Origin of the sequence: Pseudomonas tremae, from assembly GCF_001401155.1 — a bacterium.
Lineage (GTDB): Bacteria > Pseudomonadota > Gammaproteobacteria > Pseudomonadales > Pseudomonadaceae > Aquipseudomonas > Aquipseudomonas tremae.
The window spans coordinates 1-115,343 of sequence record NZ_LJRO01000117.1; the positions used below are offsets into that span (position 1 = coordinate 1).

General features: G+C 57.8%; 97 protein-coding genes and 4 pseudogenes (1 of these 101 running past the window's edge). 42 read left to right on the forward strand and 59 right to left on the reverse strand.

What is annotated here, in order from left to right:
- Positions 1-169: 169 nt before the first annotated feature.
- The 4 genes from bfr to pyrC all read right to left on the reverse strand — a co-directional run bounded on the left by bfr (position 170) and on the right by pyrC (position 2,981).
- Entirely contained in the window at positions 170-640 is a 471-nt protein-coding gene (gene bfr, locus ALO43_RS08600; protein ID WP_005889341.1) for a bacterioferritin, read from the reverse strand.
- 200 nt (positions 641-840) lie between these two features.
- A complete protein-coding gene (locus tag ALO43_RS08605; protein WP_005889343.1) occupies positions 841-1,059 on the reverse strand; it encodes a bacterioferritin-associated ferredoxin in 219 nt (72 codons plus the stop codon).
- Between the two features lie 204 nt (positions 1,060-1,263).
- The gene (rnt, locus tag ALO43_RS08610) at positions 1,264-1,941 is read right to left on the reverse strand and encodes a ribonuclease T (protein ID WP_005889345.1); all 678 of its coding nucleotides are present in this window, start codon (positions 1,939-1,941) and stop codon (positions 1,264-1,266) included.
- Positions 1,938-2,981, reverse strand: a complete 1,044-nt coding sequence (gene pyrC, locus ALO43_RS08615) for a dihydroorotase (protein WP_005889346.1) — start codon at positions 2,979-2,981, stop codon at positions 1,938-1,940. Before pyrC ends, rnt begins: the two co-directional genes overlap by 4 nt.
- A 149-nt stretch (positions 2,982-3,130) precedes the next feature.
- Between pyrC and ALO43_RS08620 the strand changes: the two genes are divergently transcribed.
- Positions 3,131-4,036, forward strand: coding sequence for a flagellar protein MotY (locus ALO43_RS08620; RefSeq protein WP_024671652.1), 906 nt, complete (start codon positions 3,131-3,133; stop codon positions 4,034-4,036).
- A gap of 118 nt (positions 4,037-4,154) precedes the next feature.
- Entirely contained in the window at positions 4,155-5,372 is a 1,218-nt protein-coding gene (locus ALO43_RS08625; protein WP_003412906.1) for an argininosuccinate synthase, read from the forward strand.
- 423 nt (positions 5,373-5,795) lie between these two features.
- Here the strand turns inward: ALO43_RS08625 and ALO43_RS08630 are convergent, their stop codons facing one another.
- Complete coding sequence (locus ALO43_RS08630; protein WP_005889352.1) at positions 5,796-6,377, reverse strand: hypothetical protein; 582 nt, start codon at positions 6,375-6,377, stop codon at positions 5,796-5,798.
- Between the two features lie 1,251 nt (positions 6,378-7,628).
- Here ALO43_RS08630 and ALO43_RS08635 point away from each other — a divergent pair.
- Positions 7,629-8,255 carry a response regulator transcription factor gene (locus ALO43_RS08635; protein WP_005889354.1) on the forward strand — a complete coding sequence of 209 codons (627 nt, stop codon included), beginning with the start codon at positions 7,629-7,631 and terminating at the stop codon, positions 8,253-8,255.
- A 125-nt stretch (positions 8,256-8,380) separates the two neighbouring features.
- Here the strand turns inward: ALO43_RS08635 and ALO43_RS08640 are convergent, their stop codons facing one another.
- From ALO43_RS08640 to metG, 4 genes are all read right to left on the reverse strand, one after another.
- The gene (locus ALO43_RS08640) at positions 8,381-8,563 is read right to left on the reverse strand and encodes a PA3496 family putative envelope integrity protein (RefSeq protein ID WP_005889356.1); all 183 of its coding nucleotides are present in this window, start codon (positions 8,561-8,563) and stop codon (positions 8,381-8,383) included.
- Positions 8,564-8,671: 108 nt separating this feature from the next.
- Positions 8,672-9,310 carry an endonuclease III gene (gene nth / locus ALO43_RS08645; protein ID WP_054997380.1) on the reverse strand — a complete coding sequence of 213 codons (639 nt, stop codon included), beginning with the start codon at positions 9,308-9,310 and terminating at the stop codon, positions 8,672-8,674.
- The gene (gene rsxB / locus ALO43_RS08650) at positions 9,307-10,182 is read right to left on the reverse strand and encodes an electron transport complex subunit RsxB (protein WP_054997381.1); all 876 of its coding nucleotides are present in this window, start codon (positions 10,180-10,182) and stop codon (positions 9,307-9,309) included. Before rsxB ends, nth begins: the two co-directional genes overlap by 4 nt.
- Before the next feature lie 124 nt (positions 10,183-10,306).
- Positions 10,307-12,355 carry a methionine--tRNA ligase gene (gene metG / locus ALO43_RS08655; protein ID WP_054997382.1) on the reverse strand — a complete coding sequence of 683 codons (2,049 nt, stop codon included), beginning with the start codon at positions 12,353-12,355 and terminating at the stop codon, positions 10,307-10,309.
- A gap of 174 nt (positions 12,356-12,529) precedes the next feature.
- On the opposite strand from metG, the gene apbC reads away from it, so the two are divergent.
- Positions 12,530-13,624 carry an iron-sulfur cluster carrier protein ApbC gene (apbC, locus tag ALO43_RS08660; RefSeq protein ID WP_024690255.1) on the forward strand — a complete coding sequence of 365 codons (1,095 nt, stop codon included), beginning with the start codon at positions 12,530-12,532 and terminating at the stop codon, positions 13,622-13,624.
- A gap of 141 nt (positions 13,625-13,765) precedes the next feature.
- Here apbC and ALO43_RS08665 read toward each other — a convergent pair whose 3' ends face one another.
- Complete coding sequence (locus tag ALO43_RS08665; RefSeq protein WP_002554837.1) at positions 13,766-13,975, reverse strand: cold-shock protein; 210 nt, start codon at positions 13,973-13,975, stop codon at positions 13,766-13,768.
- A 319-nt stretch (positions 13,976-14,294) separates the two neighbouring features.
- Here ALO43_RS08665 and dcd point away from each other — a divergent pair, with 319 nt between their 5' ends.
- The gene (dcd, locus tag ALO43_RS08670; protein ID WP_005889365.1) at positions 14,295-14,861 is read left to right on the forward strand and encodes a dCTP deaminase; all 567 of its coding nucleotides are present in this window, start codon (positions 14,295-14,297) and stop codon (positions 14,859-14,861) included.
- Between the two features lie 112 nt (positions 14,862-14,973).
- Positions 14,974-15,198, forward strand: coding sequence for a hypothetical protein (locus ALO43_RS08675; RefSeq protein ID WP_005889366.1), 225 nt, complete (start codon positions 14,974-14,976; stop codon positions 15,196-15,198).
- Positions 15,199-15,273: 75 nt separating this feature from the next.
- Here the strand turns inward: ALO43_RS08675 and pdeM are convergent, their stop codons facing one another.
- The 11 genes from pdeM to ALO43_RS28495 all read right to left on the reverse strand — a co-directional run bounded on the left by pdeM (position 15,274) and on the right by ALO43_RS28495 (position 29,232).
- Complete coding sequence (gene pdeM / locus ALO43_RS08680; protein WP_053931456.1) at positions 15,274-15,930, reverse strand: ligase-associated DNA damage response endonuclease PdeM; 657 nt, start codon at positions 15,928-15,930, stop codon at positions 15,274-15,276.
- Positions 15,927-18,419 carry a ligase-associated DNA damage response DEXH box helicase gene (locus ALO43_RS08685; protein WP_054997383.1) on the reverse strand — a complete coding sequence of 831 codons (2,493 nt, stop codon included), beginning with the start codon at positions 18,417-18,419 and terminating at the stop codon, positions 15,927-15,929. The genes pdeM and ALO43_RS08685 overlap by 4 nt, the downstream gene beginning before the upstream one ends.
- Before the next feature lie 320 nt (positions 18,420-18,739).
- Positions 18,740-19,504 (reverse strand): ABC transporter ATP-binding protein, encoded by a 765-nt coding sequence (locus ALO43_RS08690; RefSeq protein ID WP_002554833.1) that lies wholly within the window; start codon positions 19,502-19,504, stop codon positions 18,740-18,742.
- A gap of 9 nt (positions 19,505-19,513) precedes the next feature.
- On the reverse strand, positions 19,514-20,632 hold the full coding sequence (locus ALO43_RS08695; protein ID WP_024690240.1) for a succinylglutamate desuccinylase/aspartoacylase family protein: 1,119 nt from the start codon (positions 20,630-20,632) through the stop codon (positions 19,514-19,516).
- Positions 20,633-20,644: 12 nt separating this feature from the next.
- The gene (locus ALO43_RS08700; protein ID WP_005889373.1) at positions 20,645-21,355 is read right to left on the reverse strand and encodes an ABC transporter permease; all 711 of its coding nucleotides are present in this window, start codon (positions 21,353-21,355) and stop codon (positions 20,645-20,647) included.
- Entirely contained in the window at positions 21,352-22,080 is a 729-nt protein-coding gene (locus ALO43_RS08705) for an ABC transporter permease (protein ID WP_054997384.1), read from the reverse strand. The genes ALO43_RS08700 and ALO43_RS08705 overlap by 4 nt, the downstream gene beginning before the upstream one ends.
- A gap of 79 nt (positions 22,081-22,159) precedes the next feature.
- Positions 22,160-22,942, reverse strand: a complete 783-nt coding sequence (locus tag ALO43_RS08710; RefSeq protein WP_005889377.1) for a transporter substrate-binding domain-containing protein — start codon at positions 22,940-22,942, stop codon at positions 22,160-22,162.
- Positions 22,943-23,286: 344 nt separating this feature from the next.
- Positions 23,287-25,002, reverse strand: a complete 1,716-nt coding sequence (locus ALO43_RS08715) for an ATP-dependent DNA ligase (RefSeq protein WP_054997385.1) — start codon at positions 25,000-25,002, stop codon at positions 23,287-23,289.
- Entirely contained in the window at positions 24,999-26,045 is a 1,047-nt protein-coding gene (locus ALO43_RS08720) for a ligase-associated DNA damage response exonuclease (RefSeq protein ID WP_005889381.1), read from the reverse strand. Before ALO43_RS08720 ends, ALO43_RS08715 begins: the two co-directional genes overlap by 4 nt.
- 264 nt (positions 26,046-26,309) lie before the next feature.
- Complete coding sequence (locus tag ALO43_RS08725; RefSeq protein WP_054997386.1) at positions 26,310-28,784, reverse strand: penicillin acylase family protein; 2,475 nt, start codon at positions 28,782-28,784, stop codon at positions 26,310-26,312.
- Positions 28,785-29,025: 241 nt separating this feature from the next.
- A complete protein-coding gene (locus ALO43_RS28495) occupies positions 29,026-29,232 on the reverse strand; it encodes an SEC-C metal-binding domain-containing protein (RefSeq protein WP_032618888.1) in 207 nt (68 codons plus the stop codon).
- 174 nt (positions 29,233-29,406) lie between these two features.
- Between ALO43_RS28495 and ALO43_RS08735 the strand changes: the two genes are divergently transcribed.
- From ALO43_RS08735 to ALO43_RS08745, 3 genes are all read left to right on the forward strand, one after another.
- A complete protein-coding gene (locus ALO43_RS08735) occupies positions 29,407-30,060 on the forward strand; it encodes a LexA family protein (protein ID WP_005889388.1) in 654 nt (217 codons plus the stop codon).
- A 129-nt stretch (positions 30,061-30,189) separates the two neighbouring features.
- Positions 30,190-30,441 (forward strand): DUF1654 domain-containing protein, encoded by a 252-nt coding sequence (locus ALO43_RS08740; RefSeq protein ID WP_054997387.1) that lies wholly within the window; start codon positions 30,190-30,192, stop codon positions 30,439-30,441.
- A 290-nt stretch (positions 30,442-30,731) separates the two neighbouring features.
- On the forward strand, positions 30,732-31,061 hold the full coding sequence (locus ALO43_RS08745) for a hypothetical protein (RefSeq protein ID WP_005889391.1): 330 nt from the start codon (positions 30,732-30,734) through the stop codon (positions 31,059-31,061).
- 8 nt (positions 31,062-31,069) lie between these two features.
- Here the strand turns inward: ALO43_RS08745 and ALO43_RS08750 are convergent, their stop codons facing one another.
- Positions 31,070-31,564: an LEA/WHy family protein gene (locus ALO43_RS08750; RefSeq protein WP_005889392.1), complete on the reverse strand. Its 495-nt coding sequence runs from the start codon at positions 31,562-31,564 to the stop codon at positions 31,070-31,072.
- Between the two features lie 113 nt (positions 31,565-31,677).
- Here ALO43_RS08750 and ALO43_RS08755 point away from each other — a divergent pair, with 113 nt between their 5' ends.
- The gene (locus tag ALO43_RS08755; protein WP_005889393.1) at positions 31,678-32,229 is read left to right on the forward strand and encodes a hypothetical protein; all 552 of its coding nucleotides are present in this window, start codon (positions 31,678-31,680) and stop codon (positions 32,227-32,229) included.
- 45 nt (positions 32,230-32,274) lie between these two features.
- On the opposite strand, the gene ALO43_RS08760 is transcribed toward ALO43_RS08755, so the two are convergent.
- Entirely contained in the window at positions 32,275-32,748 is a 474-nt protein-coding gene (locus ALO43_RS08760) for a YchJ family protein (protein WP_005889394.1), read from the reverse strand.
- Between the two features lie 3 nt (positions 32,749-32,751).
- Positions 32,752-33,249, reverse strand: a complete 498-nt coding sequence (locus ALO43_RS08765) for a DUF6231 family protein (protein ID WP_054997388.1) — start codon at positions 33,247-33,249, stop codon at positions 32,752-32,754.
- 217 nt (positions 33,250-33,466) lie between these two features.
- On the opposite strand from ALO43_RS08765, the gene ALO43_RS08770 reads away from it, so the two are divergent.
- Positions 33,467-33,742 carry a DUF1145 domain-containing protein gene (locus ALO43_RS08770; protein ID WP_024669256.1) on the forward strand — a complete coding sequence of 92 codons (276 nt, stop codon included), beginning with the start codon at positions 33,467-33,469 and terminating at the stop codon, positions 33,740-33,742.
- On the forward strand, positions 33,735-34,493 hold the full coding sequence (locus ALO43_RS08775; protein WP_024669257.1) for a hypothetical protein: 759 nt from the start codon (positions 33,735-33,737) through the stop codon (positions 34,491-34,493). Before ALO43_RS08770 ends, ALO43_RS08775 begins: the two co-directional genes overlap by 8 nt.
- A 66-nt stretch (positions 34,494-34,559) precedes the next feature.
- Here the strand turns inward: ALO43_RS08775 and ALO43_RS08780 are convergent, their stop codons facing one another.
- The 3 genes from ALO43_RS08780 to ALO43_RS08790 form a co-directional block, all read right to left on the reverse strand.
- Positions 34,560-35,582 carry a purine-nucleoside phosphorylase gene (locus ALO43_RS08780; protein ID WP_024669258.1) on the reverse strand — a complete coding sequence of 341 codons (1,023 nt, stop codon included), beginning with the start codon at positions 35,580-35,582 and terminating at the stop codon, positions 34,560-34,562.
- A 26-nt stretch (positions 35,583-35,608) separates the two neighbouring features.
- Positions 35,609-36,568 carry a nucleoside-specific channel-forming protein Tsx gene (locus tag ALO43_RS08785; protein ID WP_005889423.1) on the reverse strand — a complete coding sequence of 320 codons (960 nt, stop codon included), beginning with the start codon at positions 36,566-36,568 and terminating at the stop codon, positions 35,609-35,611.
- A gap of 194 nt (positions 36,569-36,762) precedes the next feature.
- A complete protein-coding gene (locus tag ALO43_RS08790) occupies positions 36,763-37,227 on the reverse strand; it encodes a CopD family protein (protein WP_005889425.1) in 465 nt (154 codons plus the stop codon).
- A gap of 107 nt (positions 37,228-37,334) precedes the next feature.
- Here ALO43_RS08790 and dinG point away from each other — a divergent pair, with 107 nt between their 5' ends.
- From dinG to ALO43_RS08815, 5 genes are all read left to right on the forward strand, one after another.
- Positions 37,335-39,479: an ATP-dependent DNA helicase DinG gene (gene dinG / locus ALO43_RS08795; protein WP_024669259.1), complete on the forward strand. Its 2,145-nt coding sequence runs from the start codon at positions 37,335-37,337 to the stop codon at positions 39,477-39,479.
- Between the two features lie 110 nt (positions 39,480-39,589).
- Positions 39,590-40,738: a serine hydrolase domain-containing protein gene (locus tag ALO43_RS08800; RefSeq protein ID WP_053479415.1), complete on the forward strand. Its 1,149-nt coding sequence runs from the start codon at positions 39,590-39,592 to the stop codon at positions 40,736-40,738.
- A 153-nt stretch (positions 40,739-40,891) separates the two neighbouring features.
- The gene (locus ALO43_RS08805) at positions 40,892-42,046 is read left to right on the forward strand and encodes an OmpA family protein (RefSeq protein ID WP_054997389.1); all 1,155 of its coding nucleotides are present in this window, start codon (positions 40,892-40,894) and stop codon (positions 42,044-42,046) included.
- A 242-nt stretch (positions 42,047-42,288) separates the two neighbouring features.
- Positions 42,289-42,936 carry a pyridoxamine 5'-phosphate oxidase gene (gene pdxH / locus ALO43_RS08810; RefSeq protein WP_005889435.1) on the forward strand — a complete coding sequence of 216 codons (648 nt, stop codon included), beginning with the start codon at positions 42,289-42,291 and terminating at the stop codon, positions 42,934-42,936.
- Between the two features lie 147 nt (positions 42,937-43,083).
- Positions 43,084-43,548, forward strand: coding sequence for an outer membrane lipoprotein (locus tag ALO43_RS08815; RefSeq protein ID WP_024669263.1), 465 nt, complete (start codon positions 43,084-43,086; stop codon positions 43,546-43,548).
- Positions 43,549-43,830: 282 nt separating this feature from the next.
- On the opposite strand, the gene ALO43_RS08820 is transcribed toward ALO43_RS08815, so the two are convergent.
- The 7 genes from ALO43_RS08820 to ALO43_RS08850 form a co-directional block, all read right to left on the reverse strand.
- On the reverse strand, positions 43,831-45,444 hold the full coding sequence (locus ALO43_RS08820; protein WP_054997390.1) for an NAD(P)/FAD-dependent oxidoreductase: 1,614 nt from the start codon (positions 45,442-45,444) through the stop codon (positions 43,831-43,833).
- Positions 45,445-45,539: 95 nt separating this feature from the next.
- Positions 45,540-46,220, reverse strand: coding sequence for a COG3650 family protein (locus ALO43_RS08825; protein ID WP_005889438.1), 681 nt, complete (start codon positions 46,218-46,220; stop codon positions 45,540-45,542).
- Positions 46,221-46,444: 224 nt separating this feature from the next.
- Positions 46,445-47,146 carry an ABC transporter ATP-binding protein gene (locus ALO43_RS08830; protein WP_024690233.1) on the reverse strand — a complete coding sequence of 234 codons (702 nt, stop codon included), beginning with the start codon at positions 47,144-47,146 and terminating at the stop codon, positions 46,445-46,447.
- Positions 47,147-47,914 carry a high-affinity branched-chain amino acid ABC transporter ATP-binding protein LivG gene (gene livG / locus ALO43_RS08835; RefSeq protein ID WP_005889442.1) on the reverse strand — a complete coding sequence of 256 codons (768 nt, stop codon included), beginning with the start codon at positions 47,912-47,914 and terminating at the stop codon, positions 47,147-47,149.
- The gene (locus tag ALO43_RS08840) at positions 47,911-49,176 is read right to left on the reverse strand and encodes a high-affinity branched-chain amino acid ABC transporter permease LivM (RefSeq protein ID WP_005889444.1); all 1,266 of its coding nucleotides are present in this window, start codon (positions 49,174-49,176) and stop codon (positions 47,911-47,913) included. Before ALO43_RS08840 ends, livG begins: the two co-directional genes overlap by 4 nt.
- A complete protein-coding gene (livH, locus tag ALO43_RS08845) occupies positions 49,173-50,096 on the reverse strand; it encodes a high-affinity branched-chain amino acid ABC transporter permease LivH (protein ID WP_024669266.1) in 924 nt (307 codons plus the stop codon). Before livH ends, ALO43_RS08840 begins: the two co-directional genes overlap by 4 nt.
- Positions 50,097-50,319: 223 nt before the next feature.
- Positions 50,320-51,444 carry a branched-chain amino acid ABC transporter substrate-binding protein gene (locus ALO43_RS08850; protein WP_054997391.1) on the reverse strand — a complete coding sequence of 375 codons (1,125 nt, stop codon included), beginning with the start codon at positions 51,442-51,444 and terminating at the stop codon, positions 50,320-50,322.
- 326 nt (positions 51,445-51,770) lie between these two features.
- Between ALO43_RS08850 and ALO43_RS08855 the strand changes: the two genes are divergently transcribed.
- Positions 51,771-52,076, forward strand: a complete 306-nt coding sequence (locus tag ALO43_RS08855; protein ID WP_053479419.1) for a DUF2288 domain-containing protein — start codon at positions 51,771-51,773, stop codon at positions 52,074-52,076.
- Positions 52,077-52,219: 143 nt separating this feature from the next.
- On the opposite strand, the gene ALO43_RS08860 is transcribed toward ALO43_RS08855, so the two are convergent.
- Positions 52,220-54,502 (reverse strand): putative bifunctional diguanylate cyclase/phosphodiesterase, encoded by a 2,283-nt coding sequence (locus tag ALO43_RS08860; RefSeq protein ID WP_024690232.1) that lies wholly within the window; start codon positions 54,500-54,502, stop codon positions 52,220-52,222.
- Positions 54,503-54,797: 295 nt separating this feature from the next.
- Complete coding sequence (gene rapA, locus ALO43_RS08865; protein ID WP_024669270.1) at positions 54,798-57,644, reverse strand: RNA polymerase-associated protein RapA; 2,847 nt, start codon at positions 57,642-57,644, stop codon at positions 54,798-54,800.
- A gap of 231 nt (positions 57,645-57,875) precedes the next feature.
- Between rapA and ALO43_RS08870 the strand changes: the two genes are divergently transcribed.
- Positions 57,876-58,214 carry a hypothetical protein gene (locus ALO43_RS08870; RefSeq protein WP_005889456.1) on the forward strand — a complete coding sequence of 113 codons (339 nt, stop codon included), beginning with the start codon at positions 57,876-57,878 and terminating at the stop codon, positions 58,212-58,214.
- A gap of 87 nt (positions 58,215-58,301) precedes the next feature.
- Complete coding sequence (locus ALO43_RS30900) at positions 58,302-58,457, forward strand: hypothetical protein (RefSeq protein ID WP_005889457.1); 156 nt, start codon at positions 58,302-58,304, stop codon at positions 58,455-58,457.
- 232 nt (positions 58,458-58,689) lie between these two features.
- Here the strand turns inward: ALO43_RS30900 and ALO43_RS08875 are convergent, their stop codons facing one another.
- Complete coding sequence (locus ALO43_RS08875) at positions 58,690-60,306, reverse strand: pectate lyase family protein (protein WP_054997392.1); 1,617 nt, start codon at positions 60,304-60,306, stop codon at positions 58,690-58,692.
- Between the two features lie 173 nt (positions 60,307-60,479).
- On the reverse strand, positions 60,480-60,950 hold the full coding sequence (locus ALO43_RS08880) for a MaoC family dehydratase (protein ID WP_005889461.1): 471 nt from the start codon (positions 60,948-60,950) through the stop codon (positions 60,480-60,482).
- A 403-nt stretch (positions 60,951-61,353) separates the two neighbouring features.
- On the opposite strand from ALO43_RS08880, the gene fadD2 reads away from it, so the two are divergent.
- From fadD2 to ALO43_RS08910, 6 genes are all read left to right on the forward strand, one after another.
- Positions 61,354-63,042 (forward strand): long-chain-fatty-acid--CoA ligase FadD2, encoded by a 1,689-nt coding sequence (gene fadD2 / locus ALO43_RS08885; RefSeq protein WP_054997393.1) that lies wholly within the window; start codon positions 61,354-61,356, stop codon positions 63,040-63,042.
- 366 nt (positions 63,043-63,408) lie between these two features.
- Positions 63,409-65,100 carry a long-chain-fatty-acid--CoA ligase FadD1 gene (fadD1, locus tag ALO43_RS08890; RefSeq protein WP_054997394.1) on the forward strand — a complete coding sequence of 564 codons (1,692 nt, stop codon included), beginning with the start codon at positions 63,409-63,411 and terminating at the stop codon, positions 65,098-65,100.
- Positions 65,101-65,391: 291 nt separating this feature from the next.
- A complete protein-coding gene (gene hrpA / locus ALO43_RS08895; protein WP_024669275.1) occupies positions 65,392-69,303 on the forward strand; it encodes an ATP-dependent RNA helicase HrpA in 3,912 nt (1,303 codons plus the stop codon).
- 239 nt (positions 69,304-69,542) lie between these two features.
- Entirely contained in the window at positions 69,543-70,664 is a 1,122-nt protein-coding gene (locus ALO43_RS08900) for a beta-ketoacyl-ACP synthase III (protein ID WP_005889469.1), read from the forward strand.
- Between the two features lie 119 nt (positions 70,665-70,783).
- Entirely contained in the window at positions 70,784-75,649 is a 4,866-nt protein-coding gene (locus ALO43_RS08905; RefSeq protein WP_054997395.1) for an NEL-type E3 ubiquitin ligase domain-containing protein, read from the forward strand.
- Positions 75,650-75,688: 39 nt separating this feature from the next.
- A complete protein-coding gene (locus ALO43_RS08910; protein ID WP_005889473.1) occupies positions 75,689-76,816 on the forward strand; it encodes a GNAT family N-acetyltransferase in 1,128 nt (375 codons plus the stop codon).
- 200 nt (positions 76,817-77,016) lie between these two features.
- Here ALO43_RS08910 and ALO43_RS08915 read toward each other — a convergent pair whose 3' ends face one another.
- The 4 genes from ALO43_RS08915 to ALO43_RS08930 form a co-directional block, all read right to left on the reverse strand.
- On the reverse strand, positions 77,017-78,849 hold the full coding sequence (locus ALO43_RS08915; protein ID WP_024669277.1) for an ABC transporter ATP-binding protein: 1,833 nt from the start codon (positions 78,847-78,849) through the stop codon (positions 77,017-77,019).
- A gap of 102 nt (positions 78,850-78,951) precedes the next feature.
- A complete protein-coding gene (locus ALO43_RS08920) occupies positions 78,952-79,515 on the reverse strand; it encodes a peptidylprolyl isomerase (RefSeq protein WP_053479425.1) in 564 nt (187 codons plus the stop codon).
- A gap of 138 nt (positions 79,516-79,653) precedes the next feature.
- Positions 79,654-80,442 (reverse strand): alpha/beta fold hydrolase, encoded by a 789-nt coding sequence (locus ALO43_RS08925; RefSeq protein ID WP_054997396.1) that lies wholly within the window; start codon positions 80,440-80,442, stop codon positions 79,654-79,656.
- 13 nt (positions 80,443-80,455) lie between these two features.
- Positions 80,456-81,376 carry a LysR family transcriptional regulator gene (locus ALO43_RS08930; protein ID WP_005889477.1) on the reverse strand — a complete coding sequence of 307 codons (921 nt, stop codon included), beginning with the start codon at positions 81,374-81,376 and terminating at the stop codon, positions 80,456-80,458.
- Positions 81,377-81,443: 67 nt separating this feature from the next.
- Between ALO43_RS08930 and ALO43_RS08935 the strand changes: the two genes are divergently transcribed.
- Positions 81,444-81,764: a hypothetical protein gene (locus ALO43_RS08935; protein WP_054997397.1), complete on the forward strand. Its 321-nt coding sequence runs from the start codon at positions 81,444-81,446 to the stop codon at positions 81,762-81,764.
- A gap of 142 nt (positions 81,765-81,906) precedes the next feature.
- Here the strand turns inward: ALO43_RS08935 and ALO43_RS08940 are convergent, their stop codons facing one another.
- Positions 81,907-86,739 (reverse strand): M10 family metallopeptidase C-terminal domain-containing protein, encoded by a 4,833-nt coding sequence (locus tag ALO43_RS08940; protein ID WP_054997398.1) that lies wholly within the window; start codon positions 86,737-86,739, stop codon positions 81,907-81,909.
- Between ALO43_RS08940 and ALO43_RS08945 the strand changes: the two genes are divergently transcribed.
- Together ALO43_RS08945 and ALO43_RS08950 are read left to right on the forward strand one after the other, a co-directional pair.
- Positions 86,726-86,965 carry a hypothetical protein gene (locus ALO43_RS08945; RefSeq protein WP_005889480.1) on the forward strand — a complete coding sequence of 80 codons (240 nt, stop codon included), beginning with the start codon at positions 86,726-86,728 and terminating at the stop codon, positions 86,963-86,965. The genes ALO43_RS08940 and ALO43_RS08945 overlap by 14 nt on opposite strands.
- Before the next feature lie 41 nt (positions 86,966-87,006).
- The gene (locus ALO43_RS08950) at positions 87,007-87,885 is read left to right on the forward strand and encodes a carboxylate/amino acid/amine transporter (RefSeq protein ID WP_054989067.1); all 879 of its coding nucleotides are present in this window, start codon (positions 87,007-87,009) and stop codon (positions 87,883-87,885) included.
- 1 nt (position 87,886) lies between these two features.
- Here ALO43_RS08950 and ALO43_RS08955 read toward each other — a convergent pair whose 3' ends face one another.
- Positions 87,887-88,621 (reverse strand): SDR family NAD(P)-dependent oxidoreductase, encoded by a 735-nt coding sequence (locus tag ALO43_RS08955; protein WP_005889482.1) that lies wholly within the window; start codon positions 88,619-88,621, stop codon positions 87,887-87,889.
- A gap of 159 nt (positions 88,622-88,780) precedes the next feature.
- Here ALO43_RS08955 and ALO43_RS08960 point away from each other — a divergent pair, with 159 nt between their 5' ends.
- A complete protein-coding gene (locus ALO43_RS08960) occupies positions 88,781-89,356 on the forward strand; it encodes a DUF1349 domain-containing protein (RefSeq protein ID WP_024669283.1) in 576 nt (191 codons plus the stop codon).
- Positions 89,357-89,402: 46 nt separating this feature from the next.
- On the opposite strand, the gene ALO43_RS08965 is transcribed toward ALO43_RS08960, so the two are convergent.
- The 3 genes and pseudogenes from ALO43_RS08965 to ALO43_RS08970 all read right to left on the reverse strand — a co-directional run bounded on the left by ALO43_RS08965 (position 89,403) and on the right by ALO43_RS08970 (position 92,592).
- Positions 89,403-89,849 (reverse strand): DUF3757 domain-containing protein, encoded by a 447-nt coding sequence (locus tag ALO43_RS08965; protein ID WP_024669284.1) that lies wholly within the window; start codon positions 89,847-89,849, stop codon positions 89,403-89,405.
- Between the two features lie 375 nt (positions 89,850-90,224).
- Positions 90,225-90,402, reverse strand: a pseudogene (locus tag ALO43_RS28515) (IS3 family transposase); the annotation flags it as partial.
- Between the two features lie 69 nt (positions 90,403-90,471).
- Positions 90,472-92,592 (reverse strand): alpha/beta hydrolase domain-containing protein, encoded by a 2,121-nt coding sequence (locus ALO43_RS08970; RefSeq protein ID WP_054997405.1) that lies wholly within the window; start codon positions 92,590-92,592, stop codon positions 90,472-90,474.
- 149 nt (positions 92,593-92,741) lie between these two features.
- On the opposite strand from ALO43_RS08970, the pseudogene ALO43_RS30905 reads away from it, so the two are divergent.
- Positions 92,742-92,943, forward strand: a pseudogene (locus ALO43_RS30905) (transposase); the annotation flags it as partial.
- A 319-nt stretch (positions 92,944-93,262) separates the two neighbouring features.
- Here ALO43_RS30905 and ALO43_RS08975 read toward each other — a convergent pair.
- Together ALO43_RS08975 and xopAF are read right to left on the reverse strand one after the other, a co-directional pair.
- Positions 93,263-93,889, reverse strand: a complete 627-nt coding sequence (locus ALO43_RS08975; protein WP_005889492.1) for a LysE family translocator — start codon at positions 93,887-93,889, stop codon at positions 93,263-93,265.
- 566 nt (positions 93,890-94,455) lie between these two features.
- A pseudogene (xopAF, locus tag ALO43_RS31815) lies at positions 94,456-94,867 on the reverse strand (XopAF/AvrXv3 family type III secretion system effector).
- A gap of 1,176 nt (positions 94,868-96,043) precedes the next feature.
- On the opposite strand from xopAF, the gene ALO43_RS32080 reads away from it, so the two are divergent.
- A complete protein-coding gene (locus ALO43_RS32080) occupies positions 96,044-96,346 on the forward strand; it encodes a hypothetical protein (RefSeq protein ID WP_024669978.1) in 303 nt (100 codons plus the stop codon).
- Here the strand turns inward: ALO43_RS32080 and ALO43_RS08990 are convergent.
- From ALO43_RS08990 to ALO43_RS09000, 3 genes are all read right to left on the reverse strand, one after another.
- Positions 96,302-99,220, reverse strand: a complete 2,919-nt coding sequence (locus ALO43_RS08990; protein ID WP_024669977.1) for a putative bifunctional diguanylate cyclase/phosphodiesterase — start codon at positions 99,218-99,220, stop codon at positions 96,302-96,304. The two genes, ALO43_RS32080 and ALO43_RS08990, sit on opposite strands and share 45 nt — an antisense overlap.
- A gap of 31 nt (positions 99,221-99,251) precedes the next feature.
- A complete protein-coding gene (locus tag ALO43_RS08995; protein WP_054997399.1) occupies positions 99,252-100,103 on the reverse strand; it encodes a phosphate/phosphite/phosphonate ABC transporter substrate-binding protein in 852 nt (283 codons plus the stop codon).
- Positions 100,104-100,673: 570 nt separating this feature from the next.
- Positions 100,674-101,954 (reverse strand): mechanosensitive ion channel family protein, encoded by a 1,281-nt coding sequence (locus tag ALO43_RS09000; RefSeq protein WP_005889500.1) that lies wholly within the window; start codon positions 101,952-101,954, stop codon positions 100,674-100,676.
- A gap of 248 nt (positions 101,955-102,202) precedes the next feature.
- Here ALO43_RS09000 and ALO43_RS09005 point away from each other — a divergent pair, with 248 nt between their 5' ends.
- Positions 102,203-103,243: an XAC2610-related protein gene (locus tag ALO43_RS09005; RefSeq protein WP_234779191.1), complete on the forward strand. Its 1,041-nt coding sequence runs from the start codon at positions 102,203-102,205 to the stop codon at positions 103,241-103,243.
- Positions 103,244-103,254: 11 nt separating this feature from the next.
- Here the strand turns inward: ALO43_RS09005 and ALO43_RS09010 are convergent, their stop codons facing one another.
- On the reverse strand, positions 103,255-104,148 hold the full coding sequence (locus tag ALO43_RS09010) for a LysR family transcriptional regulator (RefSeq protein WP_005889504.1): 894 nt from the start codon (positions 104,146-104,148) through the stop codon (positions 103,255-103,257).
- Between the two features lie 106 nt (positions 104,149-104,254).
- Between ALO43_RS09010 and ALO43_RS09015 the strand changes: the two are divergent.
- From ALO43_RS09015 to ALO43_RS09025, 3 genes and pseudogenes are all read left to right on the forward strand, one after another.
- Positions 104,255-105,127 (forward strand): annotated as a pseudogene (locus ALO43_RS09015) (MFS transporter); the annotation flags it as partial.
- A 138-nt stretch (positions 105,128-105,265) separates the two neighbouring features.
- Positions 105,266-106,603 (forward strand): DEAD/DEAH box helicase, encoded by a 1,338-nt coding sequence (locus ALO43_RS09020; protein ID WP_005889507.1) that lies wholly within the window; start codon positions 105,266-105,268, stop codon positions 106,601-106,603.
- Between the two features lie 197 nt (positions 106,604-106,800).
- A complete protein-coding gene (locus tag ALO43_RS09025) occupies positions 106,801-107,103 on the forward strand; it encodes a hypothetical protein (protein ID WP_024669973.1) in 303 nt (100 codons plus the stop codon).
- A gap of 96 nt (positions 107,104-107,199) precedes the next feature.
- Here the strand turns inward: ALO43_RS09025 and ALO43_RS09030 are convergent, their stop codons facing one another.
- From ALO43_RS09030 to ALO43_RS09045, 4 genes are all read right to left on the reverse strand, one after another.
- A complete protein-coding gene (locus tag ALO43_RS09030; protein ID WP_005889511.1) occupies positions 107,200-108,063 on the reverse strand; it encodes a DUF6279 family lipoprotein in 864 nt (287 codons plus the stop codon).
- Positions 108,064-108,132: 69 nt separating this feature from the next.
- Complete coding sequence (locus tag ALO43_RS09035) at positions 108,133-108,861, reverse strand: TorF family putative porin (RefSeq protein ID WP_005889513.1); 729 nt, start codon at positions 108,859-108,861, stop codon at positions 108,133-108,135.
- A 142-nt stretch (positions 108,862-109,003) separates the two neighbouring features.
- Positions 109,004-109,519, reverse strand: a complete 516-nt coding sequence (locus tag ALO43_RS09040; RefSeq protein WP_005889514.1) for a hypothetical protein — start codon at positions 109,517-109,519, stop codon at positions 109,004-109,006.
- A gap of 166 nt (positions 109,520-109,685) precedes the next feature.
- The gene (locus ALO43_RS09045) at positions 109,686-109,874 is read right to left on the reverse strand and encodes a hypothetical protein (protein ID WP_002554403.1); all 189 of its coding nucleotides are present in this window, start codon (positions 109,872-109,874) and stop codon (positions 109,686-109,688) included.
- Between the two features lie 305 nt (positions 109,875-110,179).
- Between ALO43_RS09045 and ALO43_RS09050 the strand changes: the two genes are divergently transcribed.
- Together ALO43_RS09050 and ALO43_RS09055 are read left to right on the forward strand one after the other, a co-directional pair.
- Positions 110,180-111,016, forward strand: coding sequence for a CvfB family protein (locus ALO43_RS09050; RefSeq protein ID WP_005889517.1), 837 nt, complete (start codon positions 110,180-110,182; stop codon positions 111,014-111,016).
- A 147-nt stretch (positions 111,017-111,163) separates the two neighbouring features.
- Positions 111,164-111,565: a DUF2177 family protein gene (locus tag ALO43_RS09055; protein ID WP_005889519.1), complete on the forward strand. Its 402-nt coding sequence runs from the start codon at positions 111,164-111,166 to the stop codon at positions 111,563-111,565.
- Between the two features lie 66 nt (positions 111,566-111,631).
- Here ALO43_RS09055 and ALO43_RS09060 read toward each other — a convergent pair whose 3' ends face one another.
- Positions 111,632-112,012 (reverse strand): hypothetical protein, encoded by a 381-nt coding sequence (locus tag ALO43_RS09060; protein WP_005889521.1) that lies wholly within the window; start codon positions 112,010-112,012, stop codon positions 111,632-111,634.
- 241 nt (positions 112,013-112,253) lie between these two features.
- Here ALO43_RS09060 and ALO43_RS09065 point away from each other — a divergent pair, with 241 nt between their 5' ends.
- The 3 genes from ALO43_RS09065 to def all read left to right on the forward strand — a co-directional run bounded on the left by ALO43_RS09065 (position 112,254) and on the right by def (position 114,232).
- Complete coding sequence (locus ALO43_RS09065; RefSeq protein WP_005889522.1) at positions 112,254-112,445, forward strand: CsbD family protein; 192 nt, start codon at positions 112,254-112,256, stop codon at positions 112,443-112,445.
- A 229-nt stretch (positions 112,446-112,674) separates the two neighbouring features.
- A complete protein-coding gene (locus ALO43_RS09070; RefSeq protein WP_024669970.1) occupies positions 112,675-113,646 on the forward strand; it encodes a YihY/virulence factor BrkB family protein in 972 nt (323 codons plus the stop codon).
- Positions 113,647-113,692: 46 nt separating this feature from the next.
- The gene (def, locus tag ALO43_RS09075; protein WP_024669969.1) at positions 113,693-114,232 is read left to right on the forward strand and encodes a peptide deformylase; all 540 of its coding nucleotides are present in this window, start codon (positions 113,693-113,695) and stop codon (positions 114,230-114,232) included.
- A gap of 24 nt (positions 114,233-114,256) precedes the next feature.
- Here def and ALO43_RS09080 read toward each other — a convergent pair whose 3' ends face one another.
- Positions 114,257-114,667, reverse strand: a complete 411-nt coding sequence (locus ALO43_RS09080) for a GNAT family N-acetyltransferase (RefSeq protein WP_054997406.1) — start codon at positions 114,665-114,667, stop codon at positions 114,257-114,259.
- 130 nt (positions 114,668-114,797) lie between these two features.
- On the opposite strand from ALO43_RS09080, the gene ALO43_RS09085 reads away from it, so the two are divergent.
- Positions 114,798-115,343: the 5' portion of an ABC transporter substrate-binding protein gene (locus ALO43_RS09085; RefSeq protein ID WP_024690170.1), read on the forward strand. The gene runs 468 nt beyond the window's last position; only the first 546 of its 1,014 coding nucleotides appear in the window; it begins with the start codon at positions 114,798-114,800; its stop codon lies off the right edge, out of view.

Genomic DNA, 115,343 nt, shown 5'->3' on the forward strand with positions numbered 1-115,343 from the left:
GACGCAGAGCGTCGCACGATAGTCGAGGTTATCGCTCCCTGCGCTTCAGCGTGGGAATGCCTTTCACGACGCTCTGCGTCGCAAGCGTTTGTAGCAGTGTGGTTTTACAGACAAGAAAAAGCCCGCTCTCGACAGAGGCGGGCTTTTTCATTGCAGCGCGTCGGGTGAATCAGTCACCCATTTGCGACTGCAGGTAGTTCTCTATGCCAACTTTGACGATCAGACCAAGCTGAGTCTCCAGCCAGTCGATTTGCTCTTCCTTAGGCTCAAGGATGTCTTCGAGCAACTCACGGCTGCCAAAGTCGCCGACTGTCTCGAAATGAGCAATGGCCGCTTTCAGATCAGCCAGACCTTTCTGCTCGATCTTCAGGTCGCACTCCAGCATTTCCTTGGTGTGCTCGCCGATCAGGATCTTGCCGAGGTCCTGCAGATTTGGCAGCCCTTCAAGAAACAGTGTGCGCTTGATCAGCTTGTCTGCGTACTTCATCGCATGGATGGACTCGTGGTACTCATGCCCGCCGAGCTTTTTCAGGCCCCAGTCTTCGTACATACGTGCATGCAAAAAGTACTGATTGATAGCGACCAGCTCGTTTCCGAGGATCTTGTTGAGATGCTGGATGACTGTAATGTCGCCTTTCATGTTCGAGGTCCTGCCGATGGATGGTGTCGATAAGCTGCGAGTGTGAGCTGCGCTCCGTCGTCTGTCAAACCTAAGTGTTTGAATAATAAGTGAATTTAAATAGGAATAAGAATGTTTGAGTTCCGCATCTTGACGCTAAGCGCTTGAATTACAGGCATAAAAAAACCGGACATGGCGTCCGGTTCTTGAAAACGGGGTATTCAGGCAGCTGAAAATTTTGCGGGATAGGCCAGCGCCGCATGACTGCTTTGCAGTTCGGTCAGGGTGTCACGCACCACTTCTTTCGCCAGGCAGGCGCATTTTCCACATTTACTCGCGACGCCCAGCGTTTCGCGGACTTCACGATAACTGCAGCAGCCTTCCAGAATTGCATCCCGGATTTGACCGTCTGTGACACCTTGGCAGAGGCAAACATACATAAGCTATGGACCGTCGCTGGTTTATTGCTTGATGTGAAGGAGACTAATGCTAATGAGAATGCTTGTCAAAACTGTTTTGGGTTCGATTCAGGTAGGGCGATGAGTGGTCGGCGGGTTGATTGCGTAGCGCGAAGAATGCCCGCCACTTTTTGGCAGACATGAAAAAACCGGCGCAAGGCCGGTCTGTTCACTGAACTGTCGACCTCAGTCGTCGAAGTCTTGCCAGCCGCCCATTTCTTTCCAGCGGTTGACGATGCCGCAGAACAGCTCAGCGGTCTTTTCGGTGTCGTAGCGTGCCGAGTGAGCTTCACGGCCGTCGAAGTCGATTCCGGCGGCCTGGCAGGCTTTGGCCAATACGGTCTGGCCGTAGGCGAGGCCGGCAAGCGTGGCCGTGTCGAAGCTGGAGAACGGGTGAAACGGGTTGCGCTTCATGTCCATCCGGGCGACAGCCGCGTTGACGAAACCGAGGTCGAAGCTGGCGTTGTGACCGACCAGTACCGCGCGTTTGCAGCCATTGGCTTTAAGCGCCTTGCGCACGCCGCGGAAGATATCGTTAATTGCGGTCTCTTCGCTGACCGCCATGCGCAACGGGTGATCGAGCTTGATGCCGGTGAACTCCAGCGCAGCCGCCTCGATGTTGGCGCCCTCGAAGGGCTCGACGCGGAAGAAATAGGTGTGCTCGGGAAACACAAAGCCTTTTTCATCCATGCCGATGGTGACAGCGGCAATTTCCAGCAGGGCATCGGTGGCGGAGTTGAAACCACCGGTCTCGACGTCGACGACTACCGGCAGGTAGCCGCGAAATCGCGCTGCCATCGGGTGACGGGAAACGCCGCCACCGCCGTGGCCTTCGTGTTCTTCGTCAAAATGATCTTCACTCACGCGTGTTCCTCCAGACGCCAGCGCAGTGTTTCACCAGCGCGCAGCGGGATAACGGTCAACTCGCCAAACGGCAGGCTGGCAGGGGCGGTCCACTCGTCACGCACCAGCGTGATGGTGTCCTGATTGGCAGGCAGGCCATAGAACGCCGGACCGTGAAGGCTGGCGAAGCCCTCCAGCCTGTCCAGCGCGTTACGCTGTTCGAACGCTTCCGCGTACAGCTCGATCGCTGCGTAGGCCGTGTAGCAACCGGCACAACCGCACGCGTTTTCCTTGGCATGCTGAGCATGCGGTGCCGAGTCGGTGCCCAGGAAAAACTTGTTGCTGCCGCTGGTGGCCGCGTCGAGCAACGAAGCCTGATGCGTATTGCGCTTGAGAATCGGCAGGCAATAGAAGTGCGGACGAATCCCGCCGACCAGCATGTGGTTGCGGTTGTACAGCAGGTGGTGCGCAGTGATGGTCGCCGCCACATTGGCCGAGGCTTCGTTGACGAACTGCACGGCCTCGCCGGTGGTGATGTGTTCGAACACCACTTTGAGGGTCGGAAAGCGTTCGACCACACGACGCAGATGTTCGTCGATGAACACTTTTTCGCGATCGAAGACATCAATCTCGCCGCGTGTCACTTCCCCGTGTACCAACAGCAACATGCCGACTTCGGCCATTGCCTCCAGGGCCGGGAAGATCTTGTCGATGCTGGTGACACCGGAATCCGAGTTGGTGGTCGCCCCGGCCGGATACAGTTTGGCAGCGTAGACAAAGCCGCTGGCCTTGGCTGTGCGGATGTCTTCGGGTGTGGTCTGGTCGGTGAGGTAAAGCACCATCAACGGTTCGAAGCGGCTGGCTGCCGGACGTGCGGCCAGAATGCGCTGGCGATAAGCGTCGGCTTGTTGCGCGTTGCGAACCGGAGGTACGAGGTTGGGCATGATGATTGCGCGGCCAAAAGTTCGCGCTACGTCGGCAACGGTATGAGGCAAGACAGCTCCGTCACGGAGGTGAATATGCCAGTCGTCGGGACGCAGAAGGGTCAGGCGGTCAGACATTGGGGATTCCAGGCGGGTCAAACTCGTTGGGAATGCTACCGGAAAAGCCTCTCTCAGGCATCCGCTATCAAGTTTTGCATGAAGTTACCGATAGCTCCCTTGTCAGTCAGCATTTTTCTGTTTCGCGTTCATTTCCAGTGGAGCCTCCCGTGCGCCAGCGATATTTAGCCCTGCTCAGCATGTTTGCCAGCCTTCCGGCGATGGCTATCAGTTTCCAGACGCGTCTGGAGAGCATCGAGTGGAAGGTCGAAGGCGATCAGTTCGAATGCCGCCTGACTCAGCCGATCACCGATTTCGGTGCGGGCGAGTTCGTGCGCCGTGCGGGAGAGCAGGCGACATTTCGCCTCAAGGCGTCCTATAACATGCTGGGCAATGGCTCTGCGACATTGCTGGCCGCCGCCGCGCCCTGGCAGCCTGGGCGTGGTGATATCAACCTGGGTTCAGTGCGCGTCATGAATGGCGACATTCCGTTCAACACTTCCCAAGCGCAGGCAGGGCGGCTGATCAGCGGCCTGATGGACGGGCGCAGCCCGCTGATTCGTCACTACAACCGCGACGGCGGTCTGATGGAAATACGCTTGCTACCTGTCAAATTCAGCAAGGCGTTCAGTGAATATCAGGCTTGTACCGCCAAGCTGTTGCCGATGAATTTCGATCAGATCAAACAGGCTGAAGTGGGTTTTCCTGGCGGTGGTATCGAGCTGGATGCCCGTGCAAAAGCGCGTCTGGACAACATGGTTGCCTACTTGAAGGCTGATCCGACCGTCAACCGCGTCGAGCTTGATGGCCATTCGGACAACAGCGGCAATCGCCTTACCAACCGTGACTTGTCTCGCCGCCGGGCACTGGCAGTCATGGACTATCTCAAGGCCCAGGGTATTCCGGAGCAGCAGATCACCCTGCGCTTCCACGGTGAGCGCTACCCGCTGGCGCCCAACACCAACGAAGCCAACCGCGCGCGCAACCGTCGGGTGAACGTACACCTTGAGCGCGTAGCGCCCGATGAGCGCCCGGTGCCTGTTGCCTCCTCGGCAAGCGCCGCACATACGTCCTGAGCCCTCGTCAGGTTGCTGGATACGTCGCCTTGTCGTCACAAGCTGTCGCGCCCCTGTAAATCTGCTGGCTTGAACGGTAGAATCCACGGTTTTCCGTACAACCCGGTGGAGTGATGGCATGGCGGACGTAAACAAGGTAGTTCTCGCGTATTCCGGTGGCCTGGACACTTCGGTGATCCTCAAGTGGCTGCAAGATACGTACAACTGCGAAGTGGTGACCTTTACCGCTGACCTGGGTCAGGGTGAAGAGGTCGAACCGGCACGCGCCAAGGCTCAGGCCATGGGCGTGAAAGAAATCTACATCGATGACCTGCGCGAAGAGTTCGTGCGCGATTTCGTGTTCCCGATGTTCCGTGCCAACACTGTCTACGAAGGCGAGTACCTGCTGGGTACTTCCATCGCTCGTCCATTGATCGCCAAGCGTCTGATCGAAATCGCCAATGAAACCGGCGCTGACGCCATCTCCCACGGCGCAACCGGCAAAGGCAACGACCAGGTGCGTTTCGAACTGGGTGCCTACGCGCTCAAGCCTGGCGTCAAGGTGATTGCTCCGTGGCGTGAGTGGGATTTGCTGTCGCGTGAAAAGCTGATGGATTATGCCGAAAAGCACAACATCCCGATCGAGCGTCACGGCAAGAAGAAATCCCCGTACTCGATGGACGCCAACCTGCTACACATTTCCTATGAAGGCGGCGTCCTGGAAGACACCTGGACCGAGCACGAAGAAGACATGTGGCGCTGGACCAAGTCCCCCGAGGACGCGCCAAACGTGGCGACCTATCTTGAGCTGACCTATCGCAATGGCGATATCGTTGCGCTGGATGGTGTCGAGATGACCCCTGCCACTGTTCTGGCAACCCTGAACCGCATCGGCGGCGAGAATGGTATCGGGCGTCTGGATATCGTGGAAAACCGTTACGTGGGCATGAAGTCCCGTGGCTGCTACGAAACCCCGGGCGGCACCATCATGCTGCGTGCCCACCGCGCAATCGAATCGATCACCCTGGACCGTGAAGTCGCTCACCTGAAGGATGAGTTGATGGCCAAATACGCCAGCCTGATCTACACCGGTTACTGGTGGAGCCCTGAGCGTCTGATGCTGCAACAGATGATCGACGCGTCTCAGGCTCACGTGAACGGCGTGGTACGTCTGAAGCTGTACAAGGGCAACGTGATTGTGACTGGCCGCAAGTCCGATGACTCGCTGTTCGATGCCAATATCGCGACCTTCGAAGACGATGCTGGCGCTTACGACCAGGCCGACGCTGCAGGCTTCATCAAGCTGAACGCACTGCGCATGCGGATTGCCGCAAACAAGGGCCGCAAGCTGTTCTGAAGATAGCAGGTGGTTTGGCAAGTGCAGCCCCTCGCAGGGCTGCACTTGATGATCTGGCTGACGCGTAAAGCGCTTCAAGTTTCAACGCTTCGTATGACCTGCAGGGCGCGGCTCCTTTCCTGGACCAGCGCAGGTCACGTCTTTGACTAAAGTTTCCTGACACTTTGATCATTGCTGTTGAGTTCATCAACGCGGATACCGCTGGGCGTTCTACGCGTTTTAACGTCGCGGTATTGTTTTGATGAATCAAATACGGTCTGCAGTGTGTATTGATGAAGGCCTGCTTTCGACAGGAAAAGAAACAGGCATAGGCTTTGCCATGTTTTCCTACACAGACTGTCGTTGTTAAGGACGCTATAACCGAGTTTTTCAGTCGCGTATCCGGCACTCTTCGCACACGGCGGCTATTTCAACGCAACGGCTTTATTGAGTGTGCGGGTCAGCAGTACCTGGCGCCGAGTCAGGCTGCTTAGGCGTATCGCTTTCTCGCTGTTGCCTGAACTCATATCGATAGGCCTTGCCGATGTTCCAGATCTGGCGAACGCTGAGGTCGAGCAACTGAGCGATTTCAGAAGCAGCGTAGCCGAGGGCCGAATAGTGCATGGCGTGGCCCGCTACGACATCATCGACATCAGCAGTATCATTGCGTGCTTCTCTCCTGAGGCTACGCACAGGCTGGCTGAAATGTATCCTCACTTTATGTTCCGTTGCCAGTTGGCGAACATCCTTCTTGGTCATACGCAATGAGTACTGCAGGGCGTTGACCCCCGCGCCCTTTGCAACAAGGCACTTCAGTAATTCCACTTTGCCTGTGAGTTCCAGGGCAGAGGTATTATCGGTGGGTGTCGGATTCGATGAACCCGCTGTTTCTCCCTCCGGTATGACGGCAATAACCCCGCCGGTGGCGACGAACCGCTCTATGGCAGTGGCCAGTTCCAGAGCGGTACGGGGCGGTGAAGGCGAACGAACGTATTTATTGTCCATGATAGGTCCCTTTTTGAACATGGTTATACACATGGCCCATTCAAAAGAGTTGGCAGACACTTTGAGGTCTTGTCATCAGGCAGAGGTGCCCGACCGGCCATGTATGCAGTACCCGAATCCATCCGGCCGGTGTGATAGACCGAGCTCGTCTAACTACTGTTGCTCATGAAGTACGTGAGTGAAATACGCATTGATATAGCCTCTTGAGAAGCGTATTCAATGGCAATAAATAACGGTGTTAATGCCAAAAAAGTAACGACTGGTAATAGAATTTGCAAGGAGAAAATGGTGCTTGGATGGAATTGATTTGAAAGTATTTAAAAGGTCTTACATGTTTTATTTTTGCGTCCCTGATTTTTGTAGTACGTTTCCTATTCGGCTGACCATGGCTGGATCTGAAATGAGATTTGGTATTTGCTACTTGTCGAATGAGCTGCTTTTAGTCTTGAATGACGTAGGCTCATGCTAAGGTGTCTGTAAGATATTGCTTCAGCACAGGCTCGTGCGGTTAAATCATAATGCCGTGAGGCCTGAGCGCTAACGATGTGTCGAGTGCTCAGCCTGGCGTTCTGTTGTAGGAGATTTCCTTAAGTTATATAGGACGTTTCCTTAAATAAATATTTGTACAATATTCTGTATTCAATGTGTAATTTTTACTCGTGGTTTACGTATGTACGGTGTGAGTGATCGCTATCAGTCGCCCCGTGTGGCGTGCAGGCGTCGGTGCCAGGAAAGAGGCGCTTATCTTGACAGGACCGCACTATTTCAATCGCCACGTTCTGCGCGTCTCTGTCATGTAGATGCCTGAGTATCAAGAACTGTCGTGTCATCAGCATCTTGAAATTCGGCCATGACGCCCGGGCGTTTTGCTTCAGGAGTATTCAGGCGGACAGGAGGTTTTTTTCACTTTGCTGGCTATGCGCCATGCGTCAATTTGTTTCGATGCTGATAAAAAGACGGTTTTACAAAGTTTTTAACAGGCCCGACAAGATCATTTTTGACGATGAAACGTCTGGTCATGTTCATCTATCGACTGGAGTCGCGATGCTTACGCCGCCGCTCCAGCAATAATTCAACAGGTTCCGAAAAGGAAGGCTCTGTGAAAATTAATAAAAAATGTACGTTAGTGCCGAGTTTTGTAGGAAGTTTCTGCTGTACTTGTAGGAATGGTCTTTGGCTGTCAGTCCTTAAGGGTGAGCGCAATGCAAAGCACTAAACGACTAAGTTATTGTGCTGGCTCTGAAAATTCGAATAGCGAAAAATGGACTGCCCATGAATAAAGTGCTGATCGTGGATGATCATCCTGTCATTCGCCTTGCTGTACGCATGCTGATGGAGCGTCATGGCTATGAGGTCGTCGCGGAGACTGATAACGGTGTGGACGCATTGCAGATGGCGCGCGAGCATCTTCCTGATATCGTGATCCTCGACATCGGTATCCCCAAGCTCGACGGCCTGGAAGTAATCGCTCGTCTGTCAGCCATGACATTGCCATTCAAGGTTCTGATTCTGACTTCTCAGGCGCCAGGTCACTTCTCCATGCGTTGCATGCAGGCAGGTGCTGCGGGGTATGTTTGCAAGCAACAGGATCTGACCGAGCTGCTGAGTGCAATCAAGGCGGTGCTTTCAGGCTACAGCTATTTCCCCAACCAGGCGCTGCACACTGTTCGCTCCAGCATGGGAAACGCGAGCGAATCGGATATGGTAGACCGTCTTTCCGGCAGGGAAATGATGGTTCTGCAACAGTTGGCCAGAGGCAAGACCAACAAGGAGATCGCAGACGGCATGTTTTTGAGCAACAAGACCGTCAGCACTTATAAAACCCGGTTATTACTCAAGCTCAATGCACATTCGCTGGTTGATCTGATTGAGCTTGCCCAGCGTAACGGGCTTGTCTGAGGCGGGCAGGTCATATTCGGCAATCAGTAAGCCGTGCCCAGTGCCTGGGAGCGTCTCTCTTTAGAGCTGCTTCCAGGGCTCGGCTCTGGCACGCAATATGTCTGGCGTCTCGCCAGGCGCTGCGCCTAAAAGTCGAAGTCGTAATCGGCCAGTTGTCTTTGCAAGCGCCGCTCTTCAAGCAGGTTATCGATGGTCCGGCGCTTGCTCAGGTTTGTCTTCGCCGGCTCCACAACCACAGGTTCGATTTCGTCAGTTTCAACGACGACGATCTCATCGTCTACATCCAGCTGCTCATTGCCAGTACTCATGAAGTTGACTCCAGGGCTTGGACTTTCTCTGGCGCTTCTTATATCGACAATCCGCAGGCGGGTAAAAAAGATTTTTTCAATCGATAAAGTGGCAACCGCCCGTCGGCCTCAATCGTCTGATGTCTTGTGCTTGTAATCGCACAGGTCCTCTATGCGACAACTGCCACAGCGTGGCTTACGGGCCTGGCAAACGTAGCGTCCATGCAGGATCAGCCAGTGATGCGCATCGAGCAGATAATTTTTCGGCACAAATTTCATCAACTGCTTCTCTACCTCCACCACGTTTTTCCCGGGGGCGATGCCTGTTCGGTTGCTTACGCGAAAGATATGCGTGTCTACGGCCATCGCCATCTGGCGAAACGCGGTGTTGAGTACAACGTTGGCGGTCTTGCGTCCCACCCCTGGTAACGCCTCAAGGGCTTCACGGGTCTGCGGCACTTCGCCATTGTGCAGCTCGATCAGCATCCGGCAGGTTTCAATCACGTTTTTGGCTTTGCTGTTGTAAAGGCCGATTGTCTTGATGTACCCGGAAAGCCCTTCAACGCCGAGGTCGTAGATTGCTTGTGGCGTATTGGCCACTGGATAGAGCCTGGCGGTCGCCTTGTTGACGCTCACGTCGGTGGCCTGCGCGGAGAGGATCACCGCGATGAGCAATTCAAAAGGCGTGGTGTAGGCCAGCTCGGTTTTAGGGTCCGGATTGTCCTCATGCAGCCTGCGGAATATTTCCTGACGTTTTGCAGCATTCATGGACGAAGCGTTTCCTCGGAATTGATCGGTGCAGACGCTGATAGCAGCGCCTGCAGTGCCTGTTCGGCGGCCTCGTAGTGGCGTTGCAGCGTCACCAGCTGCGCTGCTTGCTCCGCAATGGGCGGATGACCAAAGGCCTTGAGCGACTTGTTGAGCTGGGCACGACTCATCGCCAGTGCAATCCTGGCTTTTTTCAAGGCATCGTCCGCGGCGCCAGGCCTCTGTTTCTGTTCAGTGTTTGCGGCAGTTCGAGGTGCTGCTTCACGAAGTGATTCCATTCGCTGCGAGCGGGCAATACGTTCTGCCAGTCGAGCCTGCTGTTCGCTGCGCAGCCTGGCGTTTCTGGAGTCGAAACGCCGCCGTGCATGAGTGCGCTTGTGCTGCCGGGCGATTTGCAAGTCACAGGTCGGTGCCAGTCCGCCCACGATCGGTATGATCGCTGCAGAGGGTAGCGGATGCATTTCAATGCAGTCCACCGGGCACGGTGCGACGCACAGGTCGCAACCTGTGCATTCCTCAATGATCACGGTGTGCATCAATTTCGCTGCCCCGACAATGGCGTCTACCGGGCAGGCCTGGATGCATTTGGTACAGCCGATACACTCGGCCTCGCGAATAAAGGCGACCTGGGCAGGTGCCGCTCCGCGCGCCGTATCCAGGGGCAATGCCGGCACAGCCAGCAGCTCTGCCAGTTGAATGATGGTTTCGTCACCACCTGGCGGGCATTTGTTGATGGCTTCACCGCCCGCAATCCCTTCCGCATAGGGCTGGCAGCCGGAATGCCCGCACTTGCCACACTGAGTCTGGGGCAGCAGCGCGTCGATACTCCGTATCAGTTCCACGTCGGGAAGTATGCGAATCGATTCAGTCATGATCGCGCCAGGTAGCGACAGCAGGTATGTCTTTCGAAAGGCGCATTATCGGCCATATCAAGGTGCTTGCGAATGCACGAAGCCCCGATACCCGCTGTTGAGCGGATACCGGGCCTTGTCCGGGTTACTTGATGCGTTGACCAGGTTTGGCACCGCTGTCCGGGCTGAGCAGGTAGATTTCTTCACCGCCAGGGCCTGCCGCCATCACCATGCCTTCGGAAATGCCAAAACGCATTTTGCGAGGCTTGAGGTTGGCGATCATCATGGTCAGGCGACCTTCGAGCTCGGACGGGTTCGGATAGGCGCTCTTGATTCCGGAGAAAACATTGCGCTGCTCGTCGCCGATATCCAGCGTCAGGCGTAACAGCTTGTCGGCGCCCTCGACATGCTCGGCCTTGAGAATCAGCGCCACGCGCAGGTCGACGGCTGCAAAGGTGTCGAAATCGATTTCCGCAGACAGCGGTTCCTTGGTCAGTTCGCCATTGCCGACCGGCGCTGCACCAGTATCGGTCTGCGTAGCGGTCAGGTCTTCTCTGGATGCAGTGGCCATTGCTTCTACCTTGGCCGGGTCGATCCGGGTCATCAGTGCCGAGAACGGATTGAGCTGATGGTTGACCAGCAAGGTCTTGTGATCTTCCCAGGTCAATGGCGCGACGTTGAGGAACTGCTCTGCGTCGGCGGCCAGGTTCGGCAGTACCGGCTTGAGGAAAATGACCAGTTGGCGGAACAGGTTGATGCCCAGTGCGCAGACAGCCTGGACCTCGTCCTGTTTGCCTTCCTGTTTGGCCAGCGCCCAAGGTGCTTTTTCTGCGATGTAGGCATTGGCGCGATCGGCCAGTGCCATGGTTTCGCGCATGGCGCGGGCAAAGTCGCGGGCTTCGTAAGCGTCGGCAATGCCTGGCGCAGCTGCCAGAAATGCATCGGTGAGTTCAGGCGCGGCATTGGCCTGGACCATCACACCGGCATTGCCTTTGTGGATGAACCCGGCGCAACGGCTGGCAATGTTCACGACCTTGCCGATCAGGTCGGAGTTGACCTTCTGCACGAAGTCTTCGAGGTTCAGGTCCAGGTCATCGACGCCACGGCCCAGCTTCGACGCATAGTAATAGCGCAGGTACTCGGGCGACAGATGATCGAGGTAAGTGCGCGCCTTGATAAAAGTGCCGCGCGACTTCGACATTTTCTGGCCATTGACGGTCAGGTAACCGTGAACGTTGATGGCGGTCGGTTTGCGCAGGTTCGCGCCTTCGAGCATGGCAGGCCAGAACAGGGCGTGGAAGTTGACGATGTCCTTGCCGATGAAGTGGTAAAGCTCGGTGGTCGCGTCCTTGCCCCAGTACGCATCGAAGTCCAGGTCCGGACGACGCGCACACAGGTTCTTGAAGCTGGCCATGTACCCGATGGGGGCATCGAGCCATACGTAGAAATATTTGCCGGGTTCATCCGGAATCTCGAAACCGAAATACGGCGCATCGCGGGAGATGTCCCATTGCTGCAGGCCACTGTCCAGCCATTCGGCGATCTTGTTGGCAACCGCGTCTTGCAGGGTGCCGCTGCGCGTCCAGCTTTTGAGCAGGGTGTCGAAGGCTGGCAGATCGAAGAAGAAGTGTTTCGAATCCTTCAGGACAGGCGTCGCCCCGGAAATCGCTGACTTGGGGTTCTTCAGATCAGTCGGCGAGTAGGTCGCACCGCACTTTTCGCAGTTGTCGCCGTACTGGTCTTCGGCCGCACATTTCGGGCAAGTGCCCTTGATGAAGCGGTCGGCCAGAAACATGTTCTTTTCAGGGTCGAAATACTGCGTCACCGAACGCGTGGCGATATGACCGGCATCGCGCAACCGCTTGTAGATCATGCTCGACAGTTCGCGGTTTTCATCCGAGTGTGTCGAGTGGAAATTATCGAAGTCCACCAGGAAGTCGTCGAAGTCGGCGCTGTGTTCAGCCTTGACGTTGTCGATCAACTGTTCAGGGGTGATGCCTTCCTTTTCAGCGCGCAGCATGATTGCCGAACCGTGAGCGTCGTCCGCACAAACATAAATGCACTGGTTGCCGCGGTGCTTCTGGAAGCGCACCCACATGTCGGTCTGGATGTACTCGAGCATGTGGCCAAGGTGAACGGGACCATTGGCATAGGGCAGGGCGCTGGTAACGAGAATCTTGCGTGGCTCGGACATGGGGCTCGGCTACTTGAAGTGAAACGGAGGTCGGCCACTATAAAGGTCTGAGCAATTTTTTTCACCCCGCGTGGCTGTGGGAATGCTCCTGTCACTGGGTTGAAATCATGTGGCTGCCTGGCAGAACAGGTACGATAGCCGCCTGTTTCAGTCAGTCTTTTTCGGAGTAAGCCCATGAGCGCAGTCAATCGCGCAGCGGTGGAGACGATTCTTCGCCAGTACACCGACCCCTACCTGAACCTGGACCCGGTCAGTGCCGGTTGTGTCAGGGCCATTGAAATTCAGGACGCTCGCGTCAGCGTGCAGCTCGAGCTGGGTTATGCCGCTGACCTGTTCAGAAATGGCTGGGCGCAAGTTCTCAAGACCGCTATCGAAAACCTCGATGGCGTGCTGTCAGCCAGCGTCGACATAAAAAGCGTGATCGGCGCGCATAAGGCACAGAGCCAGATCCCGGGCCTGGCCAATGTGAAGAATATCGTCGCCGTCGCATCCGGCAAAGGCGGTGTCGGCAAATCCACGACAGCTGCCAATCTGGCATTGGCGTTATCTCGCGAAGGTGCACGGGTCGGGATTCTCGACGCGGATATTTATGGGCCAAGTCAGGGGGTGATGTTTGGCATCCCTGAAGGCACGCGGCCAAAGATCAAGGATCAGAAATGGTTCGTGCCGATCGAGGCGCACGGTATCGAAGTGATGTCGATGGCCTTTCTGACCGACGACAATACGCCGATGGTGTGGCGCGGGCCGATGGTTTCAGGCGCATTGCTGCAACTGGTCACGCAGACTGCATGGAATGATCTGGATTATCTGGTCATCGATATGCCGCCTGGTACGGGAGATATCCAGCTGACGCTGGCGCAGAAGGTCCCGGTCGCGGGTGCTGTGATCGTTACCACGCCTCAGGATCTGGCGTTGCTGGATGCCAGGAAAGGTGTCGAGATGTTCCGCAAGGTCAGTATTCCGGTGCTGGGCGTTGTGGAAAACATGGCGGTACACATCTGTTCGAACTGCGGTCACGCCGAGCATCTGTTTGGTGAAGGCGGCGGTGAGAAGCTGGCGTCGCAATACGATGTCGAGCTGTTGGCGTCATTGCCGTTGTCGATGCTGATTCGCGAGCAGGCAGATGGTGGCAAGCCGACGGCTATTGCCGAACCGGAAAGCCAGATTGCGATGGTCTATCAGGAACTGGCGCGTCACGTCGGCGCGCGAATCGTGCTGCAGGAAGCAGCGAGCCCGGCGATGCCGACCATTTCTGTCAGCGACGACTGATGGTGTAACGATTTTTCGGCGGGGGAGGCGGTAGCAGTTTTGTCTCCCTTGATCCGTCTGGGATCATGCGCGATTACTCAAATGGCGGGCAATAAAAAACCCCGCTTTTGAGGGCGGGGTTTTTAAGCGAATCAGTACAAGTTAGATAACTTGAACTTCTTCAGCTTGCATGCCTTTCTGACCGCGGGTAGCGATGAAAGAAACCTGTTGGCCTTCTTTCAGGCTTTTGAAGCCGTCGGATTGGATAGCTTTGAAGTGCACGAACAGGTCGTCACCGGATTGTGGAGTGATGAAGCCGAAGCCTTTTTCATCGTTGAACCACTTAACGGTACCAGTTTGGCGATTGGACATAGTATATCTCCTTGGACAAAGTTAACTGCGGCGTAGGAAGAGCCCTGGCCGAGACTGAGTGCAAAGAGCTGGAAAATTCATGGAGATGGTTGGATCGAAATTCAACATCGTGTAGAGATTCTCAGTGACACAAGCAACACAGTGACGCCACCTTAACCCTTTTTTCCGAACGTGCCAATGGTCTGTTGATGATTATTTCCATTCGCAGCCGATCGGCGCCGCGCTCCGTCCAAACTCTCTCTCTGTTGTCTTTGAACCGTCGGCCCCACCCCGGTAAGATGCCGGATAACTTTTTTACCTCGCTATTCAGGACATCGCCATGAGCATCAAATCGGACAAGTGGATTCGCCGCATGGCGCAGGAACAAGGGATGATCGAGCCCTTCGTGGAGCGTCAGGTGCGAGGTGAAGGTGCCGACCGTGTGATCTCGTATGGCGTGTCCAGCTATGGTTACGACGTTCGCTGCGCAGACGAATTCAAGGTATTCACCAACATCAATTCGGCCACGGTCGATCCGAAAAACTTCGATGAAAAAAGTTTTGTCGATATCAAAAGCGACGTGTGCATCATCCCGCCGAACTCCTTCGCGCTGGCGCGCACCGTGGAGTACTTCCGCATTCCGCGTAATGTCCTGACCATCTGCCTGGGCAAAAGCACTTACGCGCGCTGCGGCATCATCGTCAACGTGACGCCGCTCGAACCTGAGTGGGAAGGCCACGTAACGCTGGAGTTTTCCAACACCACTACATTGCCGGCCAAGATCTACGCCAATGAAGGCGTGGCCCAGATGCTGTTTCTGGAGTCCGATGAGGAGTGCGAAGTGTCTTACAAGGATAGAGGCGGCAAGTATCAGGGCCAGCGTGGCGTCACCCTGCCGCGCACCTGAGTTGCAGGTCAGGCGACTAGTGGAATTGAATTAATACTCTATTTCGCACTCTATCTGATCACATGCTTTCGCATAATCGTTATGCGCGAAGGCTTTTGATCTGGAGTGCCCTATGAAGACTACTTTCAAAATCTCTGAACAGGCTCAATCTCCTCCGCTTAATGAGATCGGGCTGCTGGCCTGGTCACTCATGGCTCATTCGGACTTGCTTCCGGAGCTGAATATGGTCGGCGGCGGCATTCCGGGTAATCCGGATCCTGATACCCCTCCCCCGGAGCCCACTGAGCCGGGTGGCCCTACCTTGCCGGACGATCCACCGCCCGCGCCTGTTGCCTGATTCATCATCGCCCGCTTCCTGTTTCGGGGAGCGGGCGTTTTCACGTCTGCTTTCTGTGCTTTGGTCCAACGGCAGTCAGACCACGCGCCACACAGCATCGCCACCGGTGACATAGACTTGGGTGTTTTCCATCGGCTGAATACGAAACCCGCCGGTGAACTCGCCAAAGGCGGGCAACAGGCTGACGCGTTGACCGAGGTAGAAGCACGCCAGGCGCAGGCTTTGTCGGCCTCGACCATGTAACCGGTAGACGGGATGAACGTGGCCGGCCAGCACGTGAAGCGTGGGATGCGGGTCAGGTTCATGCTGCAGCGCAAAAGGACCGAGTACCAAGGGTTCGGCGACCACATCTATCCCCAGGTAAGCCGGTGGATCTCCCGCCCGTTTGTCATGGTTGCCGCGAATCAGGGTGATCTTCAACGTCGAGCGCTCTGCGCGCCATTGCTCCAGTGCGGCGAGTGTGCCGGCAGCGTGTGATTCCGGGGCGTGCAGGAAGTCTCCGAGAAAAATCAGCTGATCACAGGCGTAGGTGTTCAGCAGGGTGTCCAGCCGCCGCAGGTTGGTCTGTGTGGTGCCATGCGGCACTGGCTGACCCAGCTTGCGGTAGGCCGCCGCTTTACCGAAGTGCGCGTCGGCGATCAGCAGCGTTCGCTCGGCGGGGTAGTAAATGGCCTTGTCAGCCAGCAGCCATAGTTCTTCTCCTGCCAACGTGACAGGCAGATACGGCTTCATTGCTCATGCTCCGGGCCTGCGGCTTTTTCAAGGTCGCGGACCATACGTGCGATGCGGTCGGCAAGTTTTTCCGAGCTGAGACTTTCGCGAAAACGTTCGACCAGCAGCGGAAAAGCCAGAGGCGTGGCGCGCTTGATCGCATGCAGGTCCAGCCTGCGGCTATTGATCTGGCGCAGCGTCAGTTCAAGGCGTTGCAGATCCAGTTCCTGGCGCAGCACTTCCTGCTCGGCCTGAGTCAACAGCATATTGTCAGCGTCGTATTGCTTGAAGACCTCAAAAAACAGCCCGCTGGATGCCTGAAGCTGACGATTGCTTTTGGCTGCACCAGGATAACCGGAAAACACCAGGCCCGAGATCCGGGCGATTTCGCGAAACCGCCGCAACGCCAGTTCGCCCGCATTCAGGCTGGCAATGATGTCGGCCAGCAGGTCCTTTTCGCTAAACAAGACGGCCTGTAATGCTTCGGCCCAGTCAATCTCGCTGGCACTGAGCAGTTCCAGGCCGTAGTCGTTGACCGCGATGGAAAAGGTCAGTGGTCGATGGCGACTCAAGCGCCATGCCAGCAGGCTGCCCAACCCCAGATGAACATGTCGGCCAGCGAACGGGTACAGAAAAAGGTGCCAGCCTTCGCGAGACTTCAGCGTTTCGGCCAGCAATGTGTCGCGTCGCGGCAGGCCGGACCACTGCTGCTGCACCTCCAGCAGCGGTTTGATGGCCTGCATTTCCGGGCTGTTGAAATCACCATGGGCGGCGGCATCGAATTTTTCCACCACCGCATCCGCCAGCTCGCTGGACAGGGGCATTCGTCCGCCATTCCAGCGAGGTACGGCGGCTTTCTTGCCAGTGGCCTTTTTGACGTACGCGGTCATGTTTTCCACGCGGACCAACTCCAGCAGGCGGCCGCCAAACAGAAATCCGTCACCGGGTTTGAGCCTGGCGATAAAGCCTTCCTCCACGCTGCCCAGCGAGCCGCCACCGCCGCCTTTTTTCCAGTACTTCAGGTTTACAGTGGCTTCGCTGACAATTGTCCCGACGCTCATGCGATGGCGGCGCGCCAGGCGTGCATCCGGCACTCGCCAGATACCGAGCTCGTCCGGTTCGGCGCGGCGGTAGTCGGGGTAGGCGGTGAGGGAGTGACCGCCGTTGCGCACGAATGCCAGCGCCCACTGCCATTGCTCGTCGCTCAGGTCGCGGTAAGCCCAGGCGCTGCGCACCTCGGCCAGCAAATCATCGGGAAGGAAGCCGCCGCCCAGCGCGATGCTGACCAGGTGCTGGACCAACACGTCCAGCGGTTGGTGTGGCGACTCGCGCGGCTCGATCATCCTGGCGGCGACCGCATCATGGGCGGCAGCGGCTTCGACCAGTTCCAGGCTGTGCGTCGGCACCAGCGTCACGCGAGAAGGGCGACCTGGCGCATGGCCCGAGCGTCCGGCACGCTGCATCAGGCGCGCGACACCTTTGGGTGAGCCGATCTGCAGCACACGCTCGACCGGCAGAAAATCCACGCCAAGGTCCAGGCTGGAGGTACACACCACGGCCTTGAGCGCACCTTCTTTCAAGGCGCGCTCGACCCAGTCACGGACTTCCCGGGCCAGCGACCCATGATGCAGAGCTATCAGCCCGGCCCAGTCGGGACGTGCTTCGAGCAGCGCCTGATACCAGATTTCCGATTGCGCGCGGGTATTGGTGAAGACCAGGCAACTGGCGCTGCTGTCCACCTCCGCGACGACTTGCGGCAACATGCGCAGGCCCATGTGCCCGGCCCACGGGAAGCGTTCGATGGAGGGCGGCAACAGCGTATCGACCTGCAAGTCCTTGACGATCTTGCCTTGCACGGTCATGCCGCCTTCGCCGATCAGCACCTGTTGCGCATGCTCCTGGTTGCCCAGCGTGGCGGAAATACCCCAGACAATCAGTTGCGGGTTCCAGTGGCGCAAGCGGGCCAGCGCCAGTTGTAACTGGACGCCGCGCTTGTTACCGATCAGTTCGTGCCATTCGTCCACCACCACCATTTTCAGCGTCGACAGGGCGGCCTGCGCATCGGCGCGGGTGAGCAACAGCGTCAGGCTTTCTGGCGTGGTAATCAGTGCCGTGGGCAGGCGTCGTCTTTGACGAGCACGCTCGCTGCCACTGGTGTCGCCGGTTCGCAGCCCCACCGACCACGGAATATCCAGCTCGGCCAGGGGCGCCTCAAGGGCGCGGGCGGTATCGGCTGCCAGCGCACGCATGGGGGTTATCCACATGACGCTCAGAGGGGCGGCGGGCGGTTTGCGTTTGCGGGGTATTTTATCGGCGGTAAGGGTATTGGCTTTGGCAAATCGATTGAGGGCAGCAAACCACACAGCGTAGGTCTTGCCCGAGCCTGTGCTGGCATGCAACAGGCCGGACTCTCCCTTCTTCACCGCCGCCCAGACTTCCTTCTGAAACGCGAACGGCTTCCAGCCTCGGCCGAGAAACCATCGTTTGGCGAAATCGGTGGGTCTGCTCATCCGTTTGCGTGTGCTCTGAGTGGCGTTAAGTCAGAGACAGCTAAGAAAGGGTAATAGTTTTAAATGGTTATGGGGCTCTCCCAGGATGCAGGCGCGGACCAGGCGACGCTTCGCCTGTCCGCGATATTTAATGTGGGAGCGGACTTGTCCGCGAACTGCCGGGAACCGGCAGTAAAACCAGCCGCCTTGGTGTACCAGACACGGCCGAGGTAGCAGGTTTCAGGGCGGCTTCGCAAGCCCATCGCGGACAAGTCCGCTCCTACGCCTTGCGGGCAGAAGCTCGTGTTTCTTGCTCTTGGCGCTTTACACAACAACCCGCGTTATTTCAGATTGCCACTCAAAAACTGCTGCAGACGCTCGCTTTTCGGGTTGTTGAGCACCTCGTCCGGGTGGCCGGATTCTTCGATCTGACCCTGATGCAGGAACACTACCTGACTGGCGACCTTGCGCGCAAAGCCCATCTCGTGGGTGACCAGAATCATGGTCCGGCCTTCTTCGGCCAGGCCTTGAATGACTTTCAGCACTTCACCGACCAGTTCCGGATCGAGCGCCGAAGTCGGCTCGTCGAACAGCATTATTTCCGGTTCCATCGCCAGCGCACGGGCAATGGCCACGCGCTGTTGCTGACCGCCGGACAGGAAAGCCGGGTATTGATCGGCAACACGCTCTGGCAAACCGACTTTTTCCAGGTACTTACGCGCGCGGGCTTCGGCTTCGGCCTTGGGTACGCCCAGCACCCGGCGCGGCGCCATGGTGATGTTTTCCAGCACGGTCATGTGCGCCCACAGGTTGAAGTGCTGAAACACCATCGCCAGACGCGTACGGATACGTTGCAATTCATCCGCGTCGGCCACGCGCATGCCGTCCTTGTCGCTGACCATGCGCACTTGCTTGCCATCCAGGCTCATGGCCCCGTCATTGGGCTGTTCAAGAAAGTTGATACAGCGCAAAAACGTGCTCTTGCCCGAGCCGCTGGCCCCGATCAGACAGATCACGTCACCGCTGCTGGCCTTGAGCGATACGCCTTTGAGCACTTTGTTGTCGCCATAGCTTTTGTGCAGGCCATCGATGGTCAGTTTGTACATGACAGGTCCTCAAGGAGAAAGTAGGTAGCCGCTGCGATAGGCCCGGGTGCCAGCAATATGGGCGATGACCATGCCCGCCGTCGCCATACGGCGTAGCGAGCGTGCATACAGCAGGCCAGCGTTCAGGGCCCGGATGCTGGTCACGGCGTCGCTGATCGGGTCGATGACCTCGGCAATCAACTGGCCGGCCTCGACGTATTCGCCGGGTAACGCGCAGAACACCAGCAGGCCGCCCACCGGCGTGGCGACCGGTTCGACCGCTGCCAGGGGCGTCGCAGGGTAAAGCAATTCAGGAAGTGGCGAGGGTTCGCCGTCGATGACACCCGCGTCGATCAGGTAATGAATGATCGCCTGACAGTCGCGGCTGGCGAGGGCATGGCTGACATCGCCCTGGCCGCGTAGCTCCAGCGTCACCGAAAAACTGCCCATTGGTATTGGAAACCGTTCGCCAAAACGTTGCTGCAGTTGCCACCAGACCAGTGTGAAGCATTCGTCGAACGACTGACCACCCGAGTCGGTGGCCAGCAGACTGGCCTGCGCGCCCAGATAACGCGACAGCGCCTCGACTTTCGGCCAAGCCTCGGGCGTGGTGTACAGGTGCTCCACCGATTCGAAATCACAGTGCAGGTCGAGCACCACGTCAGCGTCGCAAGCCAGCCTTTGCAGTGTCAGGCGTAGCGATTCCAGCTGAGTTGCCGGGGTCAGAGCATTCAAGGCCGTCAGCAGGCTTTCACGTACAAGAGTAAGGTTCTGCCCTGCGTCGGCGGTCAGTCGGGCTTCGATATCATCACCGACCTGCGCGCCAAGGTCGCTGAAGCCGCGATTGAAATTCTGCCCGCTCTCCAGCTCGTAACGGCCCAGCGGCGTGTCCATCAGCACCTGTTCCAGGCCGATCGGATTGGCGACGGGCACCACGACGATCTCCCCCAGCAGGCGCCCGGCATTTTCCAGCTCGGCCAGACGCTGTTTAAGGTACCAGGCAACCAGCATTCCCGGCAGCTCGTCGGCGTGCAGCGAGGCCTGGATATAGACCTTGCCCGAACCCTGGCGCGGCCCGTAATGAAAGCTGTGGATCTGCCGACCCGTACCAGGTACCGGCGACAGCAGCTCATGAGTGTGATGACGCATGTTCAGTCCTGATTAATGGGCCGGGCCGAGAAAGGCCAGCCAGCGGCGCTCGGCAAGGCGGAACAGCCCGACCAGAATGAACGTCACGGTCAGGTACATGGCCGCGGCGATGCCGAACGACTGGAAGGTCATGAATGTTGCGGAGTTGGCATCCCGCGCGACCTTCAATATGTCCGGCACCGTGGCGGTGAAGGCCACAGTGGTCGAGTGCAGCATCAGGATCACTTCGTTGCTGTAATACGGCAGCGAGCGCCGCAGTGCCGAAGGCATGATCACGTAGGTGTAGAGTTTCCACCCGGTCAGACCGTAGGCCTTGGCAGCCTCTACTTCGCCATGGGCCATGCTGCGGATCGCACCGGCGAAGATTTCCGTGGTGTACGCGCACGTGTTCAGCGCAAACGCCAGAATGGTGCAGTTCATTGCATCACGGAAAAAAGCATCCAGAACCGGTTGCTCGCGTACCGCGGCAAGGCTGTAAATACCGGTGTAGCAGATCAGCAGCTGTATATAGAGCGGAGTGCCGCGAAACAGGTAGGTGTAGAACTGCACCGGCCAACGCACCCAGCGCTTTGTCGACACCCGGGCGATGGACAGTGGAATGGACACACAGAAACCGATAGCGATGGACGCACTGAGCAACCACATTGTCATGGCCAGACCGGTGACATTCACGCCGTCTGTATAAAGGAAGGGTTTCCAGTATTCCTGAAGCAATTCGATCATCGCTGTGCCTCCCGACTGCCTGCGGCGTAATGCCGTTCAGCCCAACGCAGGGCAAGGTTCGAGGCGCTGGTGATCATCAGGTAAATCAAGGCTGCGAGTATCAGAAAGTAAAACAGCTGATAGGTACTTTTACCGGCATCCTGCGAAGCTTTGACCAGATCGGCCAGGCCGATGATCGACACCAGCGCAGTGGCCTTGAGCAGCACTTGCCAGTTATTGCTGATGCCCGGCAACGCGTAACGCATCATTTGCGGGAACACGACATAGCGAAACCGCTGGCCACGTTTCAACCCGTAAGCAGTTGCCGCTTCAACCTGGCCGCGCGGCACGGACAGAATCGCGCCGCGAAACGTCTCGGTAAAATAAGCCCCATAAATGAAACCCAGGGTGATGACGCCTGCGCCGAACGGGTTGATCTCGATGTATTCCCATTCCATGGCGTCGGTCAGCATGGTCAGCCAGGTTTGCAGGCTGTAGAAAATCAGCAGCATCAACACCAGGTCCGGTACACCGCGGATCAGTGTTGTGTAAATTTGCGCCGGTATGCGCAACAGCGCAGAACTCGACAGTTTGGCCGTGGCTCCAATCAGCCCGAGTACGATACTCAGCGCGAGCGACAGAACAGCCAGTTTGATGGTCATCCAGGTGCCTTCCAGCAACAGCGGGCCAAAGCCCTTCAGGCTGAGCGCCGAGAGTCCCAGGTTTTGCATGAGTGCATCGAACATGGATAGGCCTTGCATTGCTGACAAAAACGCCCACCGACAGGGCGGCGAATCATCGCCGAAATCGATGGGCGTCGGTGTGTTATTTTCCGCTGTACAGGTTCAGGTCGCCGAAGTGTTTTTTCTGGATTTCGGCGTAGGTGCCGTCATCGTGCATGGCCTTGATGCCTTTATCCAGCAGCGCTTTCAGCTCTTTGTTGCCCTTGGCGATGCCGATGGCGGTCTTGGCTGGCAGCAGTTCGTTGTCGACAGGCTTGCTGACTTCGTAGTCAGCGCCGGCTGGCGACTTCAGGAAACCCAGTTCGGCTTGCAGCATGTCCTGGATCGAGGCGTCCAGACGACCCGAAGTCAGGTCGGCGTAGACCTGATCCTGGTTGGCGTAGGCCTTTGTGGATACGCCTGCCTTGTCCAGTACGGCCTTGGCATAGGCTTCCTGAATGGTGCCCTGCTCATAGCCCACGGTCTTGCCTTTGAGGCTGGCCGGGTCAGCGGTCAGGCCTGCACCTTTCTTGAACACCAGCGAGGTCGGGCCGGAGAACAGTTCATTGGAGAAGTCGATGACTTTCTCGCGGGCCGGGGTCACGGTCATCGAAGAAATAACGCCATCGAATTTACGGGCCTTGAGGCCTGGGATCATGCCGTCGAAGTCGCTTTCAACCCATTTGCAGGTGACTTTCAGCTCTTTACAGATAGCGTTGCCCAGGTCGATATCGAAGCCGACCAGGCTGCCGTCAGCGGCTTTGGATTCGAACGGCGCGTAGGAAGGGTCGACGCCGAAGCGCAGTTCCTTGTACTCCTTGGCCATCGAGTTACCGGCGGCGAGGCACAGAGCCAGTGCAGAAAGAGTGAGCCATGCTTTTTTCATTGTTCAGTCCTTAAAACCTTAAATGGGGCGTTGGGAACACGCGAAGCTTGCTACCGGCAAGTGCCAGACACACAGAAGATAGCAATTTCCGAACCACAGAGACGAACATGCGTTTGAAATGTAAGGCGTTGTCGCTATTTCATATAAACGGCTGGCAATCTGCCGCCTTTGCACGTTTCCAGAGCAGTTAACAGGCGCCTGCTGTGGAGGTAAGTGCTGCAGCCGCTGAGGCGGGGAGGCAGATTAGTAACGAATGGAGAAGGTTTTCAGCGGGTGGGCAAACGAGAGCGGTAATGAGTGTTTCAAAAAGGTGCGCGCAATATGGAGCGCACTTTTCTGGGGCGTCAGTTCAACAGGTCCTGAAGCGTCGCCAGACTGTCAGCTTCGGCAACCGGTTTGTCCTGTCGCCAACGCAACATGCGCGGGAAGCGCACTGCGATACCGCTCTTGTGCCGTTTTGACAACACTATACCCTCGAAACCGAGTTCGAACACCAACGTGGGTGTCACGCTGCTGACCGGCCCGAATTTCTCGACGGTGGTCTTGCGGACTATAGCGTCCACTTTGCGCATTTCTTCGTCAGTCAGCCCCGAGTAAGCCTTGGCGAACGGAACCAGCGTACGCTCGCTGGCATCAGGCGGGCCGTCCCAGACCGCGAAGGTGTAATCGCTGTAAAGGCTGGCGCGCCTCCCATGACCCCGTTGCGCATAAATCAATACGGCATCGACACTTAACGGGTCGATCTTCCACTTCCACCAGACGCCCATGTCCTTGGTACGGCCGACGCCATACAACGAGTCGCGGGCCTTGAGCATCATGCCTTCGACGCCCAGGCTGCGAGAGGCCTCGCGCTGGGTGGCGAGGTCGAGCCAGTCTTTGCCGGTGAGCACCGGGGAGGGCATCAGTACCTCGCTTTGGCAGCTTTCGATCAGGGTTTCCAGTTGGGTGCGACGTTCGTGCTGGGGCCTGCTGCGCCAGTCGTCGCCTTGCCATTCCAGCAGGTCATAAGCGAGCACAACGACCGGCACATCCGCGAGAATCTTCTTGCCCAGGGTCTTGCGGCCAATGCGCTGCTGCAGCAATGCAAAAGGTTGAACCGAGGGCGCCGCCTGCAGGGCTCCACTGTCCAGAGCGAACGCGGTGCCACTGTCAGGAGTGGATTCAGGGCTGGTATCAGGTGCCTTCCAGACTACGATTTCGCCGTCGATCACTGTGCCGTCCGGCAGACACTGCACCAGCGTGTGCAGTTCGGGAAAGCGATCAGTGACCAGTTCCTCACCGCGCGACCATATCCACAGTCTGCCGTCACGTTTGACCAATTGGGCTCTGATCCCGTCCCACTTCCATTCCACCTGCCAGTTTTCGGCAGCACCCAACAGCGTTTCGAACTGATCGGCAGGCTGTTGCAGTGAGTGTGCGAGAAAAAACGGATAGGGCTGGCCGCCGCGCTGGGCGTGCTCATCCTCCGATTCGGGCGCAATCAGTTTCAAATAGCGTTCGGCGCTGGGTCTATGCGACAGGTCGGTATAGCCGACCAGTCGCTGTGCCACACGCTTGCTGTCGATATTGGCCAATGCAGCCAGCGCACGGGTGACCAGCAGCTTGGACACGCCGACCCGGAAGCTGCCGGTGATCAACTTGATGCAGACCATCAGACTGATGCGGTCCAGTTGCGACCAGAACATCGGCAAGCGCGCGGCCAGTTCTTCGGGCGGCAGGCCGCGCAATGGCAACAGCTTGTCCTCCATCCAGATGGCCAGGCCTTCGTCGTTGCTGTGGTCGGCCTGCGGCAGCAGCAATGACAGGGTTTCCGCCAGGTCGCCAACGGCCTGATAGCTTTCTTCGAACAGCCACTCCGGCAGACTGGCCAGCGTCATTGCCTGTTCACGCAGCACGCGGGTCGGCACCAGCTGGCGCGGACGTCCACCTGACAGAAAGTACACCGCCCACGCAGCATCCTCAGGGGCGGCGCTTGCAAAATAGTCATGCATCGCCGCCAGCTTGGCGTTGCTTGATGTAGTGGCGTCCAGCCGGGAATACAGTTCGGCAAAGGCTCTCATGACTGCGCCTCGCCAGTGCCTGGCACTTCAGGCTCGGCGGTGGCCGGATTGCTGTCTTCCTCATCGCCGTATTCAGTGCTGAAGCCCTGAGCATCCAGCCCCAGTTCACGCAGATAGCGCACCAGTATTCCGACCGAACCATGCGTGACCATGACCCGTTCGGCCCCGGTCTGCTCGATGGCCCACAACAGGCCTGGCCAGTCAGCGTGATCGGACAGCACAAAACCACGGTCCACGCCGCGCCGACGTCGAGTGCCGCGCAGCATCATCCACCCGCTGGCAAACGCATCGCTGTACTCGCCGAAGCGCTTCATCCAGCTGCTGCCTCCGGCGGAGGGCGGAGCGAGGATCAGTGCCTGGCGCAGAGCCGGATCGGTCTTTTTGAAGTCGCCGGCGTATTGGGTTTCCGGGATACGGATACCGCCTTCGCGATACACACGGTTCAAGGGCTCGACGGCACCATGGACCAGAATCGGCCCGATCTGTGAGTCGATGCCGTGCAGAATGCGCTGGGCCTTGCCGAAGGAGTAGGCAAACAGCACGCTGGCTTTGCCTTGAGCCGCATTGCCTCGCCACCACTCGTTGATGCCGTCGAAAATCTGCGCCTGTGGTGCCCAGCGATAGATCGGCAGGCCGAAGGTCGATTCAGTGATAAAGGTGTGGCAGCGCACCGGTTCGAACGCCGCGCAGGTGCCATCCGGTTCGACTTTGTAATCTCCTGAAGCAACCCAGACCTCACCTTGGTATTCCAGACGCACTTGCGCTGAACCCAGTACATGACCTGCCGGATGCAGGCTCAGTTTTACGCCGTGGTGGGTGATGGTTTCGCCGTACTCAAGGGTTTGCAGGTTGATGTCCTGACCCAGGCGCGAACGCAGAATCCCTTCGCCGCTGGCGGCTGACAGGTAATGCTGATTGCCGGTGCGGGCGTGATCACCATGAGCATGGGTAATGACCGCTCGCTCCACCGCACGCCACGGATCGATATAGAAATCGCCGGGTGGGCAATACAAACCTTCAGGACGAGCAACGACAAGATCCATGGGGCAACCGTATGGATGGGCTTGTTAGCTATGAGCCGGTGCGGGGAGGGAAAGTTCGGGGAGTTTGCGCGTTCAGGCCCGAGTACGCAGCGAGCCACAGATCTGTGACGCCAAGCATCACACAAGGCATTCCCACGCTGGAGCGTGCGCAACGATATGTGTCCGAATGAACACTATAGGCGCTCGAGTAGACGCTATCGTCCCCACGCTCCAGCGTGGGGACGCATTTCTGGGCGCTCTGCGTCTGATCGTTGGCGCAGAGCTTTACTTGCCCGGCGTCAGTGTCAGGCGTTGTTTGCCATAGCCTTTTTCGTAGTTCTGTTGCTGCACCGGGATCGACATGTATTGCGCTTTCTGCCACGGCTCGATGCTGTTGGCGTAATACGGGCTGGCCGTGTTGCCGGACTGGCCGGTGTTGATCATGCCGGTCATGGGTTCGACCAGACTGAAGTCGACGATCATGCGCAGGCCGGGTGCTACGCGCGTGTCGAAGCCTTTGCCCCACTCGAAGCCGGAAACGTTCAAGGTGGTGTGATCACCGCCCGCTGGCGTGGCGCCACGGTTGAACTCGCCGCCACCCAGTTGCTTGGCCAGCGGGTTGCTGGACGCCCAGTTGTCGCGATGCAGTTTGCCCCACTGCCAGGCTTTGTGATCGCTGCCCAACAAGCTGTCGCCGGTGGTGATGGCGGCCGCCAGACTGCGTGCCAGGATGGCTGGCTTGTCTTCTTTCTGCGGAGTTTTGACGTCGTCCCAGTATGGGCTGTCGTCGCGTCCCAACAAGTGGTCGGCCTGCGGCGAGTACGATGAGCTGGCGTTGGCCACCAATGCCTGCCAGGCAGGGCTGGTTTCCGGACCCAGCTCATCAAGAAAGATCTGTTTGGTGCTTTCCTGCAGGAACAGCTCGTAAAGCGCTGCATCGGCGGAGGCGGCGCTGAGCTTGCTGTCGAACGCCATCAGGCGCGTGAATGCTTCGCGAGCCTTGTTGCGGTCGGCTTCCGGCAGGGCGTCGATGGCCTGCTTGAGTGGCTTGCTCATGCCAGGCGCCTGGAACATGGTCTTGAGTTTTGCCGCAAAGGTCGTGGTCTGGTCGTATTGCATGGCGATGATGCTACGCAGGTCCTGTTTGCCGCCGTTGGCTAGCTCGGCAATCCGCTCGGCGCGTTCCGGGTAGCCCCACGAGTTGGACAGCTGCATGCCATAGCCTTTGGGAATCGTGCGCTGGTTGGCCGCCGCGAGCCAGCCCTGACGCGGGTCCTGATCATACGGATGCAGCATTGAATCGGCGAAACCGTCCCAGTCGTATTTGCCATCCCAGCCTGGCGAAGGCAGCAGGCCCTGGCCTTCACGACGATTCGGGAAGCGGCCCGTCACTTGCCAGCCAATGTTCGAGGCATCGGCGAAGATCATGTTCAGGGTGATGGCGCGAATTTCGCGACTGGTGTCGAACGCTTTTTCCACATTGGGTGCGCGTGACAGATCAAAGAAGGCATCCAGGCTCTTGTCGTCCTTGAAACTCGGCACCTGCAGCGCCAGGCTCAGGCCATTGCCGGGTTGCGTTGCGCTGGCATTGAGCAGTGCGCCGTGACGGGTTTCGTACACGGTTTCGCGAAGCGGGCTGCCGCCTTTGACCATAAAGGTCTCTTGATGCGCGGTGGCAGGCACCCATTTGCCATCAGCTATGTAGGAGACACGATTGCCTTCGCGCTTGATCTTCTCCAGAAACAGGTCCTGATTGTCGCCTTTGACGTTGCTCATGCTCCACGCCAGCTTGCCGTTGAAGCCACTGAGGACCAAAGGCAGGCCCGCAATGGATACGCCGGACACCTGATATTTAGGCGCACGGATCTGCACGAAGCTCCACGCAGAGTTGAGCCCTGCAGGCAATTGCATGTCGCTGGCCAGCAGGCTCTTGCCGTTACGGCTGCGCTGCGGCGCGATGGCCCAGTTGCTCGAAGCCGCGACGCCAAGCATGTTCAGGTCGGAAAGCTGCAAGGCAATCCGGTTCAGATCGTTCAGGCCGGAGATCTGATTATTCAGGTTGAGGCCCTTGAGCTTGTCGGCCTCGGCAAACGGCAGCTCTTCGTCAGGGTAGGTTGGCAGCAGCCAGGCGAGTTTGTCGGCCCCGACTTTCTGCGCCAGCACCAATGATGACAGCTCTTCCTGAAGGTTTACCGACAGGCTGAAGTTGAGCAGGCTGAAGATCAGCGCCGAGTCCTCGGGTTTCCAGTACTCGGGTTTGTAGCCCGAGCTGGCGATGTCGGCCGGCAGCTTGTCGCGATAACGGAACAGGTACGCGTTGACGCCGCGCGCGTAGACATCGAAGAAGCGTTTGAGGCGAGGCGAGGCCGCGTTGTACAGATCGCTGGCATTCTGCTTGAGGTTGACCGAGCGCATCAGGCGGTCGACGTCCAGCGCATCCGGGCCGGCCATTTCCGACAGACGGCCCTGCGCCAGCAGGCGCATGCCGAGCATCTGGCTGATGCGATCACCCGCATGTACGTAACCCAGAGTAAACAGTGCGTCATGGTAAGTGCTGCTTTCAATCAGCGGCATGCCCATGTTGTTGCGGCGCACTGAAACGTTCTGCGCGAGCCCTTTGACGGGAAAAGTGCCGGAAACAGGCAGTACGGTATCAGGATCACCGCTGCCCAACTGGCAGCCGGCAAGGCTCAGGAAACTCGCCGCAGCGGCGGCAGCGCCGAATCGGGGTAGAAAATGACGAAGGGCTGGCGAGGCCATGAGCAAACTCCTGAAGGGGTCACGTACAAAAGCCGCTACGTTAGAGAGCAGTCAGGCAGCACGCAAGCGGCAAGGCTTAGTTTATTTCAGGATTTTGCAGGAGTAGACGCAGTGTGCATATCCCGTCACCTTGCGTTTCTCACGCCGCCATGGGCCACAGCTTCGAAAGTCGGTCGGGCTGACGTGCGTCACAAAGTAAAACGGCCTGCAGGGGCAGGCCGATGTCGAAGCGCTCAGCGCATCATGCGCCGTGGCATTTCTTGAATTTCTTGTCGCTGCCGCATGGGCATGGATCGTTGCGACCCACATCCTTCAGGGCATTGCGCACCGGGTCCTGGTGAGCGTGACCGCAGTTCGGACCATGAACGTGGGCGTGCTGGTGGTCATGATGATCATGGTCGTGATCGTGGTTGCAATCTGGGCCATGAACATGGGCTTGCTGGTTCATCGGGGTACTCCACTGTTAAATCTGCAGTCAATCTGGCGCGCATTATCCCGCAAATCGAAGCGAAGCAGTAAGGGGGCGATCTTTTTCGCGCTGAACGGTTTTTTTTAAGTATGCTTAGTTTCAGGCGGACGATTTCAGCGTCCATGTATTTTTCCAGCGCTGGAGCCCCATCGCATGACCAGACAGGAACGCATCGCCAAGGCCATTGCCGCCAGTGGGATGAGAAAGGGGGAGATTGCCGCGTACTGCGGGGTTGCCAATTCTGCCGTCACGCAATGGATCAGCGGCGAGAGCAAAAGCCTGCGTCCCGAAAACCTCTATGCACTTTCCAGGGCGACCGGCTTCAGGGCCGAATGGCTGGCAATCGGTGAAGGCCCTGAAAAAGAGGAGTTCGACGCCAACGTGGCGATGATCGATCAGCCGAAAATGTCGTTTCGTTATCCGGTCATCAGTTGGGTCTCCGCCGGGTCCTGGGAAGAGGCGGTGCAGCCTTACCCTGACGGGTTCTCCGACCGCTATGAAATTTCCGACTACGACTCCAAGGGGCCAGCATTCTGGCTTGAGGTCAAAGGCGATTCCATGACTGCGCCCACCGGTGTCAGCGTGCCAGAAGGAATGATGATCCTGGTGGACACGGAAGCCGATGTTCAGCCCGGCAAGCTGGTGATCGCCAAGCTGCCCGCCAGCAACGAGGCAACCTTCAAGAAGCTGGTGGAAGACGGTGGTACTCGCTACCTGAAACCGCTCAACCCGGCGTACAAAATGATCGAGTGCGGTGCCGACTGTCGCATTATCGGTGTCGCTGTCAGGATGACCGGCAGGCTGTGAGCCTTGCGGAACAAGGCCTTCAGCGTGTCTCTGAAGAAGCCGCTCCCTAAACTCGTCCTGTATTGCGCTTGCCGATAGCCCGCAGTCGGAATACTGTATTTATATACAGTTATGCGGGAGTTTCATGTCATGGTGGACAGCAATAATTTAGTGCCAGGCACGTCGCGCGCCTATGAAATGATCGGCAGGCGGATACAGCGGCTGGTCTCGGCGCCTGATGTACAGAAGATCCAATGGGTCATCGTGACTCGCCGCGATGACGAACCACAGGAGAGCTGGGAACGCGTACTTCAGGAAATCGAGGAAACCGCCGGTATTCAGTTAGACCGTCAGGCGGACGGTTCCGTGAGGATTGGCTGGCAGCGCTACCTCGACAATTGAGGCAGGCGCCCTGACGTGACCCTTGCTTGCGTCATTGAGTCCGAGGGCGCAGTGACCGTTCAGCGGTCTGCAATTGATCAGTATTTTAAGTATGCTTAAATATACTCATTCCTGCGTTACCCTGCCCATTATCGATCACACCTCTCGCAAGGAAGCGACCCGGGTCAGGGCGGCCCACGTTTCAGACCGGACGATCTCCATTCCCCACGGTCCTGTCGGCTGCTCGTCAGGCCCATATACCCGGGTTTCTGTGTTCTTGAACGGCTGTTATCTCTTGCGGAGGCAGGCTGATGGATCTCTTGAATGGTTTTGTAGACCGTGGCGAATGGCTGGTGGCCGGCCTGGTGGGCGCGATCATCTCTGGCTGGTGGCACAAGGCAGGCTTGCTCGACTGGCGTGCCTGGATGGTTTTCCTGCTAACGGGCGTTGCCTGTGCGGTGTTCCTGACCGGCATTGCCAGCGACTACCTCGGCGTCGCAGAGCCGCGCAATATCACCGGCGTGGGTTTTCTGCTGGGCTCGTTCGGTGGGGCATTGATCAGCGCAATCAACCGGGCGTTGTGGGCGGCGGATTTCTGGAAGTTCCTGATGGAGCTGATCAAGGGCCGACTGGGCGGGTGATGAGCCAGTCAGCGGCGATCCTTGATCAGGTCGCCGGGAATGACGTCGCCCGAGCGCAAGATGCGCACATTGTTGTGAAACAGAATACCGGTCTTGAGTTTGCCCTCAAGCTGATAATGGATGGGCTGATCAGGCTTTTTCAGCAACTTTGCGATGTACCTGGCGTGCTGCCAAAGGTTGGTCCGCACCGAGATCAACAGAGTTTTGCGGCTGTCGCCTTCCACGAAAAACCAGTCGCTGGATTTGCCCTCGGCCAGCATCGCCTCGTTCAGCATGATCTTATAATTGAGCCCTCGCACCAGCAGACGCGAGTCATTCGGGTTGTCGACCTCAAAGTACAGCCTGAAATCCTGATGCGTCAGCCTGGCCTTTATGACCTCGACTTTCACCAGATGCACTTCCGGGTCCTTGAGACTGTCAAAGCTCAGTAACGAGCATCCGCTCAAGCTGAACATGACCAGCGCAAGGCTCAGGATTCTTGTAATGTGCGCCTGAAAAAACATGGATGTGCTCCGTTTGAAGCCCGAGTCTAACAACTCGGTGCTCACGGGTAACGCGCTTGTTGCGTGCTCTGACGCTACGCCATACTTTTATTGACGTGCTTATCGGTGTCTCCATGAATGCCTACGAAATAGTCTTCAGCGCTGAACTGGTCGCTGGAGCCCAGCCCGAGAAGGTCAGGGCCAACCTCGCCAAGCTGTTCCAGGCGGACGCTGAACGCCTGGAATTGCTGTTTTCGGGACGTCGACTGGTGTTGAAAAACAACCTCGATGCGGCGACCGCCGAAAAATACCGCGCCACCCTGGAACGTGCCGGTGCGCGGGTTTACGTTCTGGAAATGAATGCTCTGCCGCCGATGGAAGAGGTCGAGCTGGCGCCGCCGCCTGATGCGCCTACCTGGCTGCGCAAGTCTACGGTCACTCAGGCGCGCCTGCAGATCAAGCCGCGGGATGTTTACATGGCGGCGTTTGCAGACGTCGATGCCCCTGACTATTCGGTGGCCGAGGCCGGGGTCGATCTGCTGCCTGCAAAGCTGCAGCCGGCTGGACCCTCGCTGGACCTTTCCCGGTTGAGTCTGGCCCCGGTGGGCAGCGACATGGGGCAGGCCGACACGCCCGAGCCTGACGCCGCCCCTGACACCTCGCACCTGCGCATTATCCCGGAATGACCTCTGTTACTTGCACCAACCAATGAACCCGGCCCGCTGTGCAGCTCACGCCACGTAGGCCGAGCAGCATTTCTTGAATTTCTGTTCACTGCCGCACGGGCAGGCGTCGTTGCGGCTGGCGTTGAGCGGGACTGTTGAGTCGATGAAGTACCAACGGCCCTGATTCTGTACAAATGACGAGCGCTCCTTATGGCTGTGCTCGCCATTGCCATCGTGCCAGCGGGCTGTGAAGGTCACGAATGCGTGTTCCGGCTTGCCGCCAAATACCTCTGCACTTTCCACCTCAAGCCCCAGCCAGGTGCTTTGTGCACTCCATTGAGCGATGGCTTCGCGGTCCAGCGCGGCTTGTTGTACTGGCAGGGTGGTCTGCACCAGATAATCGGTAAGCCCCAGCACATAGGCACTGTAGCGTGAGCGCATCAGTTTTTCCGCGCTTGGCGCAGGCTGACCCGCGTGATGGTGGCCACAACAGGCCAGCAACAGATCGCCGCTGCCGCATGGGCAAATAGCACTACTCATGATTCACCACCAGTATTTTCCAAAATTTTCCGGGTTGGCCCAGAATTTTGCGTTCAGCCAATCGGGCACCTGTTTATATTCGCGCAGGTCGTAGGTGAACAGGTTCAGCACCTGATCATCGCGGGCGAAGCACTCGCTGGACTGCAGGGCCAGCGCATAGAAGTCGGTCTCCCGCCAGCCGCAGGCCTTCAGGTCGGCCAGAACCGCGATGCGGCTGGCGTTCAGGTTGCGGATGCCGCCCAGCAGTTCCAGCGCGGTCTGCTTGGGAATATGCTCAAGACAATCGACCACCAGTGCCAAGTCAAAACGCTGCGCGGCAAGGTGAGCAGGCAGCGTGCCAGGTTCGGCCAGCGACACTTCGGTCTGCGGATGCGCCTCCTGAAAGGCCTGCAGTGCAGGAAATGCCTGCGTTCCGATCAGCAGCAGACGCTCTGGCGCGTACCGGTCGAGCAGGGCGGCCAGCGCTTGCTGTGGGGTGCGAGTGGAATAGCCGACGGTCATCGAAAGTCCTCTGGTTGGTTGACAAGACTAGCCTGCCGGACCGCCTCTGAACAGCCGCCGGCATAAGGCCTGACGCTCCCTGAACAATGAGAATGCTCCATGCTCGATCTTTTTCAATACACTGCTGGCATATTCGCTGAACAGCACGTCTACTGTGCGGCGACGAAAAGCGTGCGCAGACTTTGCTTTCGGAACGGATCATGACAAGGGGCAGGCGATGAAGGTGTTTTGGGGGCTGGGAAAGCTGTTGATGCTGGGCTTCTGGCTGGTGGTACTGGCCAATGCGCTGTTTGAAGCGCCCAGCCCGTTCGGCGTGATGATCGACATGGCGGGCGCGGTCCTGCTGCTGACTCATCTGCTGGAACTGATTCTGTTCAACGGCAGCCTGCGCGGTCGCAAGCACCCGTGGCGGGACCGAGGCAAAATCATTCTGTTCGGCATCTTCCATCTGCAATCCATCAGCCGTTCGGCTTCGGGGCACTCTCATGCGTAATCTCGTTCTGCTCGCGGCACTGTTCAGCCCTCTGGCGATGGCCCAGGCAATCATTGTTGCGCCGCACTCGCTCATGCGTTTGCCCGGCAACAGCAGTGTTCTGCAGCTGGATCGTCTTGAGGTGTCCGATTACGGCACCTTGCTGATCCCGGCCAATATCGACGATGTGAAGATCGGCGAGCTGGTATTGGGGCACGAAGCGCGCATTGCCATCGTTCCAGGTGTGCAGGCCTTTAATCTGGTGGTGGTACGCGGCAACTTCGGCACCGGCAGCCAGATCACGGCGCGCGGCGCACCGGGCACGTTTGAAAAAACGGCGCTGCCTGGACGCAACCTGACGCTGCGGCTGCAAAACCTGGATGCGGAAGAATTATCGATCGACGCGCGCGGCGGAGCGGGCAGCCCGGGGTATGTCGGTCTTGATGGCGGCACCGGCGAAGCACCGGGTTGCACCTGGGGTCAGGCCGGGCGTGGTCATGACGGTCAAAACGGTAGCACTGGCCGTGACGGGGCCGCTGGCGCTCAGGTCCGGCTGGAGTTGCCGCAGAGCTTTCCGGCTGATCGCATCAAGGTGAATGTGGCGGGCGGCGCGCCGGGCAAAGGCGGCGAGGGTGGCAAGGCCGGCAAAGGCGGTGCGTCCAAGGGCTGCTTCGTTTACCGCGCAGATGGCGGCAAGGCGGGTAAAGAAGGCGAGCCTGGCCAGCCGGGCGTTGCCGGTCCTGCGGGCTCGTTGCTTCTGCAGCGCCTGTAAACCTCTATACACCTTCCGGAGCTGGCGCGAGGCTGTGCTCCGGACAGTCGTCATTGCATAACGGTTTTACTGCGGTACGCCTTTTTCCCAATTCTTCCAGTCGCCGACAATTGCCTGCACCAGCGGGTTGCCGGTGCGGTACAGGTTTTCCAGTGCTGGCACGAATGCACCCTGATCGGCGTACTTGAGCAGGTTGTCCACTTCGCTGTAACCCGGATACGGACGATCGAAGTCGGAGCCGGCGCGCACCACCGCCAGGCGGTTGACGTCGACCTTGCCAGCCTTGCTGGCTCGCAATAGCGCTTCGTACGTGGAGTTGTCCTCCTGCTGGGTGGTGCAGTACTCACCTTTGCCGTCTGTCAGCAGTTTGGTCCAGACCTCTGCCCGCTCGCTCAAGCGCGTCCCTGAAAACCAGGTATTGCCGGCCACGGTGTCACATTGGGTAACCTGTGGCGGCTGATTGGCCGGTGCGTAGGGGTATTTGACGCGCCACGCCGCCGATTCCTTGCTCTCGCTGAGTGCAACCTTTTGCGACAGCGCGAACGCCTTGGCCTGAAGCTTTGGGTTCAGTTCGAAGACTTCGGTCTTGTAATCCAGCGGTGGTTTCTCGTTCGGGCCTTTGGTGTTGATGCCCAAGTAGCCGGTCGGCCAGTCCTTGGGCACGTCGCGCGAATCGATTTCCCATTGGGTGCCGAACTCCACCAGGTAATGCGCCCAAGCGGTGGTGCCCAGAGAGCCGTAATGCGGGTTGATCCCGGCAATACCGGCGACGATGAAGTAGGTTTTGCGCAGGTCGAACTGCGGTGACAGCGCCAGCGCCAGAGTCGAGGCTGCGGCGTTGGTCTGGCCCATGCCGGTGACCAGCAGACAGACATCCTGATCGTTGCAGCGGATGGCCGGGTATTCGGCGGCAAGGCCCGGCACCTGGATTTCCTTGGTCAGGTGCAGGCGATCAATCCAGTTCTGCGCCTCGGGGGCGAACATGGCTACCAGCATGACCTTGGGCGTAACGGGGGCGGCGGCCGCCCAGATGCCAGGGCTGAGCAGGGCCAGCGTGGCGCAGAGTGCATTACGGGTGATGTGTTTCATGAAAACTCCTGTCGTCAAAGTCATGATCAGAACTGATAGCCCACGCCAGCGTAGTAACCCCAGCCGTCCGAGCGGGCGCGGAAGTTGCCTTCGCCGAAGTTAAGTTCGCTACCGTCTTCCCAATTGCCGCCGTTATGGAAATAACGCCCTACCAGCGTGAAGCGAAGGTGAGTGAAAGCGTAGAGCAGCACGTTGGTGGCCACCGTTGAATTGCCTGTACGAGCCGGATCGTTCTTGAGGTCCGAGCCGAAGTCGAAATTGGTGAAGCCTATGTAGGTCAGCGAAGCGCCGTTGTCGAACTTGCTGATCGGCACAATGTATTTGAGCTGGGCACGATAGCCGTCCCACGAATATTCATTGCTGGCGCCATAGTTTTCCCACTGGTAGCGACCGTACAGGTTGGCCGACAGATTGACCCGCGAGTGCGTGTCGATGTCAGTACCGAAACCGCTGTACAGCGTGTTCGCACGGTTGGCCGAGTTGCTGCCGTGGTCGTAGATCCAGTCGAACGCAACGTACCATTCCTTGAACGGCCCTACGGCCAGGCTGCGTCCTGCCAGGTAGTCGATGGAGATGCGCGGTTCGTGTTCCATGAACAGCGGCGAGCCATGATCCCAGACGCCTTTGTCATTATCATTGCCGATGCCGAGGATCTTCGGCACGTCCACATAGCCGTACAGTTCAAACGGCCCCTTGCGGCCGAAGTACTCGTATTCCAGATAGATGTCATCGTTGGGCTTGGGGCCGAAGCTGATGTCCTTGCTTCCGATCAGCGTCAGGTCCTGATTGAACCAGTCTGAAAAGTACGCGCCTTTGCCTTCCTTGGGCGAGGCTGGCGGGCTCAGCGCCTCGCCCTGAGCGGAGTCTTCCGGCGCCGCAGGCTGAGCCTGTGCAGCGGAACAGAGCAATGTGGCGGCTGCCGCGAGCAGCAGGGGCGTCAGGATGTTGCAGGGTGCTGCGGGCTGGATGAAAAACTGCTTTGGCATTGAAGCTCCTTTTTATGATCACGTACTGCTGGCCGCGTACTGCTGATCGCAAACGTTTGCACAGCTCATGCCAAAGTGTTTCAAGATGTTGAATGTGCTGATTATCAGCCCGAGAAGATGACCGAACGGCCAGGAAACTGCTCGCAAGCTGTGCGCGATGTCACCTCCAGTGCCCCGTGATGTTCCGTTTCGTCTCAGAAGCCCGGACGAGCAGCAGCAAGCGCGACAACCGCCAGGCCGATGGTCAGGTTGATAGCGACCAGCCTGCGGATATTGCCCAGTGCCGCTGCACCTTCTGGCCATTGCTCCGCTTCCACGGCCCGACGCAGTTCCGGCAACTGCAATGAGTGGATCCGAAGAAACAGCGCGACCATCACGACGTACAACCCCATCATGAGTTGCACATAGCGCGGCGCGGTTTCAAAGCCGGTGAAGTTGAGCTGGATCATGCCGATACCGGTGATCGGCAATACTACGATGGTTGCCCAGACCCACATGAAGAAGCGCGGAAACACCTGGACCCACAGTTTCAAACGGGCCGGGCCTTCAAGTGCTGCAATGACTGCTGGGCGCAATACCATCCAGGCGAAAAACATGCCGCCAACCCAGATCAGGGCAGCCAGCACATGCAGCGTATAAACAGTAGAAAAAGCGGTCATCGGACACTCCGTTCTGCGCGGATGGATTTAGCGCGCTATCATAGCGCCGACTCAGAACCACTGAGAATTTATCCAGCCTTTATAGTCGTGCCCCCGAACCGAAGCCAATGATCAGTACCGAACTCAAAACCCAGATTCAGGGCGCCTACTCGCGTTTCCTCGAAGCCAAGAGCCTCAAGCCGCGCTATGGCCAGCGATTGATGATCGCTGAAGTCGCCAAAGTGCTGGGGGACATCGACACCGATGAAGAGGGCCGTCGTTCGGGCGATCCTGCGGTAGTGGCGGTCGAGGCGGGTACTGGCACCGGCAAGACCGTGGCCTACGCCATCGCCGCGATTCCGACCGCCAAGGCGGCGGGCAAGCGCCTGGTAATTGCCACGGCAACCGTCGCGCTGCAGGAACAGATCGTCTACAAGGACCTCCCGGACCTGATGCGCAACAGCGGTCTGAACTTCACCTTCGCTCTGGCCAAGGGACGCGGTCGTTACATGTGTCTGTCCAAACTCGACATGCTGCTCCAGGAAAGTGACGCAACTAACGCTACTGCGCAGTTGTTCGAGGAAGAAGGCTTCAAGATCGAGGTCGATGAGGCCAGTCAGAAGCTGTTCACCAGTATGTTGCAAAAGCTGGCCGGCAATAAGTGGGACGGCGACCGCGACAGCTGGCCGCAAGAACTGGCCGATCAGGACTGGGCGCGGCTGACCACCGATCACAGCCAGTGCACCAATCGTCACTGTCCCAATTTCCAGCAGTGCGCCTTCTATAAAGCGCGCGAAGGGATGGGCAAGGTCGACGTAATCGTCACCAACCATGACATGGTACTGGCCGATCTGGCGCTGGGTGGCGGGGCAGTGTTGCCCGATCCGCGTGACACGCTGTACGTGTTTGACGAAGGCCATCACCTGCCAGACAAAGCCATCGGCCACTTTGCCCACTACACCCGATTGAAATCTACCGCTGACTGGCTGGAGCAGACCGCCAAGAACCTCGCCAAGCTACTGGCCCAGCATCCGTTGCCCGGCGATCTGGGCAAGCTGATAGAACAGGTTCCTGAGCTGGCCCGCGAGATCAAGGGCCACCAGCAGTTCATGTTCGGCGCCTGCGAGCAACTGGCAGATTTCCGTCCAGGTGAAGACATGCAGGGCCGCGAGCGTCCACGTCACCGGTTTGTCGGCGGCGTGATCCCCGAGCACATCCGCGAGATGGGCATCGAACTGAAAAAAGGTTTTGCGCGCCTGGACGATCTGTTCACGCGCCTGACTGAACTGCTTAAAGAAGGCATGGACGGCGAAGTCAACATCGGCATCGCCAGCCATCAGGCCGAAGAGTGGTATCCGCTGTTCGGCAGTCTGCTGGCCCGCGCTCACGGCAACTGGGAATTGTGGACGGCGTTTACCGCCGAAGACCCGGAAGACAGTCCGCCAATGGCCCGCTGGCTGACCCTGGCCGACAGCGGTGCGCTGTTCGATATCGAGGTCAATGCCAGCCCGATTCTGGCGGCTGAAATGTTGCGCCGCAATTTGTGGAACATCGCCTATGGCGCGCTGGTGACCTCGGCCACCCTGACCGCGCTGGGCAAGTTCGATCGCTATCGCATGCGCGCCGGCCTGCCGAAATGTGCTGTTACTGCTGTGGTGCCCAGCCCGTTCCATCACGCCGATGCGGGCGTATTGCGCGTACCGGACCTCAAGGCCGATCCGCGTGACTCGGTGGCCCACACAGCGGCGATCATTCGTGACCTGCCCGGTCTGGTGGAAGGCTCGCGGGGCACGCTGGTGCTGTACTCGTCGCGCAAGCAGATGCAGGACGTGTTCGATGGCCTGGACCGTGACTGGCGCAAGCAGGTGTTCATTCAGGGCAACCTGTCCAAACAGGAAACCCTCAACAAGCACAAGGCACGCGTCGACAGCGGCGAGTCCAGCGTGTTGTTCGGGCTGGCCAGCTTTGCCGAGGGCGTCGACTTGCCCGGTGCGTACTGCGAGCACGTGGTGATTGCCAAGATTCCCTTCGCCGTGCCGGACGATCCGGTCGAGGCCGCGCTGGCCGAGTGGATCGAGGCGCGCGGTGGCAATCCGTTCATGGAGATCGCCGTGCCCGATGCATCGTTGCGTCTGGTTCAGGCGTGTGGCCGGTTGCTGCGTACCGAAGAGGATCGCGGCACCATCACCCTGCTGGACCGCCGCGTCGTCACTCAGCGTTACGGCAAGGCGATTCTCAATGCACTGCCGCCGTTTCGCCGTGAGATTTCCTGAGTCAAAGATGAAGAGGGTTTCACGTCTGTTCCCAAAGCGCTTGATCGCTGGAACAATACGCGCCCATTACGCCTGTCATAAGGCTCGGTAACGCCAGCAGGAGTCAGCCGTTGCAGATTCAGGGTCATTACGAACTTCAATTCGAAGCAGTGCGTGAAGCCTTTGCGGCGCTTTTTGAGGATCCTCAAGAGCGCGGCGCTGCCCTGTGCGTGCAGATCGGCGGCCAGACGGTCGTTGACCTGTGGGCCGGTACGGCCGACAAGGACGGTGCCGAAGCCTGGCACACTGATACCATCGCCAACCTGTTTTCCTGCACCAAGACGTTCACCAGCGTGGCAGTGCTGCAACTGGTCGAAGAAGGCAAGCTGAAGCTGGACGAGCCCGTTGCCAGGCTCTGGCCTGAATTTGCCGCGGCCGGCAAGGCGTCGATCACTTTGCGTCAATTGCTCTGCCATCAGGCGGGGCTACCTGCGTTGCGCGAGCAACTGCCTGCCGAAGCGCTGTATGAGTGGACCACCATGACGGCGGCGCTGGCCGCCGAACAACCCTGGTGGACGCCAGGGCAGGGGCACGGTTATGCCGCGATCACCTATGGCTGGCTGGTGGGCGAGATGCTGCGTCGCGCCGACGGTCGTGGCCCGGGCGAGTCCATTGCTGCGCGAATCTCACGTCCGCTGGGGCTGGATTTCCATGTAGGGCTGGCCGATGACCAGTTTTACCGGGTAGCACATATCGCTCGCGGTAAAGGCAATGCGGGCGATGCTGCCGCTCAGCGCGTGCTGCAAGCGACCATGCGCGAGCCTGCGTCCATCACTGCCAAAGCCTTCACCAACCCACCCTCGATCATGACCAGCACCAATAAGCCTGAGTGGCGTCGCATGCAGCAACCGGCAGCCAATGGTCACGGCAATGCACGTAGTCTGGCAGGCTTCTATAACGGCTTGCTCGACGGTAGCCTGCTCGAGGCCGACCTGCTCAACGAGCTGACCCGTGAGCACAGTATCGGCCAGGACAAGACCCTGCTGACATCGACCCGCCTCGGGCTGGGCTGCATGCTCGATCAGCCGACAGTGCCCAACGCCACGTTCGGCCTGGGCCCCAAGGCTTTCGGTCATCCGGGTGCTGGCGGTTCCGTCGGTTTTGCCGACCCGGACTACGAAGTGGCATTCGGCTTTGTCACCAACACGCTGGGGCCCTACATCCTGATGGACCCGCGCGCTCAGAAACTGGTTGGAGTATTGCGTGAGTGTTTGCAGTAAGTATCGGTCATAAGTGCTTGTTTCATACCGACTGTCAGTTAAATCGCTGTAACAGGAACCGTACGACGGTTTCTTTTTCCAACTGCATCTTTATGCATGTTATACCGGCGTAGTCACGTCCTTCTGTCTGATCAAAACCGTTGCGGGTCAACCATGTCGTCCAATAAAAGCCTCGTTCTTGCCCTGTGTATCGCCGTTACCGGCTGTGCTCAAACCCCTCAGTCCGACTCTGCTGCATCCGGAGGCCATTGGTGGCAGTTCGGTTCTGGCAGCGAGTCTTCCGATACAGGCGCTGCTGCAAACGCTCCTGCGCCGAGCCCGGCTCCGGCACCTGTGGCCAAGGCTGCTGCGGCACCGGCACCTGCGGCGGCTGCTGAAAGCAGCGCGCCTTGGTACTGGCCGTTTGGCTCGAACGACAACGCCCAGGCAAAGCCTGACGCGGTTGCCAAGCCTGCCGACAAACCGGCCGCGCCGCTGATTGCCAAGTCGGAAACCGACAGTAAGTGGTGGTGGCCGTTCGGCAGTGCAGACAAGACGGACCAACCCAAAGCGCTACCGACGCCTGATCCGAAAGTGACCCAGGCCTGGCTGGACGAGTACGAGCCGCGTCTGCGCGCTGCTATCAAGGACAGCCCGTTCCAGCTGGAGCGTCGCGAAGACCTGCTGGCGATCACCGCGCCGGTAGACAGCTCGTTCAACCCTGATCGCCCGGCCATGCTGCTGCCCAATACACTTGGCCCGATCACCCGTCTGGCTAAAGTGGTCGAAGGCGACCAGAAAACTGCCGTGCTAGTTCTCGGCCACGGTGACACCTCCGGCCCGACCGAAGCCAACCAGAAGATAAGCCAGGAGCGCGCGCAGTCTGTTGCAGCGATCTTCCGTCTGAGCGGTCTGGAACGTAACCGACTGAGCCTGCGTGGCATGGGCGCGGTAATGCCGCGTGCTGCCAACGACAGCCTGCAAGGCCGCGCGCTCAACCGCCGTGTCGAGATCCTCATGACGCCGCAGGACACCATGCGCGTGTTGATGGCCCGCTACGCATTGCCGCCTGTTGCACCGACCATGATTGCAGCGCAGGACGTCAAGCCTGCCGCTCCGGCACCAGCCGCCGCGCCAGCAAAAAAGGCCGTCGTTGCGAAGAAAGACACCGCCAAGAAAGCGGCTCCGGCCAAGGCCAGCACTGCCAAGAAAGCCGCGCCAGCCAAAACCGCAGCAGCGAAGAAGCCGGTAGCGACCAAAGCTGCTGCAAAAGCCCCGGCCAAGACAGCAACGCCAGCCAAGAAAGATGACGGCCAGGCCAACAACTGAGGCCCGATTACCTCAACGACTCTCGTCTCCACGCTCCGCGCGTTGCGTTATACACAAGTCCTGAACAGCCTGAGAATTGAGGCTGTTCAGGCTCCTGCCTGAAGGCCGTGGGAGCGAAGCGTCGTCCGGTTCGCTCCCACTGGCTTCGGCCAGAATCAAAAAAGAATATGTGATAACGGCGAGCGCCGGGCCTGGTAACGAGGGTTAGCTAACGTTCATGATATCTGCGCAGGAATGAAACCATGACCCAGACGCTGGCTGACATGCGCCGTGACTACACGCGTGACGGATTGACAGAAGCGCAGGCGCCGGACGAGCCCTTTGCGCTGTACCACCAGTGGTTCGAGGAAGCCGTAAAAACCGAACAGCCACCGGTCGAGGCCAATGCCATGACCCTGGCTACCGTCGATGAAGACGGGCGTCCGCATTGCCGTGTATTACTGCTCAAGGGGCTTGATGCCCAGGGCTTTACCTTCTTTACCAACTATGACAGCGCCAAGGGCCAGCAACTGGCTGCACGTCCATTCGCGGCCATGACCTTTTTCTGGCCGACGCTGGAGCGTCAGGTGCGCATCGAAGGTCGGGTCGAGAAAGTCAGCGCGCAGGAATCCGATGCGTATTACCAGGTTCGGCCGTTGGGCAGCCGTCTTGGCGCTTGGGCGTCTCCGCAAAGTCAGGTAATTGCCGATCGTGACGAACTGGAAGGCTTGATCAGACAAACCGAACAGCGTTTCGCAGACGCCCAGCCACACTGCCCGGAGCACTGGGGCGGCTACCGTCTGCTGCCCGAGCGGATCGAGTTCTGGCAGGGAAGATCCAGTCGCCTTCACGACCGTTTGAACTATCGTTTGATCAACGGCAAGTGGGCACGCGAACGTCTGGCTCCGTGATTGAATTAATCGCTTGCCGAATCGTCTGAGCTTTGTACAGTCGCTCGCTGTATGACGCCTGAATGAACTTAATTTGCGGATCGGTGATCGTGACAGCGCCTTTGTCGGGTAGTCTAATGGCCACTGGTCCCCCTGGAGATACCCTTTATGCGCAAGTCTGCTTTTCTGGTTGCTTCATTCACTGCGATGGCGCTGATGCTGGGCGGCTGTACTTCGAACCTGACCGGTGATTCCTATTCCCGTGACGAGGCCAGGACCGTACAGACTGTTCGCATGGGGACCATCGAGTCCTTGCGCCCGGTCAAGATCGAAGGCACCAAGACGCCTATCGGCGGCGCTGCGGGCGCTGTTGTCGGCGGCGTAGGCGGCAGTGCGATCGGCGGCGGTCGCGGCAGCATCGTGGCAGCAGTCATAGGCGCTGTGGCCGGTGGTCTGCTGGGTTCAGCGACCGAAGAAGGCCTGACCCGCACACAGGGTGTTGAAATCACCGTGCGCGAGGACGACGGCAGCATGCGTGCCTATGTTCAGCAGGTGCAGGAAAACGAGATTTTCCGGGTCGGCGAACGCGTTCGCATCATGAGCGTCAACGGCACCAGCCGCGTCACTCACTGATCTGTAGCGATGTACATCAGAACCCCGAGCCGAAATGCTCGGGGTTTTTTGTTTTATGTCTGGGATGGGTTGCCATGCAAAGCGTTCCTACTCTGGAGCGTAGGGCACGATGATCTCAACTATGACTATCGTGCCGATGCTCAGCGTCGGCATGCAGCTCTGGACGCTCTGCGTCCTCTTTGTGGCTTTTTGTATCACGCAAGGCATTCCCCACGCTGGAGCGTGAGGAACGATAATCTCGACTGTCGCGCCTGTGAGCTGCAGTGCGATAACAGGCTTGAGTCAGCCTTCGATTCCCAGCATGTCTCGCACCAGTGCTTCCGCAATCCGTATGCCGTCCACGCCTGCCGACAGGATGCCGCCCGCATAGCCTGCGCCTTCACCAGCTGGGTACAGGCCTTTGGTGTTCAGGCTTTGCAGGGTCGGGCCTCGGGTGATGCGCAACGGCGCCGAGGTACGGGTTTCGATTCCGGTCAGCACTGCGTCATGCAGTGAGAAGCCTTTGATCTGCTTGTCGAACGCGGGCAGTGCCTCACGAATGGCTTCGATGGCGAAGGAGGGCAGGGCGTCAGCCAGGTCCACCAGCTTCACGCCTGGCTTGTACGAAGGCTCGACGCTGCCCAATGCGGTCGACGCGCGGCCTGCGATAAAGTCGCCGACCAGTTGCGCCGGGGCTTCATAACTGCTGCCGCCGAGCAGGTAAGCGTGGGATTCCAGGCGTTCCTGCAACTCGATACCGGCCAGCGGGCTGCCAGGGTAGTCCTGCTCTGGAGAGATACCGACCACGATGCCCGAATTGGCATTGCGCTCGTTGCGCGAGTACTGACTCATGCCGTTGGTCACCACTCGGCCTGGCTCCGAAGTTGCGGCAACCACGGTCCCGCCAGGGCACATGCAGAAGCTGTAGACCGAGCGGCCGTTGCTGGCGTGGTGTACCAGCTTGTAGTCGGCTGCGCCCAGTTTCGGGTGGCCGGCGTACTTGCCCAGGCGAGCCCGGTCGATCAATGATTGCGGGTGCTCGATACGAAAGCCCACCGAGAAGGGCTTGGCTTCCATGTACACGCCACGACTGTGCAGCATGCGGAATGTGTCGCGAGCGCTGTGGCCCAGCGCCAAAATTACGTGCCGGGACTCAATCTGCTCACCGCTGTCCAGCTGAACGCCCAATAGTTGGCCATCTTCAATCATCAGGTCGGTCACGCGCTGCTGAAAGCGCACTTCACCGCCCATTGCCACGATCTGGTGACGCATGTTTTCGACAACGCCTGTAAGGCGAAACGTGCCGATGTGCGGTTTGCTGACGTAAAGGATTTCTTCCGGCGCACCGGCTTTCACGAACTCGTGCAGCACTTTGCGACCGATGAATTTCGGGTCCTTGATCTGGCTGTAGAGCTTGCCGTCCGAAAATGTCCCGGCACCACCTTCGCCAAACTGCACATTGGACTCGGGCTTGAGGACGTTTTTGCGCCACAGGCCCCAAGTATCCTTGGTGCGCTGACGTACTTCGGTGCCGCGCTCGAGGATGATCGGCTTGAAGCCCATCTGCGCCAGCAAAAGCCCGGCGAAGATACCGCACGGGCCAAAACCGACCACGATCGGACGTTCGGTCAGGCCTTCGGGAGCATGACCGACCACCTTGTAGCTGACGTCGGGCGCAGGGCCCACGTGGCGGTCATTGGACAGCTTGCGCAGCAGTGCCTCTTCATCCCTGACCTGAAAGTCGATGGTGTAGATAAAGCAAAGCTCGGAGGACTTTTTGCGCGCATCGTAACTGCGCTTGAAGAGGGTGAAGTCCAGCAGTTCGCTGCTGTCGATGCTTAGGTGCTGCAGGAGCGCAACGCGCAGGTCTTCTTCCGGGTGATCGATCGGCAGCTTGAGTTCGGTGATTCGTAACATTAAGGGGTCCAGTTTTCGGGCCGCAGGTTCAGCCCGACAGCACTACAAGACCGACGATTATAAGCGCTGAACCCCTTTGGCGGCGAGTCTGCTGGTCAGTCGTCGCGCGAACCGCCGTAATAACCGCAGCCACGCTGGGCCTGGCCGTTGATGCGCAGCTCGGCGGTCAGGTGTTGCACCGAGCCGTTCACGCTGTCTACGCAACGCTGCGGCGCAACCCAGAGCTCGATACGCTGATGGTTGGCCTCGCTGCTGATGCTGAAGCTGCCATCGGGTAGCTTCTCTTCGACATACGGCACCGCCAGTGCCTCGGCACCTTCACGTTCCAGCACCATGCCCTTGCCGCTGACGTTGACGTTCCACGCTGGTTTATTGCCACTGGCGTGCAGTGTCAGGCGTTTGAAATTAGGGTCTTCACAGCCTTGGCCGGGGCGCTCGACACGATACAGTTGGTGCAGGTCCAGCAGCCCGTCGCTGTTGCCTGCCTTACTCGCGGTAAAGTTGCCGCGCAGGTCGGCAAACGCCTTGCCCTGAGTGTCGGCCAGTGAAGCGGCTTCCTGCAACACGCCGGTATTGCCTCGATCCTTGACCACGTAGCGGCGCTGCTCGTTGCATGGTTTGAACAGTAACTGGCCACCATCACCCGTCAGATCGCCCTGCATACGGAGCATGCCTGCCGTGGAGACCTTCGGCTCATCGGCCTGTCTGCCGAGCAACTGGCACCCGGCGAATAGCGGTAGAAGGGCAAATACGAGGACGGAACGGGCAGCAAACATGGTGTGATCTCCAGACAAGTGCCGCCACGTTACTCAGACTGGAGGTGCATCACAAGGGGGGGCATACCTGCTCGGGTCACTACGAAGCGCTGACCTGAGCGGAAGCAGGCATCAATGACATCGCAGGGCCGCAGTGCGACGCGCAGCGTCAGGAAAGGCGTTACCACGCGCAGCGTGGTAACGATAATTATCGTGGCCCATCCTGTTTCTGAACGTTAATGCGCTTACCCGCCCAGATACGCATCCCGCACTTTCGGATCGACCAGCAGTTCTTCACCGGTGCCTTGCATGACCACGCGGCCGTTTTCCAGTACATAGGCGCGATCGGCGACTTTCAGGGCCTGGTTGGCGTTCTGCTCGACCAGAAACACAGTCACGCCATCGCGACGCAGTTGTTCGACGATCTCGAAAATCTGCTGGATGATGATCGGTGCCAGACCCAGCGATGGCTCGTCGAGCAACAGCAACTTGGGTTTGCTCATTAACGCACGGCCGATGGCGAGCATCTGCTGTTCGCCACCGGACATGGTGCCGCCACGTTGATTGAAGCGCTCCTTGAGGCGCGGGAAGAGCTGCAGGACCTTGTCCATCTGTTCCTGATAGTCAGCCTTTTCCGTGAAAAAGCCACCCATTGCCAGGTTTTCTTCGACTGTCAGGCGCGCAAACACACGGCGGCCTTCCGGCACCACGGCGATGCTCTTGCGCATGATGACTGACGATTCCTGACCGACCAGCTCTTCGCCCATATAACGAATGCTGCCGCTGTGAGCGCGAGGCGATCCGCACAGGGTCATCAGCAGGGTGGATTTGCCAGCGCCGTTGGCGCCGATCAGGGTGACGATCTCGCCCTGACGTACCTCCACGTTGATGCTGTGCAGTGCCTGGATCTTGCCGTAGAAGGTGGAGACGTTTTCAAACTGCAACATTTACGCTTCCCCCAGGTAGGCTTTAATCACGTCAGGATTGTCGCGAATCTGTTCCGGTGTGCCGTCTGCCAGAGGCGTGCCCTGATTGATCACCACGATGTGGTCGGAAATGCTCATAACCAGTTTCATGTCGTGTTCGATCAGCAGGACGGTCGCGTCATGCTCGCTACGCAGCACGCCGATCAGCGCTTTGAGGTCGTCGGTTTCACGAGGGTTCAGCCCGGCTGCTGGCTCGTCGAGCATCAGGATGCGCGGACGGGTCATCATGCAGCGGGCGATTTCCAGACGACGTTGCTGACCGTAGGCCAGCGTGCCGGCAGGTCGGTTTGCGAACTCCCTGAGGTTGACTGCTTCGAGCCAGTGCTCGGCGTACTCCATCGCTTCGCGCTCGCTGCGGCGGAAGGCCGGGGTCTTGAACAGACCCGCCAGGAAATTGGTATTCAGATGCCGATGCTGGGCAACCAGCAGGTTTTCCACAGCGGTCATTTCCTTGAACAGACGAACGTTCTGAAAGGTTCGCACCACGCCTTTGCGGGCAATCTGGTGACCGGCAAGGCCTTGAATCGGCTCACCATCCAGCAGGATGGTGCCAGCGCTGGGTTTGTAGAAGCCGGTCAGGCAGTTGAACACCGTGGTCTTGCCGGCGCCGTTAGGGCCAATCATCGACACGACCTGACCTTTGTTGACGGTCAGGGCCACGCCGTTGACCGCCAGCAGGCCGCCGAAACGCATGCTCAGATCCGTGGCTTGCAGCAATGGGCGGCTCATTTCGGCAGCTCCGCTTTCAATTTCATTTCAGGGCGTTGCATCGGCAGGAAGCCTTGAGGACGCCAGATCATCATCAGCACCATCAGTGCGCCGAACATCAGCATGCGGTAGTCACTGAACTCTCGCATCAGTTCAGGCAGCAGAATCATCACGATGGCCGCAAGAATCACGCCCAGTTGCGAGCCCATGCCGCCCAGCACGACGATGGCCAGAATGATTGCCGACTCGATGAAGGTGAAGGATTCCGGGGTAATCAGACCCTGCCGCGCGGCGAAGAAGCTGCCAGCGAAACCGGCAAACGCTGCGCCGAGCGTAAAGGCCGAGAGCTTGATCACGGTCGGGTTCAACCCCAGTGCGCGACAGGCGATTTCGTCTTCGCGCAGCGCTTCCCAGGCGCGGCCAATCGGCATGCGTAGCAGACGGTTGATGACGAACAGGGCCGCCAGTGCAAGCAGCAGGGCTATCAGGTAGAGAAAAATGACCTTGTTGATCGAGTTGTACGGCAGGCCGAAGAACTCGTGGAACGTCTGCATGCCCTCAGCCGCCTTGCGCTCGAAGGTCAGGCCGAAGAGGGTCGGTTTTTCGATATTGCTGATGCCGTTCGGACCGCCAGTGATGTCGGTGAGGTTGCGCAGGAATATGCGGATGATCTCACCGAACCCCAGCGTCACGATGGCCAGATAGTCACCGCGCAGGCGCAATACCGGGAACCCGAGCAGGAACCCGAATAGCGCCGCCATCAAGCCCGCAATCGGCAGGCAGATCCAGAAGCCAAGCCCGTAGTAGTGCGAGAGCAGGGCATAGCTGTAGGCGCCGACTGCATAGAAACCGACATAGCCCAGGTCAAGCAGGCCCGCCAGCCCGACCACGATGTTCAGGCCAAGGCCGAGCATGACGTAGATCAGGATCAGCGTGGCGATGTCTACCGCGCCACGCGAACCGAAGAACGGCCAGATGAACGCCAGCACGATCAATGCAGCCAGGCCCCAGCGCTGGGTGCCTGGCTGTGTAAGAAAGTCGCTGGTCTTCTGTGGGATCAGCGGTTTGTCGGAGCCGCGACGCATGCCGCTGATCTGCTCGGCAAACAGCACCCGCAAAAACAGCAGGACCGAACACACTGCAATGATGGTCAGGGTCAGCGGGCTGGCATTCTGCACTTGCAGAGTAACGCCGGAGAAGGCCAGTTTCAGACCGAATACCGGGTATGCCACGGCCCAGACCAGGGCGGCACTGAACAGCGCCTGTTTGAAAGACTTGCTCATACTTTCTCAACCTCCGGACGACCCAGAATACCGGTCGGTCGGAACAGCAGCACCAGGACCAGCAGGCCGAAAGCCACAACGTCCTTGTACTGATCACCAAAAATGTCGGCACCGAAGGCCTCGGCGACGCCCAGCACCAAGCCACCCAGCACTGCGCCGGGAATGGAGCCGATCCCGCCCAGCACTGCGGCAGTGAATGCTTTCAGGCCGACCAGGAAGCCGGCGCTGGGGTTGATCACGCCGTACTGCATGCTCAGCAACATGGCCGCTACGGCAGCCAGTGCTGCGCCGACGACGAAGGTCAGGGCGATTATGTTGTTGGTGTTGATGCCCAACAGGTTGGCCATTTTCATGTCCTCGGCGCAGGCGCGGCAGGCGCGGCCCATTCGCGAGCGGGAAATGAACAGGGTCAGGCCGGTCATGGCTAGCAGGGTGACGACGAATACCACGATCTGCATGTAGGAAATCAACACTTCCTGCGCGCCACCCGGACCGAACGAAAGGCTGCCGGGGAGTAGGTTGGGTATGGCGAAGTTGCCAGAGCCCTGGGAAAGCTGAACCGAGTTCTGCAGGAAGATCGACATGCCGATCGCAGAAATCAGTGGAATCAGACGGTTGCTGTTGCGCAACGGGCGGTAAGCCACACGCTCGATGCTGTAGCCGTAGGCACTGGTCACGATGATGGACGCGGCAAAGCCGGCAATCATCAGCAACGGCAGGCTGTGGATACCCAGCATCGCCAGGCCGGCAAGCGCCATGAAAGCAACATAGGAACCGATCATGTACACCTCGCCGTGGGCGAAGTTGATCATTCCGATGATGCCGTACACCATCGTGTAGCCGATGGCGATCAATGCATACGTACTGCCAATGGTCAGGCCATTGACCAGTTGCTGCATGTAGTGGAATAACTCGGGCATTTACCGCGCTCCTAAAAACCTGATCTGCATTTCTCTGGGGTGAACTGTGTCGCATTCTGTCGATGCGTTGTTCATGACGCTGGCAGAGAACCGCTGGTGACGGTTTTAAGATGTTCAGGTGGCTTCGTGCGCAACTCTCTTCACAGAAGGTGCGAACGGGCCTGGATTCGTAAAACAAAGCCCACTGCGCTGGCAGTGGGCTTTGAGGGTTGATGCAGGCAGCTTACTGAGTGGCTTCGGTCTTCGGCTTGCCGAAGTGCCACTCGTAGACCACGAACTGGAAGTTCTTCAGGTCGCCTTTCTCGTCGTAGCTCAGTTCGCCCATCGGCGTCTTGAACGTGCCGGCATGGATGGCCGCTGCCACTTTGGTGGTGTCTTCGGACTTGGCAGCGGTGATACCGTCGGCAATCACCTGGACTGCGGAGTAGGACGGGTACACGAACGGGCCGCTCGGGTCCTGTGTCTTGGCCTTGAATGCTTCGGTCAGCGCCTGGTTGACCGGGTCTTGATCAAAGGATTTCGGCAGGGTGACCAGCAGGCCTTCGGATGCATCGCCAGCGATCTGCGAGATGGAATCGTTGCCCACGCCTTCAGGGCCCATGAACTTGGCGTTCAGACCTTTTTCCTTGGCCTGGCGCAGGATCTGGCCCAGCTCAGGGTGGTAGCCGCCGTAGTAAACGAAGTCGACGTTGGCCTGCTTGAGCTTGGCGATCAGCGACGAGAAGTCTTTGTCGCCAGCATTGATGCCTTCGAAGAGTGCGACTTTTACGCCGTCTTTTTCGAGCGTCTGTTTGACGGCGGTGGCAATACCTTCACCGTATTGCTGCTTGTCGTGAATGACGGCAACGATTTTCGGCTTGGCGACCTTGGCAATGTAGTTGCCGGCGGCAGGGCCCTGGGCGCTGTCCAGGCCGATGGTGCGGAACACCAGCTTGTAGCCACGGGCGGTGAGGTCCGGGCTGGTAGCGGCCGGGGTGACCATGATGATGCCTTCGTCTTCGTAAACATCGGACGCTGGCTGGGCGGAGCTGGAGCAGAGGTGGCCGACAACGAACTTCACGCCGTCGTTGACGACTTTGTTGGCAACTGCAACGGCCTGTTTCGGGTCGCAGGCATCGTCGTACTCGACTGCCTCAAGCTGCTTGCCATCCACGCCACCCTTGGCGTTGATCTGTTCGATGGCCATCTTGGCGCCATTGAACTGCATTTTGCCGTATTCGGCAACAGGGCCGGTCTTGGGGCCGGCGATGCCGATCTTGATGGTGTCAGCTGCGAACGAATGGCTGGCAACCCCCGCCATAACCAGTGCGGCAAACAGCCTGGAAAGCTTATTGGTACCCTTAGTCATGATGCTCCACTCTTGCGTTGTAGTTTTTATAATCCTGATGGCCAAGGCTCCAGGACCGGATTCGATCACCGGTTTTCCCACGCCGCCAACTGTACCGGAACAGTTTAGAGCGCCGCTCGTTGGCTTGGATAGTCAGGCATTTGGGGACAAACCGATGCGTGTCGCGTAATCGAAAGAAAGTTACACAATCCAACCCATCGAGTGCCTGAAATCATTTCAGAACCATCGGGTTAGCTGCATTTCGTTGCAACCCGTCACCTTCATCTGGGCTTGCCGGTGGGAAAGTCGGCGGTATCATTGCACCGATTTTCTTTCTGGTGAAACCCATGACGCAAGAACCTAGCACCCTCTATGCCAAACTGCTTGGCGAAACCGCCTCAATCACCTGGACTGAATTGCAACCATTCTTTGCCAAGGGCACTTTGTTGTGGGTCGAGCGGCCTCTGGATCTGATCGAAGTCGCAGAAGCCGTGGCCGAAAATGATGCAGCCAGGGTGTCTGCGTGGCTGACTGACGGGCGGGTTGGCAAGGTGTCTGAAACCAAGGCGCTTGAGCTGGTAGAGACCGATCCGTTGCTCTGGGCGGTAGTAGTGGCCCCTTGGATTTTGATCCAGGACAGGGCGACGGATTGATCGTTGCACCAATAAAGTGCGCACGCCTCTTGCTGAGTGGGTGGGAAGGTAACTGCAGGTACACCTGCGTAGCATAAAGCCACATCATCTGACGCAGGTGCGGTGGTCTCGATCAGGGTGCTGAGGCCGCCTGTTGCGAACATTCAGTGACGAATCTGTCCGCGGTTTGAAAAGTCATCTGAATCGGAAAGGTCGGTAACTGCGCCCAGGCCTTTCGGATGCTCGCCATCCTGTTGCGGCATGGGCAGCGTCGGCCATCGGCTGGCGGGTTCGCGCTCATTCATCTGTTTGACGAAAGGGATGATTCGTTCCAGTGGCTGCGGCCTGCTGAACAGATAGCCCTGCACGTAATCGCTGCCGAACTGGCTGAGAAAATCCAATTGCGCCTGGGATTCAACGCCTTCTGTGACGACTTTGAGGCGCAGTGTATGCGCCATGACGATAATGGCCTGCACAATCTCCATGTCCTGAGGAGACTCGGGGATATCGACAATGAAGGACCGGTCGATCTTCAGCGTGTCCAGCGGCAGACGCTTGAGGTAAGCCAGTGATGAATAGCCCGTGCCAAAATCGTCAATCGACAACGATACCCCCAGGCTGCGAATCTGCTTGAGCAACAGGATGGTGTTGCTGATGTTGCCCATCAGGGCGTTTTCGGTGACCTCCAGTTCGAGCCGTCCCGGTGCTGCATTCGCGTCGGCCAGCGCCTTCCGGACTTCGTCTACCAGTTCGTCACGGCTCAGGTTGAGCGCCGAGCAGTTGACGGTAATGATCACCGGGTCCAGCCCCTCGCTACGCAATGTGCCGAGGTCATGGCAGGCACGGCGAAGCACCCAGTTGTCGAGTTCGGCAATCAGGCCGTTGGCCTCGGCAATGCTGATGAAGCGATCAGGCGTCAGCAGACCGTGTTGCGGGTGATTCCAGCGCACCAGGGCTTCCAGCTTGGCGACGTGGCCGGTTTGCAGGTCGATGATCGGTTGGTAGTAGACCTGCAGACCCGCCTCTTCGCGCAAGGCGTTGCGCAGCTCTTCCTCAAGGTGCAGCTCCAGGCTGGCTTTGGTCTTGAGTGCCGGACTGAAGAAATTGACCCTGTTGCGCCCGTTGCCCTTGGATTGATAGAGCGCCAGGTCGGCATGCTTGAGCAATTCGTCACAGGATGACCCGTCACGCGGGAACACGGCGATGCCGATGCTGGTGGTCATCACCATGCGGCGTCCCGCCAAGCCGATAGGGTCTTTCATCCGGTGCATGACCCGATGAGCCAGATGCCGAGCCTCTTCGTAGTCCGGAACGCTCAACAGGATGCAGAACTCGTCACCACCGAAACGCGCGACCACGTCTTGAACCCGGGTTGCGCTGCGGATGCGCTCCGCAATCACCTTGAGCAGTTCGTCCCCGGCGTCGTGGCCCAGGCTGTCGTTGATGCGCTTGAAGTGGTCGATGTCCAGAAACATCACCGCCAGCAGGCCGCTGGTATGGGCATGCTCCAGCAGTTTTTCGGCAAATATCTGGTTGAAACCGCGTCGGTTGATCAGGTTGGTCAAAGGATCGTAGTGCGCCACCTGCTGCAGCGAGACGCGCGCCTGATCCAGTTGGCTGAGCAGCGCATTGACCCGCTTCAGGTCGTGGTCCTTGCCTTGCAGCTTCTTGTCGGCCATCGCCGCGCTGATGCTCCCTGCGATGATCAACAGCGTGATGACCGCGATGGTAAGCCCCAGTTGCTGGCTGTTTTCAGTGCTTGGAATGTGCAGCGGCGCCCCTTCAGGCATGACCAGCCGCAACGCCCGCATGCCCATCAGGTGCATGGTCAGCAGGCCCGCGCCCAGCAAAAGGCTGACCCCGTAACGGAACATCTGGTGGAACATGCCGCTGTGCTGGCGCAGGTGACGGGACAAAGTCAGCAACGCCACGCTGGACAGAATGGCTACCAGAATGGACAGCGCGAACATCTTCGGTTCGTAGTGCTGGGTAGCGGCGGACCGCATGGCTGACATGCCCAGGTAATGCATGATGGCAATGCCGATGCCCATGACCACCGCGCTGAGCAGGCAGCGTTGGGTGGTGAGCGTAGGGACCGTCAGGGCTTTGATCGCGACCAGGGCAGTGACCAGCACTACCAGCAGTGACATCAGGGTGACGGTCAGGTCATAGGCAATGGTCAGCGGCGCCTGAAATGCAAGCATGCTGATGAAGTGCATGGCCCACACACCGCCCGCAAGGCACAGCGCACCGAGCGCCTTCCAGAGGCGACGGCTTCTTACGGCCTCGACCTGGATAACGCGGTCGGCGATGTCGAGCGTCGCAAAACAGGCAGCACAGGCCACGCCATAGGCCAGTGCCACGAGGAACATATTATGACTGCAATCAATCAGTACTTGTCCGTCAGCCGGCAGGCCGGCGAACATGTTCAAACCCAGCCACTCCATAGCGTGCCCTATTGTTCACTACCAGGGCGCCAAGGCTGAAGGCCTGGCGATTCCGGGTGAGTATAGAGCCTGTTTGCAACCTGCCAGCCAAATGAGCTGTCATTTTGATATGTCTTCAATAACGAATAGTTATAAAAGGCCATCACTTGTTCGCTGTTTTTACCAACGTTTACAGGCAGATAGCATTTCGGCGTCCTGCTTACGTAAACAACGAGAAAGGGACAAACGGGCTCGTGAACGAGCCCTGTCCTGAAAGCTCGGCCTTTGTGTCGGCCTGGCGATGGGTTATTAGGCCTCAACCTGCGACCAGTACCCGAATCGCCTCCAAACGCAGTGCAGCTTTCTCAAGCATGGCCAGGCCCTGTTCACGCTGGGCGCGCAAGGCAACCAGTTCGCTGTCGCGCACGGTCGGGTTGACCGCTTGCAAGGCTGTCAGACGGGCCAGCTCCTCTTCAGTGTCGGCTGCCAGACGGCGCTGCGCTTCGGCCACACGCTCAGCGTGTTTCGGTGTGATTTTCTCTTCGCCCGCGTTGATTCTCGGGGTCAGCAGGTCGCGTTGTGCCTGAATGAACTTGTTCGCGCTGGCGCGAGGCACGCTTTCGAGCTGGTCGTTCAGGGTGTTGAACGACACGCGGCTTGACAGATCATTGCCGTTTGGATCAAGCAGGCAGCGAAGGGCAGCAGGAGGCAGGTAACGGCCCAACTGCAATGAGCGCGGCGCGACCACTTCGCTGACGTAGATGAGCTCCAGCAGTACGGTGCCCGGCTTGAGCGCCTTGTTCTTGATCAGTGCGACGGCCGTGTTGCCCATCGAACCGGACAGCACGAGGTCCATGCCACCCTGAACCATCGGGTGCTCCCAGGTGATGAACTGCATGTCCTCGCGGGACAGCGCCTGGTTGCGATCGTAGGTGATGGTTACACCTTCGTCGTCGCCCAGCGGGAAGCTGGCGTCGAGCATTTTTTCGCTCGGCTTGAGGATCAGGGCGTTTTCCGAATGGTCCTCGCTGTCGATGCCGAACGCGTCGAACAGGGTTTCCATGTAGATAGGCAGGCTGAACTGATCGTCCTGGTCGAGAATTGCTTCGACCAGCGCTTCGCCCTCACCGGCGCCGCCCGAGTTGAGTTCCAACAGGCGGTCGCGGCCGGTGTGCAGCTCGCTCTCGAGACGCTCGCGCTCGGCACGTGCTTCATTGATCAGCTTTTGCCATTCGTCATCGTCACCGCTTTCCAGCAGAGGCAGCAGGCGCGAGCCGAACTGGTGCTGCAAGGCGTTGCCGGTTGGGCATGTGTTGAGGAAGGCGTTGAGCGCTTCGTGATACCACTGGAACAGGCGCGCTTGTGGGCTGGTTTCGAGGAACGGCACGTGCAGTTCAATGGTGTGCTTCTGGCCGATCCGGTCCAGGCGACCGATGCGCTGCTCAAGCAAATCCGGGTGGGACGGCAGGTCGAACAGAACCAGGTGATGGGAGAACTGGAAGTTGCGGCCTTCACTGCCGATTTCCGAGCAGATCAGTACCTGAGCGCCGAATTCTTCGTCTGCGAAGTAGGCAGCGGCACGGTCGCGTTCGAGGATGTTCATGCCTTCGTGGAACACCGTGGCCGGAATACCGGAGCGCACACGCAGCGCGTCTTCCAGATCCATCGCGGTTTCGGCGTGGGCGCAGATGACCAGTACCTTGACGCGCTTGAGCATCTTCAGGGTATCGATCAGCCAGTCGACGCGCGGGTCAAAACGCCACCAGCGTTCTTCTTCGCTGACCTCCGAATGCGCCTGGAAGCTTACCTCAGGGTAAAGGTCGGCGTGTTCGCCCACCGGCAACTCCAGGTATTCGACCGGACAGGGCAGTGGGTATTCGTGCAGCTTGCGCTCCGGAAAGCCCTGTACGGCGGCACGCGTGTTGCGGAACAGCACGCGGCCGGTGCCGTGACGATCAAGCAGCTCGCGAATCAGGCGCGACTTGGCTTCGTCGTCGCCGGCATTGACTGCGGCCAGCAAGGCATCGCCTTCAGCACCGAGGAAGCCATGAATGGTGGTCTGGGCTTGCGGAGACAATTTGCCCTTGTCGAGCAGTTCCTGGACGGCCTGGGCCACCGGGCGATAGTTTTCGCTCTCGGCACGGAAGGCTTTCAGGTCGTGGAAACGGTTGGGGTCGAGCAGGCGCAAGCGTGCGAAGTGGCTGTCCTGACCCAGTTGTTCAGGGGTTGCGGTCAGCAGCAGCACGCCGGCAATGACTTCGGCCAGTTGCTCGACCAGCGAATATTCGCGACTGGCCTTGTCTTCGTGCCAGACCAGGTGATGCGCTTCGTCGACCACCATAAGGTCCCAGCCAGCCGCGAACAGAGCGTCCTGAGCCTTTTCGTCCTCGACAAGCCACTCCAGCGCAACCAGCGCCAGTTGGGTGTCTTCGAACGGATTGCCGGCATCGCTTTCCATAAAGCGCTCGGCGTCGAACAATGCAACTTGCAGGTTGAAGCGGCGGCGCATCTCCACCAGCCATTGATGCTGAAGGTTTTCCGGAACCAGAATCAGCACACGGTTGGCGCGCCCCGACAGCAATTGGCGATGAATGACCAGACCGGCTTCGATGGTCTTGCCAAGGCCCACTTCGTCGGCCAGCAATACGCGCGGCGCAATGCGGTCGGCGACTTCCCGGGCGATGTGCAACTGGTGCGCGATAGGTTGAGCCCGCACCCCGCCAAGGCCCCAGAGCGAGGACTGCAACTGGCGGCTGGTGTGCTCGAGTGTGTTGTAACGCAGCGAAAACCAGGACAGCTGGTCGATCTGGCCCGCGAACAGACGGTCGGTCGCCAGGCGGAACTGGATGAAGTTCGACAACTGGGTTTCTGGCAGCGTGACCACTTCGTTTTGCGCGTTCAGGCCGTGATAGACCAACAGGCCATCGACGTCGTCGACTTCGCGAACGGTCATTTTCCAGTTTTCGAAGTGCGTGATCACATCGCCCGGTGAGAAACGCACACGCGTCAACGGTGCATTACGCAGTGCGTACTGGCGAGTCTCGCCAGTGGCCGGATAGAGCACGGTCAACAAGCGGCCGTCCTGTGCCAGAACGGTGCCCAAACCCAGCTCGGCTTCGCTGTCGCTAATCCAGCGTTGCCCCGGTTGATACTGCTGCGCCATGCTGCCTGTCTCCCGCTTGAAAAAGCTGACTATGTTAACGGAACGCGCCCCGAAGACCAAAGGTGGCGTGAAAAAACCTCGGGTTGTCGGCCGGCCGCTACCTGATTTTAAGTTCCATGACACTTATTTCACTTATGGCAGTCCAAAAAGGCCATAAATTAATGCAACCTGTTTCATGTCGGTTCAAGTTGCCCTGCGCACGGCCGAAACCCCGATAAGAGGATATAAACCATGCTGCAACCTATGCTTCCGTTAAGTGTGGTGCCCGTGACATCACAGCTGGACCCGGCCAAGCGCATGCCGGACATCCCGCCTGTCGCGCCGGTACAGGAGAGTTCCAACGAGACCTCCATCGACCTGCACAATGAAGATACTGAACGCAGTGCATTGCTGTTGCGTGAAGAGCAGCAGCGTCAGCAACAGCAGCACGGTCGCAGTCATGAAGAACCTGAGGCTTATGAAGGGCTTGTGGTTCCTGGCGATTCGCTGAATGCCGACAACACCGTGCCTGTCGTACCGCTCATCGATGACGAGCCACGCCAGGGCATATGGGTCGATATTCAGGTCTGATCGCGATAATCGCCGGATCTGCGCTGGTCATGCCCGATGCGATTAAGCATTATTGGTGCTGATTCCCGTGTTCGAGAGCGGCAAACCATGAACGACGATGAAAAACTGATCGACTTGGGTACCGAGCGCGCCAAGCGCGTTCACGATCTCAACGACAAGCGCCTCAACGAAGTGCGCAACGCCTTCGAGCAGGCGATGCCGTTGAGCAGCAAGAAACCCAAGAAAAAGCCCAAAAAGCGCTGACCCCGTCTATGTCCTTTTTTATCTGATCCGTGCTCTGGTCTCGCCTGACAGGCGAACAACTGACCTGGGTCAACTCGCCTCTGCACATTCCGGTTTACTCTCAGTCCATCGAAAACAACGTCGGCGACCACGCAGGCGTCGGCAAGCAATGGGCACGCAAGGCACTTGGGGCGACTTCGGTCGCCCTTTTTTTCGTCTGTGTGCCGGAAGCCTCGTTGATTTCCGGATACCGTCAGCTCAGAACTTTGGCGCCTGCATTGGCCTGGTCATAGGCTCTCGCTTCTTGCGCCGTCTTGATGTCGCGGTTGTAGCTCGGCGTCCATTCGGTCGTAGATGATTTCTGAGTGAAGCTGACATTGCTGCCGATGTCCTTAAAGTGCGCATCGCCATAGTCATCCAGCACGCCGCGATTACTTGCCTTGTGAGAAACATCGACGCCGTTGCTGAAATAGTTGGCCTGCGACAGGATGGTCGCGTTCCCGGTTGCAGTGAAACCGAGGTGGAATTTGTCGATCGAGTTGTTGAATACGTCAAATTCCCCCTGACGAAACAGACCGGGTCCGCGAACATCAAGGTTGCTGAAAACGTTGTCGGCGATGGTCATTCGCGGGTAACCCTTGTACTCGGCCTTGGCAGCTGCCGAGTCGTCTGGCTGGCCGAAAATCGCGCCATACTCGTTGTTCTGGAATTTCGAATTGGTCAGGGTGACGTTATCTGCCTTGCCGCCAACGTACAGCAGTTTGTCCAACCCTTTGGGGTTCTGATCCTTGGTGCCGGTGTAGGTGTTGTGGTCGATCCAGTATTTCTGGCCACTGCTGATGAACATTTGCATGTCGCCGTTTTCACGGTAACGGCTGTCATGGGTGAAGTTCAGGTTCTGAAAAATGTCATTGCCTGCGTTCTTGCCACTGGCCAGATAGATGTTATGCAGGCCGTTGCCCTTGTCGGTGCCCAGCAGGGTTTTATTGGCACCGAAGTTGATGGTTACTTTGCTGTCGGCGGTCAGGTTGGCGCCGAGGCGAATAGTGCGGGCGGTGTCGTCTTCCATATTCTTCTTGAGGTCCGCCACGGTATTGACGGTGACGACTTCGCCATTGTTGCCGCCGGTGGTGTTTGCTTCCTTGGCGAAACCGAGCATGCCCGACATATCCGCTCCAGGGCCATGAGCGGCAGAGGTTGCGGGCCTTGCCAGCTTTTCTGCCGCGTCAGGTCTGTCGACGGCAGACATTGACGTTTTCAGCTGTGCGGGTGCCGTGGCTGACGTCTCCGACGCATCAGGCGTGTCCTGCGTTTTATCAGCAGCCTTGAGTTGCCTATTCGACGTATCAGAAGGCGCCCCTGCGGTTTTTTCAGGCAGCTTCGCAGTTTTGTCCGCTGTTGGGTCTGTTGGGTCTGTTGGGTCGTTCTGCACCACGAAAGGCTTTTCTGTTTTGCCCTGGGCAGATGAGGGTGATGCGGGGGCCGTTGTCGAAGGCGACGATGACGGTTGGGAAGCGTTTGATGCCTGTTCGCCTCGTGACTGCGCAGGCGAATGCGTCGAGCCGTCTTGTGGATGTGCCGACGATTTTGGAAACAGGTCTTTGAGAATGTTGCGAATGGCTTCGACGAGCTTGTTCAGTAACAGGCCAGTGGCGCTTTCTGGCGTGTTTGAAGAGGCCGGTCTAGCGCGAGAGCTGGCTGTATCAAGTGGTGACTGCAACGCCGTTGCACGTTGCGGCGGGCTGAAATCGACTTGATTGCCAGTATGGCCGGGCTTCAGATCGGCTGGCGGGTGAGCGCCGGTCTCTGGAGTGATGCTTTGGTTCGACAGTCCGGAGACGGGATAGTAGTTTCTGTTGATCATATTCATGACTGGTTTCCCGCCTGTGGGAATAAAAATTCTTGATCCCGGCTAACAAAGTAGTACTCGTTGCCTGAGTGGAAGACACAGGAAAAGAGTTCCGGCTGGATCATGAGTTTTGGTATTCAGGCGAAAAGCTAGCCTTGGGCGCGTGCCATCCGGACACGCGCACGCGTTCAGTATCAGCCGAACGTGATCTCTGGCAGCACGGTCAGGTCGACAGTCTGCTGTTTGCGAGGGGCGAGGATTTCAGCTTCGCCGTCTACTACCAACTCGTCGTTCTGATTGAAAACACGGGTGGCGATACGAACGCGGAATTTAGGCAGTTTTTCCAGAATTTCCAGGCGCACAGTCAGGGTGTCGCCCAGCTTCACTGGTTTCTGGAAGGTCATCTGCTGACCGATATAAATGGTGCCGGGGCCAGGCAGCTCGCACGCAACCGCTGCGCTGATCAGCGCACCACTGAACATGCCGTGGGCGATACGCTCCTTGAACATGGTCTTGGATGCGTATTCGGCGTCCAGATGAACCGGGTTGTGGTCACCGGACATGGCGGCGAACAACTGGATGTCACGCTCTTCCACCTTCTTGCTGTAGCTGGCGGTCTGACCGACTTCAAGGGCTTCGTATGGCGTGTTGGTGACTTGAGTCATGTGGCTGTCCTGACAATGAAAAAGAATTGAAACTGGCCGGTTGATTCGACCTGCGTAGCCGCGCCCTTGGGTCGCGTCTTTGATAGACCGTGTTTTGTAACACTTGATGACTCACTACTGCCAATACACCGGCAAGATCAGTCAGACGTTTGCCGACACTCATCGGATCACATCCGCCGTGAATAATAAGCCACGGGCTGATAAACAGGGCGCTCGAAGCGTTGAAGTGTTACGGGGCGATGGTGACTGCCGGGCGTCCGCCCGCCAGTGTATAGCGAGCGGCTGATCGCAGCCTGAACAGCGACGAGATTCATGCTGCTGATACCACGCGGATGGCGATTTGCCTGATGCGTTTTAACTGCTAACGTCGGGCCAGGCCTATGCAGGGAAGAGGATAAAAATAATGAATGCTGATTTCTGGACCGACAAACGGCCCGCTGGCGTCTATGCCGATGTGGATCTTCGAGCCTATCAATCGGTCATCGATGTTTTTGAGCGCAGCTGCCGCAAGTTTGCGGATCGCCCCGCGTTCAGCAACATGGGCGTAACCCTGACGTACGCTGAGCTGGATCGGCATTCCGCAGCATTTGCCGGGTATCTTCAACAGCATACGCAGTTGCTGCCTGGCGACCGCATTGCGGTGCAGATGCCCAACCTTCTGCAATACCCTATCGCAGTCTTCGGGGCCATGCGTGCCGGCCTGATAGTGGTCAACACCAACCCCCTGTACACCGCGCGCGAGATGCGCCATCAGTTCCAGGACTCGGGCGCCAGGGCGCTGGTGTACCTCAACCTGTTCGGCAAGCTGGTGCAGGAAGTGCTTCCTGACACGGCTATCGAATACCTGATCGAAGTCAAAATGGGTGACATGCAGTCGGCGGCCAAAGGGTGGCTGGTCAACACCATCGTCGACAAGGTCAAGAAGCTCGTGCCCGACTATCAGTTGCCCCAGGCGGTCGGCTTCAAACGCGCCTTGCGCCTCGGACGCAATAGCGCGATCAATGTCGTCCCGCAGGGGCTGGACGATGTTGCCGTGCTGCAATACACCGGTGGCACTACGGGGCTGGCCAAGGGCGCGATGCTCACCCACGGCAATCTGGTCGCCAACATGCAGCAGGTGTATGCCTGCATGCGCCAGCAACTTCCCGAGGGCGGTCCGGCGTTTGAAGAGGGCTGCGAAGTGATGATCGCGCCGTTGCCGCTGTATCACATCTACGCATTTACAGCGCACTGCATGTGCATGACGCTCAGCGGCAACCACAACATCCTGATCACCAACCCTCGTGATATCAGCGCCTTCATCAAAGAACTGGGGAAGTGGAAATTCACCGCGATGGTGGGCCTCAATACCCTGTTCGTGGCGCTCATGAACCACCCGGCATTCAGCAAGCTGGATTTCTCGACGCTGAAAAGCACCAATTCCGGTGGCACGGCACTGGTCAAAACGACTGCCGAGCGCTGGGCACAGATTACCGGCTGCACGATTGTCGAGGGTTACGGCCTGACCGAGACGTCTCCGGTCGCCAGCGCCAACCCGTATGGCTCACTCGCGCGCCTGGGCACGGTCGGTATTCCGGTGCCGGGCACCGCCATGAAGATCATTGACGATGAGGGCGCCGAGCTGCCATTCGGCGAACGCGGCGAGTTGTGCATCAAGGGGCCGCAGGTGATGAAAGGCTACTGGAACCGACCGGACGCCACTGCCGAATGCCTGGACGCCGATGGCTGGTTCAAGACCGGTGACATTGCAGTTATCGCAGCCGACGGGTTTGTCAGCATCGTCGATCGCAAGAAGGACATGATCATCGTGTCGGGTTTCAACGTCTATCCCAACGAAATCGAAGACGTGGTCATGACTCACCCGAAAGTCGCCAGTTGTGCGTGCATCGGTGTGCCGGACGAGCGCTCCGGAGAGGCGGTGAAGCTGTTTGTAGTGCCGCTGGACGGGGGAGTGAGTGTCGAAGAACTCAAGACCTTCTGCAAAGAGAACTTCACGGCGTACAAGGTCCCCAGGCAAATCGTCATGCGTGACTCTTTGCCCATGACGCCGGTAGGCAAGATACTGCGAAGGGCGCTCAGAGATCTCGCTTGATCGTAGGAATCGTCCTTATTCTGAAGGTGTTTATACCCTCCGACGCGACGTCAGAGTGTCGACAGGCACGGGGCAGCGCCTCGCAAATGGCATGAGCAAGGCGCTAAACCCTCTGCTCCGGGGGTTTCCACTCAATCAGTCATCGCAGGCTAAACGCCTCTAAAGTGACTGGATTTTATTTTCTGGTCTTTTTAGTGACTGTCAGGCCCTTTATTGCATCTAGGCGGCCTTTTACAAAGCTGCTACTCTCGGCGCGCTTTTTGATCAGTCATAAAGCGCAAAAGCGTCTACTGGATTAGCCCAGACACAAGAAAATCATCGCTCGAAGCGGTGTGTAGAATTCGCGATCGCTACGGAGCTGGCTGAATGATTGAAAACTTCTGGAAGGATAAGTACCCGTCCGGCATTCCTGCCGATATCAACCCCGACGAGTACCCCAACGTCCAGGCGGTTCTGAAACAGTCCTGCCAGCGTTTCGCTGACAAACCGGCATTCAGCAATCTGGGCAAGACGATCACGTACGGCGAGCTGTACGAGCTGTCCGGTGCGTTTGCCGCCTGGATCCAGCAGCACACCGATCTGCAGCCGGGCGACCGTATCGCCGTGCAGTTGCCCAACGTGCTGCAATACCCGATCGCCGTCTTCGGTGCCATTCGCGCCGGCCTGATCGTGGTCAATACCAACCCGCTGTACACCGCGCGGGAAATGGAACACCAGTTCAATGATTCCGGGGCCAAGGCGCTGGTGTGCCTGGCAAACATGGCGCATCTGGCCGAAAAGGTCGTGCCCAAGACTCATATACAGCAGGTCATCGTCACTGAAGTGGCCGATATGTTGTCGCCGCTCAAAAGGCTGGTGATCAACAGCGTTATCAAATATGTGAAGAAAATGGTCCCGGCCTATCACCTGCCGCACGCCATCAGGTTCAACGAAGTGCTCGGCAAAGGCCGAGGTCAGCCGGTTACCGAAGTAGCGCCAGGCAGCAGCGATGTTGCCGTGCTGCAATACACCGGCGGCACCACCGGTATAGCAAAGGGCGCCATGCTGACCCACCGCAACCTCATCGCCAACATGCTGCAATGTCGGGCATTGATGGCTTCCAACCTGGATGAGGGCTGTGAAATCCTCATCACGCCGCTGCCGCTGTATCACATCTACGCGTTCACCTTTCACTGCATGGCGATGATGCTGCTGGGCAATCACAACATCCTGATCAGCAACCCGCGCGATCTGCCGGCGATGGTCAAGGAGTTGTCGAAATGGAAGTTCAGCGGTTTTGTCGGCCTCAACACCCTGTTTGTGGCGTTGTGCAATAACGAGAATTTTCGCAACCTCGATTTCTCGGCACTGAAAGTCACTTTGTCGGGTGGCATGGCCTTGCAGCAGGCTGCCGCCGAGCGCTGGAAGCAGGTTACCGACTGCCCCATCTGTGAAGGCTATGGCATGACCGAGACCAGCCCTGTGGCGACGGTCAATCCTTCTCAATACATCCAGATGGGCACTATCGGCATTCCTGTGCCGTCGACGCTGTGCAAGGTCATCGATGATGTCGGCAACGAGCTGGCGTTTGGCGAGACGGGCGAACTGTGCATCAAAGGCCCGCAGGTCATGAAAGGCTACTGGCAGCGTCAGGATGCTACCGATGAAATGATCGGCAGCGATGGCTGGCTCAAGACCGGCGACATCGCGATCATTCAGCCTGATGGCTATATCCGGATTGTCGACCGCAAGAAGGACATGATCCTGATCTCCGGCTTCAACGTGTACCCCAACGAACTGGAAGACGTACTCGCCACACTTCCCGGCGTGCTGCAGTGCGCGGCCATTGGCGTGCCGGACGAGAAGTCGGGTGAAAGCATCAAGGTCTTTGTCGTCGCCAAACCGGGCGTCACGCTGACCAAGGACAAGGTCATGGAGCACATGCGCGCCAACCTGACCGGCTATAAAGTGCCACGCAGTGTCGAATTCCGCGACATCCTGCCCACCACCAATGTCGGCAAGATCCTGCGTCGCGAGTTGCGTGATGAAGAACTGAAAAAGCTGGGTGTGAAGAAGTAAGGTCGTGGGTCTGAAACCGCTTTCGCCGTCACGCGCTTTATTCATCACGTCATCCAACTGATTATCGTGCCCATGCTCCAGCGTGGGCATGCATTTCCGGACGCTCCGCGTCCGATCTTGAGTGTGCCTCGATGCGGAGCGTCACCCAAGGCGTTACCACGCTGAGCGTGGGAGCGATCATCAATGCACAAGCCCCACCGATTCTTGTGCCGATGCTCCGCGTCTCGTCACGACCCACCGCAATCTGCGACAATCCGCATCTGCCATTTGAAAAAAGACCCTGCGCGCCTGATGACCGACGAATCGCCCTCTATCGACCAACTCCTGAAAAACCTCGACCAAGCGATGATCAGCGAACGCCATCGCCTGCGTCGTCAGTTGCACGAGCTGCGCAAGAAGCCTGACGAGGCGAAGCTCGCGCAATGGGTTGCCCGGGTTCAGGCGTCGTGCGCGCAGGCCACGGCGCGGCGGGAGAGCGTGCCGGCGATTCGTTATGACGACAACCTGCCGATTGCCGCCAAGCGTGACGAAATCAAAGAGGCGTTGCTCAAGCATCAGGTGCTGATCATTGCGGGTGAAACCGGCTCGGGCAAGACCACTCAGTTGCCGAAGATCTGCCTGGAAATCGGTCGTGGTCAGCATGGCCTGATCGGGCATACACAGCCGCGCCGGATTGCAGCGCGCAGCGTAGCCAGCCGGGTTGCCGAAGAAATCGGCACGCCACTGGGGGCGCTGGTCGGTTACCAGGTGCGTTTCGAGGATCAGAGCGACAGCAACACACTGATCAAACTGATGACCGACGGCATTCTGCTGGCCGAAACCCAGCATGACCGCTTCCTCGAGCGCTACGACACGATCATCGTCGACGAGGCCCACGAGCGCAGTCTGAACATCGACTTTCTGCTCGGTTACCTGAAAACCCTGTTGCCACGTCGCCCGGACCTCAAGGTCATCATTACCTCAGCAACCATCGACCTGCAGCGTTTTTCCGAGCACTTCAACGATGCGCCCGTGATCGAAGTGTCCGGTCGCACATTCCCGGTGGATGTCTGGTACCGCCCGCTGACCAGCGAGCAGGACGAGGAGGGCAACAGCGTCGAAGAAGACCTCACCGTCGATCAGGCCATCCTGGCCACGCTGGATGAGCTTGCTGCCTTCGAACGCAGAGAGCGCAAGAGCCCTGGCGACGTGCTGGTGTTTTTGCCCGGCGAGCGGGAGATTCGCGATGCGGCCGAGATGCTGCGCAAGGCTCAGCTCAGGCATACCGAGATTCTGCCGCTGTACGCACGCCTGTCGCCCGCCGAACAGCAGCGTATCTTCCAGTCGCATCCCGGCCGTCGTGTGGTGCTGGCCACCAACGTCGCAGAAACCTCGTTGACGGTGCCGGGCATTCGTTACGTGATCGATACCGGCACCGCGCGGATCAGCCGTTACAGCTATCGCGCCAAGGTCCAGCGACTGCCGATCGAGGCCGTTTCCCAGGCCAGTGCCAACCAGCGCAAGGGCCGTTGTGGGCGGGTCGAACCCGGTCTGTGCGTGCGTCTTTACAGCGAAGAGGATTTCAACGGCCGCCCCGAATTCACCGACCCCGAGATCCTGCGCACCAATCTGGCGGCAGTCATTCTGCAGATGCTGCACCTGCGCCTTGGCGAGATTACCGACTTCCCGTTCATCGAGCCGCCGGATGGCAAGGCGATCAGTGACGGTTTCAATCTGTTGCAGGAGCTGTCTGCGGTCAACCGCGAGAATCAGCTCACGCCCTTGGGTCGCCAGCTGGCGCGTTTGCCGGTGGACCCGCGCATGGGCCGCATGCTGCTGGAAGCCGCCAGGCAGGGCAGCCTGCAAGAAGTGCTGATCGTTGCCAGCGCCATGTCCGTGCAGGACGTGCGCGAGCGCCCACCCGAGCGTCAGCAGGCGGCAGATCAGGCGCATGCTCAGTGGAAGGATGCCGACTCCGACTTCGCCGGGCTGGTGAATCTGTGGCGCGGTTTCGAAGAACAGCGCCAGACCCTGACGGCCAGTCCGTTGCGCAATTGGTGTCGGCGTAACTTTCTCAATTATCTGCGCCTGCGCGAATGGCGTGATTCGCATCGGCAACTGAGCCTGATCTGTCGTGACCTGCAACTGACGGTCAACAAGGAACCGGCCGATTACCCGAAATTCCACAAGGCCATTCTGTCTGGCCTGCTGAGCCAGGTCGGGCAAAAGGCCGACGAGGGCGACTACCTCGGCGCCCGCCAGCGACGCTTCTGGATTCACCCGTCCTCAGGGCTGGGCAAAAAGCGCCCGCAATGGCTGATGACCGCCGAGCTGGTCGAAACCACCAAGCTGTATGCGCGCATGGTCGCCAAGATCGATTCGGACTGGATCGAGCCGCTGGCCGGGCATCTGATCAAAAAGAACCATTTCGAGCCGCACTGGGAGAAGAAGCGCGGGCAAGTCGTCGCGTTCGAGCAAATCACCCTGTTTGGTCTGATTGTGGTCGGTCGTCGTCCGGTGCATTACGGCCCCATCGACCCGGTGGTATCGCGTGAGTTGTTTATTCGCGAAGGTCTGGTGCGTGGCGATATTCTGTCCCGGGCCAAGTGCCTGAGTGCCAATACCCGCTTGCTGGAACAACTCGATGAACTGGAGGCCAAAGCCCGCCGTCGCGATATTCTGGCTGACGAAGACACCCTGTACGGCTTTTACGAGGCGCGTATTCCGGCCGAGATTCACCAGACGGCGACCTTCGACAGCTGGTACAAGACCGAGAGCCAGAAGAACCCGCAGTTGCTGATCATGCGCGAAGAAGACGTGCTGGCCCGCGAGGCCAGCGAAGTCACTGCGGCGCAGTACCCGGACACCCTGCGCCTGGGCGATCTGAGCCTGTCGTTGAGTTACCACTTCGAACCCAATCACCCGCGCGATGGGGTAACCCTGCGTGTCCCCGCACCGTTGCTGTTGTCGCTGCCTGCCGAGCGTCTGGAGTGGCTGGTGCCGGGGTTGCTGGAGACCAAGTGCATAGCGCTGGTGCGCAACCTGCCCAAGGCGGTGCGCAAGAATTTCGTACCGGTCCCGGACTTCATCAAGGCGGCCCTGCAGCGCATTACCTTTGGTGAGGGTTCCCTCCCTCATGCGCTAGGGCGTGAGCTGTTGCGCATGACCGGCGTGCGGGTCAGTGACGAAGCCTGGGCTGAAGCTGCGCAGCAGCTTGAAGGTCACTTGAAGATGAACCTGGAAATTGTCGATGGCAGCGGCAAGTTTCTCGGCGAGGGGCGCGATCTTGCAGAACTGACGGCACGCTTCGCCGAGGCGAGCCAGGCAGCGCTGGCCGTGCCGCAAACCGCCGCAAGCCAGCAGCCGGTACAGGCCAAGGCGTTCGCGGCGGTGGCGCAGAAGACGCAGCAGAACATCGCCGGGCTTTCGATGACGGTGTATCCGGCGCTGGTCGAAGAGGGCGGCGCGGTCAAGGAAGGCAGGTTCTCCACTCAGGCCGAAGCCGAATACCAGCATCGACGCGCCTTGCAGCGTTTGCTGCTGCAACAGCTGGCCGAGCCTGCCAAGTTCCTGCGCAATAAATTGCCGGGGCAGACCGAGCTGGCGTTGCTGCACCGCGAGCTGGGGCGCATCGATGCGCTGATCGAGGACATCCTGCTGGCCAGTCTCGACAGCTGCGTACTGGAAGGCGAAGCCGAGTTGCCGCGTGATGGGGCCGGCTTGCTGTCGCTGGCGGAGCGCAAGCGCGCCGACTGGACCGAACACGCCGAGCGGTTGGCAAAGCTGACCCTGGAAATCCTCAAGCTGTGGCACGGTCTGCAAAAACGCTTCAAGGGCAAGATCGACCTGTCTCAGGCGGTTGCGCTCAACGATATCAAGGCGCAACTGGGCAAGTTGGTGTACCCCGGATTCGTGCGGGAAACCCCGGCGGTCTGGCTCAAGGAGCTGCCGCGCTACCTGAAAGCCATCGAAATGCGTCTGGAGAAACTGCCCGGTCAGGTGCAGAAGGATCGTGTGTGGAGCATCGAACTGGCGGGGCTCTGGGCGCAGTATCAGGCGCGTGCCGACAAACATGCCCAGGAAGGCAAGCGTGATCCGGAGCTGGCGCTGTATCGCTGGTGGATGGAGGAATATCGCGTCTCGCTGTTCGCTCAACAACTGGGCACTAAAATGCCGGTGTCGGACAAACGGTTGAGCAAGCAGTGGAGTCAGGTGGAGGGCTGATTCCAAGCTCTGCAGGCGCTTATTGAAATGTGTCTATCGAGCCGATATTCATTGGCCGATAGCGCCAAAACCGGGCTCTATGGCACACTCCGCGCCTGTCTTCACAGTGTCATGAAATGCTGCTCGTTGTTGCAGGCAGCTTTTACATCTGCACTGGCACGTTGTCCCGATAAAGCGCGGGCTTCAGATGCCGTGCCTGAGCAGGTCATTACCTGCAACCCAATAAAAGAGGAACGACCGTGCACAACGTCGTCATCAGCGGCACAGGCCTGTTTACCCCGGCCAACAGCATTTCCAACGAAGAGCTGGTGCAGTCTTTCAATGCCTATGTTGCACAGTTCAACAGCGACAACGCTGCTGCCATCGAGCGTGGCGAAGTAGAAGCGCTCAGCGAGTCCAGCGCCGCATTCATCGAAAAGGCCTCGGGCATCAAAAGCCGCTTCGTGATGGACAAACAGGGCATTCTCGACCCGCAGCGCATGAAGCCCAACCTGCCGGAGCGCGGCAACGACGAAAGGTCGATCCTCTGCCAGATGGGCGTTGCAGCCGCCGAACAGGCCTTGCAGCGCGCGGGCAGGACTGCGGCAGACATCGATGGTGTGATCGTCGCGTGCTCGAACCTGCAACGGGCCTACCCGGCGATCTCCATCGAAATCCAGGAAGCGCTTGGCGTTGCGGGCTACGGTTTCGACATGAACGTCGCCTGTTCGTCGGCAACGTTTGGTATTCAGGCCGCCTGCAACAGCGTGCAGTTGGGTCAGGCCCGCGCCTTGCTGGTGATCAGCCCGGAGATCTGCACCGCACATTTGAATTTCCGTGATCGCGACAGCCATTTCATTTTCGGTGATGGCGCGACTGCGGTAGTGGTCGAGCGGGCAGACCTGGCCACTTCGCCTTATCAGTTCGACATCGTCAGCACGCGTCTGCTGACCAAGTTTTCCAATAACATCCGCAACAACTTCGGCTTCCTCAACCGCACCTCGGACGAAGGCCAGAATGCACCGGACAAACTGTTCGTGCAGGAAGGGCGCAAGGTGTTCCGTGAGGTCTGCCCGATGGTGGCCGAACTGGTCAGCGCGCATCTGCATGACAACGGCATCAACATCAGTGACGTCAGGCGCTTCTGGCTGCATCAGGCCAACCTGAGCATGAACCATCTGATCGTCAAAAAACTGCTTGGCCGCGACGCCACTGTCGAAGAAGCGCCGGTTATTCTCGACACCTACGGCAACACCAGTTCGGCAGGTTCGATCATCGCCTTTCACACCTATCAAGACGACCTGCCCAAAGGCGCGCTGGCAGTGCTCAGCTCATTCGGCGCAGGCTATTCGATCGGCAGCGTGATTCTGCGCAAACGCTGAGTGCATTGACGAGGTAGCGCTTGTGCGACAGGCGCTACTGTCATATCCCGTTATGTCACCTGCAGCCCTGCGGGTCTTTATCGTGTTGGCTTTTGAACAAGCCAACACGAGTATCGACCATGTTCACTGCCAACACACCACCCGAAACGCAAGCAGCTCCCCCGTCGGACGCTGCCCCCTTCGAAGCCGACCACCCCAATGCTGCCTTTATCCGCGGCAGGCTGCCGGCCTGGTATCTGAACGCCCCGCCAGCATTGCGTCAGGCACTTCAGGCCAGTCAGCAGAAAACCCGACATTCCCGTCAGGCGCTGGAGCCCATTCGCGATCGTCTGTTATCGGCACAGCAGTTTGCTGCCCCGGTGCTGTCGCAAGCCTTTCACGAGCGTTTCAAGCTAGCGCTGGACGTCGAAGCCTTTCAGTTGATGACTTGGCGCTACGACAGCGCCTGGGCACCAGCGCCCCTCGAACAGACCCTGTTGCAGGCAGCGTTGCAGAACTTCGCTCCCAGCAACCGCAGCCGCTTCGATCCTCATTCGGCAATTCTGCGTACAGGTGGCCTGCGTTACTGGCTGATCGATAGCGCCCAGCGCAGGTACAAGGTCGAGTATCAGGACCGCGTCGATATCAGCCTTGAACAGTTCGCTGATTTTTGCCATGAGCTGGATGTGGGAACTCAGTACCAGGCCCACCTGGACAGCGTATTCAAGCCTTCCCCAGCGGCAGCGACGGCGGTTGCCGCTGCCTTCATCGACAACGAGCGTGATGCCTTCGAGGTGCTCGCGCACATTGCCAGGATGAAGGGGGATATCACCGATACTGCCTATCAGTTGTTGCTGAGTGTCGTGCGGGCCGATGACCTGCCGCAATGGGACGGCAAGGCGCTGCGCTATTGTCAGTTGCACATGCTCGATACCTACGCTTTTTCGAGCTGTCTTTTGCATGGCGCGCTGCTTGTCCAGCAAGATATTCCCGATCCCGACAATGGGCCTTGCCTTGTCTACATGCCCTCGGAGCCTCTGCATCCGATCAAACAATATGTGTCACTCAGGGCCTTCAATACCAGCCTCGTGAAAGCGCTCGACAGCGAAAGTTACAAGCGCTATTTCAGCCGCTTTGTCAGTTTGAGTCGCAGTCCGGAATTTTTCGCCAGACTGCAATCCCGGCTCTATCCAGGCCAGGAGCCTGCGCTGGACGTCAACGCTGATCTGGTGCTGCAGCCACAGCCATTTTCGAAACCGCCGTTCGAATTGCTTCATGACCACTTGCTGGCCAAGACTTACGGCGATTCACGGGCAATCGCAGTGCCCTCGGCGCAGGTGGACCAGCAGGCTCGAGATGCACTGCTTGAAAGTCTCGAGCACAGCGGCATGAACATGCTCAATGTGGCCGGGCTGTTCGTGCCGGTATTGGGCGAAGTCATGTCTGTGGTCGCGCTCTATCAGCTTGCCAGTGAAGCCTTCGTTGCTTACCAAGACTGGAAGCACGGTGAAGTGGACGAGGCTATGCAGCATGTTTACGACATTGGCGAAAACGTCGCCCAGATGCTGGTGCTGGGAAGTGTCATAGGGGCGGTAAAAGGCTTTGAGCCGTCGATGTTCATCGAAAGCCTGGTGCAGAAAAACGTCGATGGTTCTGTTCGTCTCGGAAAACCGACGGTTGAACCTTACGCTGACACGGTTCGCTTGCCTGAGGGGCTGAGTCTCGATGCGCTGGGGCTTTACGAGCACGGTGGCAGGACGTGGTTGCCACTGGACGGCAAACTGTATCGTGTCGAACCCGATGCATCACGCGCCAACTGGCGGATCAGGCACCCGGAGAATGAGCGCTCCTACTCGCCCAGGCTGAAGCACAACGGTGCCGGCGCCTGGCGTCATGAGTGGGAGAACCCCATGGGCTGGGATGAGGTCACGGCGTTCAGGCGTCTGAACGCGACCTGCCATGCGCTCACCGAGACCGAAATCCGGAAGGTGCTGCGCATTACTGGCATCAATGAAGCGGTGTTGCGCCAGATACACGTCGAGCACTTTCAGCCTCCGGCATTGTTGATCGATGCCATTCAGCGTGTTGAAACAGAGCGGGAGCTGCTGGCCTGTATTGAAAGCCTCAAGACAGATGGACCGTCGCAAATCTCTGTTTCTTCTATCGGGCCATGGATGAAGCTGCTGGTCTCGTCGCCTGGCTGGAACAAGGCTCGAGGGCTGTTATTGATCGATGTGCAAGGCACCCTTCTGGAGGCGTGGAACGCAGGGGCGGACATGACGCTTTCGTCCCATGTAGTGGGGCCGACAACCAGCCTCAGCGAGGTTCTGGGCCAACTGCCGGATAGCCTGACGCTTGATGAGATCGCGTCTCTGACGGGCAGTGACAGCGCAGACAAGGTCGTCCGGGTCAGCGGCTTGAAGCGTCATCTGGCCGCTTGCGCCCACGCTCGTGTCGAGCAGTTGCTTGATGACATTCAGGCACTCAAAAGCCGAAGCGAGGACCCGCTGGTTCAACTGATACAGCGCGATTTCAGCGGCTTGCCGGACAGCGTCGTTGCCGAACTCATCGGCATGGCGAGCGACACAGACAAGGCGCGGATGACTTCGGAAAAGCGCATTCCTCTGGCGCTTGCCGAACACGCCCGCGAGTACCAGCAGCAACTGCGTATAAACAGGGCCAACGAAGGGTTTTACCGGGCCTCGACCCTTAACCCAGACACCCATGCAGCTGCGCTTGGCGTGCTGCAATATGTACTCGGCTGGCGTGGAAACATGTCAATCGATCTGCTGGAAGACTCGCTGGAAGGTGCCGAAATCGCGAGGCTCGACAGCGATCAGGCTGTGCTACACCGGCTTTTGGTCAAAACGGAAGAAGGGTTTCAGCCTTTCAATTCGTCAGGTGACTCTCTGGCGGAAGTCGATCAGGAGTTTTTCACTGCTCTGTTAAAGGCGCTGCCTGAAGATGTGCGCGCCGACATCGAGCTGCCTGCCAACGCTGATGAGCACCCATTGCGCAGTCTGCTGGGGAATATCGCCCTTGGTCAGCGTGAACGTGTGGCTGAAATATTGCGAATGCAGCCGGTCAAACCGGGGATCAAATGGCCGCAGAGACTGCCCGACGGTCGTATCGGCTACCCCATGAGCGGACGTCTGCGAGGTTTCTTTCGCCGCTTGGGTATCGGCGCGGCCAGTCATTCGCCGGAGCTTGCGGTGAGAAGTCTGTACCCGGATTTTTCCGAGGTTGAGGTGTCTGCCTTTCTGGACCGCTTGAGGGCCGAACACACTGGATCAGCCAGACAATTGCCGAACTTCGTCCGGCAAAGGCTGCGAGGCCTCGCGGATGAGTTGCGCAACCTTCAGGCCACGCTGGACGCCTGGGTCGCGGAAACGCAGTTTTCTTTGCAGCGCAGGCCCAGAGAAGTCGCAGCGATGCGCATTCACGATTGCTGGAGAAGGTTGAGCGCTCACTGCAGAAACTATCAGGGTGACTTTTTAGGATACGCGCTGGATCTGGATAATCTGAGCGTGGGACTGCTGCCTGATATCGCCGCAAACTTTGCCCATGTGGTGGTGTTGAAGGCGCGCAATATGCAGCTTACCGACCCACAAGCAGATGCCTTGCTGAAAAACTTCAGCAACCTGAATTCGCTGAGCCTCGACTTCAATGAGCTGTATTCCCTGCCGGCTTCGATAGGGAGAATGCCGCAACTTGCCGAACTGTCACTCAGTCACAACCCGCTGATCTGGACGGAGGCCTGCAACGTCACGTTGCAGAACCTGAACCGTCTGGAGATCCTGGACCTGAACTTTTGCTTTCTTGGGTCGGCAGCGCCTCTCGCGGCGCTCGACTCTTTGCGTCTGCTGTTTTTGCGCGCGACGGGTATCGAAACGTTGCCCGCGTGGAACTGGCTCAGGTCTGACTTGATTCGTCTGGATGTTCGCGATAACCGTATCTCGGAAATAACCTCCGCAGAGCTTGAGGATGTCGTCCGCTCTCTCGGCTCTTCGCGCTTGCACCTGCATTTGAACGGGAACCCGCTGGACGCGCCGACCCTGGAACGCATCAGGCTGTTTCGCGAAGGCAGGTTGCGACCGCGATGGGGCGTCAGTCAGCACCATCTGCCCTTGGAAGTCGGGCCTGACAGCAGACCCTGGCTGGCCGGTTTGAGCCGCGAACAGGCAGATGTCCGCATCAGGCTTTGGCAGGATCTGCGAGCGTGCGCCGGTTCTATGGATTTCTTCCAGACGCTGAGCGATCTGACCCATTCGGCTGATTTTTCAACTAATCGTGAAGAGCTCATCGAACGAGTCTGGGCGATGATAGACGCGGCCTCTGCAAACACTGAGCTGCGTCAGCAGTTATTTGATATTGCCGCTCACCCTCAGACCTGTGGAGATGGCCTTGCGCTGGTCTTTGGCGACATGGAAGTGCGGGTCCGAGTGTTTTCTATCCTGTCATCCACGCCGGAATCCGCGCAGCCACTGGAACTCTTCAAAATGAGTCAGCGCCTGGACCGTCTGGATCAGGTCGAAAAAATTGCGCTGCGCGACATTGCTCTTCGCCGGCAGAATGGCGAGACGGTCGATGAGGCTGAAGTGCGGCTTGCCTACCGCATCGGCCTGCAAGCGCGGCTTGAGCTGCCCGGTCAGCCCAGAAGCATGCTGTTCGCTACTATCGCGCGGGTGAGCGACGCTGATTTGCAGGCTGCGTACAAGGAAGTCATCGAGCGCGAACGCACCCCGGCGTTTTTCGAGTCGATGATTGCCAGGGAATTCTGGATGAGTTATCTGGAAGTTCGCTACGGGCCTTATTTCGAACCGGTAAAGATGCCGTTCCTGCAGCGCCTGGCGGCCCTGGATGAGCAGGCGCAGAGCGGGCAGTCCGATCAGGAATACCTCGATCAGGTCGCGCAAATATCTGGTGAGCGCGAGCAGGCGATCAACGAACTGGCGATCAGTCTTTCAAGGCAGATTTCGGCGTCGATGAACACAAGGTCTCAATAAGCGATACTCTTTACCAAGTCCGCTCACCGGGGAACCTGCATGCCCGTTCACGTTATCGACAGCCTTGGCACCGTTGCACCTGCCCAATGGGATGCGCTGGTGCCAGGCAATCAGCCGTTTCTGCGCCATGCGTTTCTTAGCTCGCTGGAAGATAGCGGCAGTCTTGGACCGCGTTCAGGCTGGCGTCCCGAGCATGTGCTGCATTACGAAAACGATCAACTGGTTGCTGCCTTGCCGGCCTATCGAAAGTGGCACTCGTATGGGGAATACGTATTCGATCACGCCTGGGCAGATGCTTGCCGACGCGCCGGAATCGCGTATTACCCCAAGCTGTTGGTGGCCGTGCCGTTCAGCCCGGTCGGTGGTTCGCGTATTCTGTCGGCCACGCCGCAAGGTGGCATGGAGTTGCTCGGCGAGCTGCCGGCTTATCTGCAGAGCGAAGGGCTGTCGAGTGCTCACGTGAACTTCACCGACCCGGCTGCCGATGCCCTGCTTGAAACACAGGCGGGCTGGCTGCAGCGGATCGGTTGTCAGTTCCACTGGCATAACCGGGGCTACCGGGATTTTCAGGACTTTCTTGATGCATTGAGTTCGCGCAAGCGCAAACAGATGCGCAAGGAGCGTGAACAGGTCGCAGGGCAGGGCATCGCGTTTGAATGGCTCGAAGGGGCGCAGATGAGCGAGGTGCTGTGGGACTTCGTCTATGCGTGCTATTCCAACACTTACGAAGTACGTGGGCAGGCGCCTTACCTGACCCGCGAATTTTTCAGTCTGCTGGCTGAACGCATGCCCGAGTCGATCCGTGTGGTGATTGCCTTGCAGGGCTCACGCCCTGTAGCGATGGCCTTCAGCCTGATCGGCGACGACAGTTTCTACGGGCGCTACTGGGGGGGCCTGGCCGAGTTTGACCGCTTGCATTTCGAGACCTGCTTCTATCAGGGCATGGATTACGCGATTGCTCACGGCCTGCAACGATTCGACGCAGGGGCCCAGGGCGAGCACAAGCTGATCCGCGGTTTCGAGCCGCAGATCACCCGATCATGGCACTACCTGATGCATCCAGGACTGAAAGACGCCGTCAGCGAGTTTCTTGAGCAGGAGCGCGTCGGCGTAATGGCCTACGCCGAGGAAGCACGTAGCGCATTGCCGTATCGGCAGGTGGAGTAGCAGTAGAGGATCAATCACTGCCTCTCGTTCCTCGCGCGTGCGAAGCAGAGTTAGATCTCGTTCCTCACGCTTTGCGTGGGAATGCATTTCTGGACGCTCTGCGTCTCCTGTTGAGTGTGCAGAGCGGTACAGACTTGTGACGCAGAGCGTCACGAACTGCATGCCAACGCGCATTGGCACGATAATCAGTTGCAGTCCGCTCAATCCATCCCCACAAACCCGCCGGTCTGGTGCTGCCACAGTCGTGCATACAGCCCGCCACGTGCCAGCAATTCGGCGTGGGTGCCGGTCTCGGCGATCTGGCCTTTTTCCAGAACCACCAGACGATCCATGCGCGCGATGGTCGACAGGCGGTGGGCGATGGCGATAACGGTCTTGCCCTGCATCAACGTTTCCAGACTTTCCTGAATAGCCGCTTCGACCTCAGAGTCTAGGGCCGAGGTGGCTTCGTCCATGATCAGGATTGGCGCGTCCTTGAGCAGCACGCGGGTGATCGCTATGCGCTGGCGCTGACCACCAGACAATTTCACGCCGCGCTCACCGACATGGGCATCGAAGCCGGTGCGGCCTTCCGAGTCCGACAGCAGGGGGATGAACTCATCGGCGCGAGCCTTGTGAATTGATTCCCAGAGCTGTTCGTCGGTCGCATCAGGATTACCGTACAACAGGTTTTCGCGAATCGAACGGTGCAGCAGCGAGGTGTCCTGAGTGATCATGCCGATCTGCGCACGCAGGCTTTCCTGAGTAATCCCGGCAATGTCCTGGCCATCGATCAGAATCCTGCCGCCTTGCACGTCATACATGCGCAACAGCAGGTTCACCAGCGTCGATTTGCCTGCGCCTGACGGCCCGATCAGGCCGATCTTCTCGCCCGGTTTTATGTCCAGGTTAAGGTTGTGGATGATCCCGTTGCCATTGCCGTAATGAAAATCGACGCCATCGAATTTGACACCGCCTTTGTCTATCTTCAGCGGCAGGGCGCCAGGCTTGTCGTTGACCGTGACTGGCTGCGAAATACTCTGCAGCCCGTCCTGCACGGTGCCGATGTTTTCGAAGATGCCGTTCACCACCCACATGATCCATCCGGACATGTTGACGATGCGGATCACCAGCCCGGTGGCCAGCGCAATTGCGCCAACCGAGATCAGCGACTGGGTCCACAGCCACAGCGCCAGGCCGGTGGTGGTGACAATCAATATACCGTTCATCGTGGTTATGGTCGTGTCCATCGAAGTCACTACACGGCCGGCCAGTTGGCTTTTCTCGGTGTGATCGCGCATCGCTTCGCGGGCGTACTGCTGCTCGTGGTTGGTATGGGCGAACAGTTTCAGGGTGGTGATGTTGGTATAGCCGTCGACGATCCGGCCCATGAGCCTGGAGCGCGCATCTGACGAGTCCACCGAGCGTTGCTTGACCCTCGGCACGAAATACATCAGTGCGAGTATGAACGCGACAATCCAGGTGCCCAGCGGGATCATCAGGCGCCAGTCCGCCTCGGCGAACAGCACCATCGCGCTGATGGCGTAGATCAGCACGTGCCAGAGCGCGTCCACCGACTGCACTGCTGAGTCACGCAGCGAGTTGCCGGTCTGCATGATGCGCTGTGCGATACGTCCGGCGAAATCGTTCTGGAAGAAGTTGACGCTCTGTTTGAGCACGTAGCTGTGGTTCTGCCAGCGAATCAGGTTGGTCATGCCGGGACTGATGGTCTGGTGAACGAGCAGGTCGTGCAGGCCAACGAAGATCGGGCGCAGCAGCAGGGCCACGACCATCATCCAGATCAGCTCGGAGCCGTGAATACTGAAAAAATCCTTGGGCGGCGTGTTTTGTGCCAGATCGATGATGCGGCTCAGGTAGCTGAACAGCGACACCTCGATCAACGCGCCGATGAGGCCTACCACCAGAAGCGCGGTGAACGTCGGCCAGACCTGACGCAGATAGTAGAGGTAGAACGCGAAGACAGTGTTGGGCGGAGCAGGGGTAGGCGCGTCTTTGAAGATATCGATCAGTTGTTCGAAACGACGATAAAGCATTGGCTATCAGACCCACGCGACGTGGGCTCTCCTTGATAAGTGGAGGCTCTCCCGTCCGGACCGCATGAAACCCGAAGGCCCCATGCGGTGCAGGTTTCCTGCTCAGTCGACGCGTTTGGCGGACTTGATCAGGATCGGGTCTACAGGCACGTTTTGCATGCCTTGCTTGGTGCCGGTCCGGGCGTTGACGATGTTGTCGACCACGTCCATACCTTTGACGACCTTGCCGAACACCGCATAACCGAAGTCACGGGTGCCGTTGTCGAGCATCGCATTGTCGTTGGTGTTGATGAAGAATTGACTGGTGGCCGAGTTCACATCAGATGTGCGGGCCATGGCGATAGTGCCACGTACGTTATGCAGACCGTTCTGGGCTTCGTTCTTGATCGGATCCTTGGTGGGCTTCTGAACCAGCTGCTCGGTGAACCCGCCGCCCTGAACCATGAATCCCGGAATCACACGGTGAAAAATGGTGTTGCTGTAGAAGCCGCTGTCCACATAACCCAGGAAGTTCTTGGTGCTGATGGGAGCCTTGGTGTCTGCAAGCTCGATTTCGATCTGGCCGAAGCTGGTGTCGAGTAACACATGCGTGGCTTTGTCTTGAGCAGCCATCAGGTTGGCAGCAAACAGTACGGAGCAGGCGGTGAGGGCGATTTTTTTCAGCATGTGGCAACGAGTCCTTCAGTAAGAGATATCGACTGTGGCCGGCAAGGTAACCACGTTTGGGTTTTTTTGCCCAGTGCGGCGTTTGACGGTCTGCAATGCTTCACGCGAGCAGCCTGCGCAACAAACTGCGCACGATTTTCAGACCCCGGTGCTTCCGATGAATTCCAATAGCGTGCTATTGAACTGTTCCGGCTGGTCCAGTGGCGTGGCATGTCGGGAGTCGTTGATGACCACCAGCCGTGCAGAGGCGATCCGTTTGGCGTAGGCCTCCTTCAGCGCTACCGGCGTGTAGTCATGGCCGGCAGCGACGATCAGCGTCGGGCAGGTAATGCGTTGCAGCCGGTCCTCCACACCCCAGCCGACGATGGCATCAAAGCTGGCCAGGTAGGCGCGTTTGTCATTTCTGCTCCAGCGCTCGGCCATCTTGTGCCGCAGTTCAGCCTGCTCGGGCCTGGGGAACAGCAGCTTGCCCAGCGCCTTGCCGAGCGTTTTCATGCTGACCAGACGAGACAGCGTCCAGCGTCTGGCCCATTGGCACAGGTCGGCAAGGCTGCGTATCTTCACCTGCGGAGCACTGTTGACGATGCTCAGACTCTTGAGCAGGTGCGGCTTATCTACCGCCAGTTGAAACCCGATCATCCCGCCCATCGACAGGCCGACCAGGTGCACAGGCTGCAGACGCAGATGCTCGATTAGCGCCTCGACATCGTTGCTCATGGCCTGGATGCTGTAGCGCCCGTGCGGTTTGTCCGAGCGCCCGTGACCGCGCATGTCCATGACGATGACGCGGTAGTGCCTGGCCAGCGCCGGAACCTGGAATTCCCGGTCCTCGCCACTGGACCCCAGCCCGTGCAGGAGCAGAACAGGTTCGCCCTGACCATACTCTTCATAGTGCAGCGAACAATCGTCATGCTCAAAAAACGCCATGTGCCGACTCCTGTCAGGCCTGTTGCGGCGCGCCAGGCGCCGTCAGGGGGGCGGTGTCGAAGGTACGAATCAGGTCGATCAATATCTGCGTGGCCGGGCCAAGCGGCTTGTCTTTGCTGGAGTACAGATAGAACGTCGGGTTGCGGTTACCGCCCTTGTCCAGTGGCAGGGGCTTGAGCAGTCCTTCGCGAAGTTCGCGTTCGATCATGTGGCGCGGCAGCCAGGCGAAGCCCAGGCCATTGCTGACAAAGGTCGCCGCAGTGCCGAGGCTGCCGACCGTCCAGCGTTGCTCCGCTCCCAGCCAGCCGAAATCTCGGGGTTGCTGCCGACCGGAATCGCGAATGACAACCTGCAACTGACTTTCGAGATCCTGAAAGGTCAGCTCGCGATTGGCCAGGTGCAAGGCGTGCCCCGGGTGCGCGACGGCGACGAATTCGACGGAACTCATTTCCGTACCCAGATGGCCTGCGATGCTGTAGCCGCTGATGGCCAGGTCTGCCACGCCTTCAAGCAGCACTTCCTCGACACCCGACAGCACCTCTTCGCGCAGGCGCACGCGGCAGCCGCGGCTCTGCGGCATGAATGCAGTCAACGCCCTGACTAGGCGCGCCGAAGGGTAGGCGGCATCGATGACCAAACGTACCTCTGCCTCCCAGCCCTGTTCCATATGGTGAGCGAGGTCTTCCAGCTGGCTCGCCTGTTTGACCAGCTGTCGCGAGCGTCTGAGCAGGACGCCCCCGGCTTCGGTCAGTACAGCCTTGCGACCGTCGATGCGCAACAACGGCACGCCGAGTTGTTCCTGCATGCGCGCCACGGTGTAACTCACCGATGATTGCGAGCGGTGCAATGCCTCGGCGGCCTGAGCAAAACCACCGTGATCGACTACGGCTTGCAACGTGCGCCACTGGTCGAGCGTCACGCGGGGCGCTTTCATGCTGTATTTCCTCTTTGATCTGCTGACTATTGTTCTACTCTGACAATCCCGTCCCGGAGAACACCGAATGAATCGACTGTGCTGTTTACTGCTGGCCATACTGCCTGTAACGGCCTATGCATACCCCATCGACGTGGAGAAACAGTATCAGGGTGTGAAGGTCGACTACGTGACCCACGATGTTTATCACGACACAGGGTCGATCACCGTCACTAACTACGGTGACGTAGACGCCAAATGTTCAGTGATGTTCACCAATGGGCCGGAAGCACCGCGCACCCGACATGTGCAGATCGGTGCAGGCAAGAGTGTTGACGTGTCGTCCAGATTCAATCGCATCATTATCAAGTTGCGCATCAGACTCGCCTGTCAGCCAGCCAGAGAGTAGAGCGTCGGCCCGGTAGTTCCAGAGCTATCGTTCCTCACGCTCCAGCGTGGGAATGCCTTGGGTGACGCTCTGCGTCACAAAATCTGCGCCGCGCCGCACGCCCAGGATCGGACGCGGAGCGTCGGCACGATAATCATCTCAATCAGACGAGGATGTCGGCTGCTTGCAGGCTCTGTACGCCAGTCAGCTGGATTTCAAAGTCTGCCTCGATGTTGTCATCCACGTTGCCGTACAGCACGCCATCGGCAAAGCGAAGCTCGCCGGTGTTGCTGGTGCTGAACGCCGCGTTGCCGATGAACGTGAACGCATCGCGGGTATCGGTAAGCGTTTGTGCATCGAAGCCTGTGAAATCCAGCTTGTCACCTTCGCCCGCCTTGAAACCATTGATGATGTCACGCAAGTCGTCACGGCCCACCTCGTCGAGGCTGTTGAACACATAGCGGTCAGCGCCGGTGCCTCCGATCAGGGTGTCCGCCCCCGCACCGCCGATCAGGACGTCGTCACCCGCACCACCGGACAATGTGTCGTTGCCATTGCCGCCGTTCAGAACGTTGGCGTTCTTGTTGCCGGTCAGCGAGTCGGCAAACTGGCTGCCCGACAGGTTTTCCGTGCCCTTTATCGTGTCCAGTCCGGAGCCGCCGGTCGTCTGCACGGCGCTGGTATTCAGCGCCACTGTGACACCTGCGGTGGCGAACAGATAAGACACCGTGTCATTGCCGTCGCGACCGTCGAGGACATTGTCGCCAGTGCCTGCATACAGCACGTTGTCCAGCGTATTGCCGGTTGCATTGGCAGCGCCCGAAGCGGTAATCACTATGTTTTCCAGGTTCGCACCCAGCGTGTAGCTGCTCAGCGCGCTGTACACAGTGTCGGTGCCGCCGATCTGCTTATCTGTATTGGTCTCGACCACGCGGTCGGCTGCATCGTCAACGTAGTAGCTGTCCGATCCGTCGCCGCCGGTCAACAGGTCAACGCCCGCTCCGCCGTCCAGAACGTTGTTATTCGCATTACCTGTCATGACGTTTCTCAACGCATTGCCGGTGCCGTTGATGGCGGACACACCGGTAAGCAGCAGATTCTCCACGTTGGCGCCGAGTGTCCAACTGACTGACGACACCACGGTATCGACCTGCGATGGCGAGTCATTGCTCTCGGTGACAGTATCAAGCGCGTTATCGACCACGTAGATGTCGTTGCCGTCGCCACCCGTCATGTCGTCGGCGCCTTGGTCGCCGTCCAGTATGTCGTTGCTGGCACTGCCGACCAGGGTGTCGTCGTCACTGGTGCCGAAGATATGACCGCCTTCGTTCTGCCCGGCATCGAAGATTCTTGCCGGGTCGTTGTTGTCGCTGGAATCGCCACAGTAACCCAGGTCATTGGCGATGAAGTCGGCCAGTCGCTGGCCGACTATTTCTGCCGACTCCTCGTGCAGGTGCCAGACGTCGTCCGGGTAAACAAGCGGGTTGACCTCGTAACGCAAGGGCAGGTCGGTGTAGTCGACTGCCAGCTTGACGTCGTTGCGCTCGTTGGCGATTGCCTCCTGTACGGCGCGGACATAACCGGCGCCTTCAACGATGGCACTGATCTTTTCTCCGGTGTAACCCCGCGCCTTGGCGGCCTCGGTCTGATAGTGACCGGTCTCGGCCATGTACACCGTGAAGTCACCGATTTGCGCGTGCAGGTAATCGAACACCTTGAGGGTCGACGCCTTGTAAAGGTCTGCCGCAGCCTGTTTGTCGGTGGCGCGGGCTATTTCCTGAGCTGCTTCCTCGCCCTGGCCCCAGATAATGCCTGTAGTGACCTTGTCGACAGCCGTCAGGGTTGCCAGTTGCGACTTCAGCAGGTCGGTGGCGCGCAGCAGTGCCGGGCCAGGCTGGTCGGTGTCGGTCAGCCACCACGAAACACGCTGCTCTTCCGGGCCGGCGGTCGAGTAGCCCACCACCGTGCTGCCGCCCACGGCGAGGTCGATGCCATCACCGTTGGCATCATTGAACTGGCTGCGCACGTCGTAATCGGTGTAGCGGGCCAGGTCCTTGACCATTTCCGAGGTGCCGGACTGGTTGTCGTCTTCAGTCATGCGCAGCAGGCGCGCATTGGACTGGCCCAGTGTTGGCAGATAGAGGATCTCCTGAGACTCACGCTGACCGAATACGAAGTCGGCGTTGGTCAGGGTATCGATCAGATTGCCGCTCAGAGCGATTTCAAAGCGATTGCCATCCACGTCCGAGTCGGCGGACTTGACGTAGGTCTTGTCCCCAGCCTCGTTGAGCGTCATGTACAGGGTGTGATTCTCGCCGTTGCCCAGCCCCAGAAAGCCCAGTGCGGAGACATCTATCTTGTCCTGACCGGGACTGAAGTCATAAATCGTGTCGGTGGCGGTCAGCCCGCCAGCGTCGTAATCGCGGTAGCTGTCGGTGAGGGCGCTGTACACGAACGTGTCGGCATCGGCTCCTCCGTAAAGGGCATCGCGGCCCGCACCGCCGTTGATCACATCGTCGCCGGTATCGCCGCGCAAGGTGTCGTCGCCGCCCAGGCCCAGCAGCGTGTCGTTACCCTCAGTGCCATACAGCGCTTCGGCATTTTCGGTGCCGGTAAGGATGCCCGGCGCGACGTTGCCCACAATGATGGCGAAGCTGTCAGCCACAGATGCGCCTGTCGCGTCGCTGGCCGTCAGCAGCACCGAGTAGAGCCCGGATGCCGTGCCACCTGGCGTGCCGCTGAAAGTCAGGGTCTTGCTGTCGAATTTCAGCCAGTCGGGCAGGGCACTGTTGTCGGCGAGGGTCGCGCTGTAGGTCAGCGCCGTGCTGTCCGGGTCGCTGAAACTGCCGGGCTGCACCGCGTAGGAGAATGCATTGAGTTCGGTGACGTTCTGATCCATCAGCGGCGTATTGAGCACAGGCGGCTGATTGGTGGCTGAAGCGCTGGAGAAGATGAAGTTGGAGTCGCTCAGCTTGCCGAGCAGGTTGCCTTCCAGTGCGATCTCGAAACGATTGCCGGTGGTGTCGACTGCGTTGGTCTTGACGTAGGTCTTGCTGCCGTCGGCATTGAGCGACAGGTAAATGGTATTGGCGCTGCCATCGCCCAGCCCGCGCAAACCGATGCTGGACAGGTCGATGCGGTCCTCGGCGGTATTGAAGTCTGTGATGGTGTCACTTTGCTTGGTGCCGCTGGCGTTGTAATTGCGATAGCTGTCCAGTCGCGAGGTGTAGATGAAAACATCCGCGCCAGCGCCACCGGTCAGGATGTCGGCATCGGCCCCGCCAGTGAGGGTGTCCGCACCCGCTCCGCCATTTATGCGGTCTGCGCCGGCGTTACCGTTGATGATGTCATTACCTTCCGTACCGGTCAGGGTATCGCCACCAGCGGTGCCCTCGGCAACACGCTGAAAGATGAAGTGACTGGCATTCAGCGTGTCCTTCAGGTTGCCGTTCAGCCCCAGCTCAAACCGGTTGCCGCTGGCGTCGGCATCGAGCGACTTGATGTAGGTGCGGTCTAGGGTGGCGTTATAGCTGATGTTCAGCGTGCCGGCCTTGCCGCTGCCCAATCCGGTGAAGCTCAGGTTCGACAGGTCGATGCGGTCCTGGCTGATATCGAAGTCAGACACCAGGTCCGTAGCGCTGCTAGTGGCCGTGCGATAGCTGTCGGTCAATTGATCAAAGCGAAAGGTATCGGCACCTGCACCGCCAGTAAGTTTGTCGGCTCCGGCCCCTCCGACCAGAATATCGTCCCCCGCGCCGCCATTCACAGTGTCTTTGCCCGCCAGGCCGAGGATCAGTTCGTTGGCTGCACCGCCGGTAATTGTGTCGTTGGCATCGGTGCCCTGCACGGTGACCAATGGAAACGCATCGCCCGCAAAGCTGCCCTCGCCGTAGACCAGGGTCAGGCCCTTGCTCGTATGGCTGATGGTGTTGCCGACGATGCTGTTGCGGTCGGTGCCGTTTTCGTCACGCTCGGCCACGCCGTAGGTGGAGTGGTCGCTGCCGGTGATCACATTGCCGCGAATCAGATTGTCGCTGCCATTGAAGTACTTGCCGGAGACGCCCGAAGTGTCATCGTAGGACTGAATGATGACTTCCGGCACCGGCGCGCCGAGGGAGTTGTTGCTCAGCGTATTATCGAAAACATCCACGCCGGAACTGCCGTAAATGCGCACGCCAGCGCTGCCGTTGTCGTGAATGTCCACACCGCTGACCGACACCTGGCTGGACAGCTTGATCAGCACGCCTTCTGCACCGTTGCCGTACACCGCGCCGCCGGTGATGGTGATGTTGGCCGGCGAGGGGATGTTTTCGCTGCCGCGCTGCACCACGATGCCGGTGCTGCCGTTGCCGTACGCCACGTTGTTGCTCAGGGTGAAGTCGTGGGTGCTGGTGACCACGTTGAAGCCGTGACGATCGTTGTCATACGCCACGTTGTTTTCGAACACGCTGTCGCTCAGGTAGTCGGCGACGAAACCGTCCAGACCATTACCATGCGAGACGCTGTTCCTGATCACCATGTTGACAGTATGCTCGTGCGGGTCGAACCCGTAGCCCGAGCAATCCTTGATCTCGACGCTGTCGAGGGTGACGTTCGAGTCCTTGCCCTCAGAGCCTGGAATGTAGCCGTTGAACCAGCCGTCCACCTTGCCGGTGGTTGCGTCACGGTTTCCGTTCAGCGTCAGGTTCTTCATGCCGAAGTCATGCGTTTCCTCGCCGTACGCCGAGCGCACGATGCCGGTGACCTTGGTGTCCGAACCGTCCGCGAGCTTGATGACCGTCTCGCCCATGCCGGCACCGGACAGGGTCACGTTGCTCTTGAGCATCAGGCAGCCGTCGGAAGGTTCCTCGCCGCCGGAAACGACGTATGTCCCCGCCCCCATGACCACTTCCCCGCCACCTGCCGCAGCGGCTGCGTCGATCGCGGCCTGAATGGCTGCTGTATCGTCAGTGACGCCGTCGCCCAGTGCTCCGAAGTCTTTTATGTTGAATATCATAGTGTTACTCCAGGCGACGACGAATTTGGAAGAGTTGAGTCAATATTGCAGCGTCGGGATGATAAGACCTTTTATTCAAGGAAAGTTGCTTGATATTGGCTATATTTTCGGCGAAACCGACGACATGTGCGTCAATAATGCAGCTGTCATATTTGTGACGGGTAACGCGGGGCGCGGCGACAGGTTGGCGTCAAAAAGCGGCGGCCTTCGAGTGGACAGTAAGTGACGCAACCGCTATGGTCGCGCCCTTCAAAAATGGGGGCGGGCATGGGTTATCTACTTTTCGTTACGCTGATCCAGGCGTTTTCTTTCAGCCTGATCGGTGTCTATCTGGCCGGGCACGTCGACAGCTATTTCGCGGTGCTTGTCCGCGTGGTGCTGGCCGGTCTGGTATTCATTCCTCTGACCCGCTGGCGTCAGGTCGAGCCGCAATTCATGCGCGGCATGCTGCTGATCGGCGCGCTGCAATTCGGTGTCACTTATGTCTGCCTGTACCTGAGTTTTCGCGTGCTGACAGTGCCCGAAGTGCTGCTGTTTACCATCCTCACGCCACTCCACGTAACGTTGATAGAAGATGCGCTGAACCGGCGCTTCAACCCTTGGGCGTTATTGGCGGCAATGGTTGCTGTGCTGGGTGCGGGAGTGATTCGCTATGACGGCCTGAGCGGCGACTTCCTCGGTGGCTTCCTGCTCCTGCAACTGGCCAACTTCACCTACGCCGCCGGGCAGGTGCTGTACAAGCATCTGGTGGCGCGCCACCCGAGCGACCTGCCGCATTACCGACGCTTCGGCTACTTCTATCTCGGCGCACTGGCGGTGGTGCTGCCTGCGTTCCTGATGTTCGGCAACCCGCAACACCTGCCCGAAGCACCTACCCAATGGGTCGTGCTGCTGTTTCTCGGCCTGTGCTCGACGGCGCTGGGCATGTACTGGTGGAACAAAGGGGCGTGCATGGTCAACGGCGGCACACTGGCGGTGATGAATAACCTGCATGTGCCGCTGGGGCTGTTGATCAATCTGCTGATCTGGAACCAGCATGAGGACTTCACCCGCCTGCTGATTGGCGGCGGGGTGATCGTGGCGTCGGTATGGATCAGCCGCCTGGGCGTGCGGCGTGTGCCGGAGGGTGTTTCCGGCACACGTTGAGTCAGACGTGCTGGCCTCCGTTGACGTGAATTTCTGCACCATTCACATACGACGCGCCAGCCGTACACAAAAAGTAGATCAGCGAAGCGACTTCCTCGGGCTTGCCCAGACGATGCATCGGCACCAGTCGCTCGACAATCTCTGCGGTGCCGGGTGACAGAATCGACGTATCGATCTCGCCCGGTGCGATGGCATTGACCCTTATCCCGTGCGGACCGAAATCAAAAGCCATCTCCCGCGTCAACGCAGACAGTGCCGCCTTGGACGTGGCATAGGCGACGCCTGCAAACGGGTGGACCTTCGAGCCGGCGATCGAGGTGACATTGATGATGCTGCCCTTGGCCGCCTTCAACTCGTCAAACAACCCGCGCGCCAGCAGCGCGGTGGAGAACAGATTGACGTTGAACACCTTGATCCAGGTGCTGTAATCCGACTCAAGCACCCCCATACGACCGCCTTCTTCGGTCTTCGGCGAAACGCCCGCATTGTTCACAAGCGCATCGAGACGTCCACCGAGCTTGTCCTTGATCGCCGCCATGCTCTCGCTGACGCTGTCGATGTCTTCCAGGTCCAGATGGATATGGTTGAGCAGACCCTCGGCCCACGGGCAGTCAGCGACCCAGTTTTGCCTGGAAGCCGTGAACACTTCCCAGCCTGCTGCATTGAAATGCTTGACCGTGGCATGACCGATACCCCGGCTTGCGCCAGTCAGCAAAAGCTTTTTCTTGTCGCCCATGAGTGCGTTCCGGTTTTTTTGGATGGATGCATCATGTTTTTTGGTGGGTGGGGTGTCAATGACAGCGCAGTGATTGCTCACTGGCATGAGGCGGCTGGCAGGGATATCGTGTTTGTCAGCCAATCACCAACGTCAGCATTAACTTGCACAGGAGGCAGCATGTTTGAGAAAGGCATCTGGCTGAATGAACCCCGACACTGGAGCGTGGCAGACGAGCGTTTGACAGCCACCACAGATCCGCAAACCGATTTCTGGCAGCACACGCACTACGGCTTCTGCCGCGACACGGGTCATTTTCTGGGCGTTTCGGTGTCGGGTGATTTCACCGCTCAAGTGCATGTACAGGGTGACTTCAAGACGCTTTACGATCAGGCGGGCTTGATGGTCCGCATTGACGAGCACAACTGGGTCAAAACCGGCGTTGAAGTCAGCGACGGAGCCCTGATGCTGGGTAGCGTTTTGACCTGCGGGCAGTCGGATTGGGCAACGGGTGCGTTTGATGAGTCATCATCCGGCCTCTGGCTGCGAGTCACTGTCGCCAAGGGTGTGATGCGTATTCAGCACTCCAGCGACGGGCTGCGCTGGCCATTGCTGCGTCTGGCGCCATTTCCCGTCAGCGAGTCTTATGCCGTAGGGCCAATGTGCTGCAGCCCGGAGCGGGGAGGGCTGGAAGTGGTGTTCTCTCATTTTGAAGTGATGCCTGCACTGGGCAAAGATTTGCATGATCTGACATGAATTGCTCTTCAACCGGTACGTACAGGTCAGTTGAAGAGCAACATGATTACATCGATTTATTCTCGGTAGTGAATATGCAGTTTTCGGGGGAGGTTTTTTCACATACGTTATACGTGAGGCCAAAAGGCCCATCTTCTTTTTTCCAGGTGCTGCCTGAAGTTTTTACAGTGAAGTCCTTATTGTTTTTAGCGATGAAACGCATGTCCAGCGCCTCGCGTCCACCGATGTTGTAGGTACAGTGTTGGAACATCTCAGGTGCGCCTGCGCCCTCTTGAATAGCGATGGCCAGGCCAAAGGACTGCACAGGCATTTTCTTTGTCACCACGCCTTGCAATACACCTGTCCACTCGCCGTCATTGCCGCTCGCGCGGTACACGCCGGGTGAAACCTGCTCGATCTTAGAGACAGCAGGGCAGTTTTCCGCCGCTTGAGAGGTCATGGATATTCCCAGTAGGGAAGTCGTAATTGTAGCGATGATTAATATTTTTTTCATGATATTCCTTTGGTTGAATAGTTGATTCTTGAAGTGTGGATAGGCTTGCATGTGGGTTTTTGGGTGCAGTTAGACGACGCGAGATTTTTCCAGGCCTGCCGTTTGGTTACATATTTTTATCGTATGCTTAACAGCAAGTATTTTGCGTATTGTCTCGTTCTTGAAGATGCTTGTGTTTCAGTAATAACTTGATCATATGCAATGTGGATGCGGCTATCTTAGGCGCTAGTCTATTTGTTGTCTGCGCCTCCAAACCTTAATTGTTTGTAGGAAATGACGCTGGTTTTTGTGGGGATAATGGGCTGGTTTACTATGCCTGAAACGCTGTCCCTATAGCAGGGCTAACGGCAGCGTTATTCCTTGCGCCCAGATCTAGGTGATGTTGCCACACCAGATCTGATTGGGCGCGGCTACATCGAACTCCCGATTCAAAATATTCGGAACATCAGGTCGCTTCACTGTTGCTTTTATATAAGCATGCGAACCCGATTGCTTGCTGATTAATCCCAGTTCCTCGCATCAGACCACGCACTTTGAACCGACCGATTTGCTCTGAGGCGTTACGCCACTGCGCTCCTGCTGGAGCTGGCTTACTCAGCGACGCAGCGCAGATCACCTCTGCTCAAGGCCCGGCACGCACACCTTTCTCCTGTGCTTCCTTTACAAGCCGCTCACGGTCTTCAGGAAGAAGCATTCGCGCTTCAGCCAGAGAGTCTGCGGCTTTACTCACTGCAGACACATAAGCCTCCTTCGTGGGGTAGCGTTCCTCCAGGGAAAGGCGAGGATCTCCGGCCATGATTCGCTCTTTCTTCGTCGCTGCAAACGGGAGGAAGCTGCCTTGGAAATTACAAAAGCCGCCATCAAAAAACTCTGGCCGGAAGGTGTTCCAACCTGTGTAAGTCCCGATGGGAGCACCTAAATACACATCCCGAACGCCACCAACATCAATTCCGTCTGCATCCACTTGAGGTACCAAGAGGCCGTAACTACCGACACCCGATTTCGGCGGCTCGCTTGTGAGAATGCCAGAGCTGTCTTCGGGACGAAAACCAGGCCCAAAATCAAGCACTTGAAGGCTATTGACGGCACCGGTGTAGCGGAGCGCGGGGCGTGAAACGCCACCATAATTGGTCGCGGGGATGAGCGGGAAAATGACCCTGTCCGCGGGCACAAGGGTGCCGTTCGCCACAGAAGGCTTTATCGAAGCTGGCGGTGTTGTCTCATCACGAACCCAGCCAACGAGATTGATGAACGCTGCGCGCATTGTCCAGGTGTGTGGATTTGGATTTGATTGCACTTGGCAAAGCCCAAAGAGTGGGTTAACCGGGAGCGGCAAAGATGGCGGGGCGTGCTGCGTACTTGCCATAATAAAAGTGCGGACGTTTTCCGGTTCATCTGCATCGCGCAAGCCGAGTGGGTCGGTAAGGCCAAGCGACTGGCGTCCTTCCCAAAGCTCGAGGGCTGTTGCCATGTGGAATATTAAAGGGCAAGTATTGTTATCGCTGCAGCGATCCAGCAAACCCTGCGAGCGTCCGGTAACAGGATCGGTTTCCCGGCCATAGGTAAACGGAAAATCGTAAGCAGGGTAGTCATGATCGACCTGCTGACCCCACGCCCGACCAGGTTGAGCAAATCGTATGTTGAGCGGCATCAGGCCGCCACCGATATGCGGCATTGCACCATCGTAGACCCGATGACCTTCCTCGCTGCGGTTGAAACCCAGCGCGATCATGCTGCGGATGAATCGCCCTGCTTGTGATGAGCCAGTGATAATCGACTTGACCTTATGCCCATGCACTACAGGGTTGGGCACACCTGTATCGTCATGCTCAGCCTGCTGAAAAAACGCACCCACATCCCGGGCAATAGCAAAACCAATACCCATTACCGTTGGCTCCTTGGCCCGGTAAATCAGCTCGTAAAGCTTACCGGGTTGAAAACCAGCGGATAGGCAAATTTGGGTTTCGTTCGGCGTATCGCAATCGCCAAAACTCCATTCAGTTACTGGAATTTCCTGTCTAGGCGCATTCGCCCGCGAACGCACCGTCAACGTCGGACGAAAGCCATTCGCAAGCACTTTAGTATTGTCGGTTTCAACCGATTTATAGCTCGTATGAGGGGGCGTGGAGGTGAACCAACCTGCGGATATGTTGAGGCTGACGGTCGGTGAGAGCGTAGTCAACTCACTGCGCACCACACCTGTTACCGACGACCCATCATTATTTATAGCTGTCGGCAATTGCACCGTCATGCGGTTGTCGCCTGGGGCAACGTCCCCTTGCCAGGCAAACGCGATCAGCGTCGTCCCTAGCCGTTGTAGAAAACCGTCCCCGGAGACTTCGAAGTTGTTGAACGTTGCTGGATCACCCCGCATATCAGCATTGAACAATAACATCGCTCGCTTAGAGCCTCGATTGGGCACATCAAATAGAAGGATGTCATTCGATTTAGCCAAGTCAGCGGGACGCAGGATTGCAATATCACTAGTATATTCAACCATTCCACGACCGTTACGGGGTGCAAGTTCGATGTCTTGAATAATCTTATTGTTAGAAGCTCCTGGGTCTAATTCACCATGAGCACGCGCAAAGATGCGTACGTAAGCTCCTGTATGCCCGAAACTTTCGCCTCCGAATGCGGGCTCGGTCCGCAGGATCTCCAATTGCGTAATACGGGCTTGGGCGGGTGCTGCAGCGATCATCATGAAGCTTGTAAACGCTGCAGCCTGAAATAGGCGATTCATCTTTACCCCCAATTTGTCTTTTTTATAGATGGCTTTTGATTCTCTTATAGCAGTGACTTGTACAGACCAAAAGGCTTCAAGCATAGCCCGCAGCTTGCTCAGTTATCACGAATTTGTAAGCGTTCCGAGAGCCGACCTTCAATTTCAGCATTCAGGCGGTTTGTAGGGGGCGACGCCGTATCTTTTCCGCTGAATTCAAACGCGAGGCTGCAGACCTCGTGCTTGATCCAAGGCTATAGCCACATTGAGGCCTCTCGCCTCCTGATAGTTTGCGAGTCTGCGCTACGTCGCTGGGCTAACCGGCTTCAACAGGAGCGTAACGGTACAATAACCCCGCAGAACAAAGCCCTGATGTATCTCGAACATGCCACTTAGACCATTGCATGCGACTTTGGTTGGGTGTCGCTAGGAGCTGTCTACGCAAATTTGAAGCGCCGCTGGCAACTGCAGTAGCGTGTCCATGATGCAGGAAGAGTATGAGCAGATTGGCGGTTCACGTGACGTTGCCTGATGAAGGAACCGGGATTGATCAGCAAGCAACCGGGCTAGCACGCTTATAAAAGGCGACGCTGAAGCGACCAGATATTCCGACGTCCAAGGTTAAGCTTCTGACGTGGAGATAGAGACAGCTCAGCGCGCATCTTGTAGTCACAACGTCAGCAATGCGGACTTAAGCCAGCGGATTGCGCACAAGTATATCGATCGCGAAAACTCCCAGTAGCGCACCGGACGCCCAGCGGTGCGCGCGCATGGCATTCGGGCGGGCCGTAAGGAAACGACTGACTCGCGCGGCAGCCAGGACGATCAGGCCGTTCAATGTAAGTGCGATGGATATCTGCACCAGCCCCAACTGTATGTACTGTTGCAGGGTCGAACCTTTCGAGGGATCAATGAACTGGGGGATCAGCGCGGAATACATCAGCGCTATCTTCGGGTTGAGCAAGTTAGTTACCAGCCCCATGGTGAAAAGCTTTCGAGGTGAGTGCGGGGGAAGTTCGCGCGGCTGGAAGGGTGACGCGCCCCTGAACATATTCCAGGCTAAATAGCCGAGGTAGAATGCCCCCCCGATTCGGACCACGTAATAGGCCATCGGGAAGGCCTTGAACAATGCTGCCAGACCCAGTCCTGAAGCAACCAGGTAACAGCCGAATCCCAATGCGACCCCTGCCAGCGAGATCATGCCTGCCAGACGTCCTTGTGAAATCGCTCTGGACGTCAGGTAGACCATGATCGGCCCCGGCGTCATGACCATGCCCAGCGCGATGATCGCCACACCAATCAGATTCTCTACTGGCATCTCAATATGTACCTTTTCTCGTGATCAAGTCTTTTATCGGAGGGTAGAGTCGTGCCCGCCCAGGTCTCCACATGATCGAGTTGCCGAGATTTCAATGACCCGGTCTGACTGTCCCTGAATCATCGTCTGTGCTGGATTTTAAGGTTTGGAGACAGGCAATTTTTCGTCAGTAACTGAGTCGATCCAGTGGGAGAGTCAACAGATCAAACGCTCAAACGACTGGAAAGGACTGTTTGGATGACACGACCCTGAACGAAGAATCGGATCTGAGTGGCAGGAATCGCAGAATGGTTCCCAAGCCAAGGCATGCTGACTCAAGAAAGAGGTCCGGAGCGCAGCATCGGGGATCAAATGCGTGCTTGGAATGTTGGGATCATCGATCACCTGCTTTCTACCAGAGCATCGGTTATCCTCAAGTCTTATAAGACGCGAGAATCACGCCTCCGTTATTGGCTTGGCCCGCACAGCGCGGGCCAGTAGTTTCATCTGAAACGCCTGCACATGAAATATGTCGATTGCAGGAGGGTACGTTTTATCTGAGAGTGTTACAGGTGGCGATTATTCAATCATGAAGCGACCAGATGTTTTATGAAGTGAGTCGAGTTGTCATTTAAGATCACGGCGCCAAGCAGTGTTTCAGAAGTTCGGTTCGCACAAGTCTCGTCGAACTCAAGCGGGATCCCTTCATTGGCGAACAGGTCTTTCAATGCCTATGCAGTGCTGACTGAGAAATCACCCTCTGTATTCCCCCCCGTGCATGGCTACGCGCAGTGTCAGCCCCTGCTCTTTAGTCGTTCGCAGATAATCGCGCACAGAGGCTAAAACTTCTCCTGGCACAAGGTCTTTGCGACGAAAAGGGAGCAGATGGAATACGCGGACTTTCGCGCCCGGCATACGTTCACCCGTACCGGCATCCACTTTTTCCGCCGCACACGCGACAGCAATACACGCACTCATGTTGTCTGCGATAACAGGCATATTTACCTGGCTCGTGCCAGCACTGTATAAATGCCGAGTCCCTTCATCATTGGGCACAGAGCAGTTGAATCCAGCCACTTTGACAGTCGTGGTCCTGTCGATCTGGAAACTGTAATCCAAACCTGCTCTAGAGTGATACACCATGGACCCATGGGAGTATAGATTGACTACGGTCCTTTATTAAGTTACCGCGATGCCGTCTTTCTGCTTGATACGCCGCTAAAGAAACCATGCTAAGCGTATAATCTCCACCGCACCGTGCAAGTTGAAAATGAGAAAACGTGGCCGGACGTTCGTCAACCTCGCCTGATGCGCTGTAGCTCGCAGATTCCGTTTGATGACTGGATACAGGCCTGGCGTTTGGAGAGCTTGCAGCCATTTCCCAGTGGTCACTGTCATTGTAGCTGTAGCTGCTACCAGAATGTTTTGAAACACATAGCCCCATAACGGTTCTCTCTTTAATGCAGGGTTATCTAAGGTCACAGCGACATAGCCGAAAAGGTAGTGTGGTCGTTGCCACGCCTTATGTGGCTGATACATAGGGTGCGCTGGTTTATTTTCTTTTTGTGATGTAATGCCTGGATTTCGATTACGACAATGCTCAGGGCAAGCGAGCAGCACATGTTGAGTGTTATGTTCGATCACAGGTGTTGAACAATTTGACACTCGTTTGCATGTGGCCTCAAAAAAAAACCACTGAGTGGCTAAAACCCTCCAGCGGTTCCATATCCCCAAATCACGATAACTCGAAGCGGGGAACAACGGGGCCTCGTGTGGCTGGGTTGCTCTAGCGAAGTGGCAGCCGTTGCAGGGGGACGCAATTTCGCTGTTGAAAGCGGCCAAGTTGTGTTGAGCAAGCCCAGTTGAAGTCGGGCTTGGCCCTTCGAGTTTTGATCCTGACCTTTGCGGCCATTGTTGACTATAGACACTGCCCTGACATCTCCGGCTCAGGCGGTGGCGATGATCACCGAACAACTTTTGCCCAATGAGCAGCACCAGCTAAAAGCTCGAAAATCACAGTGTGCGATTAGCAGGCGCTTACAGAACTGACTCTTCGCAGGTTCGCTAACCAGAGGGAAACGGGCGGCAGCAATCATGAACCCACTACCAACAGGCAATCATCAGGTCAGGATCAATTGATGGACGCCTGGTTGGGCTATAAAAATCGGCAATATAATGGCGTATATCTCTTGGATCGAGGCATTGATCAATGCTGCGCAGGAGGCGATTGGCTGGGATATGGCCTTCAATGTCAAACGAGCAAAGCAGTCGCTTTTGTCCGCTCGACATCATGCTGCGAATCTTCCGCTGGCCGAGGACCTGATTTTGCCGCAGGCCAGGCAGGAGATTTACTTTTTCAACAACATTGGCCAAAAACGGCCGCTTAATATAGCGCCTGCCATGACGGCTCTCGCAGACACTATCAATGCTACTTTACGCCACACCACTTTCAGGGAATCTTATATCCAGACTTCGTGACGATTTAATCATGGCAGCACACTCGTCACTGATGACGGGTCTACTAAAGAAATACCCCTGCATTTGATCGCAGCCATACGTCACAAGCAGCTCTAACTGGTCGACTGTTTCGACGCCTTCTGCAATGACCTTAAGGCCCAATTCGTGCGCCAGTACTATTACAGCTCTGGTGATAGCGGCGTCCTCATGATTGCTTGTTATATCCTTTATGAACACCCTGTCGATTTTGAGGGCGTCAAGAGGGAAGCGCCTCAAGTAGGCCAGACTGGAATAGCCCGTTCCAAAATCATCGACCGACAGGCTTATACCATACGACTTTATATCTTTAAGTATTTCAACCGCCGACTCGGGGTCGATCATGAGCATCGACTCGGTAAGTTCGAACTCTAAAAGAGCGGGGTTGACGCCGTATTCTTCAACGATGTGCTTGACCGTCTCGGCCAGGCCTTTTACCTGAAGCTGCCTGACTGAAAGATTGATGGCGATCGGGACCAGCCTGACAGTGTTCTCTTCCCAGCTTTTTATAGTTTCACAGACTTTGCGGATAACCCACAGGCCGACAGGAATTATCAGCCCAGTGTCCTCAAGAATTGGGATAAAGTCAGCCGGAGAAACCATGCCTTGCTCCGGGTGATTCCACCGCAATAAAGCCTCCAAACCACTTATCCTGCCATCGGTGAGGCTGACCTTCGGCTGAAAATGTAAAATAAATTCGTCGCGATCAAGTGCGCCCCGCAGTAGCGTTTCAGTCTGCAAGCGCTTGATTAAACTTTCGTTCATTCTGGCGTTGTAAAACTTGAAATTATTACGGCCGCTTTTTTTCGCATGGTACATGGCGGTGTCTGCATTCTTTAAGATGACACCCGTATCACGCCCATCGAACGGATAATTAGCGATACCGACACTCGCGGAAACAAATATATCCTGGCCGCCAAGATCAAACGGTTTTGCTAACGCATCAATAACGTGGGTCGCAAGCAATTTTATGAGGCTCTCGGAATAGACACGGTGTGTGACGACGATCGAAAATTCGTCGCCTCCCAGCCGTGCAACCACACTGTTCCCATCAATGCAGTCTTTCAAGCGCCGGCCCGCCTGGATAAGCAATTGATCGCCTACTGAATGCCCCATGGTGTCATTCACGGCTTTGAACCTGTCCAAATCTATAAATATGACGCTTACTGCATCTGGCGCTGACGTTTTTCGACTAATTAACTCGCGCAGATAATTGTTGAGAAACCAGCGATTAGGCAGATGGGTGAGCGAATCATTTTCGGCCAGGTAGGTTAGCTTTTTCTTTGCGTCATACCTTTCAAGCGCGGCAGCCAATAGGTTGGCCAGTGTTTGAATGTAGCTAACGTCTTCACGTGTGAATAAGTAGTCAGCGCTGGCATACACGCCAAGCACGCCTTTGAATACCTCCCGGCAAGAGATATCAACCTCCAGGCTACTTCTAATATTGTACATTTCCACTGTGCTATCAGGAAGCAGTGCGTAGCTGTTATCAGGCGCATCAGAGTGAATGACGAACCCGGCAAAAGAAGCAGTGCCTTTCAAGAAATCATCATGATAACTGTCGCGGGTTTCAACGTGGGTAAAGCCGACCTCCGCTTTGAGGATAACCGCGTGGCTCACTCGATCAACAACTAATAAAGCGGCCTTGCTCAATGTTAATCCTTGCGCCGCCGTCAGTGCTGCCCGTTCTCCTAGCGTACTGACGTTTTCTTCTGTCAATGCCTGCTGGCCAAACAAGGCGATAAGGTTTTGCCTTCTGGCGTTATCCAGAATTGCGACCTCAAACTCTTTTCGGTCTGTAATATCGATGTCGATGCAAATATATTTTTCAACGCCACCCATGTCATCGAGAATAGGGATGATAGTGCGTCGATGCCATGCATCCTTACCGGTACGACCTGAAAGCCTGACCTCGCCGTTCCACACCTCATTTTCCGGTGTCCATCGCCACGGCTCAGTGGCTGAAGACATACCGGTCCAGACTTCATCGATCGTCAACTCTAAAAGCTCGGCTCGCGAATGCTGTGAGCTTGTTACGAATCGTTCGTTAACGTAAGTGATACGTCCGGAGGCCGAAACTTCGCAAACGATTGAAACCTCATCCAGGGCATTTTTATGCTGCACCAGCGTATTCATCAACGATTCGATACGCAGGCCAAAGTGATTGCGCATGCTCGCGGCAGTACGGTTTACTGCTTTTATAGCCTCCTGTATTTCCATGGGAGCATCAGCGACCAACATGGCTTCTGCTGCCACTGCGCCTGAAGCGATTTCTGCCTCATAAGAGTGAAGCTTGCCCAAGTGGGCAAGCGAACGTTTAATCATGAACCCCATCAAAATCAAACTTATCAGTAAAAAGAATACCGCAAATAGTGTGGCCTGGATCACCAGGCTATAAAGTTCTGCAGCAATTTTTTCGGCGTTAAAAGACAAGCGCATAACGCCATAATCCTTCCCGCCAATAGTGATGGGGCGATTGACATCGAATAATCTTGCAGCGACCTCGGACTCTATCCACGCAGGGGCTCTCCCAACGGGCGCGCTGGCTGCCTCAAGACGAATGACGCCCCCCGACAGGTCAATAAACATGGCCGATTTGAACGGCGAGCGAGCCAGGGTTTTTTCGAGGGTTCTTTTGATGGTATCGTAATCGCCGATGACGACACTTTCCTCTACCGCTTGCGCGGCAACCTCTATCAGCATGTTAGCGGTGTCTTGTATCTCTTCAATGTGCTGAAGCAACTGGTTTTTATAAAACAGAACCAGACCTGTCGTCAGAAAAGTCAGTATCAGAATAGACAGCATCGCCAGTATTCGCGATGTCAGTGATTTGGGCAGCAGGCTTTTAAGGAAACTCATTAACAGCCTCTCCAGCTAAAGGTGGGATTAGTTACTTACGGCTTGCTGGCAAGCTATTATAAAAGTCCCGATAGGAAGCATAATCCGCTTCTGTCGCAGGAATGAAAGTAATCGGTACCGGGGCATGAACCAACTCGGTCGCCTCACGAAGGATTTTGCTGCCGTCAGCATCATGTTGCATATTAAAAAAAGCGTTGGCTACCGCATCACGTTCTTTTTTAGACACTCGAGGGGATGCCATGAGGGCCAAATCATTGAACGAGGCCGAACTCCACAGCACGCGGAACGACTTTCCTTCTCTCTCAGTGTAACCGCTTACAAGCTGTGAGTTGGCCCCCATCGCTTGAGCCTTGCCACTAAGGATTTGGCTAAAAGCACCATCCATGTTTCCGGCAAACACAGTAGACGTGTTGATTCCTTTCTTTACCAATTCCGAGCTTGTGACTTTATAAGCAATGAACGCTTCGGGTCCTGGGTAAACGACTTCTTTGCCCTCTAGTTCCGAAAGGCTGTGAATGGGCGAGTCGGCAGGTACCACGATCTGCCCTTCGAGGGCAGGCGCGTCACGGCGACCAAACACTGTCCAGCCCATTTTATCGCGTTCCGGGCTAAAAAGATGGTTGGTAAATGCGAAATCAACTTCTTGCGCGAGCACATAGCTTGTTGTGTCAGAGGATGTTCGTCCTAATTTCAGCGTGAGATTCACCCCGCTTTTTTCGGACACATACTTTATGATTGGGTTCCAGAAACTGGCTGACAGATTAAGATTGTACTGGTTGACAGGCGAAAAGTTGTAGACTTTAAGCTCTTCAGAAACCGCCACATTCGCCAGGGCAAAAGACAGTGTAATAAGTATAGCTTTGCAGCGCAGGCGTAACGTCACGTGTCAACTCCGACTGTATAATAACTTTCTTGCCTGACGGTGATTAGAGTGAACTTAATCTCAGCAATATAATATAATCGGCCGAGCCCCATGAATCTTAAGTGCAGCTTGCATGAATAAATATTAATCGACCCTTCAGCACACCTGCCTGCCCGCGCCAGAGCGGCGTTGGTGTCCACACTCAAATTTGCAGTGGGCACCACGTGTGGCCTTCACAAGGGCTTTTCATGCAGTCACAACACTGTTCCTGTTCCTGTTCCTGGTCGCTCAAGCCCAAGTCATTCAAGAGTGCGCACAGCCCGGAACCTCTATTGCCCGCATCGCGCTTAACCACAGCCTCAATGCGAACCTCGACCTTGGATTCGGCTGAAAACGCAAAACAGCAAGGCGCGCCACTTCATCACGAACACGTAGCTTGGTGAGATCGAAGGATGACCCGTCGTGATACGGCCGAGGTCGGCCAATACGTCCAAACGCTTAACTCTGTGCAAGGACTTTCAAACTTCAAGAAGCCGCTGTGCGAAGCGACCTGGCGAGTTTGATCTTGAGATCCCTACCGCTAACAGGCAGCTATCCCTGCTCAGACACGACCCGCTCTGACTCTCCCCGCAACCCCACCCGCATATCCGCCCCACTGGGCTGCTGATACAAACTCAACCCGAACTCCGGCATCACCGTAATCAGATAATCGAAAATATCCCCCTGTATCCGCTCGTAATCGACCCACACGGTAGTGCGGGTGAAGCAGTAGATTTCCAGCGGGATGCCCTGTGAAGTGGGTTCCAGTTGGCGGACCATGCAAGTCATGGCGGGGTTGATCTCGGCGTGGCTTTTCAGATAAGCCAGGGCGTAGGCGCGGAAGGTGCCGATGTTGGTCATGCGCCTGCGGTTGGCGGACATTTGTGCGACGTTGCCTTGCGCCTGGTTCCAGGCCAGCAGTTCGGCCTGTTTGCGGCCGATGTAGTCGGTGAGCAGGTGGATTTGCATGAGTTGCTGTTCTTCATCGTCACGCACGAAGCGCACGCCGCTGGCGTCGATGAACAGGCTGCGTTTGATGCGACGTCCGCCTGATTGCTGCATGCCGCGCCAGTTGCGGAACGACTCTGACATCAGGCGCCAGGTCGGGATGGAGACGATGGTTTTGTCGAAATTCTGCACTTTGACGGTATGCAGGGTGATGTCCACCACGTCGCCATCCGCGCCGACTTGCGGCATCTCGATCCAGTCACCGACGCGCAGCATGTCGTTGCTGGTCAACTGTACGCTGGCAACGAACGACAGCAGGGTGTCTTTGTAGACCAACAGGATGACCGCCGACATGGCGCCAAGGCCGGACAGCAGCAACAGCGGCGAACGGTCGATCAGCGTGGCGACGATGATGATTGCAGCGAAGACGTAGAGGATCATCTTCGACAGCTGCACGTAGCCCTTGATGGAGCGGGTGCGAGCATGTTCGGTGCGGGCGTAGATGTCCAGCAGGGCGTTGAGCAAGGCTCCGATGGCCAGTGTCATGAACAGGATGGTGAAGGCCATGGCGATATTGCCGATCACGTTCCTGCCTGCAGTGCTCAAACCGGGCACCAGCGTGAGGCCGAATTGTATGACCAGTGACGGCACCATCTGCGCGAGTCGGTGGAAGACCTTGTTATGACGGAAGTCGTTGACCCAGTGCAATGAAGGCTGACGGCCCAGCATCCTCACGGTGTACAGCACCAGAAACCGCGCCACACGGCCAAGCACCAGTGCAGCTGTCAACAGGAGAATCAGGGCCAGCCCGGTGCGCACCCATGGATGCTGATCAAGCATGTCCCAGAGTTCCTGGGTCTTGAGCCAAAGCGCGTGAATATCCATTGAGACGGAGTTCTCCTGCGGGAAGAGGGGGCGCGATTAAAACATTAACGGTGTCCTGTCGGGCGAAGACTGGCAAAATCAGTGCGCGCGCAGGGTGGCGCAGCATAACGTCCGGGCATGACACGGAATATGACGACTTTTATAAGCCCCCAATTATTCATCGCCGGAGTGGCAGCGTGCAGGTTTTAATCATTCAAGATTCCATGTTGTGGTCTCGGGCACGTTCGTGGATTGCAGGGGCAGGGCTGATGCTGGCAACACTGACCAGTGTTGCCGCTGTGCCGACTACTTATGGCGAGATGGATACCAAGGCGTTCGAGAAATCGCCCAGGGACACCTACACCCTGCAGGACTTTTCCGATAAATACCGTGCCACGCTGGAGATTTCCGCCAAAGACGATGTGTTTCGTCCCGGCGTGATCAATGTCTATGACAAGGCCAGCGGTGCTTCGCTGATCCGCGTGCAGTCCGATGAACTGGTGCTCGGCACCGATCCGAAAACCGGCAAGGTCAAAACCAATGTGCGTGAACTGCCCTACGGAGAGCAGAGCGTACTGATCTATCAGGATTTCAACTTTGACGGCATCAAGGACCTGGCGTTGATGGACGGCCAGAACAGCTGCTACCACGGCGCCTCGTTTCAGGTATTCCTCGGCACGGCCGATGGTTTTCGCCACAGTGATTCGTTTACCAAACTGGCGCAGAACAACTGCGGCATGTTCAACGTGGATGAAAAGAACCACAAGATCGACACGATGACCAAGGATGGATGTTGCTGGCACCAGACTTCTACGTACAGCATTCGTAACGGAGAACCGGTTCTGGAGACGCAGACGGTGATTGACCACACCGGTGGTTCAGGGCTGCCGACTGAAACCGTAAGCCGTAATCAGAATGGAAAGATGATGCACACCACCAGCATCGTCTGGGAGGAAGACGAACAGCGAGAAATTCTCTGGTCGTTCAGGCTCGCGCCGTCCGGCAAGCGAGTCGTTCTCTTTCGTTCAGGGCCCGCGAGCCCGGTCTTCTATGCCGCTGTAGACAGCAAGAATCAGGTGGGCCTGTTGTACCCTCAGGCCGACGGCGAGCAACTTAAGTACGACGACGCCAGTCACGTGTTGAGCTTCGCGCGCGGCGACACCGTTTACCGGATAGTGGCCGATGCAACGGGCGCGGCAAAAGGCATGCAAGTGGTGGCGCGAGGCAAAACCACGGAACTGAAATTGCTTCCAGGGCCTGCCGAAGGCTCGCTGAAAAAAGTCGCAGAGGCCCTAAAAGCCGCACAGTAGCAATCAATGCGCTAACCGCGATACCTGACTGCCTCGACAAACGCACTGAATGCCGGCGACGCCTGTCGCCGGTTCGGGTAGTACAGGTGAAAGCCTTCGAAGTACGGGCTCCAGTCAACCAGCACCTCTTTGAGGCGGCCGCTGGCGATATGCGGTTGTGCCAGGGAATCTGGCACATAGGCAAGCCCTACGCCGTCCAGGGCAGCATTGAGGACGTGGATCATGCTGTTGGACGTGAACTGCCCATTGACACGAATGTTCAATTTGCGACTGTCTTTTTCAAACTCCCAGGCGTAGCAACTTCCATTCGGTGAGTGGCGGATGTTGATGCAGGTGTGTTGGGTCAGGTCCTGCGGCTGCAAGGGTACGGGATGTCGCTCGAAGTATGCGGGTGACCCGACTACCGACAGTCGCCAGTCTGGGCCGAGGCGTACGGCGATCATGTCCTTGCTGATGGATTCCCCCAGGCGAATGCCCGCATCGAAGCGTTCGCTGACAATGTTGGTGAAGCCGTAGTCGATGCAGATTTCGATCTGGATATCCGGGTACTGCGCGAGAAACCCCGCAAGCATGGGCCGAATGATGCCTTCTGCAGCGTCATCGGAGCAGGTGATGCGGATTGTGCCAGCGGGCTTGTCACGCAGTTCGCCCAATACTTCGACCTCTGCTGCGATCTGATCCAGCAGCGGCCCTATCGAGCGCATCAGTTGTTCGCCTGCTTCGGTCGGGGCTACGTTGCGTGTGGTTCTCGCCAGCAGGCGCAAACCCATACGCTCTTCGAGCGCCCTCAGGGTGTGGCTCAACGCAGAGGGTGTCACGCCCAGTTTTGTGGCTGCCTTGGTAAAGCTTTGCTCCCGGGCAACCAGCAGAAAGGCTTGCAGGTCATTGAGTTTGGGTGTGCTCATTGCTGAATATCTCTCACAAGCGCGTGGAAATTACGGCGTCTAATAATGCTAATCCCTTTGCCCTAACCTGTGCCGACTATTTTGATAACCGCCAGGTCAGCGACGCATGCAAGCATTTGATTCAACTCTGAAGCAGCCCGCCACGACCACTCATCCGCCTGCTTGGGGCGCCGTGTTTTCGATGGCGTTGTGTGTGGTGGTGCTGATCGCATCGGAGTTCATGCCGGTGAGCCTGCTGACTCCGATCGCTCAGGATCTGGGCGTCAGCAAGGGCCAGGCCGGACAGGCGATTTCGATTTCTGGCTTCTTCGCAGTACTGATCAGCCTGCTCCATACACCGCTGACCGGCCATCTTGATCGCAAGAAGGTCCTGCTTGGCTTCAGCCTGCTGTTGCTGGGCTCTGCGGTAATCGTCACGTTGGCGTCCAATGGCTGGATGTTCATAGCGGGCCGTGCATTGCTGGGCGTGGCCATTGGCGGCTTCTGGTCGATGTCGACAGCCACCGTGATGAGGCTGGTGCCAAAAAAGTCCGTCGCCAGAGGCCTGGCGCTGATCAACGGTGGTAACGCGCTGGCTGCCACGGTGGCTGCGCCGTTGGGTAGCTTCATGGGGCAGTACATCGGCTGGCGTGGCGCGTTCTTTCTGGTCATTCCGCTGGCGGCTCTGGCATTTGCCTGGCAGTTGCTAAGCCTTCCGGCCATGAGCAGCTCGCCGAACGGCAGGGCGCGCAATCCTTTTCGACTGCTGCGCAACCCGCAAGTGGCTATCGGCATGAGCGCCATTCTGTTGCTGTTCATGGGCCAGTTCGCCGTCTTCACCTATTTGCGCCGGTTTCTGGAAGACGTCACCGGCGTAAGCGTCACCACGTTGTCGCTGATGCTGCTGTTGCTGGGTGCCAGCGGGCTGGTCAGCACCTACCTGATTGGCGGTCTGCTGCAAAAACGCATCTATGCCTGCCTGATTGCCATTCCTCTGCTTGATCAGGCTGCTTTCGGCGGGCGGTTATTGACCAATCCGTAAACAAAATCGACCTTTGGTGGTAAAGAAACTCGGCCCCGGCGCTCGAAACCGTTAGGCTATGCAGCTGTATTTTTGTTTTTCGTCGAGGTAGCACCCGTGTTTTCCGAATTCGCCCTGCACGAACGCCTGCTTAAAGCTGTGGCCGAGCTTAAATTTGTCGAGCCTACGCCTGTGCAGGCGGCCGCCATTCCGCTCGCACTGCAAGGGCGCGACCTGCGGGTGACTGCGCAAACCGGCAGTGGCAAGACTGCGGCCTTTGTGTTGCCGATCCTCAACCGCCTGATCGGCCCGGCCAAAGTACGCGTCGACATTCGCGCAGTGATCCTGCTGCCGACCCGTGAGCTGGCGCAACAGACGCTCAAGGAAGTCGAGCGTTTTTCCCAGTTCACCTTCGTCAAGGCAGGTCTGATCACCGGTGGCGAGGACTTCAAGGTTCAGGCGGCGATGTTGCGCAAGGTGCCGGACATCCTGATCGGCACGCCGGGTCGTCTGCTGGAGCAGCTCAACGCAGGCAACCTCGACCTCAAGCACGTTGAAGTGCTGGTGCTGGACGAAGCCGACCGCATGCTGGACATGGGCTTTTCCGAGGACGTCGAACGTCTGGCGGGCGAATGCGCGGGTCGCGAGCAGACCATGCTGTTCTCGGCGACCACTGGCGGTGCCGGCCTGCGGGAAATGATCGGCAAGGTGCTCAAGGACCCACAGCACCTGCAAGTGAACAGTGTCAGCGAACTGGCTTCCGGCACACGCCACCAGATCATCACCGCTGACCACAACGTTCACAAAGAGCAGGTTCTGAACTGGTTGCTGGCCAACGAGACCTATCAGAAAGCCATTATCTTCACCAATACCAAGGCAATGGCCGACCGTCTGTATGGCCGTCTGGTTGCGCTGGAATACAAGGCGTTCGTGCTGCATGGCGACAAGGATCAGAAGGATCGCAAGGCCGCTATCGACCGCCTGAAGCAGGGCGGTGCGAAGATCATGGTCGCTACCGATGTGGCGGCCCGCGGTCTTGATGTCGAAGGTCTGGACATGGTGGTCAATTTCGACATGCCACGCAGCGGTGACGATTACGTTCACCGCGTCGGCCGCACAGGTCGTGCAGGCAGCGACGGCCTGGCGATCTCGCTGATCTGTCATGGCGACTGGAACCTGATGTCGAGCGTTGAGCGCTACCTCAAGCAGAGCTTCGAGCGTCGCGTCATCAAGGAAGTCAAAGGCACCTACGGCGGGCCGAAGAAGGTCAAGGCGTCGGGCAAGGCGGTAGGCGTCAAGAAGAAAAAGACCGACGCCAAGGGCGACAAGAAAAAGGTAGCGGCCAAAGGCCCTACCAAGCGCAAGACTGTCAACCGTCCCAAGTCGGATCTTGTCAGTCAGGACGGCATGGCCCCTCTGAAAAAACGCAGTACGCCGGCCCCGGCTGCCGAGTGATTGCTCTGATCGCTCCCGCGCATAGGCGGGAGCGATCCACTTCTGCATCGTCTGCCCTCATGTGTACCACCCTTCGCCACGCCGTCCGGCAGCTTCTCTGAACCGCTACATACCCCCGCAGGTCACACACTCTGAGTCGCATGCCCATGACTGGATGTCATGGGTGATCATTCCATGCTGGACGGAGGTTTAGAGAAATGACTTACAACTGGGACCTTATCGAGCGTTTGTTGCACGAGGTGCAGAACACGGGCGCCAAATCGACATCCACCGAATTTGAGACGCTTCTGAATCGTAGCTTTATCGAACCGCTGCCTCGCGAGGAAGGCGGGGATGGCTCGACTTACATGCTGACAAAGCGCGGCTCGAGCCTGTTGTCTTTGATCGACAGCAGCATTCCGGGTAATGATCACCCGCGTCAGGTGCTGAATGAGCAGGCGGGCGATCCGCTTGATCCGGCGATCTTCGATATGATCGCTAAAAAGCCGCAGATCGCCTAAACCCGCCGACACTCAACATGTTTATCCAGGGCAGGACACAGAGCGTCCGGAACTGCATGCCCACGCGGAGCGTGGGCAAGGTAACCGGGGGGCGGATCACTTCTGCGACTTCAGGCAATCGAGTTCAGTGAAGTCCTTGCGCATGTCGGCTATCCGGCTTAGCAAGCGGGTGCGTTGTTCCGGGGTGCTCATCGCCGTGATGTCTACAATCAGCGATATCGCGGCTTTCTCGGTCTGGTCGTAGGCCTTGCGATACTCGGGCGTCCAGAAGGTCTCGCGGTCCTGCAGCAGCGCGGCGATGCGCTGCGGGAAATCGCTGGCCTGGCGCTGCTGAACAGTAGCCAGGAACAGGTTCTGCCAGCGCGTGCGGTTGTCGATCCAGGCTTTGTTCTGTTCGCCAAGCGAAGCGGACCAAGCCTGAATACGGTCTTTCTGCTCCTGGCTCAGTTTGCCGATCCATGGCGTCAGACGTTTTTGCATGCGGTCGGCGCGTTCGGCAATCTGCCGGTCCAGAGGTTGGTCGAGGTATTTGTTTTCGCGCTTGCGCTGGTCCTTGGCAAACGACTCCTGCATCTCCTGCACCTGCTTGTCGTCAAAGCGTGAGAGCAATTCCACCGCGGACGGGGTGATCTCCTGAGAGATTTTAGAAATCGCTTCCTTGGCCTCGCGGGTGCGGGCTTCAAGCCCCTCGTAGGTCACCTGATCGTTCCTGACCATGCCTTCAAGCTTGTCCAGCCAGGCCAGATAACTCGGTAACTGGGTGCTGCAATGCCAACTCAGGTGTTCCTTGAGGCGAATATCCAGCCAGCCTTTCTGTTCCGAGTTCATGTCCAGATAGTCGCTGAGCGTCCAGGGAATGATCACGTCGAGATTGCGATACGCCAAACCTACCTGATTGCATCCGGCAAGCAGTGATACGGTCATCAACAGCGAAATGAGGGCTTTGAAGAAAGACGGCATGACAACTCCTTGGCGTACTGACGTGCAGTAGAGGAGTGTAGCGGCTGGCAGTTCAACCGGGTTCAGCCATTAAAAGAACGAACGCACAGCCTTGAGGGTAAATGTCCCGTCGCAGCGCGCATTATGACCGCTGTACACGCTGCAATCACCGCCGCTGAGGCTTGAGCCGCTGTAGATCAGGTTCATATCGATGCCCAGCCATGGCCGTGAAAGGTTCAGCGACCAGTCGTTGAAGCCGTTGATCATGCTGCCGTCGGTAGAGGCTTGCGGCATGTCGAATTGGTGATTGGCATACTGCATGCGCACGCCCACCCCCAGTCGCTCGATGGCGCCGAGGTCGACGAACACAGTACTGTCGCGGGTGCCCACGTCGTTGCTGAAGGCCGCACCGACTCGGCTGTTGAGCATGCGCAACCCGGCATAGAATTCGTGACTGTCGACCTGATCGGTGTCCGGGTAACTGTAGCGGATCATCCCCAGCTCATAGCCCAAGGTGTTATCGAACGGTTTTTTGAAGCCCATGTATGAATCGAGCTCCATGCCGGAGTCGGAAGCGAAGCCCACGTTGGGCGTCCACTGGCCGAAGTAAAAACCGCTTTCATGGGTCAGGTCCAGCCCGCCGTGAAACGAGTCCGAACCGCCGGTAGGTGTCACCAGGCCTTGCGCCATGCTGCGTGTGGGCGTAGTGGCCAGTTTCAGGTCGAACGCTCCCAAATCCCGCTCCATGACCTGGGCAGAGACGGACTGACAGACAAGCAATGCACTGAAGGACAGCACGTATAAGCGATGGCTGAGCATGGCTCACTCCCTTGATCGGCGAGGAGTGTGGTCAGGAATGGCGTATCGAAAGTGGCCCGTAAGCCGACACAAACCGCGAGCTAGAGCGCTGCAAGGATACCGGTGAAATACTGCCGGGACGAACCGTTCGTCAGATCGCAGGTCATCGATTGGCGGTAGCCGTGTGAGTGGGTGGGATTACCAGCCCGCGAATCACCACCAGCGCCTGTTCAAACGAGGGATAGCCGCTCTTGGCGACGTCCAGTTGGGCGTACTCGGCCCGATAATGCTCGGCGAGTTTCGGGTCGCTCACGCTGAGCTGCTGGGAGAGCAGGGCAATGGCCAGTGGATGCCGATTGTTTGCTGCGGTTTTCAGCAACTGGATAATCTGCTCCTGATCGGCCTGCTGGCGAATCAGCAGCACGGCCTGGTAGAACTCGGCTTCGCCCGATGCATCGGTAGCTCCAGCGCGGCGCAGTATCGCTTCGGCCAGCTCGTAATTTTCGCGGTTGTCTTCGCTGATCAGCAGCTTGGCCTGAAGCATGTCGTTCTGGTACAGCAAATGCTCGGCCCGGCAATTGCCGTTGGAAGGCTGGCTGTCGTTGGGGCCGTTTTCGCAATTGTGCGATGCGCAGCCGCCAAGGTAGATAAGTGCGCCGAAAAGCATCCAGTTCTTCATTCGAGCATTCCACAAAGGAGACAACTTCCAGAGCGTGAACCAGCTCGTGGTCATAGTGATATCAGAGGAGAGAGTAGCAGCGTGACCGGAAGAATATCCAGCGAAGGATGGTCAATCTAGCGCCTTGAGCGTCAAGGCGCATAGAGATCGACAGGCAGGACGCAGTTTATTTTTTACCGAGATTGATCTGCTTGGACGGTGCGAAAGTCTGGCCACTCACGCCTTTGGCAATTTGCTGAATTTCGCCGCCGGACTTCAGGAAAGCCGCAATCTGCGCGTTGATCGAGTCGCTCGTTTCAACGGCTGGGGCGGGTTTGGCTTTCGAGTGGGATGCTTTGATACGCATGGCTGCCATTTACCTTCATAAACGTAATACGGCCAGCCAGAATACAGGAAATGCCCGGTCTTTGCGTGGCAAATATGCGGCCTGTCGAGTGACATATAAATGTTCTGCAGAGAAAGCGTCAGCCATCAGGTGTGCTAACTGGCTGTTTTGAATGGCAAGTTATAGGCTGGCCATTCTGACCTTGGCATAGCTGCCAGCCTTGGGGCGAGGCATAAACTGACGAGTGGAGGGCCCGCCTGTGCGTGCGCAGACACAGTGCGAACCCGGACACAAAGTCGGGTAGAATGCCGCCCACGTAATGAGGGTATCTGGAAATGGCTTTAATCGGGCGCTACAACAGCTTGCAAATCGTCAAGCACACGAACTTCGGTCTGTATCTGGACGGTGCGCAGGACGGCGAAATCCTTCTGCCCAACCGGTATATCCCCAAGGATATCCCCACCGAAGATGAGGACTGGCTGAATGTGTTCATCTATCTGGACAGCGAAGACAAGCTGATCGCCACCACTGAAAAGCCCAAGGTACAGGTTGGTGAGTTCGCCAGCCTCAAAGTGGTTGAAGTCAACAGCATCGGCGTGTTCCTCGATTGGGGCCTGCCCAAGGACTTGCTGCTGCCTTACTCCGAAGAAAAACGCACCTTGCAGGCTGGCGAGTATTGCGTGGTTCATGTCTACCTCGACAAGCACACCCGTCGCATCACCGCCACTGCACGTCTGGATCGTTACCTGGACAAGACCCCAGCGAACTACAGCGTGGGGCAGGAAGTCGATCTGCTGGTGGCCGAAGCGACCGACATGGGCTTCAAGGCGATCATCAACAACAAGCACTGGGGCCTGATTCACAAGAACGAAGTGTTCAAGTTCATGCGTGCCGGCAAGCAGGAAAAGGGCTTCATCAAGGAGATCCGCGCCGACGGCAATATCAGCCTGAGCCTGCAGCCTGTCGGGGCCGAGGCGGCAAGCAGTCTGAACTCGAAGATTCTCACCAAGCTGCGTGAGAACAACGGCTCGCTGCCAGTCAGCGATAAAAGCGACCCACAGGTCATCAGCGGACTGTTCGGCGTCAGCAAAGGCAATTTCAAGAAGGCCATTGGTGCGCTGTATAAACAAGGTCAGATCGTGATTCACGCCGATCGTATCGACCTGGTCTGATAAAACTTGCAGCCTGGACGCCTGAGCGCAGCCAATGCACCTCAGGCCCAGGCCGAAAGCGTTTCTATCGAAGGATCAATTTCCATCCTTGACGGGTCATAACCCTGTGCGGCCTTTTTCAGGCCCGGAACGGCATCAAGGATTCTCATGAAAAAAATGCTTACGGCTTACCTCGGCACGCTGCTGGCGTTCCTGATTCTCGACGGGCTATGGCTTGGCGTGTTCATGGGGCCTGTCTATCGGGAATGGCTTGGGCCGCTGATGCTGGCGACACCGGTGGTCGGGCCCGCCGTGGCGTTCTATCTGCTTTACGGTGTTGGCGTGGTGGTGTTCGGCGTGATGCCGGCAGTCAGGGAGCAGCGGATGAGCCGTGCCACGCTGTTCAGCGGCTTGCTGGGGCTGGTTGCCTACGGCACGTATGACCTGACCAACTGGGCGACATTACAGGGCTGGCCTGCGCAACTGGCGCTGATCGATCTGGCCTGGGGTACTGTCGTCTCCGCGCTGGCCGGTACGGCAGGCTACCTGGCGGTGCGACGCTTCGCCTGAGGACTGCGCGCAGCGATGAACGTCACTGAGGCGCGCTGTTCAGTCGCTGCTGCCATTAAAAGCAGGTCAGTTCTGCAGAAAACCGGCAAAACCCAGATTGCTGCCCTTGGGGCGCATGTCTTTGAGAAATGAGTCCTTGTCGGCGCTCAGTTCGAGGCTGACGGTCGGTTTGCGCTTGTCGGCATTGCGCACTTCAAGACCTTCCATGTGATCGCGCATGAATACAGTGGTCACTTTGAGGTGTAGCAACTGGTCTGTTTCAGGCGTGTGCAGCAGCAGATGCAGCCATTCGTACTGGCCTACCTGCAGGCGCGGCACCGGCAGGTCGAACCACCAGATATTGCGTTTAGGGTCGAGCACAGCGAAATGGGTGTTGTTGACGCCGAGCACTGCGCCGCCCAGATCCTGGTTTCTGCGTGCAATGGCCAGCTTTTTATCGAGTTTCATAGCGTTCCTGAGAATCGGTTTGTTCAGCGTGTCGGCCTTGCCGGACAACGGTGCCGCGTATTCTCGCACAAAGTCCGGCGCGCGCTCGTTTCTACGCTTGAAATGCAGGTGTGCAGGCAAGCGGACCAGCGGCGACGTCGGTCGCGATATTCATGAAACTCTTCGTTCTCGGTGAAGGTCAACTTCTGTGTCGATTACGACAACCTATTCCAGTGCGGTCTTCAGACCCAGGAGATTTTCGATGAGCAGTACCAGCGATAAAGTCAAAGGCATGGCCAACGAAGCCGTTGGTAACGTCAAACAGGCTGTTGGCAAGGCCACCGATAACACGAATTTGAGGGCTGAAGGCAAGGTTCAAGAGTTGAAGGGCGAGGGCCAGCAGGCCAAAGGCGAAGTGAAAGACGCGATCAAGAAAGGCGTCGACAAGGCGTAAACGGAGCGTTCCCGTCGCCTTCTGCACGGGAATGAGCGACGCCGATAACGGTCATCCACGGATGGCCGTTATGCTTTCTGCCTTGCGGGACTGAAACCTTTCAAGACCTGTCCAGTCAATGTGCCATCGGTATTTGCGTATAACCTTGTGATTACACAAGGCCTGCGATGCAGAAAATGCCGGTCTTCAGGATGTTAGGTGTTCCAGTTCGGGAGCAAGAGGAAGCGCCATGATTTTCCCCCATTTGCGTAAACTGTCAGTCGGTAAAGTACTGGTGCGCACCGTCAACGAGTTTCTCGACGACGAGATGTCCACCTATGCGTCGGCACTGGCTTATCAGATGCTGTTTTCTTTGTTCCCGTTTTTGCTGTTTCTGATCGCCTTGATCGGCTTTCTGCACCTTCCGGATTTTTTCTCCTGGCTGCGCCTGCAGTCCGAGTTTCTGTTGCCACCGCAGGCGCTCGAACAGGTCAACCCGGTTATTGATCAGTTGCAGCAGTCCAAGGGCGGTTTGCTCTCGATCGGTATCGTGATCGCCTTGTGGACAGCGTCGGCTGGCGTTCGTCTGATGATGAGCGCCATGAACGCGGCCTACGATGTGGTCGAAGGTCGTCCCATCTGGAAGCGTTTTCCGCTGTCGATCCTGTACACCGTCGGCATTGCCGGCATGTTGCTGGCAGCAGCGGCTTTCATGGTGCTGGGGCCTCAGGTGATGAACTGGATTGCTGCACAGGTCGGGATGGAAGAGATCATCGTGACGCTGTGGACCATCTTGCGCTGGCCCGCGATCATTATCTTGCTGATGGTCGCCGTGGCACTGATCTACTACGTGATGCCTGACGTCAAACAAGAGTTTCGCTTTATCACACCGGGTTCGGTATTGGCTGTGGTGGTGTGGATTGTGGCTTCGCTGGCGTTTGGTTTCTACGTCAAGACCTTCGCCGACTACAACGCCATGTATGGAAGTATCGGTGCGATCATCGTGCTGTTGCTGTATTTCTACATCTCGGCCGCCGTGCTGCTGCTGGGCGCGGAAATGAATGCGGTGATCGAGCATATGTCTGCCGAGGGTAAGGAAGCGGGCGAGAAAGAGCCGGGCGACGGTCTGGGCGATGAGCAGGAAGAGGCGGGTGGCAAACAGCATGTTTCCGGGTTGGGGCGTGATCATTCCGTACCAATGCCCAAGGCTGAAGAAACCTGATGGCCATGTATGACAAGATGGCGTTTTATGCGAAGGACCAGCAGCCATGATTCGTAATATTCTCAAGATGGGCGATGAGCGTCTGTTGCGCATCGCTCCACCTGTTCCGACAGAGATGTTCGGCAGCAGCGAACTCGAAACGCTGATTGCCGACATGTTCGAAACCATGCACAGCGTGGGCGGCGTTGGCCTGGCGGCGCCGCAGATTGGTATCGATCTGCAACTGGTGATCTTCGGTTTCGAGCGCAGCGAACGCTATCCAGAAGCCGAGGCCGTCCCGCAGACAATCCTGCTCAACCCGCTGATTACCCCGCTTGGCCCGAACATGGAAGAGGGCTGGGAGGGGTGTCTTTCAGTGCCGGGGCTTCGCGGTATGGTTGATCGTTACCAAAGTATTCGCTATGAGGGTTTCGACCCGGATGGCCTGCCCATCGAGCGGGTTGCTCACGGCTTCCATGCGCGGGTTGTGCAACACGAATGCGATCACCTGATCGGACGCTTATACCCTTCGCGTATCACCGATTTCAGCAAGTTCGGCTTCATGGACGTGATGTTTCCGGACATGGACCCCAATGCTGATGAATGACAGCGTGCTGCTCCCTTCAGCCCGTCAGGCTTCCCGAGACAGCGCAATCAACGCCTTGCTGCGGCTATAGCGCATCAATCGCTCGCCCAGTACTTGTGGCAAACGCTGCGCTGTTTCAAACCCCATGAGCTGATAAAACCCCAGCAAGTCAGGGTGACAGAACAACCAGACTGGCCCCGAGAGTGGCAGCAGCGCCGCCTCTATCAAGCGTTCCGCCACGGATTGGCCACGCTGTGCCGGGGCGACAAAAAGCCCCGTCAGCCAGTGGCCCTCCGCCACGGGCGAAAGGCACAAAGCCCCGACTATCTCGCCCTGCTTTGCTACCCATATATGCCCTTTGCTGGCGGGTCGCATCGACGACTGGTGTTCGCGATAGAACTTGCCCAGCAGCGGGCGACACGTATCGGGTAACAGGCAATACTGAATTTCTGACATCGCAAGCGAACTCGCCGGCACGGAATGGAGGGGTTGCATCATACAGAGGCTCATCTCGTTACAACTAATGACCGCGTAACGATGTCGATACTGTCAGCTATGTTTTCTTTACCCGCCATTCGAGGTGAGCATGAGATCAATAACACGACTGCTGAGCTGTTCCCTGCTGGCGCTGGGGCTGCTCGGTCCGCCAGCTATGGCGGCTGAAAAAAACGCGCCGATCCAGTTCGGCGCGCTGACCTGGGAAAGCGGCAGTCTGATTACCGAGGTATTGCGCACGCTGGTCGAAAAGGGCTACGGCTACCCGACCGACACGTTGCCCGGCAGTACCGTCAGCCTCGAAACTGCGCTGGCCAAAAATGATATTCAGGTCATCGCCGAAGAGTGGACCGGACGCAGCCCGGTATGGGTCAAGGCCGAAGCTGACGGCAAGGTTTTCGGTCTGGGCAATATCGTCAAAGGTGCGACCGAAGGCTGGTGGGTACCTGAATACGTGATCAAGGGCGATGCTGCCAAAGGCATCAAACCGATGGCGCCGGACCTGAAGTCGGTGGCTGACCTGGCCCGTTACAAGGATGTGTTCAAAGACCCGGAGTCGCCTGACAAAGGACGTTTTCTCAACAGTCCGAGCGGCTGGACCTCCGAGATCGTCAACACCCAGAAACTCAAGGCCTAT

Coding starts and splice junctions, on each gene's coding strand:
- bfr (WP_005889341.1), bottom strand. CDS start 640: ATGAAAGGCGACATTACAGTCATCCAGCATCTCAACAAGATCCTCGGA.
- ALO43_RS08605 (WP_005889343.1), bottom strand. CDS start 1,059: ATGTATGTTTGCCTCTGCCAAGGTGTCACAGACGGTCAAATCCGGGAT.
- pyrC (WP_005889346.1), bottom strand. CDS start 2,981: ATGTCTGACCGCCTGACCCTTCTGCGTCCCGACGACTGGCATATTCAC.
- ALO43_RS08625 (WP_003412906.1), top strand. CDS start 4,155: ATGGCGGACGTAAACAAGGTAGTTCTCGCGTATTCCGGTGGCCTGGAC.
- ALO43_RS08630 (WP_005889352.1), bottom strand. CDS start 6,377: ATGTTCAAAAAGGGACCTATCATGGACAATAAATACGTTCGTTCGCCT.
- ALO43_RS08635 (WP_005889354.1), top strand. CDS start 7,629: ATGAATAAAGTGCTGATCGTGGATGATCATCCTGTCATTCGCCTTGCT.
- ALO43_RS08640 (WP_005889356.1), bottom strand. CDS start 8,563: ATGAGTACTGGCAATGAGCAGCTGGATGTAGACGATGAGATCGTCGTC.
- nth (WP_054997380.1), bottom strand. CDS start 9,310: ATGAATGCTGCAAAACGTCAGGAAATATTCCGCAGGCTGCATGAGGAC.
- rsxB (WP_054997381.1), bottom strand. CDS start 10,182: ATGACTGAATCGATTCGCATACTTCCCGACGTGGAACTGATACGGAGT.
- metG (WP_054997382.1), bottom strand. CDS start 12,355: ATGTCCGAGCCACGCAAGATTCTCGTTACCAGCGCCCTGCCCTATGCC.
- apbC (WP_024690255.1), top strand. CDS start 12,530: ATGAGCGCAGTCAATCGCGCAGCGGTGGAGACGATTCTTCGCCAGTAC.
- ALO43_RS08665 (WP_002554837.1), bottom strand. CDS start 13,975: ATGTCCAATCGCCAAACTGGTACCGTTAAGTGGTTCAACGATGAAAAA.
- dcd (WP_005889365.1), top strand. CDS start 14,295: ATGAGCATCAAATCGGACAAGTGGATTCGCCGCATGGCGCAGGAACAA.
- ALO43_RS08675 (WP_005889366.1), top strand. CDS start 14,974: ATGAAGACTACTTTCAAAATCTCTGAACAGGCTCAATCTCCTCCGCTT.
- pdeM (WP_053931456.1), bottom strand. CDS start 15,930: ATGAAGCCGTATCTGCCTGTCACGTTGGCAGGAGAAGAACTATGGCTG.
- ALO43_RS08685 (WP_054997383.1), bottom strand. CDS start 18,419: ATGAGCAGACCCACCGATTTCGCCAAACGATGGTTTCTCGGCCGAGGC.
- ALO43_RS08690 (WP_002554833.1), bottom strand. CDS start 19,504: ATGTACAAACTGACCATCGATGGCCTGCACAAAAGCTATGGCGACAAC.
- ALO43_RS08695 (WP_024690240.1), bottom strand. CDS start 20,632: ATGCGTCATCACACTCATGAGCTGCTGTCGCCGGTACCTGGTACGGGT.
- ALO43_RS08700 (WP_005889373.1), bottom strand. CDS start 21,355: ATGATCGAATTGCTTCAGGAATACTGGAAACCCTTCCTTTATACAGAC.
- ALO43_RS08705 (WP_054997384.1), bottom strand. CDS start 22,080: ATGTTCGATGCACTCATGCAAAACCTGGGACTCTCGGCGCTCAGCCTG.
- ALO43_RS08710 (WP_005889377.1), bottom strand. CDS start 22,942: ATGAAAAAAGCATGGCTCACTCTTTCTGCACTGGCTCTGTGCCTCGCC.
- ALO43_RS08715 (WP_054997385.1), bottom strand. CDS start 25,002: ATGAGAGCCTTTGCCGAACTGTATTCCCGGCTGGACGCCACTACATCA.
- ALO43_RS08720 (WP_005889381.1), bottom strand. CDS start 26,045: ATGGATCTTGTCGTTGCTCGTCCTGAAGGTTTGTATTGCCCACCCGGC.
- ALO43_RS08725 (WP_054997386.1), bottom strand. CDS start 28,784: ATGGCCTCGCCAGCCCTTCGTCATTTTCTACCCCGATTCGGCGCTGCC.
- ALO43_RS28495 (WP_032618888.1), bottom strand. CDS start 29,232: ATGAACCAGCAAGCCCATGTTCATGGCCCAGATTGCAACCACGATCAC.
- ALO43_RS08735 (WP_005889388.1), top strand. CDS start 29,407: ATGACCAGACAGGAACGCATCGCCAAGGCCATTGCCGCCAGTGGGATG.
- ALO43_RS08740 (WP_054997387.1), top strand. CDS start 30,190: ATGGTGGACAGCAATAATTTAGTGCCAGGCACGTCGCGCGCCTATGAA.
- ALO43_RS08745 (WP_005889391.1), top strand. CDS start 30,732: ATGGATCTCTTGAATGGTTTTGTAGACCGTGGCGAATGGCTGGTGGCC.
- ALO43_RS08750 (WP_005889392.1), bottom strand. CDS start 31,564: ATGTTTTTTCAGGCGCACATTACAAGAATCCTGAGCCTTGCGCTGGTC.
- ALO43_RS08755 (WP_005889393.1), top strand. CDS start 31,678: ATGAATGCCTACGAAATAGTCTTCAGCGCTGAACTGGTCGCTGGAGCC.
- ALO43_RS08760 (WP_005889394.1), bottom strand. CDS start 32,748: ATGAGTAGTGCTATTTGCCCATGCGGCAGCGGCGATCTGTTGCTGGCC.
- ALO43_RS08765 (WP_054997388.1), bottom strand. CDS start 33,249: ATGACCGTCGGCTATTCCACTCGCACCCCACAGCAAGCGCTGGCCGCC.
- ALO43_RS08770 (WP_024669256.1), top strand. CDS start 33,467: ATGAAGGTGTTTTGGGGGCTGGGAAAGCTGTTGATGCTGGGCTTCTGG.
- ALO43_RS08775 (WP_024669257.1), top strand. CDS start 33,735: ATGCGTAATCTCGTTCTGCTCGCGGCACTGTTCAGCCCTCTGGCGATG.
- ALO43_RS08780 (WP_024669258.1), bottom strand. CDS start 35,582: ATGAAACACATCACCCGTAATGCACTCTGCGCCACGCTGGCCCTGCTC.
- ALO43_RS08785 (WP_005889423.1), bottom strand. CDS start 36,568: ATGCCAAAGCAGTTTTTCATCCAGCCCGCAGCACCCTGCAACATCCTG.
- ALO43_RS08790 (WP_005889425.1), bottom strand. CDS start 37,227: ATGACCGCTTTTTCTACTGTTTATACGCTGCATGTGCTGGCTGCCCTG.
- dinG (WP_024669259.1), top strand. CDS start 37,335: ATGATCAGTACCGAACTCAAAACCCAGATTCAGGGCGCCTACTCGCGT.
- ALO43_RS08805 (WP_054997389.1), top strand. CDS start 40,892: ATGTCGTCCAATAAAAGCCTCGTTCTTGCCCTGTGTATCGCCGTTACC.
- pdxH (WP_005889435.1), top strand. CDS start 42,289: ATGACCCAGACGCTGGCTGACATGCGCCGTGACTACACGCGTGACGGA.
- ALO43_RS08815 (WP_024669263.1), top strand. CDS start 43,084: ATGCGCAAGTCTGCTTTTCTGGTTGCTTCATTCACTGCGATGGCGCTG.
- ALO43_RS08820 (WP_054997390.1), bottom strand. CDS start 45,444: ATGTTACGAATCACCGAACTCAAGCTGCCGATCGATCACCCGGAAGAA.
- ALO43_RS08825 (WP_005889438.1), bottom strand. CDS start 46,220: ATGTTTGCTGCCCGTTCCGTCCTCGTATTTGCCCTTCTACCGCTATTC.
- ALO43_RS08830 (WP_024690233.1), bottom strand. CDS start 47,146: ATGTTGCAGTTTGAAAACGTCTCCACCTTCTACGGCAAGATCCAGGCA.
- livG (WP_005889442.1), bottom strand. CDS start 47,914: ATGAGCCGCCCATTGCTGCAAGCCACGGATCTGAGCATGCGTTTCGGC.
- ALO43_RS08840 (WP_005889444.1), bottom strand. CDS start 49,176: ATGAGCAAGTCTTTCAAACAGGCGCTGTTCAGTGCCGCCCTGGTCTGG.
- livH (WP_024669266.1), bottom strand. CDS start 50,096: ATGCCCGAGTTATTCCACTACATGCAGCAACTGGTCAATGGCCTGACC.
- ALO43_RS08850 (WP_054997391.1), bottom strand. CDS start 51,444: ATGACTAAGGGTACCAATAAGCTTTCCAGGCTGTTTGCCGCACTGGTT.
- ALO43_RS08855 (WP_053479419.1), top strand. CDS start 51,771: ATGACGCAAGAACCTAGCACCCTCTATGCCAAACTGCTTGGCGAAACC.
- ALO43_RS08860 (WP_024690232.1), bottom strand. CDS start 54,502: ATGGAGTGGCTGGGTTTGAACATGTTCGCCGGCCTGCCGGCTGACGGA.
- rapA (WP_024669270.1), bottom strand. CDS start 57,644: ATGGCGCAGCAGTATCAACCGGGGCAACGCTGGATTAGCGACAGCGAA.
- ALO43_RS08870 (WP_005889456.1), top strand. CDS start 57,876: ATGCTGCAACCTATGCTTCCGTTAAGTGTGGTGCCCGTGACATCACAG.
- ALO43_RS30900 (WP_005889457.1), top strand. CDS start 58,302: ATGAACGACGATGAAAAACTGATCGACTTGGGTACCGAGCGCGCCAAG.
- ALO43_RS08875 (WP_054997392.1), bottom strand. CDS start 60,306: ATGAATATGATCAACAGAAACTACTATCCCGTCTCCGGACTGTCGAAC.
- ALO43_RS08880 (WP_005889461.1), bottom strand. CDS start 60,950: ATGACTCAAGTCACCAACACGCCATACGAAGCCCTTGAAGTCGGTCAG.
- fadD2 (WP_054997393.1), top strand. CDS start 61,354: ATGAATGCTGATTTCTGGACCGACAAACGGCCCGCTGGCGTCTATGCC.
- fadD1 (WP_054997394.1), top strand. CDS start 63,409: ATGATTGAAAACTTCTGGAAGGATAAGTACCCGTCCGGCATTCCTGCC.
- hrpA (WP_024669275.1), top strand. CDS start 65,392: ATGACCGACGAATCGCCCTCTATCGACCAACTCCTGAAAAACCTCGAC.
- ALO43_RS08905 (WP_054997395.1), top strand. CDS start 70,784: ATGTTCACTGCCAACACACCACCCGAAACGCAAGCAGCTCCCCCGTCG.
- ALO43_RS08910 (WP_005889473.1), top strand. CDS start 75,689: ATGCCCGTTCACGTTATCGACAGCCTTGGCACCGTTGCACCTGCCCAA.
- ALO43_RS08915 (WP_024669277.1), bottom strand. CDS start 78,849: ATGCTTTATCGTCGTTTCGAACAACTGATCGATATCTTCAAAGACGCG.
- ALO43_RS08920 (WP_053479425.1), bottom strand. CDS start 79,515: ATGCTGAAAAAAATCGCCCTCACCGCCTGCTCCGTACTGTTTGCTGCC.
- ALO43_RS08925 (WP_054997396.1), bottom strand. CDS start 80,442: ATGGCGTTTTTTGAGCATGACGATTGTTCGCTGCACTATGAAGAGTAT.
- ALO43_RS08930 (WP_005889477.1), bottom strand. CDS start 81,376: ATGAAAGCGCCCCGCGTGACGCTCGACCAGTGGCGCACGTTGCAAGCC.
- ALO43_RS08935 (WP_054997397.1), top strand. CDS start 81,444: ATGAATCGACTGTGCTGTTTACTGCTGGCCATACTGCCTGTAACGGCC.
- ALO43_RS08945 (WP_005889480.1), top strand. CDS start 86,726: ATGTTGAATATCATAGTGTTACTCCAGGCGACGACGAATTTGGAAGAG.
- ALO43_RS08940 (WP_054997398.1), bottom strand. CDS start 86,739: ATGATATTCAACATAAAAGACTTCGGAGCACTGGGCGACGGCGTCACT.
- ALO43_RS08950 (WP_054989067.1), top strand. CDS start 87,007: ATGGGTTATCTACTTTTCGTTACGCTGATCCAGGCGTTTTCTTTCAGC.
- ALO43_RS08955 (WP_005889482.1), bottom strand. CDS start 88,621: ATGGGCGACAAGAAAAAGCTTTTGCTGACTGGCGCAAGCCGGGGTATC.
- ALO43_RS08960 (WP_024669283.1), top strand. CDS start 88,781: ATGTTTGAGAAAGGCATCTGGCTGAATGAACCCCGACACTGGAGCGTG.
- ALO43_RS08965 (WP_024669284.1), bottom strand. CDS start 89,849: ATGAAAAAAATATTAATCATCGCTACAATTACGACTTCCCTACTGGGA.
- ALO43_RS08970 (WP_054997405.1), bottom strand. CDS start 92,592: ATGAATCGCCTATTTCAGGCTGCAGCGTTTACAAGCTTCATGATGATC.
- ALO43_RS08975 (WP_005889492.1), bottom strand. CDS start 93,889: ATGCCAGTAGAGAATCTGATTGGTGTGGCGATCATCGCGCTGGGCATG.
- ALO43_RS32080 (WP_024669978.1), top strand. CDS start 96,044: ATGGCGTATATCTCTTGGATCGAGGCATTGATCAATGCTGCGCAGGAG.
- ALO43_RS08990 (WP_024669977.1), bottom strand. CDS start 99,220: ATGAGTTTCCTTAAAAGCCTGCTGCCCAAATCACTGACATCGCGAATA.
- ALO43_RS09000 (WP_005889500.1), bottom strand. CDS start 101,954: ATGGATATTCACGCGCTTTGGCTCAAGACCCAGGAACTCTGGGACATG.
- ALO43_RS09005 (WP_234779191.1), top strand. CDS start 102,203: ATGCTGGCAACACTGACCAGTGTTGCCGCTGTGCCGACTACTTATGGC.
- ALO43_RS09010 (WP_005889504.1), bottom strand. CDS start 104,148: ATGAGCACACCCAAACTCAATGACCTGCAAGCCTTTCTGCTGGTTGCC.
- ALO43_RS09025 (WP_024669973.1), top strand. CDS start 106,801: ATGACTTACAACTGGGACCTTATCGAGCGTTTGTTGCACGAGGTGCAG.
- ALO43_RS09030 (WP_005889511.1), bottom strand. CDS start 108,063: ATGCCGTCTTTCTTCAAAGCCCTCATTTCGCTGTTGATGACCGTATCA.
- ALO43_RS09035 (WP_005889513.1), bottom strand. CDS start 108,861: ATGCTCAGCCATCGCTTATACGTGCTGTCCTTCAGTGCATTGCTTGTC.
- ALO43_RS09040 (WP_005889514.1), bottom strand. CDS start 109,519: ATGAAGAACTGGATGCTTTTCGGCGCACTTATCTACCTTGGCGGCTGC.
- ALO43_RS09045 (WP_002554403.1), bottom strand. CDS start 109,874: ATGGCAGCCATGCGTATCAAAGCATCCCACTCGAAAGCCAAACCCGCC.
- ALO43_RS09050 (WP_005889517.1), top strand. CDS start 110,180: ATGGCTTTAATCGGGCGCTACAACAGCTTGCAAATCGTCAAGCACACG.
- ALO43_RS09055 (WP_005889519.1), top strand. CDS start 111,164: ATGAAAAAAATGCTTACGGCTTACCTCGGCACGCTGCTGGCGTTCCTG.
- ALO43_RS09060 (WP_005889521.1), bottom strand. CDS start 112,012: ATGAAACTCGATAAAAAGCTGGCCATTGCACGCAGAAACCAGGATCTG.
- ALO43_RS09065 (WP_005889522.1), top strand. CDS start 112,254: ATGAGCAGTACCAGCGATAAAGTCAAAGGCATGGCCAACGAAGCCGTT.
- ALO43_RS09070 (WP_024669970.1), top strand. CDS start 112,675: ATGATTTTCCCCCATTTGCGTAAACTGTCAGTCGGTAAAGTACTGGTG.
- def (WP_024669969.1), top strand. CDS start 113,693: ATGATTCGTAATATTCTCAAGATGGGCGATGAGCGTCTGTTGCGCATC.
- ALO43_RS09080 (WP_054997406.1), bottom strand. CDS start 114,667: ATGTCAGAAATTCAGTATTGCCTGTTACCCGATACGTGTCGCCCGCTG.